At 72.7% G+C, this 113,039-nt stretch carries 105 protein-coding genes, 1 tRNA gene and 2 pseudogenes (2 of these 108 only partly in view); 68 read left to right on the forward strand and 40 right to left on the reverse strand.

The genetic code is table 11. The features are described 5' to 3' along the window. Positions 1-249, reverse strand: the 5' portion of a protein-coding gene (locus HHL19_RS24655; protein ID WP_169092533.1) for a helix-turn-helix domain-containing protein. Its footprint begins 447 nt before the window's first position; only the first 249 of its 696 coding nucleotides appear in the window; it begins with the start codon at positions 247-249; its stop codon lies off the left edge, out of view. A gap of 18 nt (positions 250-267) precedes the next feature. Further along, the gene (locus tag HHL19_RS24660) at positions 268-930 is read right to left on the reverse strand and encodes a TetR/AcrR family transcriptional regulator (protein ID WP_169092534.1); all 663 of its coding nucleotides are present in this window, start codon (positions 928-930) and stop codon (positions 268-270) included. Positions 931-997: 67 nt separating this feature from the next. On the opposite strand from HHL19_RS24660, the gene HHL19_RS24665 reads away from it, so the two are divergent. The 3 genes from HHL19_RS24665 to HHL19_RS24675 all read left to right on the forward strand — a co-directional run bounded on the left by HHL19_RS24665 (position 998) and on the right by HHL19_RS24675 (position 3,277). Beyond that, positions 998-2,149, forward strand: a complete 1,152-nt coding sequence (locus HHL19_RS24665) for an acyl-CoA dehydrogenase family protein (protein WP_169092535.1) — start codon at positions 998-1,000, stop codon at positions 2,147-2,149. 126 nt (positions 2,150-2,275) lie between these two features. After that, positions 2,276-2,566, forward strand: a complete 291-nt coding sequence (locus HHL19_RS24670) for a YiaA/YiaB family inner membrane protein (protein ID WP_169092536.1) — start codon at positions 2,276-2,278, stop codon at positions 2,564-2,566. An 87-nt stretch (positions 2,567-2,653) separates the two neighbouring features. Next, complete coding sequence (locus tag HHL19_RS24675; protein WP_169092537.1) at positions 2,654-3,277, forward strand: TetR/AcrR family transcriptional regulator; 624 nt, start codon at positions 2,654-2,656, stop codon at positions 3,275-3,277. Positions 3,278-3,319: 42 nt separating this feature from the next. Here the strand turns inward: HHL19_RS24675 and HHL19_RS24680 are convergent, their stop codons facing one another. Next, positions 3,320-3,781, reverse strand: a complete 462-nt coding sequence (locus tag HHL19_RS24680) for a MaoC family dehydratase (protein ID WP_169092538.1) — start codon at positions 3,779-3,781, stop codon at positions 3,320-3,322. 138 nt (positions 3,782-3,919) lie between these two features. Between HHL19_RS24680 and soxR the strand changes: the two genes are divergently transcribed. Next, entirely contained in the window at positions 3,920-4,393 is a 474-nt protein-coding gene (gene soxR / locus HHL19_RS24685; protein WP_169092539.1) for a redox-sensitive transcriptional activator SoxR, read from the forward strand. Positions 4,394-4,641: 248 nt separating this feature from the next. On the opposite strand, the gene HHL19_RS24690 is transcribed toward soxR, so the two are convergent. The 4 genes from HHL19_RS24690 to HHL19_RS24705 form a co-directional block, all read right to left on the reverse strand. Beyond that, entirely contained in the window at positions 4,642-5,253 is a 612-nt protein-coding gene (locus HHL19_RS24690; RefSeq protein ID WP_169092540.1) for a hypothetical protein, read from the reverse strand. Between the two features lie 176 nt (positions 5,254-5,429). Further along, positions 5,430-6,680 (reverse strand): serine-threonine protein kinase, encoded by a 1,251-nt coding sequence (locus tag HHL19_RS24695; RefSeq protein WP_206325737.1) that lies wholly within the window; start codon positions 6,678-6,680, stop codon positions 5,430-5,432. A gap of 119 nt (positions 6,681-6,799) precedes the next feature. After that, positions 6,800-8,140: an erythromycin esterase family protein gene (locus tag HHL19_RS24700; RefSeq protein ID WP_169092541.1), complete on the reverse strand. Its 1,341-nt coding sequence runs from the start codon at positions 8,138-8,140 to the stop codon at positions 6,800-6,802. A 75-nt stretch (positions 8,141-8,215) separates the two neighbouring features. Next, on the reverse strand, positions 8,216-9,481 hold the full coding sequence (locus HHL19_RS24705; RefSeq protein WP_169092542.1) for a DUF1343 domain-containing protein: 1,266 nt from the start codon (positions 9,479-9,481) through the stop codon (positions 8,216-8,218). Between the two features lie 199 nt (positions 9,482-9,680). On the opposite strand from HHL19_RS24705, the gene HHL19_RS24710 reads away from it, so the two are divergent. Together HHL19_RS24710 and HHL19_RS24715 are read left to right on the forward strand one after the other, a co-directional pair. Continuing rightward, positions 9,681-10,457: an SDR family oxidoreductase gene (locus tag HHL19_RS24710; protein ID WP_169092543.1), complete on the forward strand. Its 777-nt coding sequence runs from the start codon at positions 9,681-9,683 to the stop codon at positions 10,455-10,457. Between the two features lie 84 nt (positions 10,458-10,541). After that, the gene (locus HHL19_RS24715; RefSeq protein ID WP_169092544.1) at positions 10,542-11,135 is read left to right on the forward strand and encodes a TetR/AcrR family transcriptional regulator; all 594 of its coding nucleotides are present in this window, start codon (positions 10,542-10,544) and stop codon (positions 11,133-11,135) included. 6 nt (positions 11,136-11,141) lie between these two features. On the opposite strand, the gene HHL19_RS24720 is transcribed toward HHL19_RS24715, so the two are convergent. From HHL19_RS24720 to HHL19_RS24730, 3 genes are all read right to left on the reverse strand, one after another. After that, positions 11,142-12,356, reverse strand: a complete 1,215-nt coding sequence (locus HHL19_RS24720) for an acyl-CoA dehydrogenase family protein (protein ID WP_169092545.1) — start codon at positions 12,354-12,356, stop codon at positions 11,142-11,144. A 6-nt stretch (positions 12,357-12,362) separates the two neighbouring features. Next, positions 12,363-13,388 (reverse strand): phosphotransferase family protein, encoded by a 1,026-nt coding sequence (locus HHL19_RS24725; RefSeq protein ID WP_169092546.1) that lies wholly within the window; start codon positions 13,386-13,388, stop codon positions 12,363-12,365. A 165-nt stretch (positions 13,389-13,553) separates the two neighbouring features. Further along, the gene (locus tag HHL19_RS24730) at positions 13,554-14,465 is read right to left on the reverse strand and encodes an MBL fold metallo-hydrolase (RefSeq protein ID WP_169092547.1); all 912 of its coding nucleotides are present in this window, start codon (positions 14,463-14,465) and stop codon (positions 13,554-13,556) included. A gap of 203 nt (positions 14,466-14,668) precedes the next feature. On the opposite strand from HHL19_RS24730, the gene HHL19_RS24735 reads away from it, so the two are divergent. Further along, positions 14,669-15,598: an NADP-dependent oxidoreductase gene (locus HHL19_RS24735; protein ID WP_169092548.1), complete on the forward strand. Its 930-nt coding sequence runs from the start codon at positions 14,669-14,671 to the stop codon at positions 15,596-15,598. Positions 15,599-15,906: 308 nt separating this feature from the next. Here HHL19_RS24735 and HHL19_RS24740 read toward each other — a convergent pair whose 3' ends face one another. The 4 genes and pseudogenes from HHL19_RS24740 to HHL19_RS38210 all read right to left on the reverse strand — a co-directional run. Further along, complete coding sequence (locus HHL19_RS24740) at positions 15,907-16,275, reverse strand: DUF202 domain-containing protein (protein ID WP_169092549.1); 369 nt, start codon at positions 16,273-16,275, stop codon at positions 15,907-15,909. Further along, on the reverse strand, positions 16,275-16,667 hold the full coding sequence (locus HHL19_RS24745) for a DUF202 domain-containing protein (protein WP_169092550.1): 393 nt from the start codon (positions 16,665-16,667) through the stop codon (positions 16,275-16,277). The genes HHL19_RS24740 and HHL19_RS24745 overlap by 1 nt, the downstream gene beginning before the upstream one ends. 66 nt (positions 16,668-16,733) lie before the next feature. Further along, positions 16,734-17,321, reverse strand: a complete 588-nt coding sequence (locus tag HHL19_RS24750) for an NUDIX domain-containing protein (RefSeq protein WP_169092551.1) — start codon at positions 17,319-17,321, stop codon at positions 16,734-16,736. Between the two features lie 30 nt (positions 17,322-17,351). Continuing rightward, positions 17,352-17,602, reverse strand: a pseudogene (locus tag HHL19_RS38210) (SDR family oxidoreductase); the annotation flags it as partial. Between the two features lie 84 nt (positions 17,603-17,686). Here HHL19_RS38210 and HHL19_RS24760 point away from each other — a divergent pair. From HHL19_RS24760 to HHL19_RS24770, 3 genes are all read left to right on the forward strand, one after another. After that, on the forward strand, positions 17,687-19,342 hold the full coding sequence (locus tag HHL19_RS24760) for an FAD-binding dehydrogenase (RefSeq protein ID WP_169092552.1): 1,656 nt from the start codon (positions 17,687-17,689) through the stop codon (positions 19,340-19,342). A 209-nt stretch (positions 19,343-19,551) separates the two neighbouring features. Then, positions 19,552-19,773: a hypothetical protein gene (locus HHL19_RS24765; protein ID WP_169092553.1), complete on the forward strand. Its 222-nt coding sequence runs from the start codon at positions 19,552-19,554 to the stop codon at positions 19,771-19,773. Positions 19,774-19,806: 33 nt separating this feature from the next. Continuing rightward, the gene (locus HHL19_RS24770) at positions 19,807-20,364 is read left to right on the forward strand and encodes an LLM class flavin-dependent oxidoreductase (RefSeq protein ID WP_206325738.1); all 558 of its coding nucleotides are present in this window, start codon (positions 19,807-19,809) and stop codon (positions 20,362-20,364) included. A 181-nt stretch (positions 20,365-20,545) separates the two neighbouring features. On the opposite strand, the gene HHL19_RS24775 is transcribed toward HHL19_RS24770, so the two are convergent. Further along, a complete protein-coding gene (locus HHL19_RS24775) occupies positions 20,546-21,943 on the reverse strand; it encodes a gluconate:H+ symporter (RefSeq protein ID WP_169092833.1) in 1,398 nt (465 codons plus the stop codon). Between the two features lie 47 nt (positions 21,944-21,990). Beyond that, a complete protein-coding gene (locus HHL19_RS24780) occupies positions 21,991-22,518 on the reverse strand; it encodes a gluconokinase (RefSeq protein ID WP_169092555.1) in 528 nt (175 codons plus the stop codon). A gap of 202 nt (positions 22,519-22,720) precedes the next feature. On the opposite strand from HHL19_RS24780, the gene HHL19_RS24785 reads away from it, so the two are divergent. The 4 genes from HHL19_RS24785 (at position 22,721) to HHL19_RS24800 (ending at position 26,895) form a co-directional block, all read left to right on the forward strand. Continuing rightward, entirely contained in the window at positions 22,721-23,422 is a 702-nt protein-coding gene (locus tag HHL19_RS24785; protein ID WP_169092556.1) for an FCD domain-containing protein, read from the forward strand. Positions 23,423-23,597: 175 nt separating this feature from the next. Beyond that, positions 23,598-25,055 (forward strand): amino acid permease, encoded by a 1,458-nt coding sequence (locus HHL19_RS24790; RefSeq protein ID WP_169092557.1) that lies wholly within the window; start codon positions 23,598-23,600, stop codon positions 25,053-25,055. Between the two features lie 134 nt (positions 25,056-25,189). Next, a complete protein-coding gene (locus HHL19_RS24795) occupies positions 25,190-26,275 on the forward strand; it encodes an S-(hydroxymethyl)mycothiol dehydrogenase (protein WP_169092558.1) in 1,086 nt (361 codons plus the stop codon). Continuing rightward, positions 26,275-26,895: an MBL fold metallo-hydrolase gene (locus HHL19_RS24800; RefSeq protein ID WP_169092559.1), complete on the forward strand. Its 621-nt coding sequence runs from the start codon at positions 26,275-26,277 to the stop codon at positions 26,893-26,895. The genes HHL19_RS24795 and HHL19_RS24800 overlap by 1 nt, the downstream gene beginning before the upstream one ends. Here HHL19_RS24800 and HHL19_RS24805 read toward each other — a convergent pair whose 3' ends face one another. Together HHL19_RS24805 and HHL19_RS24810 are read right to left on the reverse strand one after the other, a co-directional pair. Then, on the reverse strand, positions 26,896-27,840 hold the full coding sequence (locus HHL19_RS24805) for an RluA family pseudouridine synthase (RefSeq protein ID WP_169092560.1): 945 nt from the start codon (positions 27,838-27,840) through the stop codon (positions 26,896-26,898). Positions 27,841-27,926: 86 nt separating this feature from the next. Beyond that, positions 27,927-28,011, reverse strand: a tRNA-Leu gene (locus HHL19_RS24810). A 159-nt stretch (positions 28,012-28,170) separates the two neighbouring features. On the opposite strand from HHL19_RS24810, the gene HHL19_RS24815 reads away from it, so the two are divergent. The 3 genes from HHL19_RS24815 (at position 28,171) to HHL19_RS24825 (ending at position 30,878) form a co-directional block, all read left to right on the forward strand. Continuing rightward, complete coding sequence (locus HHL19_RS24815) at positions 28,171-29,496, forward strand: M20/M25/M40 family metallo-hydrolase (RefSeq protein ID WP_169092561.1); 1,326 nt, start codon at positions 28,171-28,173, stop codon at positions 29,494-29,496. A 145-nt stretch (positions 29,497-29,641) separates the two neighbouring features. Next, on the forward strand, positions 29,642-29,875 hold the full coding sequence (gene chpH / locus HHL19_RS24820; protein WP_015032475.1) for a chaplin ChpH: 234 nt from the start codon (positions 29,642-29,644) through the stop codon (positions 29,873-29,875). 172 nt (positions 29,876-30,047) lie between these two features. Next, positions 30,048-30,878, forward strand: a complete 831-nt coding sequence (locus HHL19_RS24825; protein WP_169092562.1) for a chaplin — start codon at positions 30,048-30,050, stop codon at positions 30,876-30,878. A 58-nt stretch (positions 30,879-30,936) separates the two neighbouring features. On the opposite strand, the gene HHL19_RS24830 is transcribed toward HHL19_RS24825, so the two are convergent. Then, complete coding sequence (locus HHL19_RS24830; protein WP_169092563.1) at positions 30,937-31,125, reverse strand: DUF5703 family protein; 189 nt, start codon at positions 31,123-31,125, stop codon at positions 30,937-30,939. Between the two features lie 47 nt (positions 31,126-31,172). Between HHL19_RS24830 and HHL19_RS24835 the strand changes: the two genes are divergently transcribed. Next, positions 31,173-31,811 (forward strand): hypothetical protein, encoded by a 639-nt coding sequence (locus tag HHL19_RS24835; protein ID WP_169092564.1) that lies wholly within the window; start codon positions 31,173-31,175, stop codon positions 31,809-31,811. Positions 31,812-31,888: 77 nt separating this feature from the next. Here the strand turns inward: HHL19_RS24835 and HHL19_RS24840 are convergent, their stop codons facing one another. Then, positions 31,889-34,081, reverse strand: coding sequence for an ATP-dependent RecD-like DNA helicase (locus HHL19_RS24840; protein WP_169092565.1), 2,193 nt, complete (start codon positions 34,079-34,081; stop codon positions 31,889-31,891). After that, positions 34,078-35,055 (reverse strand): aldo/keto reductase, encoded by a 978-nt coding sequence (locus HHL19_RS24845; protein ID WP_169092566.1) that lies wholly within the window; start codon positions 35,053-35,055, stop codon positions 34,078-34,080. The genes HHL19_RS24840 and HHL19_RS24845 overlap by 4 nt, the downstream gene beginning before the upstream one ends. Before the next feature lie 164 nt (positions 35,056-35,219). Here HHL19_RS24845 and HHL19_RS24850 point away from each other — a divergent pair, with 164 nt between their 5' ends. Together HHL19_RS24850 and HHL19_RS24855 are read left to right on the forward strand one after the other, a co-directional pair. Next, complete coding sequence (locus HHL19_RS24850; protein WP_169092567.1) at positions 35,220-36,269, forward strand: LLM class F420-dependent oxidoreductase; 1,050 nt, start codon at positions 35,220-35,222, stop codon at positions 36,267-36,269. 215 nt (positions 36,270-36,484) lie between these two features. Further along, complete coding sequence (locus HHL19_RS24855) at positions 36,485-37,270, forward strand: ferritin-like domain-containing protein (protein WP_169092568.1); 786 nt, start codon at positions 36,485-36,487, stop codon at positions 37,268-37,270. Positions 37,271-37,319: 49 nt separating this feature from the next. On the opposite strand, the gene HHL19_RS24860 is transcribed toward HHL19_RS24855, so the two are convergent. After that, complete coding sequence (locus HHL19_RS24860) at positions 37,320-38,312, reverse strand: magnesium and cobalt transport protein CorA (RefSeq protein WP_169092834.1); 993 nt, start codon at positions 38,310-38,312, stop codon at positions 37,320-37,322. Positions 38,313-38,366: 54 nt separating this feature from the next. Here HHL19_RS24860 and HHL19_RS24865 point away from each other — a divergent pair, with 54 nt between their 5' ends. The 4 genes from HHL19_RS24865 (at position 38,367) to mshC (ending at position 41,899) form a co-directional block, all read left to right on the forward strand. Then, positions 38,367-39,056, forward strand: coding sequence for a histidine phosphatase family protein (locus HHL19_RS24865; RefSeq protein WP_169092569.1), 690 nt, complete (start codon positions 38,367-38,369; stop codon positions 39,054-39,056). Positions 39,057-39,121: 65 nt separating this feature from the next. Further along, a complete protein-coding gene (locus tag HHL19_RS24870) occupies positions 39,122-39,712 on the forward strand; it encodes a DUF3090 domain-containing protein (RefSeq protein WP_169092570.1) in 591 nt (196 codons plus the stop codon). Further along, the gene (locus tag HHL19_RS24875) at positions 39,709-40,512 is read left to right on the forward strand and encodes an SCO1664 family protein (protein ID WP_169092571.1); all 804 of its coding nucleotides are present in this window, start codon (positions 39,709-39,711) and stop codon (positions 40,510-40,512) included. The genes HHL19_RS24870 and HHL19_RS24875 overlap by 4 nt, the downstream gene beginning before the upstream one ends. Before the next feature lie 157 nt (positions 40,513-40,669). After that, positions 40,670-41,899, forward strand: coding sequence for a cysteine--1-D-myo-inosityl 2-amino-2-deoxy-alpha-D-glucopyranoside ligase (gene mshC / locus HHL19_RS24880; RefSeq protein ID WP_169092572.1), 1,230 nt, complete (start codon positions 40,670-40,672; stop codon positions 41,897-41,899). Between the two features lie 45 nt (positions 41,900-41,944). Here the strand turns inward: mshC and HHL19_RS24885 are convergent, their stop codons facing one another. The 5 genes from HHL19_RS24885 to HHL19_RS24905 all read right to left on the reverse strand — a co-directional run bounded on the left by HHL19_RS24885 (position 41,945) and on the right by HHL19_RS24905 (position 48,207). Then, entirely contained in the window at positions 41,945-42,964 is a 1,020-nt protein-coding gene (locus tag HHL19_RS24885) for a PAC2 family protein (protein WP_169092573.1), read from the reverse strand. 203 nt (positions 42,965-43,167) lie between these two features. Further along, positions 43,168-44,775, reverse strand: a complete 1,608-nt coding sequence (locus tag HHL19_RS24890) for a glycerol-3-phosphate dehydrogenase/oxidase (RefSeq protein ID WP_169092574.1) — start codon at positions 44,773-44,775, stop codon at positions 43,168-43,170. Positions 44,776-44,791: 16 nt separating this feature from the next. Continuing rightward, positions 44,792-46,318, reverse strand: a complete 1,527-nt coding sequence (gene glpK / locus HHL19_RS24895; RefSeq protein ID WP_169092575.1) for a glycerol kinase GlpK — start codon at positions 46,316-46,318, stop codon at positions 44,792-44,794. A 62-nt stretch (positions 46,319-46,380) separates the two neighbouring features. After that, positions 46,381-47,166 carry an MIP/aquaporin family protein gene (locus tag HHL19_RS24900; RefSeq protein ID WP_169092576.1) on the reverse strand — a complete coding sequence of 262 codons (786 nt, stop codon included), beginning with the start codon at positions 47,164-47,166 and terminating at the stop codon, positions 46,381-46,383. Between the two features lie 276 nt (positions 47,167-47,442). Further along, complete coding sequence (locus tag HHL19_RS24905; RefSeq protein WP_169092577.1) at positions 47,443-48,207, reverse strand: IclR family transcriptional regulator; 765 nt, start codon at positions 48,205-48,207, stop codon at positions 47,443-47,445. Positions 48,208-48,462: 255 nt separating this feature from the next. Here HHL19_RS24905 and metH point away from each other — a divergent pair, with 255 nt between their 5' ends. The 4 genes from metH to HHL19_RS24925 all read left to right on the forward strand — a co-directional run bounded on the left by metH (position 48,463) and on the right by HHL19_RS24925 (position 56,569). After that, positions 48,463-51,972, forward strand: a complete 3,510-nt coding sequence (gene metH / locus HHL19_RS24910) for a methionine synthase (protein ID WP_169092578.1) — start codon at positions 48,463-48,465, stop codon at positions 51,970-51,972. Positions 51,973-52,144: 172 nt separating this feature from the next. Next, positions 52,145-52,843, forward strand: coding sequence for an HAD family phosphatase (locus HHL19_RS24915; protein ID WP_169092579.1), 699 nt, complete (start codon positions 52,145-52,147; stop codon positions 52,841-52,843). Between the two features lie 491 nt (positions 52,844-53,334). After that, positions 53,335-54,927, forward strand: coding sequence for an ABC transporter substrate-binding protein (locus HHL19_RS24920; RefSeq protein WP_169092580.1), 1,593 nt, complete (start codon positions 53,335-53,337; stop codon positions 54,925-54,927). A gap of 67 nt (positions 54,928-54,994) precedes the next feature. Next, positions 54,995-56,569, forward strand: a complete 1,575-nt coding sequence (locus HHL19_RS24925) for an ABC transporter substrate-binding protein (protein ID WP_169092581.1) — start codon at positions 54,995-54,997, stop codon at positions 56,567-56,569. 78 nt (positions 56,570-56,647) lie between these two features. Here HHL19_RS24925 and HHL19_RS24930 read toward each other — a convergent pair whose 3' ends face one another. Together HHL19_RS24930 and HHL19_RS24935 are read right to left on the reverse strand one after the other, a co-directional pair. Then, a complete protein-coding gene (locus HHL19_RS24930; RefSeq protein WP_169092582.1) occupies positions 56,648-57,325 on the reverse strand; it encodes a response regulator transcription factor in 678 nt (225 codons plus the stop codon). Between the two features lie 10 nt (positions 57,326-57,335). Further along, a complete protein-coding gene (locus HHL19_RS24935; RefSeq protein ID WP_240981858.1) occupies positions 57,336-58,238 on the reverse strand; it encodes a RecB family exonuclease in 903 nt (300 codons plus the stop codon). 177 nt (positions 58,239-58,415) lie between these two features. On the opposite strand from HHL19_RS24935, the gene HHL19_RS24940 reads away from it, so the two are divergent. The 3 genes from HHL19_RS24940 (at position 58,416) to HHL19_RS24950 (ending at position 61,231) form a co-directional block, all read left to right on the forward strand. After that, entirely contained in the window at positions 58,416-59,549 is a 1,134-nt protein-coding gene (locus HHL19_RS24940; protein ID WP_206325770.1) for a site-2 protease family protein, read from the forward strand. 18 nt (positions 59,550-59,567) lie between these two features. Then, the gene (locus HHL19_RS24945) at positions 59,568-60,455 is read left to right on the forward strand and encodes a tRNA (adenine-N1)-methyltransferase (protein ID WP_031013975.1); all 888 of its coding nucleotides are present in this window, start codon (positions 59,568-59,570) and stop codon (positions 60,453-60,455) included. Between the two features lie 176 nt (positions 60,456-60,631). After that, positions 60,632-61,231: a hypothetical protein gene (locus HHL19_RS24950; protein ID WP_169092585.1), complete on the forward strand. Its 600-nt coding sequence runs from the start codon at positions 60,632-60,634 to the stop codon at positions 61,229-61,231. Positions 61,232-61,235: 4 nt separating this feature from the next. Here the strand turns inward: HHL19_RS24950 and HHL19_RS24955 are convergent, their stop codons facing one another. Next, positions 61,236-61,547 carry a ferredoxin gene (locus HHL19_RS24955; protein ID WP_169092586.1) on the reverse strand — a complete coding sequence of 104 codons (312 nt, stop codon included), beginning with the start codon at positions 61,545-61,547 and terminating at the stop codon, positions 61,236-61,238. Between the two features lie 241 nt (positions 61,548-61,788). On the opposite strand from HHL19_RS24955, the gene arc reads away from it, so the two are divergent. The 6 genes from arc (at position 61,789) to prcA (ending at position 67,857) form a co-directional block, all read left to right on the forward strand. Further along, positions 61,789-63,555 (forward strand): proteasome ATPase, encoded by a 1,767-nt coding sequence (arc, locus tag HHL19_RS24960; RefSeq protein ID WP_169092587.1) that lies wholly within the window; start codon positions 61,789-61,791, stop codon positions 63,553-63,555. 182 nt (positions 63,556-63,737) lie between these two features. Beyond that, entirely contained in the window at positions 63,738-65,249 is a 1,512-nt protein-coding gene (dop, locus tag HHL19_RS24965) for a depupylase/deamidase Dop (protein WP_169092588.1), read from the forward strand. Positions 65,250-65,418: 169 nt separating this feature from the next. Next, a complete protein-coding gene (locus tag HHL19_RS24970) occupies positions 65,419-65,631 on the forward strand; it encodes a ubiquitin-like protein Pup (RefSeq protein WP_169092589.1) in 213 nt (70 codons plus the stop codon). A gap of 36 nt (positions 65,632-65,667) precedes the next feature. Beyond that, positions 65,668-66,267 carry an endonuclease VII domain-containing protein gene (locus tag HHL19_RS24975; protein ID WP_169092590.1) on the forward strand — a complete coding sequence of 200 codons (600 nt, stop codon included), beginning with the start codon at positions 65,668-65,670 and terminating at the stop codon, positions 66,265-66,267. Next, complete coding sequence (gene prcB / locus HHL19_RS24980; RefSeq protein ID WP_169092591.1) at positions 66,219-67,058, forward strand: proteasome subunit beta; 840 nt, start codon at positions 66,219-66,221, stop codon at positions 67,056-67,058. The genes HHL19_RS24975 and prcB overlap by 49 nt, the downstream gene beginning before the upstream one ends. Positions 67,059-67,104: 46 nt before the next feature. Next, the gene (prcA, locus tag HHL19_RS24985) at positions 67,105-67,857 is read left to right on the forward strand and encodes a proteasome subunit alpha (RefSeq protein ID WP_169092592.1); all 753 of its coding nucleotides are present in this window, start codon (positions 67,105-67,107) and stop codon (positions 67,855-67,857) included. A 65-nt stretch (positions 67,858-67,922) separates the two neighbouring features. On the opposite strand, the gene HHL19_RS24990 is transcribed toward prcA, so the two are convergent. After that, on the reverse strand, positions 67,923-68,942 hold the full coding sequence (locus tag HHL19_RS24990) for a LacI family DNA-binding transcriptional regulator (RefSeq protein ID WP_169092593.1): 1,020 nt from the start codon (positions 68,940-68,942) through the stop codon (positions 67,923-67,925). Positions 68,943-69,087: 145 nt separating this feature from the next. Between HHL19_RS24990 and HHL19_RS24995 the strand changes: the two genes are divergently transcribed. The 12 genes and pseudogenes from HHL19_RS24995 to HHL19_RS25050 all read left to right on the forward strand — a co-directional run bounded on the left by HHL19_RS24995 (position 69,088) and on the right by HHL19_RS25050 (position 82,051). After that, positions 69,088-70,359 (forward strand): MFS transporter, encoded by a 1,272-nt coding sequence (locus HHL19_RS24995; protein ID WP_169092594.1) that lies wholly within the window; start codon positions 69,088-69,090, stop codon positions 70,357-70,359. Positions 70,360-70,428: 69 nt separating this feature from the next. Beyond that, positions 70,429-71,790, forward strand: coding sequence for a Pup--protein ligase (pafA, locus tag HHL19_RS25000; RefSeq protein ID WP_031013984.1), 1,362 nt, complete (start codon positions 70,429-70,431; stop codon positions 71,788-71,790). 118 nt (positions 71,791-71,908) lie between these two features. Next, positions 71,909-72,844 (forward strand): FKBP-type peptidyl-prolyl cis-trans isomerase, encoded by a 936-nt coding sequence (locus tag HHL19_RS25005; protein WP_169092595.1) that lies wholly within the window; start codon positions 71,909-71,911, stop codon positions 72,842-72,844. 96 nt (positions 72,845-72,940) lie between these two features. Next, the gene (locus tag HHL19_RS25010; RefSeq protein WP_169092596.1) at positions 72,941-73,321 is read left to right on the forward strand and encodes an FKBP-type peptidyl-prolyl cis-trans isomerase; all 381 of its coding nucleotides are present in this window, start codon (positions 72,941-72,943) and stop codon (positions 73,319-73,321) included. Positions 73,322-73,449: 128 nt separating this feature from the next. After that, the gene (locus HHL19_RS25015) at positions 73,450-74,406 is read left to right on the forward strand and encodes a WYL domain-containing protein (protein WP_169092597.1); all 957 of its coding nucleotides are present in this window, start codon (positions 73,450-73,452) and stop codon (positions 74,404-74,406) included. Between the two features lie 16 nt (positions 74,407-74,422). Beyond that, complete coding sequence (locus tag HHL19_RS25020) at positions 74,423-75,388, forward strand: WYL domain-containing protein (protein WP_169092598.1); 966 nt, start codon at positions 74,423-74,425, stop codon at positions 75,386-75,388. Positions 75,389-75,499: 111 nt separating this feature from the next. Next, positions 75,500-75,754, forward strand: coding sequence for a hypothetical protein (locus HHL19_RS25025; RefSeq protein ID WP_206325742.1), 255 nt, complete (start codon positions 75,500-75,502; stop codon positions 75,752-75,754). Positions 75,755-75,789: 35 nt separating this feature from the next. After that, a complete protein-coding gene (locus HHL19_RS25030) occupies positions 75,790-75,987 on the forward strand; it encodes a hypothetical protein (protein WP_169092600.1) in 198 nt (65 codons plus the stop codon). Positions 75,988-76,174: 187 nt separating this feature from the next. Then, on the forward strand, positions 76,175-76,468 hold the full coding sequence (gene tatA, locus HHL19_RS25035) for a Sec-independent protein translocase subunit TatA (protein ID WP_169092601.1): 294 nt from the start codon (positions 76,175-76,177) through the stop codon (positions 76,466-76,468). Positions 76,469-76,596: 128 nt separating this feature from the next. Continuing rightward, positions 76,597-77,505, forward strand: a complete 909-nt coding sequence (gene tatC / locus HHL19_RS25040) for a twin-arginine translocase subunit TatC (protein WP_169092835.1) — start codon at positions 76,597-76,599, stop codon at positions 77,503-77,505. Positions 77,506-77,666: 161 nt separating this feature from the next. Then, positions 77,667-80,495: a DEAD/DEAH box helicase gene (locus HHL19_RS25045; protein WP_169092602.1), complete on the forward strand. Its 2,829-nt coding sequence runs from the start codon at positions 77,667-77,669 to the stop codon at positions 80,493-80,495. A 169-nt stretch (positions 80,496-80,664) separates the two neighbouring features. Beyond that, positions 80,665-82,051, forward strand: a pseudogene (locus HHL19_RS25050) (cytochrome P450). A 37-nt stretch (positions 82,052-82,088) separates the two neighbouring features. Here HHL19_RS25050 and HHL19_RS25055 read toward each other — a convergent pair. Both HHL19_RS25055 and HHL19_RS25060 read right to left on the reverse strand, forming a co-directional pair. After that, complete coding sequence (locus HHL19_RS25055; RefSeq protein WP_346768479.1) at positions 82,089-82,937, reverse strand: siderophore-interacting protein; 849 nt, start codon at positions 82,935-82,937, stop codon at positions 82,089-82,091. Positions 82,938-83,008: 71 nt separating this feature from the next. Further along, positions 83,009-83,932 (reverse strand): 5'-3' exonuclease, encoded by a 924-nt coding sequence (locus HHL19_RS25060; protein WP_346768480.1) that lies wholly within the window; start codon positions 83,930-83,932, stop codon positions 83,009-83,011. 247 nt (positions 83,933-84,179) lie between these two features. Here HHL19_RS25060 and HHL19_RS25065 point away from each other — a divergent pair, with 247 nt between their 5' ends. The 4 genes from HHL19_RS25065 to HHL19_RS25080 all read left to right on the forward strand — a co-directional run bounded on the left by HHL19_RS25065 (position 84,180) and on the right by HHL19_RS25080 (position 88,518). Beyond that, positions 84,180-85,235, forward strand: a complete 1,056-nt coding sequence (locus HHL19_RS25065; RefSeq protein WP_169092603.1) for a betaine/proline/choline family ABC transporter ATP-binding protein — start codon at positions 84,180-84,182, stop codon at positions 85,233-85,235. Further along, positions 85,228-87,036: an ABC transporter permease/substrate binding protein gene (locus tag HHL19_RS25070; RefSeq protein ID WP_169092604.1), complete on the forward strand. Its 1,809-nt coding sequence runs from the start codon at positions 85,228-85,230 to the stop codon at positions 87,034-87,036. Before HHL19_RS25065 ends, HHL19_RS25070 begins: the two co-directional genes overlap by 8 nt. A gap of 190 nt (positions 87,037-87,226) precedes the next feature. Next, positions 87,227-87,778, forward strand: a complete 552-nt coding sequence (locus HHL19_RS25075; RefSeq protein ID WP_169092605.1) for a cupin domain-containing protein — start codon at positions 87,227-87,229, stop codon at positions 87,776-87,778. Next, the gene (locus HHL19_RS25080; protein ID WP_169092606.1) at positions 87,775-88,518 is read left to right on the forward strand and encodes a helical backbone metal receptor; all 744 of its coding nucleotides are present in this window, start codon (positions 87,775-87,777) and stop codon (positions 88,516-88,518) included. The genes HHL19_RS25075 and HHL19_RS25080 overlap by 4 nt, the downstream gene beginning before the upstream one ends. Here HHL19_RS25080 and HHL19_RS25085 read toward each other — a convergent pair. Then, positions 88,445-89,605, reverse strand: a complete 1,161-nt coding sequence (locus tag HHL19_RS25085; RefSeq protein ID WP_169092607.1) for a TDT family transporter — start codon at positions 89,603-89,605, stop codon at positions 88,445-88,447. The genes HHL19_RS25080 and HHL19_RS25085 overlap by 74 nt on opposite strands. Before the next feature lie 115 nt (positions 89,606-89,720). On the opposite strand from HHL19_RS25085, the gene HHL19_RS25090 reads away from it, so the two are divergent. Beyond that, positions 89,721-90,737 (forward strand): LysR family transcriptional regulator, encoded by a 1,017-nt coding sequence (locus HHL19_RS25090; RefSeq protein ID WP_169092838.1) that lies wholly within the window; start codon positions 89,721-89,723, stop codon positions 90,735-90,737. Between the two features lie 8 nt (positions 90,738-90,745). On the opposite strand, the gene HHL19_RS25095 is transcribed toward HHL19_RS25090, so the two are convergent. Next, on the reverse strand, positions 90,746-92,377 hold the full coding sequence (locus tag HHL19_RS25095) for an amidohydrolase (protein WP_169092608.1): 1,632 nt from the start codon (positions 92,375-92,377) through the stop codon (positions 90,746-90,748). Between the two features lie 140 nt (positions 92,378-92,517). Then, a complete protein-coding gene (locus HHL19_RS25100; RefSeq protein ID WP_169092609.1) occupies positions 92,518-93,231 on the reverse strand; it encodes a TetR family transcriptional regulator in 714 nt (237 codons plus the stop codon). A gap of 67 nt (positions 93,232-93,298) precedes the next feature. Between HHL19_RS25100 and HHL19_RS25105 the strand changes: the two genes are divergently transcribed. Beyond that, positions 93,299-94,744: a cytosine permease gene (locus tag HHL19_RS25105; protein ID WP_169092610.1), complete on the forward strand. Its 1,446-nt coding sequence runs from the start codon at positions 93,299-93,301 to the stop codon at positions 94,742-94,744. Between the two features lie 60 nt (positions 94,745-94,804). Here HHL19_RS25105 and HHL19_RS25110 read toward each other — a convergent pair whose 3' ends face one another. Together HHL19_RS25110 and HHL19_RS25115 are read right to left on the reverse strand one after the other, a co-directional pair. Beyond that, entirely contained in the window at positions 94,805-95,491 is a 687-nt protein-coding gene (locus HHL19_RS25110) for a gamma-glutamyl-gamma-aminobutyrate hydrolase family protein (RefSeq protein WP_169092611.1), read from the reverse strand. 79 nt (positions 95,492-95,570) lie between these two features. Next, positions 95,571-96,305 carry an FCD domain-containing protein gene (locus HHL19_RS25115; RefSeq protein WP_169092839.1) on the reverse strand — a complete coding sequence of 245 codons (735 nt, stop codon included), beginning with the start codon at positions 96,303-96,305 and terminating at the stop codon, positions 95,571-95,573. A gap of 93 nt (positions 96,306-96,398) precedes the next feature. Between HHL19_RS25115 and HHL19_RS25120 the strand changes: the two genes are divergently transcribed. The 3 genes from HHL19_RS25120 (at position 96,399) to HHL19_RS25130 (ending at position 99,996) form a co-directional block, all read left to right on the forward strand. Then, entirely contained in the window at positions 96,399-97,763 is a 1,365-nt protein-coding gene (locus tag HHL19_RS25120; RefSeq protein WP_169092612.1) for a glutamine synthetase family protein, read from the forward strand. Positions 97,764-97,843: 80 nt separating this feature from the next. Continuing rightward, on the forward strand, positions 97,844-99,208 hold the full coding sequence (locus tag HHL19_RS25125; protein ID WP_169092613.1) for an aldehyde dehydrogenase family protein: 1,365 nt from the start codon (positions 97,844-97,846) through the stop codon (positions 99,206-99,208). A 2-nt stretch (positions 99,209-99,210) separates the two neighbouring features. Next, a complete protein-coding gene (locus HHL19_RS25130; RefSeq protein WP_206325518.1) occupies positions 99,211-99,996 on the forward strand; it encodes a 3-oxoacyl-ACP reductase in 786 nt (261 codons plus the stop codon). 17 nt (positions 99,997-100,013) lie between these two features. Here the strand turns inward: HHL19_RS25130 and HHL19_RS25135 are convergent, their stop codons facing one another. Continuing rightward, the gene (locus HHL19_RS25135; protein ID WP_169092614.1) at positions 100,014-101,216 is read right to left on the reverse strand and encodes an amino acid deaminase/aldolase; all 1,203 of its coding nucleotides are present in this window, start codon (positions 101,214-101,216) and stop codon (positions 100,014-100,016) included. Positions 101,217-102,045: 829 nt separating this feature from the next. Here HHL19_RS25135 and HHL19_RS25140 point away from each other — a divergent pair. From HHL19_RS25140 to HHL19_RS25150, 3 genes are all read left to right on the forward strand, one after another. Then, complete coding sequence (locus HHL19_RS25140; RefSeq protein WP_346768481.1) at positions 102,046-103,017, forward strand: hypothetical protein; 972 nt, start codon at positions 102,046-102,048, stop codon at positions 103,015-103,017. 119 nt (positions 103,018-103,136) lie between these two features. Further along, positions 103,137-104,249, forward strand: a complete 1,113-nt coding sequence (gene mycP, locus HHL19_RS25145) for a type VII secretion-associated serine protease mycosin (protein WP_346768487.1) — start codon at positions 103,137-103,139, stop codon at positions 104,247-104,249. 24 nt (positions 104,250-104,273) lie between these two features. Beyond that, positions 104,274-105,008: an SseB family protein gene (locus HHL19_RS25150; RefSeq protein ID WP_169092616.1), complete on the forward strand. Its 735-nt coding sequence runs from the start codon at positions 104,274-104,276 to the stop codon at positions 105,006-105,008. 10 nt (positions 105,009-105,018) lie between these two features. Here HHL19_RS25150 and HHL19_RS25155 read toward each other — a convergent pair whose 3' ends face one another. Beyond that, positions 105,019-105,408, reverse strand: a complete 390-nt coding sequence (locus HHL19_RS25155) for a DUF1844 domain-containing protein (RefSeq protein WP_169092617.1) — start codon at positions 105,406-105,408, stop codon at positions 105,019-105,021. 304 nt (positions 105,409-105,712) lie between these two features. On the opposite strand from HHL19_RS25155, the gene infC reads away from it, so the two are divergent. The 7 genes from infC to pheT all read left to right on the forward strand — a co-directional run. Beyond that, on the forward strand, positions 105,713-106,414 hold the full coding sequence (infC, locus tag HHL19_RS25165) for a translation initiation factor IF-3 (protein WP_169092618.1): 702 nt from the start codon (positions 105,713-105,715) through the stop codon (positions 106,412-106,414). 123 nt (positions 106,415-106,537) lie between these two features. Further along, positions 106,538-106,732, forward strand: coding sequence for a 50S ribosomal protein L35 (gene rpmI / locus HHL19_RS25170; RefSeq protein WP_015032399.1), 195 nt, complete (start codon positions 106,538-106,540; stop codon positions 106,730-106,732). A 106-nt stretch (positions 106,733-106,838) separates the two neighbouring features. Continuing rightward, positions 106,839-107,225 carry a 50S ribosomal protein L20 gene (rplT, locus tag HHL19_RS25175; RefSeq protein WP_043227974.1) on the forward strand — a complete coding sequence of 129 codons (387 nt, stop codon included), beginning with the start codon at positions 106,839-106,841 and terminating at the stop codon, positions 107,223-107,225. Positions 107,226-107,350: 125 nt separating this feature from the next. Further along, the gene (locus tag HHL19_RS25180; protein WP_169092619.1) at positions 107,351-108,190 is read left to right on the forward strand and encodes an RNA methyltransferase; all 840 of its coding nucleotides are present in this window, start codon (positions 107,351-107,353) and stop codon (positions 108,188-108,190) included. A gap of 134 nt (positions 108,191-108,324) precedes the next feature. Then, positions 108,325-109,464 carry an ATP-binding protein gene (locus HHL19_RS25185; RefSeq protein ID WP_240981859.1) on the forward strand — a complete coding sequence of 380 codons (1,140 nt, stop codon included), beginning with the start codon at positions 108,325-108,327 and terminating at the stop codon, positions 109,462-109,464. Positions 109,465-109,630: 166 nt separating this feature from the next. Continuing rightward, positions 109,631-110,758 (forward strand): phenylalanine--tRNA ligase subunit alpha, encoded by a 1,128-nt coding sequence (pheS, locus tag HHL19_RS25190; RefSeq protein WP_169092620.1) that lies wholly within the window; start codon positions 109,631-109,633, stop codon positions 110,756-110,758. Then, positions 110,758-113,039 carry the 5' portion of a phenylalanine--tRNA ligase subunit beta gene (gene pheT, locus HHL19_RS25195; RefSeq protein ID WP_169092621.1) on the forward strand. 247 nt of this gene lie beyond the right edge of the window, so only the first 2,282 of its 2,529 coding nucleotides appear in the window; the start codon lies at positions 110,758-110,760; the stop codon falls past the right edge of the window. Before pheS ends, pheT begins: the two co-directional genes overlap by 1 nt.

Here is a 113,039-nt window from a genome sequence, read left to right on the forward strand (position 1 = left end):
CTCCACCAGCTGCGCCATCCCGGGGCCGGCGAGCCGTACGTACCGGTGCCGGCCCTGGCGTTCCTCGGCGAGCACCCCGCCCGCGACGAGCTTCCCGAGGTGTTCGGTGGCGGTGGACGGCGCCACGCGCGCGTGCCGGGCGAGTTCCCCGGCCGTCCAGGCGCGTCCGTCGAGCAGGGCGAGCACCATGGCGGCCCTGCTCTCCTCCGCGAAGAGCGCCGCGAAGGCGGCGAGTTCACTGGCTCCCATGGATCCAGGATCGCCCGCTCACGCTTCGGCGGGACCCGAAGCGTGAGCATCCCGCTCGTACTGCGCGCCCAGGCCGTCGAGCAGCGCCCGCAGACCGGTCTCGAAGGCGCCCTCGTCGACCTTCTCGCGGTGCTCCGCGAGCCGGTGGGCCTGGCCGAGGTGGGGGTAGTCGGCGGGGTCGTACGCCGTCTCGTCGTCGACGAAGCCGCGGGCGAAGGAGCCGAGGGCCGAGCCGGTGACGAAGTACCGCATCAGGGCGCCGATGTGGGTGGCCTGGGCGGGCGGCCAGCCGGCCCTGACCATGGCGCCGAAGACGGCGTCGGCGACCTTGAGGCCCGCCGGGCGGCGGCCGGGGCCCTGGGCGAGGACCGGCACGATGTGCGGGTGGTCGGCGAGGGCGGCCCGGTAGGAGAGCGCCCAGTCGTGGAGGGCGGTGCGCCAGTCGCGCGGGTCGTCCGGCGCGAACATCGACAGGTCGATCTTGGCGCTCACCGCGTCCGCGACGGCGTCCAGGATCTCGTCCTTGGTGCGGAAGTGGTTGTAGAGCGAGGGCCCGCTCACGCCGAGCTCCGCCGCGAGCCGCCGGGTCGAGAGGGCGGCCAGGCCCTCCGCGTCCACGAGCTCGCCCGCCTTCTCGACGATGCGGTCTCGGCTGAGCAGGGGCTTGCGCGGTCGGGCCATGGCGCACATAGTAGGCCGCACCAATAAAACTAGCAGTGGTAATTAAAGGGATGGGTGAGGTGGCACCGTGGATCTGGCGCTGAGCGAGGAGCAGCAGGACGTACGCCGGCTCGCCGAGGACTTCGTCGCCCGCGAGGTCGCCCCGCACGCCGTCGCGTGGGACCGCGCCGAGGAGGTGGACCGGGGCATCGTGAAGAAGCTCGGCGCGGTCGGCTTCCTCGGGCTCACGATCCCGGAGGAGTACGGCGGCTCGGGCGGCGACCACCTCGCGTACTGCCTCGTCACCGAGGAGCTGGGGCGCGGCGACTCCTCCGTGCGCGGCATCGTCTCCGTCTCCCTCGGTCTGGTGGCCAAGACCCTCGCCTCCTGGGGCACCGAGGAGCAGAAGCGCGCCTGGCTGCCCCGGCTCGCCTCCGGCGACGCCCTCGGCTGCTTCGGCCTCACCGAGCCCGGCACCGGCTCCGACGCGGGGAACCTGGTCACCCGCGCCGTGCGCGACGGCGGCGACTACGTCATCGACGGCTCCAAGATGTTCATCACCAACGGCACCTGGGCCGACGTCGTGCTGCTCTTCGCACGGACCGGAGACACCCCCGGCCACCGGGGCGTCTCCGCCTTCCTCGTCCCCACCGACACCCCCGGCCTCACCCGCCGCGCCGTCCACGGCAAGCTGGGGCTGCGCGGCCAGGCCACCGCCGAACTCGTCCTGGAGGGCGTGCGCGTCCCGGCCTCCGCCATGCTCGGCCCGGAGGGGAAGGGCTTCACCGTCGCCATGTCCGCCCTCGCCAAGGGCCGGATGTCGGTCGCCGCCGGCTGCGTCGGCATCGCCCAGGCCGCCCTCGACGCCGCCGTCCGCTACGCGGGGGAGCGCGAGCAGTTCGGCAAGCCCATCGCCTCGTACCAGCTCGTCCAGGAACTCCTCAGCGACATCTCCGTCGACGTGGACGCGGCCCGGCTGCTGACCTGGCGGGTCGCCGACCTGATCGACCGCGGCGAGGACTTCGCCACCGCCGCCTCCAAGGCCAAGCTGTACGCCTCCGAGGCCGCCGTGCGCTGCGCCAACAACGCCCTCCAGGTCTTCGGCGGCTACGGCTACATCGACGAGTACCCCGTCGGCAAGCTGCTCCGCGACGCCCGCGTGATGACCCTCTACGAGGGCACCAGCCAGATCCAGAAGCTCATCATCGGGCGCTCGCTCACCGGGGTCTCGGCCTTCTGACCCCCTTCTGGGCCCCTTCTGACCCGCTTCTGGGCCCCTTCCGAGGTCCATCTGGGCCCCGGACCCCAGCCCGTCTGAGTATCCGCGCGGATGTGGCGCCCGCCACATCCGCCGGAAGCTCTCCCCATGAGCGAGTCACAGGTCAAGCAGCAGAACACCAACGCCTACCACGCCCAGGCCGTCATCTCCTTCGCGATCGCCCTCGCGGCCGTCGCCATCGGGATCTACCAGCTGGAGGCCAGCGCCTGGGTGCGCGCCTTCCTCGCGGTCTCCGTCCTCTACCTCACCACCTCGGCCTTCACCCTCGCCAAGGTGGTCCGCGACCGGCAGGAGTCGGACCGTATCGTCAGCCGGGTCGACCAGGCCCGTCTGGAGAAGCTCCTCGCCGAGCACGACCCCTTCCAGCAGAAGCTCTGAGCCGGTCCCCGGTCACGGCGATCTCTAAGCGCTTGCTCAGCTTCGTTGTATGGTGTTCGTCCTGACCGGTCCGAGGAGGAGTGTGGGATGAGCGCGGCGGAGCAGACGCCCGAGGGCGAGGACGTGCCCTGGGGCGAGGTCACGCCCGAGGCCGCCCGGAGGCTGCTGGTCGCGGCCGTGGAGGCCTTCGCCGAACGCGGCTACCACGCCACCACCACCCGGGACATCGCCGGGCGGGCCGGCATGAGCCCGGCCGCGCTCTACATCCACTACAAGACCAAGGAAGAGCTGCTCCACCGGATCAGCCGCATCGGTCACGACAAGGCCCTGGAGATCCTCCGGGCGGCCGAGTCCGGCGGCGGCGCCGCGTCCGAGCGGCTCGCCGACGCCGTGCGCTCCTTCGTCCGCTGGCACGCCGAGCACCACACCACCGCCCGCGTCGTCCAGTACGAGCTCGACGCGCTCGGCCCCGAGCACCGCGCCGAGATCGTGGAGCTGCGCCGGGAGACCGACGCGAGCGTGCGCCGGATCATCGAGCAGGGCGTGGCGGCCGGCGAGTTCGACCAGGCCGACGTGGCCGGCACCACCGTCGCCGTCCTCTCGCTCTGCATCGACGTCGCCCGCTGGTTCAACCCCGAGGGCCGCCGGACCCCCGACGAGGTCGGCGAGCTCTACGCCGACCTCGTGCTCCGCATGGTGGGCCGCCGCTAGCGGGACCGGTGGCGGCGCGGCCGGGTGGGCTTCCGGGTGGGCTCAGAAGTAGTAGCGCGAGACCGACTCGGCGACGCACACCGGCTTGTCGCTGCCCTCGCGCTCCACGGTCACCTTCGCGGTGACCTGCACGCCGCCGCCCGCCTCCTCCACCTTCGTCAGCACCGCCGTGGCGCGCAGCCGCGAGCCGACCGGCACCGGAGCGGGGAAGCGCACCTTCTCCGTGCCGTAGTTCAGGCCCATCTTCATGCCCTCGACCCGCAGCACCTGCGGCACGAACAGCGGCAGCAGCGAGAGGGTGAGGTAGCCGTGCGCGATCGTCGAGCCGAAGGGGCCCTGGGCGGCGCGCTCGGGGTCCACGTGGATCCACTGGTGGTCGCCGGTGGCCTCGGCGAAGAGGTCGATCCGCTTCTGGTCGACCTCCAGCCAGTCGCTGTGCCCCAGCTGCTCGCCGACCCCCGCGCGCAGCTCCTCGGCGGAAGTGAAGATCCTCGGCTCGGCCATGTGCCCGGTCCCTTCTCGTACGACATACCAAACGGTTTGTGTCTAAGCGCTTGCTCAGCATGTGGGGTGAGGGTCGCCCTGTCAACGGATCGGCCCAGGCCGACGGAGCAGTGATGACGGACCAGTAGGGTTCGAGGGGTGCCGCAGATTCCCGAGAAGATCCACGAGCTCACCGTCGGTCAGCTCTCCGCCCGCAGCGGTGCCGCCGTCTCCGCCCTCCACTTCTACGAGGCCAAGGGACTCATCGGCAGCCGCCGCACCACCGGAAACCAGCGCCGTTACGGGCGCGACGCCCTGCGCCGGGTCGCCTTCATCCGCGCCGCCCAGCGCGTGGGCATCCCGCTCGCCACCATCCGCGAGGCCCTCTCCGCGCTGCCCGAGGAGCGCACCCCGACCCGCGAGGACTGGTCCCGGCTCTCCGCCGCCTGGCGCACCGAACTCGACGACCGCATCAAGCAGCTCGGCCGGCTCCGCGACCATCTGTCGGACTGCATCGGCTGCGGCTGCCTCTCCCTGGAGACCTGCGTGCTCTCCAACCCCGACGACGTCTTCGGCGAGCGCATGGCCGGCTCCCGCCTGCTGCCGGTACGCCGCGAGGGCAAGGAACAGTAGGAACCCGTCGCCGGCGCGGGCTCCCTCGGCCGGGGCGGGAGCGCACGTCCGCCGCCGGGTGCCCGGGGCCGGATCCGTACCTCGCCCGCGTCCATCGTCACCGCGTCCGCCGTCACCGCGTCCGCCGCGGTCCGGGCGAGCCCGGCCGGATCGCGCGGCACCACCGCCGACCCACCGGCCCTCACGTACCGTTCAGCACCGCCCGGAGCGCCGGAGTACCACGTCCCCCGTCCTCCTCGGCGGCCGGATCACGCCGCCGGGACCAGGGGACGGCTGCGTATCTCCCGGGCGCGGGCCAGGGCGCCGGGGGTCAGGACCGCGCGCGGCACCTCGACGCCGCAGTCCGCGCACACCGGGCCGTACCACTCCGGGTCCCCGGGGCCGCCGGCCCACGCGATCCGGGTGCCCGCGCACACCGGGCACGCCTCGCCCGGCCCGTGCTCCAGGGCGGCGACGAGGCGTCGCACCACCTGCGGCAGCGGGTCCGTCGGATGGACGGTCGGATCTCCGCACCGCACCACGCCGTTGCCGCCCCACACGCCCCGGTGCCAGTCGTCCAGTGCCCTCAGGGCACGCAGCCCGCCGTGCTTCTCGCGCCGGCGCCGGGCGGCGAACTCCGCCTCGTACGCCAGCCACACGGCCCGCGCCTCCTCCAACTCCTCCAGGGCGGCCACGAGCCGCGCCGGATCGAGCTCCCGGTCGTCGGGTCCGAACCCGTGCCTGCGGCACAGGTGGTCCCAGGTCGCCCGGTGCCCGTAGGGAGCGAACCGCTCCAGGCACTTGCGCAGCGAATACCTGCGCAGCGCCGTGTCGCAGCCCTGATCACGCACCTGTCTCGCGAGACTCCGGAAACCGGCCATCGCTCGCCACCTCCGTCGCTGGTCGCCGCGCATCCGCGGTACCAGAGGGACGAACGGCGGCGCCTCCGTGTTCCGCCCGAATCCCGAACGGACGTGACGTGGCGAGAAGACGCCACTCGCGTGCGGCCGTCCCGAAGGCGTGCTCGGTGGCATCCGCGCAGGTCAGCGTGGGCGTCTCAGCGCCGGCCGATCCTGGCCGCCGAGACCACCACCCGGGCCAGCTCCGGCCGTCGGACGTCGCTGTGCGAGCGGACCACGTCCGCCGCGTCCACGCTCACGCAGCCCGAGGCCGGAACCCCGTCCCGCAGCACCGTCGCGAGCGTCCGCCGCGGCGCCCCCGGCACGCCGTGGACACCGTCCCAGCCGATCGCCCCCCACCGGGGGTCGCGCGCCGCGATCCGCCCGAGCGGCCCCGTCAGGGACGCCGAGTCGCGGGCCGCGAGGGAGGCCAGCGGGTAGAAGACGCCGAGCGCGGTGTCGTGGTGCGAGTGGCAGGCCACCACCGGCCCCCGCACCCGCAGCTGCATGTCCCTCAGCGCCCCCGACCGGTCGGGATCGTGCGGCAGCCTGGCCCCGAACGCGTAGTGCGAGAAGGCCCCCTGGAGCAGCGTCATCGACCTGACCGGCCGCAGCGCCCCCGGCAGCCCGCGCAGCGCGTACGCCACGAGCCGGGCGCCCATGCTGTGGCCCACGAGGTGCACCCGCAGCCCCGGCGCCGCCCGCGCCACCTCCGCGAGCAGCGGCCCGAGCCCCCGCTCGCCCACCTGTCCCGCCCGCCGCTTCATCACGTAGTACGTGGCCTGCCGCAGCGCCTCCCGGCCGCCCTTCCAGAGCCGCCCGAACCCGTCGCCGAACAGGGCCTCCGGAGCCGCCGCCTCCGCGGTCTCCGGCGACGCGGCCGCCTCGGCCTCCGCCGCGTCCGCGAACAGGGCGCACGCCTCCATCGGATCCGCCGTCAGGAACAGCGGTATGGACTCGCCCGCGGCCGGACCGCCGTCGAGGTCGAGAAGCCCCTCCCCGCCGACGTCCGCCAGCTCCCGCAGCAGCGCCCCGAACTCGGCGAACGCGGCCTCCTCCGGCGGCGCCAGCTCCAGCAGCTCGGTGAGCCGCACGATCGCCCGCTCCTTCTCCGGGAGCGCCGTCACCAGCGCCCGGAAGTCCGGCACCGGCTCGTCCGTGAACATCATCGAGGGCCAGACCACGCCCGCGTACCCCGCCTCCACGCCCGGGGCGACGAGTTCGGGGAAGGGCGCGAAGAAGTCCGAGTACAACCGGGTCGCACCGGACGGGGAGTTGTTCCACCCGTGGGCGAACACCACCAGGTCCGTCACTCCGCTCCGCGCCAGGCCGACCAGGTCGGCGGCCTGCCCGGCGGGCCCGTCCCCGTCCTTGTCGAAGACGATCTCCCGGTACGGATCCACACTCATCCCGCTCACGGCCCGCCCGTCCCTCCCCGTCGAGGAAGCGCCCAGGGGACGCGTCCCGCGACCCCTGGGCAGCATGCCCGAATCCGGCCGTTCCCAGACCTCTTCGGGCGGTTCGGGCCTCAGCGCAGCCGGGCCGCTGTGACGACCGGGAAGTGGATCAGCCCGTCGTACGCGGCGGACAGCCGCACGGAGGGCGTCGTGCCCGGCCACGGGTAGGCGGTGCCGATGTGCCGCACCTCCCGGGGCTCCGCGAGCCAGGCCCGTGCCGCCGGCCCGGTCCGCCGCAGATCCAGCAGGTAGGGCCCGCCGGCGACCCGGTCGAGGGTGTGCGCGGCGCCGCCCGGTGCCTGCGGGCCGACGGTGAAGACGCGCAGCGGCTCCCCGGGCGCGCCCGTGTCGTGGGCGTTGAACGACCCCTGCCCGAAGGAGGCGCCGATCGTCACGTACCCCCGGCCGAGCAGGTCCCGCAGGAACGCCCCCTGGGTGCGCGGGTACTGGTCGGGCTTGAAGGTCTCGTACGCCACGTGCCCGTTGTGCGCCGACAGGACCATCCGGTGGCCCGTCCGCCGCTGCCACCACGCGGTGTTCTCCGCCATGATCCGGTCCCGGTAGAGCATGGCCGCCGCGAGCCCCTCGGGGGTGGCGACGTCATGGGCGAACTCGGTACCGACCTGCGCGACCGCCCGGGCGTGCTGCACTGCCCAGGCGTGTGCCTCGCGCGCGCCCGCGCGCGTGCCGGGCTTCTGCCGCTCCAGGAGGGCCAGGGCCAGGTTCACCTCCTCGGACATCCGCCGCCGTTCGGCGAGCGGCTTGTCCAGGTATCCGGTCATCCACGCCTCGACCTCGCCCGTGGGCCGGGAGTCCCGGTAGAGCTCCCGGAAGCGGGGGAGGAGCCCGGGGTGGTGACGGCCGACGTACGCGGTGACGGTGTCGAACAGGTTCGGCCCCGCATACCCGAGGTCGTTGCCCATGAAACGGACCTTCCGCTCCGGGTGCTCGACGTTGTGACGGCGCATCCAACGGAACAGGTCGAGGTACTCCTCGGTGTTCCAGAGCCGGTACGACTCCTGGAACTCGTCGCGCATGATCCGCTCGATGTCGCCCTCGCCGGTCGTCACCCACCGGTCGACGAGCAGCCCCGTGGACCAGTTGGCCTCCAGCGCGAAGGTGGTGAACCCCCGCTCCTCCACGAGGTGTTCGAAGATCCGGTGCTTGGCGGTGAAGAACTCGCCCGAACTGTGGGTGGCCTCGCCGATGCCGACGACCTCGGCCCGCCCGACGAGCCGGTCGAGGGCCCGGGTGTCGTCCAGCGGCGAGGCGGAGCGGGCGAGTTCACGCAGGACGGGACCGGAGCCCGGAGCCGGGGGAGCGGTCGCGGCGGCGCCGGGGGCGGTGGAGGCGAGGCAGACGGCCGCGAGGAGCCCCACCAGGGGCAGGCGGCGGAGTAAGGAGCGCTTCATGCGGCCATCGTGTCCGCCGGCGCCCCCGCCGGGACATCCCGGCCGCCCCCCTGATGTTCGGGGGGACAACCCCCCTCACCGGTACAGCAGATGCTCCCGCCGGAGCGCCCGGAAGGCCGCCAGGTCGTCCGACCACGCCGCCACGACCTCGTCGGTCGTGGCGCCGGCGTCGACGAGGGTGCGGACGCGGGTGGAGCCGGTGAGCTTGTCGATCCAGTGGTCGGGCCGCCAGGCGAAGCCGGACCAGGAGGCGCGGGCGGTGACCAGGAGCGCGATCCCGGCGCGTACCGGGTCGAAGGCCGCCCGGTCGTGGACGTGCAGCTGCACGCCGCCGACCGTGCGGCCCTGGAACTTGGAGAAGGTCGGCGCGAAGTAGGCCTCGCGGAAGCGGACCCCGGGCAGTTCGAGCGCGTTCGCCGCCTCCGCCCAGCGGCGGTCGACGCCCTCCGCGCCGAGGAGCTCGAAGGGGCGGGTGGTGCCCCGGCCCTCGGAGAGGTTGGTGCCCTCGAAGAGGCAGGTGCCGGAGTAGACGAGCGCGGTCTCCGGCGTCGGCATGTTGGGGCTCGGCGGCACCCACGGCAGCCCCGTGGCGTCGAAGAAGTCCGACCGCCGCCACCCCGCCATCGGGACCGTCTCAAGGTCCACCGGCCGGGCCAGGAACTCGGCGTTGAACAGCAGCGCCAGCTCCGCCACGGTCATCCCGTGCGCCTGGGCGATCGGCTCGCGGCCCACGAAGGTCGCGAAGGCCCGGTCCAGGACGGGGCCGAGGGCCGCCCGCCCGCTCACCGGGTTCGGCCGGTCCAGGACCACGAACCGCTTCCCGGCCAGCTCCGCCGCCACCATGCAGTCGTACAGCGTCCAGATGTACGTGTAGAAGCGGGCGCCCGCGTCCTGGATGTCGAAGACGACGGTGTCGACGCCGGAGGCCGTGAAGACGTCCGCGAGCGGCCGGCCGCTCTTCAGGTACGTGTCGTAGACGGGCAGTCCGGTCGCCGGGTCGTCGTACCGGCCCTCCGAGCCGCCCGCCTGCGCGGTGCCCCGGAAGCCGTGCTCGGGGCCGAAGACGGCGACCAGGTCGACCCGTTCGTCGGCGTGCATGACGTCCACCAGGTGGCGGGCGTCGGGGGTGATCCCGGTCGGGTTGGTGACGACGCCGACCCGTTCGCCGGCCAGGAGGGCGTACCCGTCCGCCGCGAGCCGCTCGAATCCGGTCCGTACGCGCGCGTGCCCCCGCCCGGGGGCGGCCGCGGCGGGGGAGGCCGTCACGGCCAGCGCCCCTCCTGCGGTCAGGGCCCCTCCGGCCGCCAGCAGACCCCGACGCGACAGCTCCGTCCGCTTCATGCGTGCTCCCGCTTCATGCGTGCTCCCGCCTCATGCGTGACATGGGCACGCAGGCTAGCGCTCCTGACGGCGCGGGGGAACGAGGCGTGCGGAAGCCGTCCGTCGAAGGCACCAGCTCTTCCACCCCTCCATACCGACCGGTTAGTCTGCCCGCTGTCAGGGGAATCCACGCACCGCACCGCACCACCTGGAGGGCTCCATGAACGCGGGCACGCATGAACTCCGGGGCGCCGGCGTCGTCGTCACCGGAGCGGGCGGCGGCATCGGCGCCGCCCTCGCCCGGCGCTTCGCCGCCGACGGCGCCCGCGTCGTCGTCAACGACCTCGACCCGGTCCGCGCCAAGGCCGTCGCCGACGAGATCGGCGCCCTCGCCGTCCCCGGCGACGCCTCCGCGATCGTCGACGAGGCCCGCGACGCCCTCGGCGGCACCGTCGACGTCTGGTGCGCCAACGCCGGACTCGCCTCCGCCGGCGACGCCTTCGCCGACGAGGCCGTCTGGGCCGCCGCCTGGGACGTCAACGTCATGGCCCACGTCCGCGCGGCCCGCGCCCTCCTCCCCGACTGGCTGGAGCGCGGCACCGGCCGCTTCGTCTCCACCGTCTCCGCCGCCGGCCTGCTCACCATGATCGGCGCGGCCCCGTACAGCGTCTCCAAACACGGCGCCTACGCCTTCGCCGAATGGCTCTCCCTCACCTACCGCCACCGCGGCCTCAAAGTGCACGCCATCTGCCCCCAGGGCGTCCGCACCGACATGCTCGCCGCCACCGGCTCGGCCGGCGACCTCGTCCTCGTCCCCACCGCCGTGGAACCCGAGACCGTCGCCGACGCCCTCCTCGACGCCATCGCGGAGGACCGCTTCCTCGTCCTGCCGCACCCGGAGGTCGCCGACTTCTACCGCAACCGCGCGGACGACCCCGAGCGCTGGCTCGGCGGCATGAACAAGCTCCAGCGGCACTGGGAGGCGGGCGCGCGGTAGCGCACCCGGCGACGGATGGGAAGATCTACCGACGACAGACCCCGTACGCCAGGGACGGGGAAGCGGACCGGAAGGCGGCGGAGCATGGCCAGGACGACGGACGGGGACGGCTCTCCCGTCCCCCAGAGGCTCCTCGCCGCCGCCACCCGGCTCTTCGCCGAGCAGGGCTACGACCGCACCTCCGTCCAGGAGATCGTCGAGGCGGCGGGCGTCACCAAGGGCGCGCTCTACCACTACTTCGGCTCCAAGGAGGACCTCCTCCAGGAGGTGTACGCGCGCGTGCTCCGCCTCCAGCAGGAGCGGCTCGACGACTTCGCGGGCTCCGGCGCGCCCGTCGAGGAGCGGCTGCGCGCCGCCGCCGCCGACGTCGTCGTCACCACCATCGAGAACCTCGACGACGCCTCGATCTTCTTCCGCTCCATGCACCACCTGAGCCCGGAGAAGAACAAGCAGGTCCGCGCCGAGCGCCGCCGCTACCACGAGCGCTTCCGCGCCCTCGTGGAGGAAGGCCAGCGGGCGGGCGTCTTCTCCTCCGCCACGCCCGCCGACCTCGTCGTGGACTACCACTTCGGCTCCGTGCACCACCTGTCCACCTGGTACCGCCCGGACGGGCCGCTGACCCCGCAGCAGGTCGCCGACCACCTCGCCGACCTCCTGCTGCGGGCGCTGCGCCCGTAACGGCCCCTACAGGTACTTCTTCAGCTCGCGGCGGGCCAGCGACCGCTGGTGCACCTCGTCGGGCCCGTCCGCGAGCCGCAGGGTCCGCGCCGCCGCCCACAGCTCGGCGAGCGGGAAGTCCTGCGACACGCCGCCCGCGCCGTGCGCCTGCACCGCCTTGTCGACGATGTCGACCACCGCGCGCGGGGTGGCGATCTTGATGGCCTGGATCTCGGTGTGGGCGCCCTTGTTGCCGACGGTGTCCATCAGCCAGGCCGTCTTGAGGACGAGCAGCCGCAGCTGCTCGATCGTCACCCGGGCGTCCGCGATCCAGTTCTGCACCACGCCCTGCTGGGCGAGGGTCTTGCCGAAGGCGGTACGCGAGACGGCCCGCCGGCAGGTCAGCTCCACCGCCCGCTCGGCCATGCCGATCAGCCGCATGCAGTGGTGGATGCGGCCGGGGCCGAGCCGGGCCTGGGCGATGGCGAAGCCGCCGCCCTCCTCGCCGATCAGGTTCCCGGCGGGCACCCGCACGTTCTCGAAGACGACCTCGGCGTGGCCGCCGTGGTAGTGGTCCTCGTAGCCGTACACCCGCATCGCCCGGCGCACCTCGACGCCCGGGGTGTCGCGCGGCACGAGGATCATCGACTGCTGGCGGCGGAGGTCCGCCCCGTCCGGGTCGGTCTTCCCCATCACGATGAAGACCTTGCAGTCCGGGTTCATCGCCCCGGAGATGTACCACTTGCGCCCGTCGATCACGTACGAGTCCCCGTCCCGCCGGATCCGGGTCTCGATGTTGGTCGCGTCCGAGGAGGCCACCTCGGGCTCGGTCATCGCGAAGGCAGACCGGATCTCGCCCGCGAGCAGCGGCTCCAGCCACTGCTTCTTCTGCGCCTCGTCGCCGAACTGGGCGAGCAGCTCCATGTTCCCGGTGTCCGGGGCCGCGCAGTTGAGGGCGGTCGGGGCGAGCTGCGGGCTGCGGCCGGTGATCTCGGCGAGCGGAGCGTACTGGAGGTTCGTCAGCCCCGCCCCGTACTCCTCGTCCGGCAGGAAGAGGTTCCACAGCCCCTGCCGCCTGGCCTCGGCCTTCAGCTCCGCCACCACCGGCGGCTCGTCCCACGGGGAGGCGAGCGAGGCCCGCTGTTCCTCGGCGACGGCCTCGGCGGGGTGCACGTGCTCGTCCATGAAGGCGAGGAGCCGGGCGCGCAGCTCCTCGGTGCGGGCGTCGTAGGAGAAGTCCATGGCGGGTCAGCCCTCCTGAAGGGTGGTCAGGCCGTGCTCGATGAAGACGGGGACGAGGTCGCCGATGCGGTCGAAGCCGGCGCCGACGGTCTGCCCGAGGGTGTAGCGGTAGTGGATGCCCTCCAGGATCACGGCGAGCTTGAACCAGGCGAAGGCCGTGTACCAGGAGAGCGCGGAGACGTCCCGGCCGGAGCGGGCGGCGTACCGCTCGACCAGCTCGGCGGCGGCCGGGTGGCCGGCGGCGGTCGCGGTGGTCGAGATCGGTGAGCCGGGCAGGTCCAGCGGGGTGCTGTACATGACCAGGAGACCCAGGTCGGTCAGCGGGTCGCCGAGCGTGGACATCTCCCAGTCGAGGACGGCGGTGATCCGGTCGTCCGCCCCGACGAGCGCGTTGTCGAGCCGGTAGTCGCCGTGCACCACGGTCGGCGCGGGGGAGCCGGGCAGCGCCCGGCCGAGGGCGGCGTGCAGCTCCTCGATCCCGGGCAGCTCGCGGCCCCGGGAGGCGGCGAGCTGCTTGCCCCAGCGGCGCACCTGCCGGTCGAGGAAGCCCTCCGGCCGGCCGAAGTCGCCGAGCCCCACGGCCTCCGGCTCCACCGCGTGCAGGTCGACCAGGGTGTCGACCAGGCCCAGGACGGCCGCCCGGGTGCGCTCCGGGCCCAGCGGCGCCAGCTGGGAGGCGGAGCGGTACGGGGTCCCCTCGACGAACTCCATCACGTAGAAGGGCGCGCCGAGCACCTCCTCGTCCTCGCACAGCAGCACCGTGCCCGGCACCGGCACGGAGGTGGAGCCGAGCGCGCTGATCACCCGGTGCTCCCGCTTCATGTCGTGCGCGGTGGCCAGCACGTGCCCGAGCGGCGGGCGGCGCACCACCCAGCGGCCGGTGCCGTCGGTGACGACGTACGTGAGGTTGGAGCGGCCGCCCTCGATCAGCCGGGCTTCGAGCGGCCCGGCGACCAGCCCCGGCCGCTCGCGGTCCAGATGGCGGCGCAGGCGCTCGGGGTCGAGGCCGGGTGGCGGGGCGGCGTGGCTCATGGGGCGTACCTCCGGTGGGCTGGTCGGTCGGCGTTCATGATGACCGACCAGTCGGTATGTCGTCCAGGGGCACCCCCGAAACGGCCGGGGGAGGGCCGGAACACATCCGGCCCTCCCCACGCGCGCGTGGCGCTTCCGTTCGTGCTTCCGCTCCCGCCTCCTCCCTCAGGCGTGGCAGGCCACCGGTACGCCGCCGTTCATCGCCGCCATGTCTCCGAAGACGGCCGCCGGGTCGAGCGGGTGCCCCTCGGGGAGCCCCTCCAGCTCCGCGTACGCCCGGTGCAGATTGGCCACCAGCCGCTCGCTCTCCCGCCACGCGGCGAACTCGCCCAGGTCCGCCCGCCGCGCGGTCTCCAGCGGCGGATCGCCCTTGGCGCGCCCCTCGGCGGCCAGTTCGAGCACCCACCGCAGATAGCGCTCGGTGGCGTCGTACGCGCTCGGGTCCGTCACCGGCCCGTGCCCCGGCACCACCCGCTCCGCGTCCAGCGACCGCAGCACGTCGAGCGCGCGCAGCGAGCCGGCCACCGAGCCCATCGGCACGAACGGGGTACCGCCCTGGAAGACCAGGTCCCCGGTGAAGACCACGCCCTGCTCCGGCAGGTGCACGATCGAGTCGCCGGTCGTGTGCGCGGGACCCGGGTGCAGCACCCGCACCTCGACACCTCCCGCGTACAGGGTCAGCCGGTCGCCGTACGTGAGGTCGGACGGCGTGATCTCGACCCGGCCGAAGTCGGTCTGCGGCCACAGCAGGTGCAACTGGTGCCCCGCGGCCAGCTGCTCGGTCCGGCAGTTCTCGTGCCCGACGATCCGCGCCTCCGGCCGGAACACGCCGTTGCCGTAGGTGTGGTCGCCGTGGTGGTGGGTGTTCACGATCGTGCGCGGCAGCGGCAGCCCCGCGGCGAGCACCGCCTCCCGCAGCAGCAGGGCGCGCCGTTCGGTGGCGGTGGTGTCGACGAGCAGGGACTCGCCCGCGTCGCCGAGGAAACCGGCGTTGTTCAGGCACCAGCCGCCGTCGGGCTGGACATAGGCGTGGACGTGCGGCGCGAGCGTGACCACGTACGGGTCGGTGGCAGGCACAGGGCTCCCCCGGGAGACGTGAAGATCGGATCGACCAGACCGGGAAGGTACTCAAGATCGACGGAACAGCGGAAGCCTGCCACCGACGGCCCCGCCCCGGGGCGCTTTCCCGCACCTCTCTTCCGGTGACCGCCCACCCTCCCCGTTCCCCCACGGCCCCGCCCGGCTTGCGGAGCACCCCGCCCGCGCCGAGGGTCGGTGCCATGAAGGCCATCAGCTACCGCCGCTACGGCGGCCCCGAGGTCCTGGAGTACGGCGAGCTGCCCGACCCGAAGGTGGGGCCCGACGAGGTCCTCGTCCGGGTGCGGGCCGCGGCGGTCAACCCGGTCGACTGGAAGGCACAGGCCGGCTACCTCGACGGGATGATCGACGCCGTCTTCCCCGTCGTCCCCGGCTGGGACGTCTCCGGCGTCGTCGTCCGGCCCGGCGTCTCCGTCACCGAATGGGCGGAGGGCGACGAGGTGATGGGGTACGTCCGGGAGGACTTCCTCGCCCACGGCACCTTCGCCGAGTACGTCGCCGCCCCCGTCCGCACCCTCGCCCGCAAGCCCCGCACCTGCACCTTCGAGGAGGCCGCGGGACTGCCCCTGGTCGGCCTCACCGCCTACCAGGCCCTGCACACCGCGCTGTCCGTACGGTCGGGGGAGACGATCCTGATCCTGGCCGCGGGCGGCGGGGTCGGCTCGATGGCCGTCCAGATCGCCCGGCACCTCGGCTGCCGCGTCCTGGGCGCGGTCCGCGAGTCCGGCGTGGAGCGCGTGCAGGAACTCGGCGCCGCCCCCGTCCTCTTCGACGAGCGCACCTTCGCCCACCAGGTCAAGGAGCTCGCCCCGGACGGCGTCGACGCCGTCCTGGACACCCTCGGCGGACCGTTCCTCCAGCACGCGGCCAAGCACCTGGCGCCCGGCGGCCGCCTCGCCTCCATCGCCGACGGCGAGGCCCTGGCCCTCGGCGGCCGCTACTTCTGGGTCCGCCCCGACGCCACCGACCTCGCCGCCCTGGCCGACCTCGCCGACGAAGGAGTCCTGGACGTCCGCGTGGCGAAGACCTTCCCCCTGGAACGCGCCGCCGACGCCCAGCGCGCCAACGCCGAGGGGGGCCTCCAGGGCAAGGTCGTGGTCACGGTCCCGTAGCCGGGACACGGCCCGACCGGCTGGTGGATCCAACATCCAACCTCCGGGATCCAACCTCCCGGATCCAACCTCCGGGATCCAACCTCCGGGATCCGGCCTCTTGGGTCCAGCCTCCGGGATCCAACCTCCCGGATCCGGCCTCCTGGGTCCGATCTCCTGGGTCCAGCCTCGGGGATGCAACCTCCGGGATCCAACCTCCCGGATCCAAGTTCCCGGATCCGGCCTCTCGGATCCAACCTCCCGGATCCGATCTTTTGGATCCGATCTTTTGGATCCAGCATCCGATCTCCTGGATCCAGGAGATCGGATCACCAGATCAGCACCGCCCCACACACCGCCAGCGCCACCGTGCACCCCGTCGCCAGCAGCGCACCCCGGACCGAAAGCACCTGCGGCCGGGCGGTGTCCAGGGACCGGATCCGCCGGTGGGTGACGGCCAGGAAGCCGATCCACAGAAGCGCGGCGAGGGCCAGGCCGGTCACGCCCGCCGTGGTGGTGTCGTCCATCAGGGCGAGCTTGACGCCGAGTATCGCCACGACCGTCCACGACAGGGTCGTCCGCCGCCAGGCGAGCCGGGTCCGCTCCGGCTGGAGCCCGGGATCACGGGCATCGGCCCCGGCGGACCCGGATCCGCCGGGGCCGGACCCGGACCCCGCCCCGCGCGCCGGCGTGCCCACTACCCGGCCCGGCCGACGACCACGAGGATCACCATCGCGACCGCCACCACGGCCACGGTGAGGCTCAGGACCGCGGGGAAGCGGGAGACGGGCAGGTCCTCGCCCCGGCGCATGGCCCGTTCGCAGCGGATCCAGTGGTTCACCGCGCGCAGGGCGCACAGCACGCCGGCGGCCAGCAGGGCGAGCGAGAGCCCGACGCGGACCGCCCAGCGCAGGTCCGGCAGGAACTGGTCGACGGCGAATCCGCCGCCGATGAGCGCGAGCGCCGTCCGGATCCAGGCGAGGAACGTCCGCTCGTTGGCGAGGGAGAAGCGGTAGTCGGGGGTCTCGCCCTCGTCCCGGATCCGCCGCGGCGCGAACCACAGCCGCAGGCTCTGTACGAATCGACTCACCCCGGCACCCTAACGGCCCGCCGCCACCCGTTCGGATTCGCCACCGGCCCGGTCGCTGGTCCGCCCCTACCCGTTCGGATCCACCACGGGCCGCTCCTCCGCCGAGCTCCGCTCGTCCGCCACCAGCCGCTCGTACGCCGCGAGCCCGTCCGGCACCCACTCCCAGGCGTCGGGCGCGCCGGGCAGTCGCTCGCGCAGTTCCTCCTCGGTGAGGAAGGCGTGCCAGGCGACCTCCTCGACCTGTGGCCGCACCGGAAGGTCGCAGTGGACCTCGTACACGGAGGACCACCACTTCCCGGCCACGCCCCCGGAGTCGTACAGGAACTTGAAGAGGAAGTCGGGTCGGGGCAGTCCGGAGACCCCGAGCTCCTCCTCGGCCTCGCGCAGCGCGGCGTCCTCGTAGGACTCGCCGGCGCCGACGACCCCGCCGACGAACAGGTCGTACATCGAGGGGAAGACCAGCTTCGTCGGCGTCCTGCGGTGCACGAAGACCCGGCCCTCGGCGTCCCGCACCCTGATGAAGGTGCAGCGGTGGATCAGGCCCCGCGCGTACACCTCACCGCGCGGAGCCTGCCCGATCACCCGGTCCTGCTCGTCGACGACGTCGAGTACTTCATCCGATGCTGCATACGGGACTTCATCCGAGGCACTCATGCGCCCATCCAACCAGCAGGGTCCGGGGGTTCACTGCCCCATGACGTACTCGACCGTCGGGCCCGTCGTCCAGCCGCCGTCCACGGCGAGCTCGGCGCCCGTCACGTACGAGGCGGCGTCCGAGAGCAGGAAGACGACCGCGCCGGCGATCTCGTCGGCCTCGCCGACCCGGCCCATCGGCGTGTCATGCCGGGGTGGACCGAGTCGACCCGCATCCTCGCCGTGCCGAGCTCCACCGTGCCGAGCTCCACCGCGCCGATCTTCGTCAGCCCCCGCCCGCCCAATGTTCGGCATCAGGAAATCGGAGGGGCTCCTCGGGTCCCGGACGGTTGACTCGATACATTCGTGTATCCAAGATGCGGTCCATGCCCTACGACGCCGATGTGATCGTGATCGGGGCCGGCCTCGCCGGTCTCGTCGCCACCGCCGAACTGGTCGACGCCGGCCGGTCCGTGATCCTCCTGGACCAGGAGCCCGAACAGTCCCTCGGCGGCCAGGCCCACTGGTCCTTCGGCGGGCTCTTCCTCGTCGACTCGCCCGAACAGCGCCGACTGCGCGTCCGGGACAGCCACGCCCTCGCCCTCCAGGACTGGATGGGCACCGCCGGCTTCGACCGGCCCGAGGACGCGTGGGCCCGCCGCTGGGCGGAGGCGTACGTCGACTTCGCCGCCGGCGAGAAGCGTTCCTGGCTCCACGCGCGCGGGGTCCGCTTCTTCCCCGTCGTCGGCTGGGCCGAGCGCGGCGGCTACGACGCCAACGGCCACGGCAACTCCGTCCCCCGCTTCCACATCACCTGGGGTACGGGCCCCGGCCTCGTCGCCCCCTTCGAGGCGAAGGTCCGCGAGGGCGTCGCCCGGGGCCTCATCACCTTCCGCTTCCGCCACCGCGTCACCTCCCTCGGCCGCACCGCGGGCGCCCTCGACACGGTCACCGGCGAGGTCCTGGAGCCCTCGGACGCGGAGCGCGGCACCGCCAGCAGCCGCACCGCCACCGGCTCCTTCGAGCTGCGGGCCCAGGCGGTGATCGTCACCACCGGCGGCATCGGCGGCAACCACGATCTGGTCCGCGCCCAGTGGCCCGCCCGCCTCGGCACCCCGCCCGAGAAGCTGCTCTCCGGTGTCCCCGCCCACGTCGACGGCCTGATGCTCGGCATCGCGGAGAAGGCAGGCGCCCACCACGTCAACCGCGACCGGATGTGGCACTACACCGAGGGCATCGAGAACTGGAACCCCATCTGGGCGCGGCACGGCATCCGCATCCTGCCCGGCCCCTCGTCCCTCTGGCTCGACGCCACCGGCAAGCGGCTCCCGGTCCCGCTCTTCCCCGGCTTCGACACCCTCGGCACCCTCGAACACATCATGCGGACCGGCCACGACCACACCTGGTTCGTCCTCGACCAGCGGATCATCGGCAAGGAGTTCGCCCTCTCCGGCTCCGAGCAGAACCCCGACCTCACCGGCAAGTCGATCCGCGACGTCCTCGGCCGCGCCCGCGCCGACGTCCCGGGACCCGTCCGGGCGTTCATGGACAAGGGCGCCGACTTCGTCGTCGAGGACGACCTCGCGGCCCTCGTCCGCGGCATGAACCGGATCACCGGCCGGGACCTCGTCGACGAGGCCGTACTCCGCCACGAGGTGACCGCCCGCGACCGCGAGATCGCCAACCCCTTTACCAAGGACCTCCAGATCACCGCGATCCGCGGCGCCCGCGGCTATCTCGGCGACCGCCTCATCCGCACCGCCGCCCCGCACCGCATCCTCGACCCCAAGGCCGGCCCCCTCATCGCCGTCCGCCTCAACATCCTCACCCGCAAGTCCCTCGGCGGCCTCCAGACCGACCTCTCCTCCCGCGTCCTCACCGAGACCGGCGAACCCCTCCCGGGCCTGTACGCGGCGGGCGAGGCCGCCGGCTTCGGCGGCGGCGGCGTCCACGGCTACCGCTCCCTCGAAGGCACCTTCCTCGGCGGCTGCATCTTCTCCGGCCGCGCGGCGGGCCGGGCCGCCGCCGCGGCGACGGCGTAGAACCGCCCACCCCCGGCACGCGCGCGTGCCAGGGGCGGTTCGTCGGCCGCAGGGTCGGTCGGGGAGCCGGTTCGTCGGCCGCCAATCGCTCGGGGAGCCGGTTCGTACGGGCCGGTCGGGCGAGGGCCGGTTCGTCGGGGGCCGGTCGGCCGGAAGCCGGTCGGCCGGGCGCCACGCGCGCGTGGCCGGGGTCATACGGCCACGCCCGCGTGGCCGGGGTCGCACTGCCCCAGTACGGCACCCACGCCCGCGCCGACCGCGTCGCGGGCTTCGCGCGGGACGCGGAGGAGGCGGGCTTCGACTCGTTCTGGGTCGGCGACCGCGCCCTGACCTCCGTCGCCCCCGGCGACCTCTACCCGGGGCACACGCCCCGAGGCACACGCCGGAGGACCCGTACCCCCGGCAGTACCGGACCTTCCTCGACCCGCTGACGGTGCTCACCGTCGCCGCCGGCGCGACCTCCCGTGCCCGGCTCGGCACGAGCACCTTCAACGGCCGGCCCCTGGTATCCGCCGGTGCCGCTCGCCCGCTCCCTCACCTCGCTCGACCAGGTCAGCGGCGGACGCCTCGACGTCGGCCTCGGCATCGGCTGGATGCGGGACGAGTACACCGCCGTCGGCGCCGACTTCGCCCGGCGCGGGGCCCTCCTCGACGAGCTGCTCGACGTCCTCCACGGCGTGTGGACCCGGGAGGAGTTCGGCCACCGGGGGCGCCGCTGGACGATCCCCGACGCGTACGTGGGCCTCCGCCCCGTCCAGCCCGCCGGACCCCCGCCCAGCCCGCCGGACCCCCCGTCCACCTCGGCGGCTTCAGTCCGGCCGCCCTGCGCCGGGTGGGCCGCCGGGCAGCAGATCCGCTGCGATCCGGCCCCGGGCGCCACCGCGGACGCGATCGCCACGCTCCTCGACGGGGTGCGTGCCACCGGTGCCGACGGCTGTTTCGTCGACCTCCAGCAGTCGGTCGACACCCCCGACGAGGCCCTGGAGCTCGGGGTGAAGATCCTGGGCCTGCTGCGGGGCTGAGCACGGCGAGGCCCCGCCCTCCACGACGAGGCCCCGCCCTCCACGACGAGGCCCCGCCCTCCACGACGAGGCCCCGCCCTCCACGACGAGGCCCCGCCCTCCACGACGAGGCCCCGCCCTCCACGACGAGGCCCCGCCCTCCACCAGGAGGTCCGAGGCCCCGCGCGGCGCCTTCGGCGCGCTACACCAGCAGCGACAGCAGCAGCACGAACACCAGGCCCACCACCGAGATGATGGTCTCCATCACCGACCAGGTCTTGATCGTCTGGCCGACGTTCATGCCGAAGTACTCCTTCACCAGCCAGAAACCGGCGTCGTTGACGTGGCTGAAGAAGAGCGAACCGGCACCGATGGCCAGCACGAGCAGCGCCGTCTCACCGGTCGACATGCCCGCGGCCAGCGGGGCCACCAGGCCCGCCGCCGAGATCGTCGCGACCGTGGCGGAGCCCGTCGCGAGCCGGATGGCGACCGCGATCAGCCAGGCGAGGAACAGGGCCGGTATCGACCAGTCCTTGGAGAAGTCCAGGACCATCTGACCGACGCCGATGTCGATCAGGGTCTGCTTGAAGCCGCCGCCGGCACCGACGATCAGCAGCACGCCCGCGATCGGGGCGAGGGACTTCTCGACGGTCGAGGACAGCCGCTCCTTGGTGAAGCCGGCCGCGCGGCCCAGCGTGAACAGGGCCACTATGACGGCGGCGAGCAGCGCGATCAGCGGCGAGCCGACGACGTCGGTGACCTTCTGCACCGCGTTCTCCGGGTCGTCGACGACGATGTCGACGAGCGCCTTCACCAGCATCAGGACGACCGGCAGCATCACGGTGGCGACGGTGACGCCGAAGCCGGGGCGCTTGTCCAGGTCCTCGGAGGGACGCGACGGGATCATGTGCTCGGGCGCCTGGATGTCCACCCAGCGGGCGGCGTACCGGGAGAAGAGCGGTCCGGCGATGATCACGGTCGGGACGGCGACGACCAGGCCGAGGGCGAGGGTGACGCCGAGGTTGGCGCCGACCGCGTCGATCGCGACGAGCGGGCCGGGGTGCGGCGGGATGAGCCCGTGCATCACGGAGAGACCGGCGAGGGCGGGGATGCCGATCCGCATCAGGGAGTAGTTGCCGCGTTTGGCGACCATCAGGACCACCGGGATCAGCAGCACGATGCCGACCTCGAAGAAGAGCGGCAGACCGATCACCGAGGCGATGAGGACCATCGCCCACGGCATGGACCGCTTGCTCGCCTTCGCGAGGATCGTGTCGACGATCTGGTCGGCGCCGCCCGAGTCGGCGAGCAGCTTGCCGAGGATCGCGCCGAGCGCGATCAGCACGCCGACGCCGGCGACGGTGTTGCCGAGTCCGGTGCTGAACGACGTGATGGTGTCCGCGAGCGGCGCCCCCGCGAACGCGCCGAGCGCGAGCGAGCCGATGGTCAGCGCCAGGAAGGCGTGCAGCTTGAACTTGGTGATGAGCAGGACGATGACGGCGATGCCGGCGAGAACGGCGATGCCCAGCTGGGCGTTGCCGGCCGAGGTGATCGGTTCGACGGCGTCCGCTGCCAGGGTCTCGACGCTGAGACTGGTCACGGTCACGGTGGTGTCCTTCGTACGGGCAGGTGGGGGACGGGGAGGGGTCAGCCGGCGAGGCGCCGCAGCGCGGCGACGGCCCGGTCGGTGATCTCCTCGGGGGTGCCGGAGACGTCGACGGAGACGCCGGCCTCGTCGTCCTGCAGCGGCTGCAGGGTGGCGAACTGGGAGTCGAGCAGCGCGGTGGGCATGAAGTGGCCCCTGCGGGCGGCCATCCGGCCCTCGATCAGCTCCCGGTCGCCGGTGAGATGGAGGAAGACGATCCCGGGGGCGGCCGCGCGCAGCCGGTCCCGGTAGATCCGCTTCAGTGCGGAACTGCTCACCACTCCGCCGAGCCCGGCCCGGTCGTGCGCCCAGGCGCCGATGGCGTCGAGCCACGGTTCCCGGTCGGCGTCGTCGAGCGGGACGCCGGCCGACATCTTGGCCACGTTGGCCGCCGGGTGGAAGTCGTCGCCCTCCGCGTAGGGCAGGCCGAGGGCGTCCGCGACCAGCGGGCCGATCGTGGTCTTCCCGGTCCCGGCGACGCCCATGATGACGACGACCGGGGGAGCGGCGGGGTGGGGGGTGGTGCTCATGGGGGGTGCCTCGCTGTCTTCTTCGACATCGGTGCTGCTCGACATCGGTGCTGTCTTCGTGACATCGGTGCTGTCTCGCGACATCGATCCGTCGCGCTCATGAAACCTATTGAGTACGACGTATTCAAGAGTCTGTGACGTAAAAGTAGTACTTTTAATTCCCGACGGGATCACCGGACGGTGCCCGCATAGGCTGAGCCCCATGACGACATCGGCCCAGGGGCTCCACTCGCACGTGCTCGCCACCCTGGGCCTGGCCATCACCGCCGGGGAGTACCCGCCCGGCACGGTGCTCCGCACCGACGAGCTCGCCCAGACCTTCGACGTCTCCCGGACCGTCGTCCGCGAGGTCGTCCGCGTCCTGGAGTCGATGCACCTGGTGGAGTCCCGCCGCCGGGTCGGCGTCACGGTCCTGCCCACCGCGAGCTGGAACGTGTACGACCCCCAGGTCATCCGCTGGCGCCTGGCCGGCGCCGACCGCCCCCGCCAGCTCCGCTCCCTCACCGTGCTGCGCTCCGCCGTCGAACCCGTCGCCGCCGGCCTCGCCGCCCTGAACGCCACCCCGGACCAGTGCCGCGAGCTCACCGAGCAGGCCCTCGGCATGGTCGCCACCTCGCGCGGCCGGCAGCTGGAGGCGTACCTCGTCCACGACATCGCCTTCCACCGGGTCGTCCTGAACGCCTCGGGGAACGAGATGTTCGCCCGCCTCGGCGACGTCGTCGCCGAGGTCCTCACCGGCCGCACCCACCACCACGTGATGTTCGAGGACCCCGACCCGACCGCCGTCACCCTCCACGTCCAGGTCGCCGAGGCCGTACGGGAGCGGGACGCCGCCCGCGCCGAGGCGCTGACCCGCGAGATCGCCGTCGGCGCCTTGAAGGAACTGGACGTTCTCGCTCCGTAGGGCCTGGTAACCGGCCCGTAACCTCTGAACTAGCTCAAATCCGGGCGTTCAGTGACACCCGTCACAGTCAGCGAGCGGGTGTAACCGTGAGGATGTCCGCTGGCCACGTCAGGGCGACCCCCAGAGGGCATGGCCGTACCGCACAGCCCCTCCCCTCACGAAGGCGAACAACTCCATGAGTGACCGCGTCATCGCGGCCGAGCCGCTGTCCGCCGCGCCGGCGAGCACGGCAGCCTCCCCCCACGTGGACGCCGGCGACGCCGGATACCGCAAGGACCTCAAGTCCCGGCACATCAACATGATCGCCATCGGCGGCGCGATCGGCACCGGCCTCTTCCTGGGCGCCGGCGGCCGCATGGCCAGCGCCGGCCCCTCGCTCTTCATCGCGTACGCGGTCTGCGGCGTCTTCGCCTTCTTCGTGGTCCGGGCCCTGGGCGAGCTGGTGCTCTACCGCCCGTCCTCCGGCGCCTTCGTCTCCTACGCCCGTGAGTTCATGGGCGAGAAGGGCGCCTACACGGCCGGCTGGCTCTACTTCCTGAACTGGTCGACCACCGCCGTCGCCGACATCACCGCCGCGGCCACCTACGCCCACTTCTGGTCGATGTTCAGCGACGTCCCGCAGTGGATCCTCGCCCTGATCGCCCTCGCGGTCGTCCTCGCCGCCAACCTCATCTCGGTGAAGTACTTCGGCGAGATGGAGTTCTGGTTCGCGATCATCAAGGTCGCCGCGCTCGTCGCCTTCATGCTCGTCGGCATCTTCCTCGTCGTGACCTCGCACGACGTCGGCGGCTCCACCCCGGGCCTCGCCAACATCACCGACAACGGCGGCATCTTCCCCAACGGCATGATGCCGATGCTCCTGCTCATCCAGGGCGTCGTCTTCGCCTACGCCTCCGTCGAGCTCTGCGGCGTCGCCGCCGGCGAGACCGAGAACCCCGAGAAGATCATGCCGAAGGCGATCAACTCGATCATGTGGCGCGTCGGCCTCTTCTACGTCGGCTCCGTCGTCCTGCTCGCGCTGATCCTCCCGTACACCGCCTACTCCGACGACCAGAGCCCCTTCGTCACCGTCTTCGACAAGCTGGGCGTCCCCGGCGCCGCCGGAGTGATGAACCTCGTCGTCCTCACCGCGGCCCTCTCCAGCCTCAACTCCGGCCTGTACTCCACCGGCCGCATCCTGCGCTCCATGTCGCTGGCCGGCTCCGCGCCGAAGTTCACCGGCGTCATGAACAAGGGCGGCGTCCCCTACGGCGGCATCCTGCTCACCGCGGGCTTCGGCGTCGTCGGCGTGATCCTCAACGCCCGGATGCCCGAGGACGCCTTCGAGCTGGTCCTCAACTTCGCCTCGATCGGCATCATCGGCACCTGGGCCATGATCATGGTGTGTTCGCTGCTCTTCGTCCGCCGCGCCAAGCAGGGCGCGCTCACCCGCCCGACCTACCAGCTGCCCTGGGCCCCGTACACCCAGATCGTGACCCTGGTCTTCCTCGGCTCCGTCCTCGTCCTCATGTGGATGGACGGCGGCATCGGCCGCACCACCGTGAACTGCCTGCCGCTGATCGGCGCGGCCCTCGTCGGCGGCTGGTTCCTGGTCCGCCGCAGGGTCCGCGAGACCGCCGGCAAGCAGGACTGACCCACCCCCCACTCGACTCCCCCCCCACGGGAGCGGCGGACCCCCGCGGCCACACGGCCTGCGGGGGTCTCGCCTTTTATCAGGAGATAGTGGTACGCAGGAGGCTTACAAGATCCTCTGAAGGGAAGTCAGCGATGCCACAGCACGTGCGGGGCGTCATCGCCCCCGGCCGCAACGAGCCGGTGCGGATCGAGACCGTCGTCGTCCCCGACCCGGGCCCCGGCGAGGCCGTCGTCCGCGTCGAGGCCTGCGGTGTCTGCCACACCGACCTGCACTACAAGCAGGGCGGGATCAACGACGACTTCCCCTTCCTCCTCGGCCACGAGGCCGCGGGCACCGTGGAAGCGGTCGGCGAGGGCGTCACCGACGTCGCCCCCGGCGACTACGTGATCCTCAACTGGCGGGCCGTCTGCGGCCAGTGCCGCGCCTGCCGCCGCGGCCGCCCCTGGTACTGCTTCGACACCCACAACGCGAAGCAGAAGATGACGCTCCTCGACGGCACGGAGCTCTCCCCGGCCCTCGGCATCGGCGCCTTCGCCGAGAAGACCCTCGTCGCCGCCGGCCAGTGCACCAAGGTCGACCGCTCCGTCGCCCCCGAGATCGCCGGCCTCCTCGGCTGCGGCGTGATGGCCGGCATCGGCGCCGCGATCAACACCGGCAACGTCTCCCGCGGCGACACCGTCGCCGTCATCGGCTGCGGAGGCGTCGGCGACGCCGCCATCGTCGGCTCCCGCCTCGCCGGCGCCGCGAAGATCATCGCCGTCGACGTCGACGAGCGAAAACTGGCCAAGGCCAAGGAGATGGGCGCCACCGACACCGTCGACTCGCGCGCCACCGACCCCGTCGAGGCGATCCGCGCCCTCACCGGCGGCTTCGGCGCCGACGTCGTCATCGAGGCCGTCGGCCGCCCCGAGACGTACCAGCAGGCCTTCTACGCCCGCGACCTCGCCGGCACCGTCGTCCTCGTCGGCGTCCCCACCCCCGAGATGCGGCTCGAACTGCCCCTCCTCGACGTCTTCGGCCGCGGCGGCTCCCTCAAGTCCTCCTGGTACGGCGACTGCCTGCCCTCCCGCGACTTCCCCATGCTCATCGACCTGCACCGGCAGGGCCGCATCGACCTCGGCGCCTTCGTCACCGAGACCATCGCCCTCGACGACGTCGAGAAGGCCTTCGCCCGCATGCACGAGGGCGACGTGCTGCGCTCGGTGGTGGTGCTGTGATGACCGCCCGCATCGACCACCTGGTCACCTCCGGCACCTTCAGCCTCGACGGCGGCACCTGGGACGTCGACAACAACGTCTGGATCGTCGGCGACGACGAGGAGGCGATCGTCATCGACGCCGCCCACGACGCCGACGCCGTCCTCGAAGCCCTCGACGGCCGCGCCCTGCGCGCCATCGTCTGCACCCACGCCCACGACGACCACGTCGGCGCCGCCCCCGCGCTCGCCGCCGCCACCGGCGCCCGCATCCTGCTCCACCCCGCCGACCAGCCGCTGTGGAAGCTCACCCACCCCGACCACACCCCCGACGGCGACCTCGCCGACGGCCAGGTCCTCACCATCGCCGGCACCGACCTGAAGGTCCTCCACACCCCGGGCCACGCCCCCGGAGCGGTCTGCCTGTACGTCCCCGACCTGGGCACCGTCTTCACCGGCGACACCCTCTTCCAGGGCGGCCCCGGCGCCACCGGCCGGTCCTTCTCCGACTTCCCCACGATCGTCGACTCGATCCGGGAGAAGCTCCTCACCCTCCCGCCGGAGACGGTCGTCCGCACCGGCCACGGCGACTCCACCACCATCGCCGCGGAAGCCCCGCACCTCCAGGAGTGGCTGCGCTGACTATGCGGCTCCGCCGCGCGGGCCGGGGACACTGAGCGAGAGGCGGCTCGTGAACCGCCTCTCCTCACCCGTGAACGGGTCGGGGAACTCCAGCGCCGCCGCCAGCAGCCGCAGCGGCCGCCGGTAGTCCTCCGGCCCGTCCTCACGCACCACCGGATACATCGGATCGTCGACGATCGGCAGCCCCAGCGCGTTCATGTGCACCCGCAGCTGATGCGTCTTCCCGGTCTCCGGCAGCAGCCGGTACCGCCCGTACGCGCCGACCCGCTCCACCAGCTCGATCCGGCTCACCGCGTTCGGCTCGCCCGGCACCTCCCGGGCGGCGAGCACCCCCCGCTCCTTCTCGATCCGGCTGCGCACCGTCACCGGCAGCGCCACCCCGGGGTCGTACGGTGCCACCGCCTCGTACTCCTTGCGCACCCGCCGCTCCTTGAACAGCAGCTGGTACGCCCCCCGGTCCGCCGGCCGCACCACGAAGAGCACGAGCCCCGCCGTCAGCCGGTCCAGCCGGTGCGCCGGCTGCAGCTCCGGCATCCCCAGCTCCGCCCGCAGCCGCGCCACCGCCGTCTCGGTCACATGCCGCCCGCGCGGGGTCGTCGCCAGGAAGTGCGGCTTGTCCGCCACCAGGATCCGCTCGTCCCGGTACACCACCCCGATCCCGAACGGCACCCTCTCCTCGGGCGCGAGGTCCCGGTGGAACCACAGCCACCGCCCCGGCTCGTACGGCTCCGAGGCCGCCGCCGCCCGCCCGTCGGCCCCCACGAACCGCCCCGCGTCCAGCATGGCGCCGATCCGCTCCGCACCGACCGCGGCCCCGTACCGGCCGAGCAGATACGCCCCCACGGTCGGCCAGGCCCCCTCCGGATCCTCCGGCAGCCGGAGCCGTACGGGATCGATCCCGTCCCGCTGCGGCAGCGGCGCCGCCGGCACCCTCTTCCTGCGCACCGCTCCGCCTCGCTCGTGTCCGTGAACGCCGAAGTCCCGACAACGCCGAAGTCCCGGCCGAGTGAACTCGACCGGGACTTCTTCTGTGTCCGAGGGGGGACTTGAACCCCCACGCCCGATAAAGGGCACTAGCACCTCAAGCTAGCGCGTCTGCCATTCCGCCACCCGGACTAGGTGTCTGTCTCGCGGCCCTGGGCCGTTCCGACGAGGAAAACCATAGCAAACATTCGGACCGGTCGATCACCACGCCCTTGCGCCGCCGGGGCGGGCGCGGGGGAGGATGGGACGAGCACAAGGAAGCACGTGGGGCACGTCGTGGGAGGAAGCAGCGTGAGCGAGTCGAACACCGGCCGGACCGTCGCGGGCGAGGACGAGGTCGTCGACCTCTGCCGTGACCTCATCCGCATCGACACCAGCAACTACGGCGACCACTCCGGACCGGGTGAGCGCGCCGCCGCCGAGTACGTCGCCGAGAAGCTCGCCGAGGTCGGCCTCGAACCGAAGATCATCGAGTCCCACAAGGGCCGGGCCTCCACCGTGGCCCGCATCGAGGGCGAGGACCCCTCGCGCCCGGCGCTGCTCATCCACGGGCACACCGACGTCGTCCCGGCCGACGCCGCCGACTGGACCCACCACCCCTTCTCCGGCGAGGTCGCCGACGGCTGCGTCTGGGGCCGCGGCGCCGTCGACATGAAGAACATGGACGCGATGACCCTCGCGGTCGTCCGCGACCGGCTGCGCAGCGGCCGCAAGCCCCCGCGCGACATCGTCCTCGCCTTCCTCGCCGACGAGGAGGCCGGCGGCACCTACGGCGCCCGCCACCTGGTCGACCGGCACCGGGACGTCTTCGACGGGGTCACCGAGGCCATCGGCGAGGTCGGCGGCTTCTCCTTCACCGTGAACGAGAACCTCCGCCTCTACCTGGTCGAGACCGCCCAGAAGGGCATGCACTGGATGCGGCTCACCGTCGAGGGCACGGCCGGCCACGGCTCGATGACCAACGACGACAACGCCATCACCGAGCTGTGCGAGGCCGTCGGCCGGCTCGGCCGCCACCAGTGGCCGGTCCGCGTCACCAAGACCGTCCGCAGCTTCCTCGACGAGCTGTCCGACGCCCTCGGCACCCCGCTCGATCCCGAGGACATGGACGGCACCCTCGCCAAGCTCGGCGGCATCGCCAAGATGGTCGGCGCCACCCTGCGCAACTCCGCCGCCCCCACCATGCTCGGCGCCGGCTACAAGGTGAACGTCATCCCCGGCCAGGCCACCGCCCACGTCGACGGCCGCTTCCTGCCCGGCTACGAGCAGGAGTTCCTCGCCGACCTCGACCGGATCCTCGGCCCGAAGGTCAAGCGCGAGGACGTGCACGGCGACAAGGCCCTGGAGACCAGCTTCGACGGCGCGCTCGTCGACGCCATGCAGCTCGCCCTGCGCGCCGAGGACCCGATCGCACGCGCCGTCCCGTACATGCTCTCCGGCGGCACCGACGCCAAGTCCTTCGACGACCTCGGCATCCGCTGCTTCGGCTTCGCCCCGCTCCAGCTGCCGCCCGAGCTCGACTTCGCCGGCATGTTCCACGGCGTCGACGAGCGCGTCCCCGTCGACGGCCTGAAGTTCGGCGTGCGCGTCCTGGACCGCTTCCTCGACGCCTGCTGACCGCCGGCCGGGCCCGAATTCGGCAGCGCGTTTGGGTTTGCCCGGAAAGAGTGAATGCACCCGGGGGCTCGTAGCCCCCACCCTTCCCCCTCGTTACAGGTGATGCGGTCCGCGGCTGGGGCCGCATTGCCAACTAGGAGGAATAATGATCAAGAAGGTCGTCGCTGCTGCGGCTGCCACCGGCGGTCTCGTTCTCGCGGGCGCGGGCATGGCCGTCGCCGACGCGGGTGCCCAGGGTGCGGCCATCGGTTCCCCCGGTGTCCTCTCGGGCAACGTCGTGCAGGTCCCGGTTCACGTGCCCGTGAACGTCTGCGGCAACACGGTCTCCGTGATCGGTCTGCTGAACCCCGCCTTCGGCAACACCTGCGTCAACGCCTGACGTTGTGCCCCGCCCCTTGAGGGCGTGAGCCGTCCGGCCCCGGAGTGCGTGCCATGCACTCCGGGGCCGGTGGCCATTCCGCCCCGGGCACGGGCCCGGTGGCCCTCACTCCCCGCCGGTCGGGCCTTCCAGGCCGATCAGGCGCATTGCCGAGAAGGCAGGTAAGCAAGCTATGCGACAGGTCACGCGCAAGAGCATCATCACCGTCGCGGCGGCCGGAGGCGTCTTCGCGCTCGGCGGCGGTATCGCGCAGGCGGATTCCGGCGCGAACGGTACGGCCAGGAACTCACCCGGAGTCGCGTCCGGGAACACCGTGCAGGTCCCGATCCATGCCCCGGTCAACGCCTGCGGAAACACGGTGAACGTCGTCGGGGTGCTCAACCCGGCGATGGGCAACTCCTGCGCGAACATCCCCGCGCAGTCCGGCCCCGGCACGTCCGGCGGCGCGTACGCGAGCGACTCCCCGGGCGTGGCCTCCGGCAACACGGTGGTGGTCCCGGTCGAGGTGCCCGTGAACGCGTGCGGCAACAGCGTCACGGGCATCGGTCTCGGCAACGCCGCCGCGGGCAACGACTGCGCCAACGGCCAGACCCCGGACTCCGGCTACGGCGAGGAGGAGCCCGGCGGCTACGGCGAGGAACCGGGCGGCTACGGCGAGGAGCCCGGCGGTTACGGCGAGGAGACCCCGCCGGGGACCCCCGGGACTCCGGGCACGCCCGGCACCCCTGGTACTCCGGGGACCCCTGGTACGCCGGGTACTCCCGGGACCCCGGGCACTCCTGGTACCCCCGGCACGCCGGGCACGCCCGGCACCCCCGGTGTGCCGCCCGGCTCCGGCGGTGGTTCGAACCACCCCGGGCCGCAGCTCACGCCGCCGCCGGCCTCCCCGGAAGAGCTCGCCGAGACCGGCTCGTCCGCGCCGCTCGGCGTGATCGTCCCGGCCGCCGCAGGGATGCTCCTCGCGGGCTCGCTGGTCTACCGCCGCTCCCGCCGCGGCGCCTGACCCGCACCGGCCGGAACGCGAAGGGGCCCCGCGCCGTGCGGGGCCCCTTCCGCGTCCGTCACCAGGTCGCGCGGATCTGACGGATGATCCGCCGCTTCAGCCGCACCCTGCGGCTGCCGTCCAGGCGGAGGGTGAGTCGGTCCAACTCCCAGTGTCCGTACTCGGCATGGTCGGTCAGAAGCCGCGTCGCCTCCTTGCGGGAGATCCCTCGCGGCACGTACACGTCGACAAATTCGTATTCCGGCATCGCATCTATTGTGCGGGCACCGGCCCGGTACGGATAGCGTCTGTCCCATGTCTGATGCTGCGCAGCCCACCGCTGCCGAGGTACGTGCCGCCGCAGAGGCGGTCAAGACCGCACTGGACCGCCACCTCGCGGCGGTCGAAGGCCGCTCGGGGGACGACGACCCGGCGGTGTACGAGGCGTTCAACGCGCTCGCCGCGGCCGCCGAGTCCTACGACGAACTCCTCTACGACCGCTACGACGAGGTGACCCCCTTCGAGATCCCCGGGGCCGACGACGGGCTGCCGCCCTACGCCGGACCTGACGAACCCCACGCCCTCAGCGTGCTGATCCGCCGCGACTACGCGGTGGCCGAGCCCCGCCGGCTGGTGGCCCAGGCCGGGCGCGTCGCCGACCTGGACCACGACGAGGACGGGCCCCGCACCACGGCCGCCGCCCTCGGCGTCCTCTTCGGGGAGTACGAGCCCGACGAGATCGCCTCCCGGCACAAGGACTTCGGCCTGGAGGAGGGCGACTCCACGCTCTGGGTGACCGCCGCGGGCGAGCTCCCGGAGCCGGGGGAGTGGCTGGCCACCCCCTTCGAGCAGGCCGACCCGGAGCGGATCGTCTGCCGCTTCGACATCAGCTCCGTCTTCGACGACGACGAGGACGACGGCGAGGAGGTCGGCGAGGTGGCCGCCGGCCGCTGACGCGCGACGGGGAGGACGCCGGAGGGCCGGGACATCACTGCGGATGTCCCGGCCCTCCGGCGTTCCGCCGTCCGTCCCTACTCCTCGCCGGACGCGGCGAGGAGGGCGATCAGGAGGGGGCGCAGCCGGGTCGTGCGCGCCGGGGCGAGGACCTCGGCCACCGAGCGGGGCAGCGCCTGGTCCACGCCGTGCACGACCGACAGATGGCGCTCGGCCCGGCCGAAGGCCGTGTAGACCCACGGCCGGCTCAGGCCAGGGGCCGCGTCGCCCGGCAGGACCACGACCACCGCGGGCCAGCGGCCGCCCGCCGCCTGGTGCGCGGTGAGCGCCCAGCCGTGCCGCAGCGCCGACTCCACCCGCTCCTTCGGTACGAGGACCTCGCCGTCGCCGGTGCGCACCCGGAGGCCCTCGGCGTCGGCCCCGAGGACCGTGCCGGTCACCGTCCGGCCGGGCACCGGCGCGTACGCCACCCGGTCGCCCGGGTCGTAGCCGCCGAAGCGGCCGGGGCCGGGGTTCAGCCGCTGCTTCAGGGCCGTGTTCAGGGCGCGCGTCCCGGCCGAGCCGCCGTGGCCGACCGTGATCACCCGGGTCTGCTCGGGGGTGAGCCCGAAGGCGCGCGGCACCGAGTCGGCGACCAGCTGGACCGTGCGGTGCACGGCCTCGCCGGCGTCCCGCACGGGGACGATCACGACCTCCTTGCCGGGGGCCTCGACCTGGTTCAGCTCCCCGATGCCGATGCCCGAGACCAGCTCGCCGAGCGGGCCGGGGTCGGGGCGGCGGGAGGCCACCCGGGGGCAGACGCGGGCCGCCAGGGCGTCGGCGAAGACCGCGCCGGGACCGGTCGCCCCGAGGACCTCCGGGTCGCCGCTGAGCACCAGCCGGCAGCCGTCCGGGAGGGCCTCGACGAGCATCGCGCCCGTCTCCACGTCCAACTGCGGGGCGTCGAGGACCACCAGCAGGTCCAGGGCGAGGGAGCCCTCCTCGTCCCGGCCGGGACCGGCCGTCCCGGAGAGCAGCGCGGCGAGCGTCACGGCCCTCCCGGAGGCGCGGTCCTCCTCGCTCAGGCGCTCGGCGTCGTGCACCGTGACCAGGACGCGCAGGCCGCGCTCCCGGGCCGTGGCGGCGAGCTCCAGCGGCTCGGCGCGGGCGGCCTCGCCGCCGGTGTGCAGCACCAGACCGTGGCCGCCGACGGCCCGCTCCAGCTCGCCGCCGTCCCACTCCCGCGCGGTGACCGTGCGGACCAGCCGGGCGAGGCCGTCCGCGAGGCTCTCCTCGGCCAGGGCGTACCGGTCGAGCCCGAGCAGCGCCGGCTCCGCCGGACCCCCGTCGGGCCCGGCGCCCTCCGCGCCCGCCTCGCCCTCTTCGCCCTCTTCGCCCTCGGCGTCCTCCTCGGGCTCCCGCGGGGCCTCGTCCTCCTCCTGGAAGACCAGGACGGCGCCCTCGGAGACGGCCGTGCCGACGGCCTTCTCGGGGTCGGGGACCTGGTGCCGAGCGAGTCCGGCCGCCACCTCGTCGACGGTGAGCGCGGTGTGGCCCTGGAGGGCGGCGCGGTCGAGCAGCCACACGGTCAGGGCGACGGCCCGGCGCGGATCGTCGGGACCGCAGGCGCCGCCGAGCAGCGCCCGCGCGAAGCCGTCGGCCTGCTCCGGCCGCACCCCGGGCACGGCGAGGAGCTGCCACGGGTCCTCGGTCAGGGCCTCGGCGGCCTGCTCGCCGAGCGCGCCGACGACCTGTCCGGCCAGCGCCTCGGGCGCGCCGCCCCGGGCCAGCACCTCGCGGACCCCGGCGAGCGCGCCGGCCGTGGGCGCGGCAGGCGCCGCCGGGGCGGGCGGGCGGACGGTGGTCTCGGGCGGGCGCGTGGGGCGCGTCGGCTCGGGCGCCGGAGCGTAGAAGGCGCCGCCGGACGCGGAGCCGCCCTCGACGGCCCGTACGGCGGCGAGCAGATCGGCGGCGGTGCCGCTGAGCTTGGCCCCGCTCACCACGGGCCCGGACTTCTCGGCCTTCCGCGCCTCGATCCTGGCCCGCAGCTCCCGCTGGGCCGCCAGCTCCGCCTGCGCCTCGCTCACCTCCGGCGCCGTCTCTTCCGTAGCAGCCTCCTGTGTCGAGGCCCCCTCCGACGCCTTCTCCGGCGAGGTCCCCTCCGACGCCTCCTCCGGCGCCTCCTCCGAGGGGGCCTCGACGGTGTCGGCCGTCTCGGTGGACGTCGGCGCGTCCTCGGGGGCCACGTCCTCGGGTGCCTCGGGCGCGGTCTCCCCGGCAGGCTCGGTCACAAGGTGCTCCAGTCGTGATCCGGATAACGGTGCACGGGCGCGGACACATCGTCCAAAGCCCGGCAGATCTCGTCAGGAAGACTAAGGCCCTCCACCGACAGCGCGGCCGTGAGCTGGCGTGCCGTGCGCGCGCCGACGATCGGGGCGGTCACGCCCGGCCGGTCCCTGACCCAGGCGAGCGCCACGTGCAGCGGGCTCGTGTTGAGCCCGTCGGCGGCGGTGCCGACGGCGTGCACGATCCGGCTTGCGGCCTCGTCGAGGTACGGCTCCACGAACGGCGCGAGCGCCTCCGACGCGCCCCGGGAGTCGGCCGGGGTGCCGCCGCGGTACTTGCCGGTGAGCACTCCGCGGCCCAGCGGGGAGGACGGCAGCAGGCCTATGCCGAGGTCGACGGCGGCCGGCAGTACCTCCCGCTCGACGCCCCGCTGGAGCAGCGAGTACTCCAGCTGCGCCCCGGCGAGCCGGGTGCGGTCGCCGGCCAGCTGCCAGGTGCCCGCCTTGGCGAGCTGCCAGCCGCAGAAGTTGGCCACGCCCGCGTACCGCGCCCGGCCGCTGCGTACCGCGATGTCGAGGGCCTGGAGGGACTCCTCCAGCGGGGTGTGCGGGTCGTAGGCGTGCAGCTGCCACAGGTCGACGTGGTCCGTGCCGAGCCGGGCCAGGGAGGCGTCGAGCGCGGCGAGCAGATGGCCGCGCGAGCCGTCGGTGCGGCGGTCGGGGTCCGGGACGCTGCCGGCCTTGGTGGACAGGACCAGGTCGCGGCGCGGCACCAGCCGCTCCATGAGCTGGCCCAGGAGGTACTCCGCCTCTCCGCCGCCGTACACGTCGGCGGTGTCCACGAGCGTGCCGCCCGCGTCCCAGAACGCCTTCAACTGCTCGGCGGCGTCGTGCTCGTCGGTGTCCCGCCCCCAGGTGAGCGTGCCGAGCCCGATGCGTGAGACGCGCAGGCCGGTACGTCCGAGATGCCTCTGCTCCATGGGCGGGACATTACTGGCCAGGGCACCACGCGCAGAGACCCTGTGGATGGAAGCTGTGGACAGAGACGGTGGACGACGGCGTGGCGTCCGGCCCCTGACGGATGCGGGAGGCGCGCGCTAGAGTCCGGACGAGAGACGTTACCGATGGGTAAGGGGTGCGTGGAATGCGGCTCGGCATCAACCTCGGCTACTGGGGCGCCGGCATGGACGGCGACAACCTCGCCGTCGCGCAGGAGGCCGACCGGCTCGGCTACGACGTCTGCTGGGCGGCGGAGGCGTACGGCTCGGACGCGCCGACCGTGCTCTCCTGGGTCGCCGCGAAGACGGAGCGGATCGACGTCGGCTCGGCGATCATGCAGATCCCGGCCCGGCAGCCCGCGATGACGGCGATGACCGCCGCCACCCTGGACTCGCTCTCCGGCGGCCGTTTCCGCCTCGGCCTCGGCGTCTCGGGACCGCAGGTCTCCGAGGGCTGGTACGGCGTGAAGTTCGACAAGCCGCTCGCCCGGACCCGCGAGTACGTGGAGATCGTCCGCAAGGCGATGTCCCGCGAGCGCCTCACCCACGAGGGCGAGCACTGGACGCTCCCGCTGCCCGGCGGCCCCGGCAAGCCGATCAAGCTGACCGTCCACCCGCAGCGCGAGCACATCCCGCTGTACATCGCGGCGATCGGCCCGAAGAACCTGGAGCAGACCGGCGAGATCGCCGACGGCGCCCTGCTGATCTTCCCCTCGGCCGAGCACCTGGAGGAGACGGCCCTGAAGCCGCTGCGGGCGGGCCGCGAGAAGGCCGGCCTGACCATGGACGGCTTCGACGTCTGTCCGACGCTGCCGCTCGCCCTCGGCGAGGACGTCGAGGCGCTCGCCGACGTCTTCCGGCCGTACACCGCCCTCTACGTGGGCGGCATGGGCAGCCGCAAGCAGAACTTCTACAACCAGCTCGCCCAGCGCATGGGGTACGAGAAGGAGGCCGCCGAGATCCAGGAGAAGTACCTGGCCGGCGACAAGACGGGCGCCGCGGCGGCCGTGCCCCGCTCGCTGATCGACCAGACCGCCCTGCTCGGCACCGTCGACCGGATCGCGGACCGTATGACCGCCTACGCGGAGGCGGGCGTCACCACGCTGACCCTGGCCCCGGCCGGCTTCACCCTCGACGAGCGCCTCACCGCGCTGCGCGCGGGCGTCGACGCCCTGGAGCGGGCGGGGCTGGCGTAAGGAAGGGAAGGCCTGCGGCCGTGGTGGGGGCTCGGGGGTCTTCCCCGCCACGGCCGTCATGCCGTTCAACGCGCCACCGCGCCCCCGGTTACGGCCGCGGCTCTCACTCTTTCGGCCGACACCGCCGCCCCCTCCTGTTGCCCGCCGTCCCGGACCGCATTTGACTCGGTCTCCCGGACGCGCGGAGTGCGGTCGTCCGCAGGGAGGTGGCAGCGATGCTCACGGCCAAGAGCCTGTTCCAGGAAATCATCGACGACGACGAGGCCTTCCGGCTCTTCTGTTCGATCGCCGCCAGCGGCGAGACGCAGGGCGGCTGGGAGAACGCCCGGATCGCCGCCCTCGTCGCCCCCGGCATGCGGGAGCTCGCGCCCAAGATCACCCGGCACGGCGCCGACGAGGACAAGCACGGGCGCATCTTCAACGCGCTGCTGCGCAAGCGGGGCCTCGAACCCGTCCCCGTACCGCCCGAGACCGACTACACGATGCTCCTCGAACGGCGCGGCATCGGGCTCGCCCACGAGAAGCTCCGCGGCGACCGGCCGCTGACCGAGCGGGACGTCATCGTCTACCTCGCGCACAGCAGGGTCACCGAGCAGCGCGCGGCCGACCAGATGGACATGCTCGTGACCTACTTCGGGGACCACCCGGAGCTGGGCAAGGCCATCCACATGATCGACAACGACGAGGCCAACCACCTCGCCTACTGCCACGAGGAGCTGCTCCGGCTCGCCCGGGCCGGTCACGGCCGCCTCATCCAGACCACCCTGCGCGAGTCGGCGCTCGCCGAGATCCAGATCTACCGGGACGTCAGCCTCGCCGTCATGAGCCACATGGGCCGGATCCTGAAGTGGCCGAAGGCCAAGGGCGCGGTGCTCGCCGCCGGCATCCACGCCATGTACGCCTACGAGCGCCTCGCCGGCTGGCACAAGATGATCAGTCTGAGGATGCCGGAGCGGCGCGACGCCCTGGGCGGCCCCGCCACCCCCGCACCCGCGTTCTGACATACTCCGGCGGCGCGGCCGGCTTTCTTCCCCGGAATCAGCCGCCTTCTCAGAGCCAGCCGCGTCGCTTGAACAGCCGGTAGAGGCCCGTCTCGATCCCCGCCATCAGCAGGATCAGCGCCGGGTACGACCACACCCAGTGAAGTTCCGGCATGTGGTCGAAGTTCATGCCGTAGATCCCGGCGACCATCGTGGGCACCGCGGCCATCGCCGCCCAGGCCGAGATCTTCCGCATGTCGTCGTTCTGCCGCACCCCCATCTGCGCCAGATGCGCCGAGAGCACGTCCGACAGCAGCCGGTCCAACCCCTCCACCTGCTCGTTCGCCCGCAGCAGATGGTCGTTGACGTCCCGGAAGAAGGGCTGCGACTCCTCGTTCACGAACGGCACGGCGCCCGCCGTCAGCCGGGCCATCGGCCCCGCCAGCGGCCCCGTCGCCCGACGGAACTCCAGGACCTGCCGCTTCGCCGTGTAGATCCGCTCCGCCGTGTTCACCGTGCCCGTCCCGCCCGGCGCGAAGACGTCGGCCTCCAGCTCCTCCAGGTCCACCTGGAGCTCGCCCGCCACGTCCAGGTAGTGGTCCACCACCGCGTCGCTCACCGCGTACAGCACCGCCGTCGGCCCGTGCCGCAGCACCTCCGGCTGGGTCTCCAGGCGCCTGCGCACCGCCGCCAGCGGCGCCCCCTCGCCGTGCCGGACCGTCACCACGAAGGAGTCGCCCAGGAAGAGCATCAGCTCGCCGGACGAGACCCGGTCGCTCTCCGGCTCGTAGTCCACCGGCTTGAGCACCGCGAAGAGGGAGTCGTCGTACACCTCCAGCTTGGGCCGCTGATGGGCCTTCAGGGCGTCCTCGACGGCCAGCGGATGCAGGGCGAACTCCGAGGTCACATGGTCGAACTCGGCCTCCGTCGGTTCGTAGAGGCCCAGCCACAGGAAGGCGTGGCCGCTCTCCCGGGCCTCGGCGAGGGCGTGCGAGAGGTCGCTGCCGCATTCCGTCCGGCGCCCGTCGCGGTACAGGGCAGAATCGACGATCACGCGCCGTATTCTCCCCCGTCCCCTCCCACCCCGCACGCGCGCGTGCGCCGTAGGCTGGCCGGCATGGCCACGCTCATCCTCGTCCGGCACGGACGCTCGACCGCCAACACCTCCGGACTGCTCGCCGGCCGCACGCCGGGCGTGGCGCTCGACGAGCGCGGCGCCGCCCAGGCCGCCGCCCTCCCCGCCCGGCTCGCCGGGATCCCGCTCGCCGCCGCCGTCTCCAGCCCCCTCCAGCGCTGCCGCGAGACCCTCCAGCCGCTCCTGGACGCCCGCCCCGACCTGCCGCTCCACATCGAGGAGCGGGTCAACGAGTGCGACTACGGCGACTGGTCGGGACGCAAGCTCGCCGAGCTGAACGACGAACCGCTGATGGAGGTCGTCCAGGCGCACGCCTCCGCCGCCGCCTTCCCCGGCGGCGAGTCCATGCGCGCCATGCAGACCAGGGCCGTCGAGGCCGTCCGCGACTGGAACGCCCGGATCGAGGCCGAGCACGGCGAGGACGCCGTCTACGCCCTCTGCTCCCACGGCGACGTGATCAAGTCCCTCGTCGCCGACGCCCTCGGCCTCCACCTCGACCTCTTCCAGCGCATCCACGTCGACCCCTGCTCACTCACCGTGATCCGCTACACCCGGCTGCGCCCCTTCCTGGTCCGCCTGGGTGACACCGGGGACCTCGCCGCACTGGCCCCGCGCGAGACTCCGGAGGCCGGTGGGACGGCCGAGGTGGGGGGCGGCGCGGGCGCACCGTGATCCGCGCGCAGTAGGGTGGACTCGCCGTTGCAGTACGACAGTCGACAGTCAAGGGAGCCGGGAGAGTGTCCCGTCAGGTGTTCCTCTACGACCCGCCGGAGCGCTTCGTGGCCGGTACGGTCGGACTGCCTGGCCGCCGCACGTTCTTCCTCCAGGCGTCCGCGGCCGGCCGGGTCACCAGCGTCGCCCTGGAGAAGGCCCAGGTGGCCGCACTCGCCGAGCGCATCGACGAGCTCCTCGACGAGGTCCTGCGCCGCACCGGGGGCAACGCCCCGGTCCCGGCCGTGGCCCCCGCCGACATCGCCGACACCGCCCCCCTCGACACCCCCGTCGAGGAGGAGTTCCGGGTCGGCACCATGGCCCTCGCCTGGGACGGCGAGGAGCAGCGCATGATCGTCGAGGCGCAGGCCCTGGTCGAGCTGGACGCGGACTCCGAGGAGGATCTCGCCGCGGCCGAGGAGCGGCTGCTCCAGGACGAGGAGAACGGCCCGCCGATGCTCCGGGTCCGCCTCAGCGGCGCCCAGGCCCGCGCCTTCGCCAAGCGGGCCCTGGACGTGGTCAACGCCGGCCGGCCGCCGTGCCCCCTGTGCAGCCTCCCGCTGGACCCCGAGGGCCATGTCTGCCCCCGCCAGAACGGATACCGCCGCGGAGCATGAGCAGCCCCGAGTTCCCGCCGGACACCGAGCTGCTCGCCCGAGGTGAGCTGACCGTCCGCGGCCAGGTCCGCGAGGCCTCCAACGCGGTGCTCTACTGCACCGTCGCCCACGAGGGCCGCGAGGCCGCCTGCGTCTACAAGCCGGTCGCGGGGGAGCGTCCCCTGTGGGACTTCCCCGACGGCACCCTCGCCGAGCGCGAGGTCGCCGCGTACGAGCTCTCCGAGGCCACCGGCTGGGGCCTGGTCCCGCCGACGGTGCTGCGGGACGGCCCGTACGGCGAGGGCATGGTGCAGCTCTGGGTCGAGGCCGACCCGGACGCCCGGCTCCTCGCCCTCACCGAGGACGAGGAGGCCGGCGCGGGCTGGAGGGCGATCGGCCCCGCCGAGGTGGGGGAGGGGCGCACCGCGCTCCTCGTCCACGCCGACACCCCCGAGCTGCGCCGCCTCGCCGTCCTCGACGCGGTGATGAACAACGGCGACCGCAAGGGCGGCCATCTGCTCCCCGCCCCCGGCGGCCGGCTCTACGGCATCGACCACGGCGTCTCCTTCCACGTGGACGACAAGCTGCGCACCCTGCTGTGGGGCTGGGCCGGCCAGGAGCTGCCCCCGGAGGCCACCGAGGTCCTCACCGGCCTCGGCCGCGCGCTCGCCCCCGGAGCGCCCCTCGCCACCCGGCTGGGGGAACTGCTCACGGACGCCGAGGTGTCCGCCGTACGGGAGCGGGTGGCGGCGCTGCTGACCACCGGGCGTCACCCGGAGCCGTCCGGGCAGTGGCCCGCGATCCCCTGGCCGCCGGTCTAGGAGCCGTACGGTTTCGGCCACATCGGATCCGCCCCCGGCAGCGCCGCCGGACCCCCGCGGGGTGTGCACACCCGTCGCTGACCCGCAAGAGTGCGTGATCGGACAAGATTCCGGATCCGGTTCGTATCCGGAAGAGCTGTCCGGTTAGGCTCGGGGCATGCATGCCTGGCCCGCTTCCGAGGTCCCCGCCCTTCCCGGCAAGGGCCGCGACCTCCGGATCCACGACACCGCGACCGGCGGACGAGTGACCCTCGCCCCCGGTCCCGTCGCCCGTATCTACGTCTGCGGCATCACGCCCTACGACGCGACCCACATGGGTCACGCGGCGACCTACAACGCGTTCGACCTCGTGCAGCGCGTGTGGCTCGACACCAAGCGGCAGGTGCACTACGTCCAGAACGTCACGGACGTGGACGACCCGCTCCTGGAGCGCGCCCTGCGGGACGACATCGACTGGACCGAACTCGCCGAGCGCGAGACCTCCCTCTTCCGCGAGGACATGACCGCCCTGCGGATGCTGCCGCCGCGCCACTACGTCGGCGCGGTCGAGTCGGTACCGTCGATCATCCCGCTGGTCGAGCGGCTCCGGGACAACGGCGCGGCCTACGAGCTCGACGGCGACGTCTACTTCTCCGTCGAGGCCGACCCGCACTTCGGCGAGGTCTCGCACTACTCCACCGCACTGATGCGCCACCTCTCCGCCGAGCGCGGCGGCGACCCCGAGCGGCCCGGCAAGAAGAACCCGCTCGACCCGATGCTGTGGATGGCCGCCCGCGAGGGCGAGCCCAGCTGGGACGGCGGCAGCCTCGGACCCGGCCGCCCCGGCTGGCACATCGAGTGCGTCGCCATCGCCCTCGACCACCTCGGCATGGGCTTCGACGTGCAGGGCGGCGGCTCCGACCTGATCTTCCCGCACCACGAGATGGGCGCCTCGCACGCCCAGACCCTCACCGGCGAGTTCCCCATGGCCAAGGCGTACGTCCACGCCGGCATGGTCGCCCTGCACGGCGAGAAGATGTCCAAGTCCAAGGGCAACCTGGTCTTCGTCTCCGCGCTCCGCCGCGACGGCGTCGACCCGGCCGCCATCCGGCTCGCCCTCCTCGCCCACCACTACCGCGCCGACTGGGAGTGGACCGACCAGGTCCTCGCCGACGCCGTCGCCCGCCTCGACCGCTGGCGCGCCGCGGTCTCCCGGCCCGACGGCCCGTCCGCCGACGCCCTCGTCGAGGAGGTCCGCGAGGCGCTCTCCGACGACCTCGACGCCCCGGCTGCGCTCGCCGCGGTCGACCGCTGGGCCGCCCGCCAGGAGGCCGACGGCGGCACCGACGAGTCCGCCCCCGGCCTCGCCTCCCGCACGGTCGACGCGCTCCTCGGCGTCGCTCTCTAGGCAGCGGACAGGAAGAGGGGGACGGCCAAGGCCGTCCCCCTCTTCTCATTCCTCGTCGCCGTCCGCGTCGGGCTCCTCGGACTGTTCCGGCTGTTCCGGCTGTTCGGACTGTTCCGGCTGTTCCGGTTTCGGCGGCCGGGTCCGGCCGCTGCCCGGATCGCGCAGGTACGAGGTGTCCCCGCTCTCCGTCGCCAACCCCGGACCGCCGGGTCCAGGACCCTGGCCGGGGTCGCGCCGCCGCAGATAGCGCTCGAACTCGCGGGCGATCGCCTCGCCCGACGCCTCCGGAAGCTCCGCGGTGTCCCGCGCCTCCTCCAGCGTCTGCACGTACTCGGCGACCTCACTGTCCTCCGCCGCCAGCTGGTCCACCCCCAGCTGCCAGGCGCGCGCGTCCTCGGGCAGCTCGCCCAGCGGGATCCGCAGCCCGATCAGGTCCTCCAGGCGGTTGAGCAGCGCCAGCGTCGCCTTGGGGTTCGGCGGCTGCGACACGTAGTGCGGCACCGCCGCCCACAGGCTCACGGCCGGCACGCCCGCGTGGGTGCACGCCTCCTGGAGGATGCCGACGATGCCGGTGGGACCCTCGTACCGGGTCTCCTCCAGGTCCATCGTCCGGGCCAGGTCCGGGTCGGAGGTGACGCCGCTGACCGGCACCGGGCGGGTGTGCGGGGTGTCGCCGAGCAGCGCGCCCAGGATCACCACCATCTCGACGCCCAGCTCGTGCGCGAAGCCGAGCAGCTCGTTGCAGAAGGAGCGCCAGCGCATCGAGGGCTCGATGCCCCGGACCAGGACCAGGTCGCGCGGCTTCTCCCCGCCGATCCGGACCACGGAGAGCCGGGTGGTCGGCCAGGTGATCTTCCGGACGCCGTTCTCCAGGAAGACCGTCGGGCGGTTGACCTGGAAGTCGTAGTAGTCCTCGGCGTCGAGCGCCGCGAAGACCTCGCCCTTCCATTCCCGGTCCAGATGAGCGACCGCGGTGGAGGCGGCGTCGCCGGCGTCGTTCCAGCCCTCGAACGCGGCCACCATGACCGGGTCGATCAGCTCGGGTACCCCCTCGAGCTCGATCACCCAGCGCCTCCTTCTTCGAAGTTCGTGTCGTACGGACCAACCTTACGGCTTCCGGGTCGTCCGGCCGCAGCCCTCGGGCACGCCCGAAAACCCGTGCGGCCTTGATCGACTACCCAGGATCGGGGCCCCGCACACGGGCACGCGAGAGGGGCGGTCCACACCCTCCCCGGAGTGGACCGCCCCTCGGCTCGTGGCGCCCATCGTCACCGCGCGCGCAGCATCGCGTCGACCTCGGAGCGGATCTCGTCCGTGGCGAGGCCGCGGATGGTCAGGGTGGTGCGGCGGCGCAGCACGTCGTCGGCCGTCTCGGCCCACTCGTGGTCGCGGGCGTAGGCGACCTGCGCCCAGATCTCCGGGGCGTCCGGGTGGATCCGGCGGGCCAGCTCCGGGTTCTCGTTCGCCATCCGGGCGATGTCGAAGGAGAGCGAACCGTAGTGCGTGGCCAGGTGCTTGGCGGTGTCGGCGGCCATCCGCGGGCCGGGGGCCGGGCCGTCGACGAGCAGCCGGTGGGCGACCGCGTTCGGGTTGGCGATGCCGGGGAGCGGCAGCCGCTTCGGGAGGGTGGAGACCGACTCGTAGTCCTCGCCCAGCGGGTGGCCGGGAAGCGCCTCCAGCTTCTTCATGATGGTGCGGCCGATGTGGCGGAAGGTGGTCCACTTGCCGCCGGCGACCGACAGCATCCCGCCGCGGCCCTCGGTGACGACCGTCTCGCGCTTGGCCTTGGAGGTGTCGCCGGGACCGCCCGGGAGCACCCGCAGGCCGGCGAAGGCGTAGGTGATGAGGGAGCGGTCGAGCTGCTGGTCGCGGATGGAGAAGGCGGCCTCGTCCAGGATCTGGGCGGTGTCCTTCTCGGTGACCGCGACCTCGCCCGGGTCGCCCTCGTACTCCTCGTCGGTGGTGCCGAGCAGGAGCATGTCCTCCCAGGGGAGGGCGAAGGTGATCCGGTACTTGTCGATCGGGGTGGCGAGCGCGGCCTTCCACGGGGCGGTCCGCTTGAGGACCAGGTGGGCGCCCTTGGAGAGGCGGATGGAGGGGGCCGCGTTGGGGTCCTCCATCTTCCGCAGGTGGTCGACCCAGGGGCCGGTGGCGTTGAGGACGAGCCGCGCGGTGACGCCGAACTCCTCGCCGGACATGCGGTCCTTGAGCTCGGCGCCGGTGACCCGGCCCTTGGTGAAGCGGAGCCCGGTGACCTCGGCGTGGTTGAGGACGACGGCGCCGGCGTCGACGGCCGCGCGGACCGTCATGAGCGCCATGCGGGCGTCGTTCATCTGGTCGTCGCCGTAGACGGCGACCGCCTTGAGGTTGTCGGTGCGCAGCTCGGGCACGTCCTGGGCCGCCTTGGCGGGGGAGAGGAGGTGGCCGACGCCGTCGCCGAAGGCGGAGAGCGCGGAGTACGCGAAGACTCCGGCGCCCAGCTTGGCGGCGCCGTGCGGGCCGCCCTTGTAGACGGGCAGGTAGAAGGTGAGCGGGTTGGACAGGTGGGGGGCGACCTGCCGGGAGACGGCGCGCCGCTCGAAGTGGTTCTCGGCGACGAGCTTCACGGCGCCGGTCTGCAGGTAGCGCAGGCCGCCGTGGAGGAGCTTGGAGGAGGCCGAGGAGGTGGCGCCGGCGAAGTCGCCGGCGTCCACCAGGGCCACCCGCAGACCGGACTGCGCGGCGTGCCAGGCGGTGGAGATGCCCAGGATGCCGCCGCCGATCACCAGCAGGTCGTACGTCGCCTTGGCAAGCTGCTCTCTGGTCTCGGCACGGGTCGGAAGCGAGCCGGCGGCCGGGTGCGTTCCGAGGGCGGGAACGGTCTGCGGGGTGGTCATCTCGGTCTACTCCTCGTCACTTCTCTTCTTCGAGCCAGCCCATGGAGCGCTCCACGGCCTTGAGCCAGTTCTTGTACTCGCTGTCGCGCTTGTCGGCGTCCATGCGCGGGGTCCACTCCGCGGCACGGCGCCAGTTGGCGCGCAGCGCGTCGGTGTCGGGCCAGAAGCCGACGGCGAGACCGGCGGCGTAGGCGGCACCGAGGCAGGTGGTCTCGGCGACCATCGGGCGCACCACGGGAGCGTCCAGGAAGTCCGAGAGGGTCTGCATCAGCAGGTTGTTGGAGGTCATGCCGCCGTCGACCTTGAGCGCGGTCAGCTCGACGCCGGAGTCCTTGGTCATGGCGTCGGTGATCTCGCGGGTCTGCCAGGCCGTGGCCTCCAGGACGGCACGGGCGATGTGCGCCTTGGTGACGTACCGGGTGAGGCCGGCGATCACACCGCGGGCGTCGGAGCGCCAGTACGGGGCGAAGAGGCCGGAGAAGGCGGGCACGAAGTAGGCGCCGCCGTTGTCCTCGACGGAGGAGGCCAGGGTCTCGATCTCGGCGGCGGACTTGATCAGGCCCATCTGGTCGCGCATCCACTGGACGAGCGAGCCGGTGACGGCGATGGAGCCCTCCAGGGCGTAGACCGGCTTCTGCTCGCCGATCTGGTAGCCGACCGTGGTCAGCAGGCCGCTGTAGGAGTTGATGATCTTGTCACCGGTGTTCATCAGCATGAAGGTGCCGGTGCCGTAGGTGGACTTGGCCTCGCCCTCGGCGAAGCAGGTCTGGCCGAAGAGCGCGGCCTGCTGGTCGCCGAGCGCGGAGGCGACCGGGACGCCGTCGAGGATGCCGCCCTTGACCGTGCCGTACACCTCGGCGGAGGAGCGGATCTCGGGGAGGATGGCCGCCGGGATGTCGATGGACTGGAGGATGCGCTCGTCCCAGGCCATCTCGTGGAGGTTCATCAGGAGGGTGCGGGAGGCGTTGGTGACGTCGGTGACGTGGACGCCGCCCCGGGTGCCGCCGGTGAGGTTCCAGATGACCCAGGAGTCCATGGTGCCGAAGAGGATGTCGCCGCGCTCGGCGCGCTCGCGCAGGCCCTCGACGTTGTCGAGGAGCCAGCGGACCTTGGGGCCGGAGAAGTAGGAGGCGAGCGGGAGGCCGGTCTCGCGGCGGAAGCGGTCCTGGCCGACGTTGCGGCCGAGCTCCTTGCAGAGGGCGTCGGTGCGGGTGTCCTGCCAGACGAGCGCGTTGTGGACGGGCTCGCCGGTGTTCTTGTCCCACATCAGCGTGGTCTCGCGCTGGTTGGTGATGCCGATGGCCTTGACGTCGGCGGCGGTGATGCCGGCCTTGACGATGGCGCCGGCGACGACCTCCTGGACGTTGGTCCAGATCTCGGTGGCGTCGTGCTCGACCCAGCCCGGCTTCGGGAAGATCTGCTCGTGCTCCTTCTGGTCGACCGAGACGATCCGGCCGTCCTTGTCGAAGACGATGCAGCGGGACGAGGTGGTGCCCTGGTCGATGGCGGCGATGAAGGGGCCGGCGGTGTGGGCGTCGGTCACGGTGTGCTCCATGGGAAGTCTGGGAAGGACGGCTCGTGGCTCTGGTGCGGTACGCGGACGGCTCAGGCGAACGCGATGTTGTAGATACCCGCGGCGATGGCGCCGCCCACCAGGGGGCCGACCACCGGGATCCAGGCGTAGCTCCAGTCGGATCCGCCCTTGTTGGGCAGCGGGAGCAGGGCGTGCACGATGCGCGGACCGAGGTCGCGCGCCGGGTTGATGGCGTAACCGGTCGGGCCGCCGAGCGAGAGGCCGATCGAGACCACGACGAAGGCGGTGATCAGGGCGCCGAGCACACCGAGGCCCTTGCCGCTGTCGTTCAGGCCCTGGGTGAGCACCGCGAGGACCAGCACGGTCGTGCCGATGATCTCGGTGGCCAGGTTCTGCCAGACGACCCGGACCTCCGGGCCGGTGGAGAAGACGCCGAGCACGGGGCCGGCGCCGCCGTTGTCGTGCGGGCCTTCGACGGCCTTCTTCCGGGGGTCGCCCACGATCTCCGGGTCGGTCAGATGGGCCTGGAACTGGCCGTAGTACGCGATCCAGACGAGGAAGGCGCCGAGCATGGCGCCCAGCAGCTGCCCGGCGAAGTAGACCGGGACATTGCTCCAGTCGCCGTCCTTGATCGCGATGCCGACGGTGACCGCAGGGTTCAGATGGGCGCCCGAGAGGGAACCGGTCATGTAGACGGCGGTCATGACCGCGAAGCCCCACCCGAAGGTGATCGCCAGCCAGCCCGCGTTCTGCGCCTTCGAGCGCTTGAGCACGACGGCGGCGACGACGCCACCGCCGAGGAGGATGAGTACGGCGGTCCCGATGACCTCGCCGATGAAGATGTCGGAGCTGGACACCCGCGACTCCTTTGTCCTACGTCCAGGGGAAGGCGGATCCCGGTTCGGCCCGGGATCCGCGCCCTCGTGTGAGGGCGTCCACGGCCCTTGGCACTGCCACACTCTAGCGCGTATTGCCGGTAGGTGTTCGACAATGCCGACCGATGAACGGAAGTTTTGCCCTGGGGTTAACAGCACGTCAAGGGTCTGGGAAGCGAAAAACCCGCCGATAACGCGATCGTTACCGACGGGTTCGCTCTCCGTGCGGACCGGCTCACCGGACCCGCGGGCGCGGCCTCAGAAGCGGCCCGCCCCCAGGTCCCGGGAGACCGCCCGGGCGCAGTCCCGCACCGCCGCCACCAGCTCCGGGCGCAGCTCCCCTTCCGGGCAGACCCGCTCCACCGCCCCGGTCACCGCCACCGCGCCCACCGGCATCCGGCGCCGGTCGTGGATCGGCGCCGCCACCGAGGCCACGCCCTCCCAGGTCTCCTCCACGTCCGCGGCCCAGCCGCGCGCCCGGGTCATGTCGAGGAGTGACTCGAAGTCCTCCAGGCCCGTGACCGTACGCGGCGTGAACGGCTCCCGCGTCACCTCCACGGCCTCGCTGTGCGCCACCGGGTCGTACGCCGACAGCACCTTGCCCAGGGCCGTGGAGTGCAGCGGCTGCATCGCGCCCACCTCCAGGACCTGCCGGCTGTCGTCCGGCCGGAAGACGTGGTGGACGATCAGCACGCCCTGCTGGTGCAGCACCCCCAGGTGCACGCTCTCCCCGCTGGACCGCGCCAGGTCGTCCGTCCACACCAGCGCCCGCGCCCGCAGCTCGTGCACGTCCAGATAGCTGTTGCCGAGCCGCAGCAGCTCCGCCCCCAGCTGGTAGCGGCCCGAGGGGGCGTCCTGCTCCACGAAGCCCTCCGCCTGGAGGGTGCGCAGGATGCCGTGGGCCGTGCCCTTGGCCAGTCCGAGCGAGGAAGCGATGTCGGACAGGCCGAGCCGGCGCTCGCCGCCCGCGAGCAGTCGCAGCATGGCCGCCGCCCGTTCAAGCGACTGGATGTTCTTCGCCATCGCCCGGCCCTTCTCCTCACCTGTCCACACACAATGCTGTTCGACAATGCTGAACACTATCGGTCGATGCCGACCTTGCCTCGCACTTGTCAGTGTCCTCGAAGAAGGGGCCGCACCGGGAGTCCTCGCACACAGGATGCCGTCCGCCCTGCGGGACGCCGTGTCCACCCCGGCCGAACCACGGTTACGCTGACCCCGTGCACCCTGTGCCCAGGGTGCAAAGCCGACAGCCGTCGCAGCCCAGGGAGCCCCTTTATGGCCTCGTTGCCGACCCCTTCCGCCGACAGCCGGAGCCGCGTCACCGCGCTCCGCGAAGCACTCGCCACCCGCGTCGTCGTCGCCGACGGCGCCATGGGCACGATGCTCCAGGCCCAGGACCCGACCCTCGCGGACTTCGAGAACCTCGAAGGCTGCAACGAGATCCTCAGCCTCACGCGGCCGGACATCGTGGCCTCGGTGCATCGTGAGTACTTCGCCGCGGGTGTCGACTGCGTGGAGACGAACACCTTCGGTGCCAATCACGCGGCGCTGGGGGAGTACGACATCGCCCACCGCGTCCACGAGCTGTCGGTGGCCGGGGCCCGGGTCGCCCGTGAGGTCGCGGACGAGTTCACGGCCGTCGACGGCCGGCAGCGCTGGGTCCTGGGCTCCATCGGTCCCGGCACCAAGCTGCCGACCCTCGGGCACGCCCCGTACACGGTGCTGCGCGACGCCTACCAGCAGAACGCCGAGGGCCTCCTCACCGGCGGCGCCGACGCGCTGATCGTCGAGACCACGCAGGACCTCCTCCAGACGAAGGCGTCCGTCATCGGCGCCCGCCGCGCCCTCGACGCCCTCGGCCACGACGTGCCGCTCATCGTCTCCGTCACCGTCGAGACCACCGGCACCATGCTCCTCGGCTCCGAGATCGGCGCCGCCCTGACGGCCCTGGAGCCGCTGGGCATCGACATGATCGGCCTGAACTGCGCCACCGGCCCGGCCGAGATGAGCGAGCACCTGCGCTACCTCGCCCGGCACTCCCGCATCCCGCTGTCGGTGATGCCCAACGCCGGCCTGCCCGTCCTCACCTCCGACGGTGCCCACTACCCGCTCTCCCCGGCCGAGCTCGCCGACGCCCAGGAGACCTTCGTCCGCGACTACGGACTCTCCCTCGTCGGCGGCTGCTGCGGTACGACCCCCGAGCATCTCCGTCAGGTCGTCGAGCGCGTCCGCGACCTCACGCCCGCCCCGCGCGACCCGCGCCCCGAGCCCGGTGCCGCCTCCCTCTACCAGACCGTCCCGTTCCGGCAGGACACCTCGTACCTCGCCATCGGCGAGCGGACGAACGCCAACGGGTCGAAGAAGTTCCGCGAGGCCATGCTGGAGGGCCGGTGGGACGACTGCGTGGAGATGGCCCGGGACCAGATCCGCGAGGGCGCGCACATGCTCGACCTGTGCGTGGACTACGTCGGGCGTGACGGCGTCGCCGACATGGAGGAGCTGGCGGGCCGGTTCGCGACCGCCTCGACCCTCCCGATCGTGCTCGACTCCACCGAGGTCGAGGTGATCCGGGCCGGTCTGGAGAAGCTCGGTGGCCGCGCGGTCATCAACTCCGTCAACTACGAGGACGGCGACGGGCCCGAGTCCCGCTTCGCGAAGGTCACCCGGCTCGCCCAGGAGCACGGCGCGGCGCTGATCGCCCTCACCATCGACGAGGAGGGCCAGGCCCGCACCGTCGAGACGAAGGTCGCGATCGCCGAGCGGATCATCGCCGACCTCACCGGCAACTGGGGCATCCACGAGTCGGACATCCTCATCGACACCCTGACCTTCACCATCTGCACGGGGCAGGAGGAGTCCCGCAAGGACGGCATCGCCACGATCGAGGCGATCCGCGAGCTGAAGCGGCGCCACCCGGACGTGCAGACCACCCTCGGTCTGTCGAACATCTCCTTCGGTCTCAATCCGGCCGCGCGGATCCTGCTGAACTCGGTCTTCCTCGACGAGTGCGTGAAGGCGGGTCTGGACTCGGCGATCGTGCACGCCTCGAAGATCCTGCCGATCGCCCGTTTCGACGAGGAGCAGGTCACCACCGCGCTGGATCTGATCTACGACCGGCGTGCCGAGGGTTACGACCCGCTGCAGAAGCTGATGGCGCTCTTCGAGGGTGCCACGGCCAAGTCCCTGAAGGCGGGCAAGGCGGAGGAGCTGGCGGCGCTGCCGCTGGAGGAGCGGCTCAAGCGGCGGATCATCGACGGCGAGAAGAACGGCCTGGAGGCCGACCTAGACGAGGCCCTGACCACCACCCCGGCCCTCGACATCGTCAACAACACCCTCCTCGACGGCATGAAGGTCGTCGGCGAGCTCTTCGGCTCCGGCCAGATGCAGCTGCCGTTCGTCCTCCAGTCCGCCGAGGTCATGAAGACCGCGGTGGCCCACCTCGAACCGCACATGGAGAAGTCCGACGCCGACGGCAAGGGCACGATCGTGCTCGCCACCGTCCGCGGCGACGTCCACGACATCGGCAAGAACCTCGTCGACATCATCCTCTCCAACAACGGCTACAACGTCGTCAACATCGGCATCAAGCAGCCGGTCTCCGCGATCCTCGAAGCCGCCGAGGAGCACAAGGCCGACGTCATCGGCATGTCCGGCCTCCTCGTGAAGTCCACCGTGATCATGAAGGAGAACCTGGAGGAGCTCAACCAGCGCGAGCTGGCCGCCAAGTACCCGGTGATCCTCGGCGGCGCCGCCCTGACCAGGGCGTACGTCGAGCAGGACCTCCACGAGATCTACCAGGGCGAGGTCCGCTACGCCCGCGACGCCTTCGAGGGCCTGCGCCTCATGGACGCCCTCGTCGCCGTCAAGCGCGGCGTCCCCGGAGCCGTACTCCCCGAGCTGAAGCAGCGCCGGGTCCCCAAGGGCACCGCCGCGCTCCAGGTCGACGAGCCCGAGCCCGGCGGCCGCTCCGACGTGGCCACCGACAACCCCGTCCCCACCCCGCCGTTCTGGGGCACCCGGGTCGTCAAGGGCATCCCGCTCAAGGACTACGCCTCCTGGCTCGACGAGGGCGCCCTCTTCAAGGGCCAGTGGGGCCTCAAGCAGAACCGGGCCGGCGACGGGCCGACGTACGAGGAGCTGGTGGAGACCGAGGGCCGGCCGCGGCTGCGCGGCTGGCTGGAGCGGCTGCACACCGGGAACCTCCTGGAGGCGGCCGTCGTCCACGGCTACTTCCCGTGCGTCTCCAAGGGCGACGACCTGATCATCCTCGACGAGGCCGGCCACGAGCGGACCCGCTTCACCTTCCCCCGCCAGCGCCGCGGCCGCCGCCTCTGCCTCGCGGACTTCTTCCGCCCGGAGGAGTCCGGCGAGACCGACGTCGTCGGCCTCCAGGTCGTCACCGTCGGCTCGAAGATCGGCGAGGCCACCGCCGAGCTCTTCGCCGCCGACTCCTACCGCGACTACCTGGAGCTGCACGGTCTCTCCGTGCAGCTGGCCGAGGCCCTCGCCGAGTACTGGCACGCGCGCGTGCGCGCCGAGCTGGGCTTCGGCGGCGAGGACCCGGCGAGCGTCCAGGACATGTTCGACCTCAAGTACCGCGGCGCCCGCTTCTCGCTCGGCTACGGCGCCTGCCCCGACCTGGAGGACCGGGCGAAGATCGCCGACCTGCTCCGGCCGGAGCGGATCGGCGTGCACCTCTCCGAGGAGTTCCAGCTCCACCCGGAGCAGTCCACCGACGCCATCGTCCTCCACCACCCCGAGGCGAAGTACTTCAACGCCCGGTGACCGACCGCTGACCGCCCGTCGACCGCGCGTCGACCGCGCGAGGAAGCCCGGACGCAAATCACAGCGCCCGCGGTGATCGCGACGTACACTGGTCGGTCCAGTGCAGGCCGGTCCTCCTCCCCGTACCGGGAGTGGGGGCCGGCCTTTCCGTCCCTCCATGGAGGTGTGCCGGATGACCAGTACGGTCCCCGCGTCCCTGTTCCGCGCCAACGGCAGCTCCGCCCTGCAGGCGGTCTTCCTCGACATGGACGGGACCCTCGTCGACACCGAGGGCTTCTGGTGGGACGCGGAGGTCGAGGTCTTCGCCGACCTCGGACACCGGCTCGACGAGGCGTGGAAGGACATCGTGGTCGGCGGCCCGATGACCCGCAGCGCCGGCTACCTGATCGACTCCACCGGCGCCGACATCACCCTCGACGAGCTGAGCGTGCTGCTCAACGAGAAGTTCGAGCAGCGCATCGAGCGCGGCGTCCCGCTCATGCCGGGCGCCGAGCGGCTCCTCGCCGAGCTGGCCCGGCACTCCATCCCCACCGCGCTCGTCTCCGCCTCCCACCGGCGGATCATCGACCGCGTCCTGGAGTCCCTCGGCCGCGACCGCTTCCACCTCACCGTCGCCGGCGACGAGGTCACCCGCACCAAGCCCCACCCGGAGCCCTACCTCACCGCCGCGCAGGGCGTCGGCGCCGACCCCGCCCTGTGCGCGGTCGTCGAGGACACCGCGACCGGCGTCGCCGCCGCCGAGGCGGCCGGCTGCCGCGTCGTCGCCGTGCCCTCCGTCACGCCGATCCCCGCCCTCCCCGGCAGGGTCGTGGTCCGCTCCCTGGAAGAGGTCGACGTGCCCTTCCTGCGCACCCTCGTCTCGGGAATCTGAGCTTTATCTGAGCTTCGGCCGGTCTTTTCCCGCGCCGCCCCCAGGAGCCCCGAGGACTTTCCCCCGGGGAATTGCTTCAGGCCATCCTTCGAATTGCGACCGCGTGACCTTGGTCACCCAGCGTGCTCGCCGAGGGGTGGCCTGAAGCCGTTCCATGCCCGGAATGCGGACGTCCGACACGCCCATGTGTCCCGTTTCGCTCACTCCCGTCCGCCTCGCGCACCGCATGACTATCGAGGTCGACGCATTCATGATCACCCTGCGATTACTCCCCACCGGCCACCCCGTCCGGCCGCGGCACCGCCGCCCACTAATCTTTTCGCGAGTACTTCGCCGCAATCACCGCGTGCGCCGGCGCATACCCAAGTCGCCGAGAACACAGGACCGATCGCAACTTCCCGGCCCGATCGCTCCCGCCCCGACCGGGCGGCCGGCGGCGGAGTGTCGTCATGACCGCTGTACCCCAGGCCGGCTGAGGAGAACGTCCCTTGATGAACCGCAAGACCTTGGTGCTGCCGGCCCTGGCCGGACTGCTCGCCCCCCTGCTCGCCGCCTGCGGCACGGGGGAGGACGCCAGAGCCATCGTCGTCGGAACCACCGACCAGTTCGTCGCCACCGAGGAGGCCCCCGCCCCCCTCGACCCGGCCTACGCCTACGACACCGGCGCCTGGAACATCCTCCGCCAGACCGTCCAGACCCTGGTCCACGTCCCCCGCGGCGGCGGCCGTCCCGTCCCCGAGGCCGCCGAGACCTGCGCCTTCACCGACACCGCCAGCGAGAGCTACCGCTGCGTCCTGCGCTCCGGCCTCACCTTCGCCGACGGCACCCCCGTCACCGCCGAGGACGTCAAGTACTCCATCGACCGGGTCCGGAAGATCAAGTCCGACAACGGCGCCGCCGCCCTCCTGTCGACCGTCGACACCGTCGAGACCAAGGGCGACCGCGAGGTCGTCTTCCACCTCAACGCCCCCGACGCCACCTTCCCGTACAAGCTCTCCACCCCCGTCGCCGGCATCCTCAGCAAGGACAAGTACGCCGCCGACCGGCTCCGCGAGGGCTTCGTCGTGGACGGCTCCGGCCCGTACACCCTCAGGACCGAGCAGAACGGCGACCGGGCCACCCGCTTCGTCTTCTCCCGCAACCCCCGCTACAAGGGCGACATCACGCCCCGCAACGAGCGCGTCGAGCTCCGCGCCTTCGCCGACGCCGGCACCATGGGCAAGGCCCTGGAGAGCAAGGACATCGACCTGATGGCCCGCTCCCTCTCCCAGGAGCAGGTCCGCGACCTCACCGAGAGCCCCGCCGCCGGCATCCGCGTCTCCGAGGTCCCCGGCCTGGAGATCCGCTACCTCGGCTTCAACACCAAGGCCCCCGCCGTCGAGGAGAAGGCCGTCCGCCAGGCCATGGCCGCCGTCATCGACCGCGGCGCCCTCGTCAACCGCGTGTACGGACCCACCGCCGAGCCGCTCTACTCGCTCATCCCCTCCAGCATCAGCGGCCACGCCACCCCCTTCTACGAGGAGTACGGCGAGGGCGACCCGGCCCGCGCCGCCGCCATCCTCCGCAAGGCCGGCGTGGAGACCCCGGTCAAGCTGACCCTCAACTACACCACCGACCACTACGGCGAGGAGACCGCCCAGGAGTTCGCGACGCTGAAGAACCAGCTCGTCGCGAGCGAACTCTTCGACGTCACCGTCAAGGGCACCGCCTGGTCCGAGTTCCGCCCCGCCCAGCGCCGCGGCGACTACGCCGTCTACGGCCTCGGCTGGTTCCCCGACTACCCGGACCCGGACAACTACGTCGCGCCCTTCCTCGACAGCGACAACTTCCTCGGCACCCCGTACGTCAACAAGACCGTCCGCGACCACCTCATCCCGCAGTCCCGCCGCGAGGCCGACCGCACCGCCGCGAGCCCCGTCTACCACCGGATCCAGAAGATCGTCGCCCAGGACGTGCCCGTCCTGCCGCTCTGGCAGGGCAAGCAGTACGTCGCCGCCCGCGACGACATCAACGGTGTCGAGTACGCCCTCAACACCTCTTCGGACCTGCTCCTCTGGGAGCTGAGCCGCGGCACCACCGCCTGACCCCTTCGTTGTACCCGCCGCGCAGCCACGCGCGGCCGGCCTGGCAAGAGATCACGAGGCAAGTTCTGTGAAGACGCACCACAAGTGGCTGACCGCCCCGCTCGCCGCGGGCCTCTCCGCCGCCCTCCTCGGCGGCTGCGGCACCGAGCAGGGCGCGGGCTCCGGCTCCGCCGCCGGCATCCGGGTCGGCATGTCCGACGAGATCCTGGCGACCGACCCCGCCGCCGGCTACGACCCCGGCTCCTGGCTGCTGTTCAACAACGTCTTCCAGTCCCTCCTCGCCTTCCCCAAGGGCGGCTCCCTGCCCGAGCCCGAGGCCGCCGACAAGTGCGGCTTCGGCGAGGGCAGCACCGTCTACACCTGCACCCTGCGCCCCGGCCTGAAGTTCTCCAACGGCAACCCGCTCACCTCCGAGGACGTCAAGTTCTCCTTCGAGCGCGCCCTGAAGATCGCCGACCCCTCCGGCCCGGCACCGCTGCTCTCCACCATCGACACCATCGAGACCCCCGACGAGCGGACCGTCGTCTTCCGCCTCAAGGTCCCGGACGCCACCTTCCCCAGCAAGATCGCCTCCGGCGCCGGCTCCATCGTCGACCACCGCGAGTACCCCGCCGACGCGCTCCGCACCGACGGCAAGGCCGTCGGCTCCGGCCCGTACAAGCTGGACTCCTTCGGCGACACCGAGGCCGTCTTCTCCGCCAACACCGGCTACCAGGGCACCGCCGAGCGCCGCAACGACAAGATCACCCTCAAGCTGTACCAGGGCGACCGCACCGCCCTCGCCAAGGCCTTCACCGACGGCGACCTCGACATCGCCTACCGAGGCCTCTCCGCCGCCGACATCTCCGCCCTGGAGAACGCCGGCGGCGACCACGACGTCCAGGTCGTCCAGGGCGGCAGCGCCGAGGTCCAGCACCTCGTCTTCAACATGCAGGACCCCGTCGCCGGCAAGCTCGCCGTCCGCAAGGCGATAGCCCACCTCGTCGACCGCGACGCCCTCGTCGAGGACATCTACAAGTCGACCGCCACCCCGCTCTACTCGATCGTCCCGGCCGGCATCAACGGCCACAACACCGCCTTCTTCGACACCTACGGCGCCCCCGACCAGGCCAAGGCGAAGCAGGCGCTGCGCGCCGCCGGCATCAAGGACAAGATCGCCCTCACCCTCTGGTCCACCCCCAGCCGCTACGGCCCCTCCACCGACGCCGAGCTCAAGGCCATCGCCGCCCAGCTCAACGCCAGCGGCCTCTTCACCGCCGACGTCAAGTCCGTCCCCTTCGAGCAGTACGAGAAGGACATCGCCGACGGCAAGTACGGCGTCTACGTCAAGGGCTGGGTCCCCGACTACCCCGACGCCGACAACTTCACCTCCCCCTTCTTCGGCGAGGGCAACGTCCTCGGCAACCACTACGAGAACAAGGCCATCACCGGCACCCACCTGCCGAAGACCGCCGCCACCGCCGACCGCTCCGCCACCGACAAGGAGTACGGCGCCATCCAGGACGCCGTCGCCGAGCAGCTCCCGCTCCTCCCGCTCTGGCAGGGCAAGCAGTACGCCGTCACCCGCGACGGCGTCACCGGCCTCGAATGGACCCTCGACGCCTCGACCGTCTTCCGCTTCTGGGAGCTCCGCAAGAGCTGACCCCGGTCAGGACACGGCGAAGGGCCCGGCGCGCACCCCGCGCGCCGGGCCCTTCCCCGTACCACCGCCGTACGGGCCCTACTGGCCGTTGCCCCCGGGCCGCACCAGACCGCTCTCGTACGCGTACACCGCCGCCTGCACCCGGTCACGCAGACCCAGCTTGGTCAGCACATGGCCCACATGCGTCTTCACCGTCGTCTCGCTGACGAACAGGTCCGCCGCGATCTCCGCGTTCGACAACCCCTTCGCCACCAGCTTCAGGACCTCCACCTCACGGTCGGTCAGCGTGCCCAGCGTGTCCGGCACCCGCTCCTCGCCCGTCGGCAGATGCGCCGAGTACTTGTCGAGGAGACGGCGCGTGATCGACGGGGCCAGCATCGCCTCGCCCGCCGCCACCACCCGGATCGCCTGCACCAGCTCGTTCGCCGGGGCGTCCTTCAGCAGGAAGCCGCTCGCGCCCGCGCGCAGCGCCTCCACCACGTACTCGTCCAGATCGAAGGTGGTCAGCACCAGCACCTTCGCCGGCCCGTCCCGGCCGGGCCCGGTGATCTGCCGGGTCGCCTCCACCCCGTCCATCCGCGGCATCCGGATGTCCATCAGCACCACATCGGGCTGCAGCGCCCGCACCTGGTCGAGCGCCTGCAGACCGTCACCGGCCTCGCCCACCACCGCCAGGTCCTGCTCCGCCTCCAGAATCATCCGGAAACCGGTGCGCAGCAGCGGCTGGTCGTCGACCAGGAGGACGCGAATCGTCACAGGGGCTCCTTCACGAGGCGGGCCGGTCGCCGCCCATTCTGCCCTGCACCGATTCGCCCGACTCCGCCGGGCGCGCGGAAACGATCTCCAGCGGGTACACCGGGGGAGTCCCCCCGAACTCCGGACACACCGCCCGGTGGTCGCACCAGCCGCACAGCTTCGTCGGCCGCGGCCGCCAGTCACCCGTCTCCGTCGCCGTCCGGATCGCGTCCCACAGCGCGTGCAGCTTCCGCTCCACCCGCCGCAGATCCGCCTCCACCGGGTCGTACGTCAGCACGTCCCCACTCCCCAGGTACACCAACTGCAGACGACGCGGGATCACCCCCTTCAGCCGCCACACCACCAGCGCGTAGAACGTCATCTGGAAGAGCGCGCCCTCGCTGTACTCCGGCCGCGGCGCCTTGCCCGTCTTGTAGTCGACGATCCGCACCTCGCCCGTCGGCGCCACGTCCACCCGGTCGATCACCCCGCGCAGCCGCAGCCCCGACTCCAGCTCCGTCTCCACGAACAGCTCGCGCTCGGCCGGCTCCAGACGCGCCGGATCCTCCAGCGTGAACCACCGCTCCACCAGCCCCTCGGCCTCCGCCAGCCACTGCCCGAGCCGCTCGCCCGCCGGATCGTCCGCGAACAGCTCGCCCAGCTCCGGCTTCGACTCCAGCAGCCGGTCCCACTGCCCCGGCACCATCGCCTTCGCCCGCGGCACCGTCCGCTCCGCCGCCGGATCGTCGAAGAGCCGCTCCAGCACCGCGTGCACCAGCGTCCCGCGCGTCGCCGCCGCGCTCGGCTTCTCCGGCAGCCGGTCGATGACCCGGAACCGGTACAACAGGGGACACTGCATGAAGTCGCTCGCCCGCGAGGGCGACAGCGACATGGGCGCCCGGGGCCCCTCCGGGAGCCGCTCGCTCGTACTCATGACACAGACCCTACGGCCCGCCACCGACAGCGAGCCGCATACCATCGACGCATGACCCGTCGCACCGCATGATCGACCCGTGACGCGGCGGCGCGGTCACCCCCGCGACGAGAGGAACCCGTGAACCAGGACGAGCCCAAGCCGCAGCGGACCGAGGAACCCGGCGGCGGGATCCTGATGGGCCGCCCCTTCGGCGTGCCCGTCTACGTCGCCCCCAGCTGGTTCCTCGTCGCCGCCCTCATCACCTGGGTCTTCGGCGACCAGATCGAACGCGTCCTGCCCGAACTCGGCGCCGCCCGCTACCTCGTCTCCCTCTTCTTCGCCGTCGCCTTCTACGCCTCCGTCCTCGTCCACGAACTCGCCCACACCATCGCCGCCCTCCGCTTCAAACTCCCGGTGCGGCGCATCCAGCTCCAGTTCTTCGGCGGCGTCTCCGAGATCGAGAAGGAGTCCGAGACCCCCGGCCGCGAATTCGTCCTCGCCTTCGTCGGCCCCCTCCTCTCCCTCGCCCTCGCCGGCGTCTTCTACCTCGCCATGCAGGCCGTCGCACCCGGCACCGTGCCCGGCGTCCTCCTCGCCGGCCTGATGATCTCCAACCTCATCGTGGCGATCTTCAACCTCCTGCCCGGCCTGCCCCTCGACGGCGGCCGGATGCTCCGCGCGGTCGTCTGGAAGCTCACCGGCAAGCCCATGACCGGCACCATCGCCGCCGCCTGGGTCGGCCGCGCCCTCGCCGTCACCGTCCTCATCGGCCTCCCCCTCCTCACCCGCACCGGCTGGCTCGGCAACTCCACCGCCGACATCGACGGCTTCACCACCGTCACCGACGCCCTCCTCGCCGCCATCCTGGCCGCCATCATCTGGACCGGTGCCGGCAACAGCCTCCGCATGGCCCGGCTGCGCGAACACCTCCCCGAGCTCCGCGCCCGAGCCCTCACCCGCCGCGCCATCCCCGTCGAACCCGCCACCCCCCTCTCCGAGGCCCTCCGCCGCGCCAACGAGGCCGGCGCCCGCGCCCTCGTCGTCGTCGACCCCACCGGCGACCCCACCGGGATCGTCCGCGAGGCCGCCATCGCCGCCGTCCCCCAGCACCGCCGCCCCTGGGTCGCCGTCACCGCCCTCGCCCAGGACCTCACCGACGGCATGCGCGTCCCCGCCGAGCTCACCGGCCAGCCCCTCCTCGACCACCTCCGCACCACCCCCGCCACCGAGTACCTCGTCGTCGAGGAGACCGGCGAGATCTACGGCGTCCTCGCCACCACCGACGTCGAGCGCGCCTTCGTCAAGGCCATGGCACGACCGTCCCAGTAACACCGGTACTCTGTTCCCATGTCCGAACCGACCGGTGCCGCCCGCCGACGCGGGCCCTTCAAGGTCGGGGACCAGGTTCAGCTGACCGACCCCAAGGGCCGCCACTACACGTTCACGCTCGAAGAGGGAAAGAACTTCCACACCCACAAGGGTTCCTTCCCGCACGACGAGCTGATCGGTGCCCCCGAGGGCAGCGTTGTCCGCACCACCGGAAACGTGGCCTACCTCGCGCTGCGCCCCCTGCTCCCCGACTACGTCCTGTCCATGCCCCGCGGCGCCGCCGTGGTCTACCCGAAGGACGCGGGACAGATCCTCGCCTTCGCCGACATCTTCCCCGGCGCGCGCGTCGTGGAGGCCGGCGTGGGTTCCGGCTCGCTCAGCAGCTTCCTGCTCCGCGCCATCGGCGACAGCGGAATGCTGCACTCCTACGAGCGCCGCGAGGACTTCGCCGAGATCGCGAAGGGCAACGTCGAGCGCTATTTCGGCGGCCCCCACCCGGCCTGGCAGCTCACCGTCGGCGACCTCCAGGACAACCTGACCGACACCGACGTCGACCGGGTCATCCTCGACATGCTCGCCCCCTGGGAGTGCCTGGAGGCCGTCTCCAAGAGCCTCGTCCCGGGCGGCATCCTCTGCTGCTACGTGGCCACCACCACCCAGCTCGCCCGCACCGTGGAGTCCATCCGCGAGATCGGCTGCTACGCCGAGCCTCAGCCCTGGGAGTCCATGATCCGCAACTGGCACGTCGAGGGCCTCGCCGTCCGCCCCGATCACCGCATGATCGGCCATACCGGCTTCCTCGTCACCGCCCGCCGCCTCGCGGACGGCGTCGAGCCCCCGATGCGCCGCCGCCGCCCCGCCAAGGGCGCCTACGGCGAGGACTACGACGGCCCCAACAAGGGCTGACACACCGACAGGAAACCGGCGACGCCGCCGCCCGTTCACCCCGCCCCGCGGGGAACCGGGCGGCGGCGTCGCCGCGTTCGGCACCACGCATCCCACCCCCGGCTGTTCCACCGCCCTGTGACGTGTGGCACGATGCCCGCAACCCCTCGGCACCACCCTCACAGGAGACGTCTCGCGTGCAGCCCTCCGCCGCCCCGGACCCCGTGGACCTCGCTCACACCCACGCCCGGCCGCTGCACTGGCTGGCCACCGCCACCGCGACCGCCGCGGTCGTCGCCCTCACAGGTGCCCTGACCCCCCGCGCCGCCGAAGCCGGCCCCACCGTCCGGTCGGCTTCCGCTTCCGCGCCCCCGGCCGCTGGACCGGCCGCCGCACCCGACCCCGACACGGCCGCCTACCCCCTCTCCTGCGGGGGAGCGGGCCACCGCGTCGCCCGGAGCGCCACCGGCGACCTCGACGGCGACAAGAACCCCGAGACCGTTGCGGTCGTACACTGCGAAGCCGGATCCGGAACCCCGCCCGCCGGCCTGTACGTCCTCACCCCCGGCCACAGCGACGGCGCCCCCGCGCGCGTGGTCGCCACCCTCGTCGACCCGCGCGAGCTCCGCAGCGTCACCGGCCTCGCGATCCGCGACGGAGCCGTCCGCGCCACCCTGCTCGGCTACTCGTCCCCCGACGTCCCCAGCTGCTGCCCCGACGAGAAGGAGCAGGTCACCTGGGAGTGGACCGGCGGCGCCTTCGTCCGCACCACCGGCACGGCCGCGTTCGGCGCCTGACCCGTCACTCCGCGTCGGGGCCGTACACCTCGACCCGGTCCCGGACCCGACGGACGTGGATGCAGTCGCCCGGGCACTCCTTCGCCGAGTCCACCACGTCCTGGAGCAGCGGCAGCGGCACCGGGGTCGTCGCCCCCGCCTCCTGCAGCAGCTCGTCGTCGTCGCTCTTCACATACGCGAGCCCGTCGATGTCCAGTTCGAAGACCTCGGGAGCGTACTGAGCGCAGATCCCGTCCCCCGTGCACAGGTCCTGGTCGATCCAGACCTCCAGAGCCTCCTCGGCCCCGTCGGCCGGCGCCTCGTGCTGCACGCTCATCTCTTCTGCCGTTTCTGCTCCGCGCGGACAATTGAGGCCGCGACCCGCGGGTGTTGACCCCTCACGACGATACAACTGCCCGCTTTCAGAGCCCGAAGGGTGGGTATTCAGCTGGCGAGAGGGGAAGCGCAAGGGTGAAGATCGGACACACCCCGGAGTCTTTTTGATCTAGGGGTTTCAATCATCACCCACGCAGGTAGGGTCAGGATGCGTCCAGCTCCCCTTGGAGGAGGTGAGGACCGTGGCAGCCCACGACGACGACATCAACCGCGGCATCCGGCCGGGGCGGGGGTCTGAAGACCCTGCCGGCCAGGTTGCCTATCTCGAGCAGGAAATCGCCGTCCTGCGCCGCAAGCTCGCCGACTCTCCGCGACACACGAGGATTCTCGAAGAGCGGATCGTCGAGCTGCAGACGAGCCTGGCCGGCGTGTCCGCGCAGAACGAAAGGCTGGCGAACACGCTCCGTGAGGCACGCGACCAGATCGTGGCCCTCAAGGAGGAGGTCGACCGGCTCGCACAGCCGCCGGCCGGATTCGGTGTCTTCCTTCAGGCCAATGAGGACGGCACGTGCGACATCTTCACCGGGGGCCGCAAGCTCCGGGTGAACGTGAGCCCCAGCGTCGAGCTCGAAGAGCTCCGGCGCGGCCAGGAAGTCATGCTCAACGAAGCGCTCAACGTGGTCGAGGCCATGGAGTTCGAGCGCGCCGGGGAGATCGTCACCCTCAAGGAGATCCTGGAGGACGGCGAGCGCGCCCTGGTGGTGGGGCACACCGACGAGGAGAGGGTGGTGCGGCTCGCCGAGCCGCTCCTGGACATCACCATCCGCTCCGGCGACGCCCTGCTCTTCGACTCCCGCTCCGGGTACGTCTACGAGGTCGTGCCCAAGAGCGAGGTCGAGGAACTCGTCCTCGAAGAGGTCCCGGACGTCGACTACGACAAGATCGGCGGTCTGGGCAACCAGATCGAACTGATCCGCGACGCGGTCGAGCTCCCGTACCTCTACCCCGACCTGTTCAAGGAGCACGAACTGCGGCCGCCCAAGGGCATCCTGCTCTACGGGCCGCCCGGCTGCGGCAAGACACTCATCGCCAAGGCCGTCGCCAACTCCCTGGCCAAGAAGGTCGCCGAGGTCACCGGCCAGCCCGCGGGGAAGTCCTACTTCCTCAACATCAAGGGCCCCGAACTCCTCAACAAGTACGTCGGCGAGACCGAGCGGCACATCCGCCTGGTCTTCCAGCGGGCCCGCGAGAAGGCCGGCGAAGGCACCCCCGTCATCGTCTTCTTCGACGAGATGGAATCGCTCTTCCGCACCCGCGGATCCGGCGTCAGCTCCGACGTCGAGAACACCATCGTCCCCCAGCTCCTCGCCGAGATCGACGGCGTCGAGGGCCTGGAGAACGTGATCGTGATCGGCGCCTCCAACCGCGAGGACATGATCGACCCCGCGATCCTCCGCCCCGGCCGCCTCGACGTGAAGATCAAGATCGAGCGCCCGGACGCCGAGGCCGCGAAGGACATCTTCGCGAAGTACCTCACCGCCAACCTCCCGCTCCACACGGACGACGTCTCCGAGCACAGCGGCTCCAAGGCCGCCGCCGCCCACGGAATGATCCAGTCCGTCGTCGAGCAGATGTACGCCGAATCCGAGGAGAACCGCTTCCTCGAAGTCACGTACGCCAACGGCGACAAGGAAGTCCTGTACTTCAAGGACTTCAACTCCGGCGCGATGATCCAGAACATCGTCGACCGGGCCAAGAAGATGGCCATCAAGGCATTCCTCGACCACAACCAGAAGGGCATCCGCGTCTCCCACCTCCTCCAGGCCTGCGTGGACGAGTTCAAGGAGAACGAGGACCTGCCCAACACCACCAACCCCGACGACTGGGCCCGCATCTCCGGAAAGAAGGGCGAGCGGATCGTCTTCATCCGGACCCTCGTCACCGGAAAGCAGGGCGCGGACACCGGACGCTCCATCGACACGGTGGCCAACACCGGTCAGTACCTGTAAAAGCGCACACCGGCTGCGGATGTCCGGAAACCGGGCATCCGCAGCCGTCGCATTCTCACCGGAAAAACTCCCGGCCATATCCGGGAAATACCGCAAGTGATCTCCCCACCAGCGCGGAGCCGCTCTAGGCTCTTCGGTACCGCCGAGTCGCGCACTGAGCGCCGCCGGGCAAGGAGGGCCGCATGACCGTACGGCGAGTAATGGGCATCGAGACGGAGTACGGGATCTCCGTCCCCGGACACCCGAACGCCAATGCCATGCTCACCTCGTCCCAGATCGTCAACGCCTACGCCGCGGCGATGCACCGGGCGCGCCGCGCCCGCTGGGACTTCGAGGAGGAGAACCCGCTGCGGGACGCCCGCGGCTTCGACCTCGCCCGCGAGGTCGCCGACTCCAGCCAGCTCACCGACGAGGACATCGGCCTCGCCAACGTGATCCTCACCAACGGCGCCCGGCTCTACGTGGACCACGCCCACCCCGAGTACAGCGCCCCCGAGGTCACCAACCCGCGCGACGCCGTCCTCTGGGACAAGGCCGGCGAGCGGATCATGGCCGAGGCGGCCGAGCGCGCCGCCCAGCTCCCCGGCGCCCAGCCGATCCACCTCTACAAGAACAACACCGACAACAAGGGCGCCTCCTACGGCACGCACGAGAACTACCTGATGAAGCGGGAGACCCCCTTCTCGGACATCGTGCGCCACCTGACGCCCTTCTTCGTCTCCCGCCAGGTCGTCACCGGCGCCGGCCGCGTCGGCCTCGGGCAGGACGGCCGCGAGGACGGCTTCCAGATCAGCCAGCGCGCCGACTACTTCGAGGTCGAGGTCGGCCTGGAGACCACCCTCAAGCGCCCCATCATCAACACCCGCGACGAACCGCACGCCGACGCGGAGAAGTACCGCCGGCTGCACGTGATCATCGGGGACGCCAACCTCTCCGAGATCTCCACCTACCTGAAGCTCGGCACCACGGCGCTCGTCCTCTCCATGATCGAGGACGGCTTCATCACCGTCGACCTCGCTGTCGACCAGCCCGTCCGCACCCTCCACCACGTCTCGCACGACCCCACGCTCCAGTACCTCGTCACGCTGCGCAGCGGCCGGACACTCACCGCGGTGCAGCTGCAGATGGAGTACTTCGAGCTGGCCAGGAAGTACGTGGACGAGCGGTACGGCTCCGACGCCGACGACCAGACCAAGGACGTCCTCTCCCGATGGGAGGACACCCTCAACCGCCTGGAGAACGACCCGATGAGCCTGGCCGGCGAGCTGGACTGGATCGCCAAGCGGGAGCTCTTGGAGGGCTACCGGCGCCGCGACGGCCTGGACTGGGACGCGCCGCGGCTGCACCTGGTGGACCTCCAGTACGCGGACGTGCGGCCCGACAAGGGGCTGTACAACCGTCTGGTGGCCCGCGGGCGCATGAAGCGGCTCCTCGACGAGGCCGAGGTGGAGCGGGCCGAGACGGCGCCGCCGGAGGACACCAGGGCCTACTTCCGGGGCCGCTGCCTGGAGCAGTACGCCGACGACGTGGCCGCGGCCTCCTGGGACTCGGTGATCTTCGACCTGCCGGGCCGCGACTCGCTCCAGCGCGTCCCGACCCTGGAGCCCCTGCGCGGCACCAAGGCCCACGTGGCGGCCCTCCTGGACCGCTGCCGCACGGCGGAGGAGCTCGTCAGGGTCCTCTCCGGCAGCTGATTCGAGACCGGAAAAAGGGCCTGAAATACCCGGGCCCTGGGAATCATGGAAGCAGTGCGCGGGCGTTGCGGAAATGCGGGGGCCGATGTCGGTCCCGGCTTGTAGGGTCTGATCTTGCAGGACCCCAGCAGCACAAGTCCGAGCGATCCGATTCGAGCGGGGTGAGGAAATGGCGGGCAAGGACACCGGCGGCGGACAGCAGAAGGCCACGCGTTCCACGGAGGAGGTCGAGGAGACCACCACGGAGGCGAGCTCCGACCTCCAGGAACGCCAGGAGAAGCTGAGCGAGGACGTGGACTCGGTCCTCGACGAGATCGACGACGTACTCGAGGAGAATGCTGAGGAGTTCGTGCGGAGTTTCGTGCAGAAAGGCGGCCAGTAGCCTTCGAAACGAAGGTGAAGTCGCAGGGGCGGGGAGATGTCGAAGGCTGTCAAGCATTGCCGCGGTTGCGGGCGGGATGTCCCGCTGAGTGGATTCGCGCGGGACTGCAATCGCGCGGACGGACTGCAGCCGAGGTGCCGAGAATGCGTTTCCGCCTACGGGGCTGAGCGCTATCGGATCAGACAGGCAGCCAAGGGCAGGGTCGTCCGAAGCAAGGTGGACGTGCCGGTGGGGCACAAGCTCTGTCGGCAGTGCGGCGAGATCAAGCCACACAGTGACTGGCATCGCAACGCCACCGCGTCGGACGGCCTCGCCACTCGTTGCAAGGCATGCAAGAAGGCGCAGGGGCGAGCCGGGCATCTCAAGCGCCAGTACGGCATCACCGAAGTCGAGCGCGATCGGATGATCGCCGACCAGGGTGGTGTCTGCGTGATCTGCCAGGACGGTCCGGCGGAGCATGTGGATCACGATCATCGGACGGGTAAGGTCCGAGGCGTACTGTGCTTCAGCTGCAACGCGGCTCTGGGGCAACTCAAGGATCGGCCAGACGTCATCAGGCGTGCAGCCGCATACGTGGAAGGAAACCTGTGGAACCCAACACTCGTAGCACAGGGCGTCTACCGGCAGCCTTCCTGACGCCGGGGTCCTCGTCCTTCATCGACTTCCTCGCCGACCACTCGCCGGAGCTGCTGCCGGGCAACCGGAGGCTGCCGGAGGGGATCGTCGAGGCTCCGCACGGTACGACGATCGTGGCCGCGACGTTCCCGGGGGGCGTCGTGCTCGCGGGTGACCGGCGGGCCACCATGGGCAACATGATCGCGCAGCGGGACATCGAGAAGGTGTTCCCCGCGGACGAGTACTCCGCAGTCGGCATCGCCGGCACCGCCGGTCTCGCCGTCGAGATGGTGAAGCTCTTCCAGCTGGAGCTGGAGCACTTCGAGAAGGTGGAGGGCGCCACGCTCTCCCTGGAGGGCAAGGCGAACCGTCTCTCCACCATGATCCGCAGCAACCTCGGCATGGCCATGCAGGGCCTCGCCGTCGTGCCGCTCTTCGCCGGCTGGGACGAGGGCCGGGAGAAGGGCCGGATCTTCTCGTACGACGTGACCGGCGGCCGCTCCGAGGAGCACGGCTACGCCGCCACCGGCTCGGGTTCCATCTTCGCCCGCGGCTCCATGAAGAAGCTGTACCGCGAGGACCTCACCGAGCAGCAGGCGACCACACTGGTCGTACAGGCGCTGTACGACGCGGCGGACGACGACTCGGCGACCGGTGGCCCGGACCTGGCCCGCCGGATCTTCCCGATCGTCACCGTCATCACCGACGAGGGCTTCCGCAGGCTCACCGAGGCGGAATCCTCCGAGCTGGCCCGTTCGGTCACCGAGCGGCGTCTGGAGCAGCCGGACGGACCGCGCGCCGCCCTGCTCTGACCCGTACGTCGCCCCCTCACAGCCCAGAAGAAAGGGACGAGCGCCGGTGTCGACACCGTTCTACGTCTCCCCCCAGCAGGCCATGGCCGACCGCGCGGAGTACGCCCGCAAGGGCATCGCGCGCGGACGGAGCCTGGTCGTGCTCCAGTACGCCGACGGCATCGTCTTCGTCGGTGAGAACCCGTCCCGCGCCCTGCACAAGTTCAGCGAGATCTACGACCGGATCGGCTTCGCCGCCGCCGGCAAGTACAACGAGTACGAGAACCTGCGGATCGGCGGCGTCCGCTACGCCGACCTGCGCGGTTACACCTACGACCGGGACGACGTCACCGCGCGCGGCCTGGCCAACGTCTACGCGCAGACGCTGGGCACCATCTTCTCCAGCGCCGGCGAGAAGCCGTACGAGGTGGAGCTGGTGGTCGCCGAGGTCGGCACCGAGCCGGCCGGGGACCAGATCTACCGGCTGCCGCACGACGGCTCCATCGTGGACGAGCACGGCTCGGTGGCGGTGGGCGGCAACGCGGAGCAGATCAGCTCCTTCCTGGACCAGCGCCACCGGGACGGGATGTCGCTCGCGGAGGCCCTGAAGCTCGCGGTGCAGGCGCTCTCCCGGGACACCAACGGCACCGAGCGGGAGATCCCCGCCGAGCGCCTGGAGGTGGCGGTCCTGGACCGCACGCGTCCGCAGCAGCGGAAGTTCAAGCGGATCGTCGGCCGCCAGCTGTCGCGCCTCCTGGAGGCGGACGACGCGGCGATCACGAAGACGGACGAGCCCTCGGACGAGGCGCCCGAGGAGTAGGTCCCGAGCGGACGCGCGGAGGGGTTCGGTCCATCAGGGCCGGGCCCCTCCGCGCGTTCCGGGGGTCAGAGGGCCGGTGCCGGGCCCGTGGAGCCGCGCGGGACCAGCTCGGCGGGCAGGACGTCGGAGCGGGCCGGTTCGCCCGTCAGGACGGCGAGCAGCGCCTCCATGCCGCGGCGGCCGAACTCCTCGGCGGGCAGCCGGACCGTGGTGAGTTCCGGCTCGACGGCCGTCGCGAGCGCCATGTCGTCGAAGCCGGTGACGGAGAGGTCCTCCGGGACGCGCAGGCCGAGGCGGCGGGCGGCCTTGCAGACGCCGGCGGCGAGGATGTCGTCGTCGCAGACGACCGCCGTGGGGCGGGGCCCGGGGGCGGCGAGGGCGGCGCCGGCGGCCTCCCGGGCGGCCGCGACGGTCAGCGGGGACCGTACGGTGCGCACCTCCGTCCCGCGCAGGGCCTCGCCGAGCGCGGCGGCGCGGACGTCGAAGGTCCAGGAGGGGGCCGCGGAGGCGAGGTGCAGGAAGCGGCGGTGGCCGAGGGCGAGCAGATGGGCGGTGACGAGCCGCATGCCCTGGGCGACGTCGAGGTTGACGTGGGCGGCGGCGCCGGGGTCCGCCGGGTCGCTGTCGAGCATGACGAGCGGGAGTTCGCTGCCGCGGAAGGCCTCCAGAGCGGCGGTGGCCATGGAGGAGGCGAGGACGCCGTCGAGGGCGGCCTGGGCGGAGGCGAACGGGTCGCGGGCGGGGCCCACGCCGTCGGGGGAGGGGTAGAGCACGACGCCGAAGCCGTGGTCGGCGGCGACCGCCGCCGCGCCGGTGTACACGTGGGCGAAGAACTCGTTGGTGAGCGCGGGGACGACGAGCAGGGCGGTACGGGTGCGGCCGAGGCGCAGGTTGCGGGCGGCGAGGTTGGGCCGGTAGCCGAGGGCGCGGGCGGCGTCCCGGACGGTGCCGGCCGTGCGTTCCGACACACGGCCGCGCCACTTGTCGCCGAGGACGAGGGAGACGGTGGCCTGTGAGACGCCTGCCACCCGGGCCACGTCCTTGCTGGTTGGACGGGTGGCGCCCGGGGGTTCGGGGGTCTGCACGGGGCCTCCGGGGTGGACGCTGTCGGTGGGGCGCTGGTCGGTGGGGCGGGGACGCGGGGTGGACCCGTGTCACGCCGCCATGGTACGTATGACGACGCTAGTTATACGTAAAACCTCGGCGGGAGCCGACGGAGGGGAGACCCGCATGGCCACCGAGGCCACGGCACACGGCGGCTACCGCGACATCCTGCGGGCGCCGCACGCGCTCCGCCTGCTCACCGGCACCCTGGTCGGCCGGCTGCCCAACGGCACCGGGCCCGTCGCCATGACCCTCTTCGTCCGCGACCAGGGCGGCGGCTACACCCTCGCGGGCGGCCTCGTCGCCGCGTACGGCCTCGCCAACGCCGTCGGCCAGCCGCTCCTCGGCCGTGCCGTCGACCTCAAGGGGCAGCCCCGGGTCCAGCTGCCCGCCGCCGTGCTCTCGGCCCTCGGCATGGCCCTCTTCGCCCTCGTGGGCATCGGCGACCTCCCGCTCGCCTACGCCGCCGTCGTCCTCGCCGGGTTCTTCACCCCGCCCCTGGAGGGCGGCCTGCGCGCCCTCTGGCCGAGCGTCCTGGGCCGCGAGGACCGGGTGCACCGGGCGTACGCCCTCGACGCGGTCGCCCAGGAGGTCATGTTCACCGTCGGCCCGCTCCTGGTGACCCTCCTCGTCGCCCTGTGGTCGCCCGCCGCCGCCCTCCTCGCCATCAACCTCATAGGCGTCCTCGGAGCCCTCTCCGTCGTCCTCTCCGAGCCGTCCCGGGCCTGGCGCTCCGCGCCCCGCGAGGCCCACTGGCTGGGCGCCCTGCGGTCCCGGGGGCTGCTCGCCCTGCTCGGCTCGTTCTTCTTCGTCGGGCTCGCCCTCGGCTCCATCACGGTCGCCGCCGTCGCCTACGCCGACGACCGCGGCGCCCCGTCCGTCTACGGCTGGCTGATGGCCGCCCTCGGCCTCGGCGCCCTCCTCGGCGGCGTCCTCTACGGCGCCCGGCGGTGGGCCGGCGCGCCCGAGCGCCGGCTGCGCGTCCTGGTCGGGCTCCTCGCGCTCTGCTACCTGCCGCTGACGCTCACCCCGGGCCCGGTCGCCATGAGCGCCCTCGCGGCCCTCTCGGGCTTCTTCCTCGCCCCCGTACTGGCCTGCGCCTTCATCGTGGTGGACCGGCACGCCCCGGCCGGCACCGTCACCGAGGCCTTCTCCTGGCTGGTCACCACCTTCGGCGTCGGCGCCGCCCTGGGCTCGGCCGCCGCCGGGCCCGCCGTCGAACTCTCCGGGACCGTGGCGGGGTTCGCGGTGGCCGGTGCCGGCGGACTGACCGCGCTGCTGGTCCTGCTCGCCACCGGGCGGGTGCTGAACGACCCCGACGCGCCCGGCCGCCGCTCCCGACACGCCGCGGGCGGGGGCGCCGCCGGCGCCGTACACGCCGAAAAGAACACCCTCTGACCGGAAAACGATCGGGACGGAAACGTCCAACCCGGTTTCAGCACAGGCTGTCAGGCGTAATGTTCAGACATGGACCGCCGCATTTTCGGGCTGGAGAACGAGTACGGCGTCACGTGCACGTTCAGGGGACAGCGCCGACTGTCTCCTGACGAAGTGGCGCGGTACCTCTTCCGCCGAGTCGTGTCATGGGGCCGCAGCAGCAATGTCTTCCTGCGGAACGGTGCCCGCCTGTACCTCGACGTGGGTTCGCATCCGGAATACGCCACACCGGAATGCGACGACGTGATCGAACTCGTCACCCACGACAAGGCCGGCGAGCGCATTCTCGAAGGTCTTCTCGTGGACGCCGAACGCCGCCTGCACGAGGAGGGAATCGCGGGCGACGTCTACCTCTTCAAGAACAACACCGACTCCGCCGGAAACTCCTACGGCTGCCACGAGAACTATCTCGTCGCCCGCCACGGCGAGTTCTCCCGCCTCGCCGACATCCTCATCCCGTTCCTGGTGACGCGTCAGCTGATCTGTGGCGCCGGCAAGGTGCTCCAGACCCCGCGCGGCGCCGTCTACTGCGTCTCCCAGCGCGCCGAGCACATCTGGGAGGGCGTCAGCTCCGCCACCACCCGCTCCCGGCCCATCATCAACACCCGGGACGAGCCGCACGCCGACGCCGAGCGCTACCGCCGGCTCCACGTCATCGTCGGCGACTCCAACATGTCCGAGACGACCATGCTCCTCAAGGTCGGCGCCACCGACCTCGTGCTGCGCATGATCGAGGCGGGCACCGTGATGCGCGACCTGACCCTGGAGAACCCGATCCGGGCCATCCGCGAGGTCAGCCACGACATCACCGGCCAGCGCAAGGTGCGCCTGGCCAGCGGCCGCGAGGCCTCCGCCCTGGAGGTGCAGCGCGAGTACTTCGAGAAGGCCTCCGACTTCGTCGACCGGCGCGGCATCCGCTCCGGCACCGTCGCCCAGGTCCTCGAACTGTGGGGCCGCACGCTCGACGCGATCGAGCAGGAGGAGCTGGACCGCATCCAGACCGAGATCGACTGGGTGATGAAGTACAAGCTCATCGAGCGGTACCGCGCCAAGCACAACATGACCATGTCGAACCCGCGGGTCGCCCAGATAGACCTCGCCTACCACGACATCCACCGCCGCCGCGGGCTGTACTACCTGCTCCAGAAGAACGGGCAGGCGGCGCGGATCTGCAACGACGTGAAGATCTTCGAGGGCAAGTCCGTGCCCCCGCAGACGACCCGGGCCCGGCTCCGCGGCGACTTCATCCGCCGCGCCCAGGAGCAGCGCCGGGACTTCACCGTCGACTGGGTCCACCTCAAGCTCAACGACCAGGCGCAGCGCACGGTCCTCTGCAAGGACCCGTTCCGCTCGGTGGACGACCGGGTGGAGAAGCTGATCGCCGGTATGTAGGACGGTCACAAGACCGGACCGGGGCCCCGTGCGCAGGACGCGCGGGGCCCTGGACGTTTTGGGCGGGTCCCTTAGAGTGTCCGGACAACTACTGTGCCGTCTGAGATCTGAGGAACACGTGCGCCGAATTGCCGGCCTTCTCGTCGTCCCGCTGCTGCTGCTCACAGCGGCCTGCGGCAGCGACACCAAGGGCTCCGATAACGCCTCGATGACCAACGGGCTGCCCGCCATCACCGCGGGGCAGAAGTTCGGCGAGAAGCCGACCCTCTCCAAGGGCGAGGGCGACCCGCCGAAGGAGCTCAAGGTCAACGTCATCAGCGAGGGCGACGGCCCGGCGACCAAGGACGGCGACGCCCTCCAGGTCAACTACCTCGGTCAGACCTGGGACTCGACGACCCCCTTCGACAACAGCTTCGACCGCGGCGAGCCGTTCACCCTCACCCTCGGCGCCGGTCAGGTCATCAAGGGCTGGGACCAGGGCCTGAAGGGTCAGAAGGTCGGCAGCCGCGTCGAGATCGGCATCCCGCCGGAGCTGGGCTACGGCGAGCAGGGCTCCCCGCCGAGCATCAAGGGCGGCGCCACCCTCGTCTTCGTCGTCGACATCCTGAAGGCGACCACGGTCCCGAAGTCCGCCGAGGGCACCGTCGTCGCGCAGGAGAACAAGGACCTGCCGAAGGTCGGTACCAACACCGACGGCAAGGCGCCCTCGCTGACCGTCCCGAAGACCGACGCGCCGACGAAGCTCGTCTCCAACTACGTCATCGAGGGCAAGGGCGAGGTCGTCAAGGCCAGCGACACCCTGACCGTCCAGTACCAGGGCGTGCTCTGGAAGGACGGCAAGAAGTTCGACAGCTCCTACGACCGGGGCGCCCCGGCCACCTTCCCGCTCGCCAACGTCATCAAGGGCTGGAGCAAGGGCCTTGAGGGCAAGAAGGTCGGCAGCCGCGTGTTGATCGTCGCCCCGCCGGCCGACGGCTACGGCGACCAGGCCCAGGGCCCGATCCCGGCGAACTCGACCCTCGTCTTCACGGTCGACATCCTCACCAAGCAGTGACGGGTTCCCGCGCGTCCCGGCCCGCCAGGCGGTAGGTTGTCGGGGTCGCGCGGGCCATCGTCCGCGCGGTTTCACCCGTATGAGGAGCACACTGCAGTGAGCATCGAGAAGCCCGAGGTCGACTTCCCGGGCGGCGAGCCGCCGGCCGACCTGGAGATCAAGGACATCTGGGAGGGCGACGGCGCGGAGGCCGCGGCCGGTGACACGGTCAAGGTCCACTACGTCGGTGTCTCCTTCAGCACCGGTGAGGAGTTCGACGCCTCCTGGAACCGCGGCGAGGCGCTGGAGTTCCCGCTCGGTGTCGGCATGGTCATCCAGGGCTGGGACCGTGGTGTCCAGGGCATGAAGGTCGGCGGCCGCCGCCAGCTGGTCATCCCCGCGCACCTCGCCTACGGCGACCGCGGCGCCGGCGGCAAGATCGCCCCCGGCGAGACGCTGATCTTCGTCTGCGACCTGGTGGGCGTGAAGAAGCCCTGACCCGGCCCGCGCACCCCACCGAGGGCCCCCGCCTCCACGGCGGGGGCCCTCGGCTTTTGCCCGGACACCCCGGGGCGGTACGGTCGGACGTCCGAGAACGGAACCGGGGAAGAGGGTGCAAGGCGTCCATGGCGATTGCCAAGGCCGAGCGGCTCATGAATCTCGCGCTGTGCCTGCTCGGGACGCGACGCGCCCTCAGCAAGCGGGAGCTGCGCGGCTCCATCGAGGCCTATCTGGAGGCCAGCGGCGACGAGGCCTTCAACCGCATGTTCGAGCGCGACAAGGACGACCTGCGCGAGCTCGGACTGGTGATCGAGACCGTCGAGAACCTCGACGGCGAGACCGGCTACCTCGCCCGCCGCGACTCCAACCGCCTCCCGCCCATCACCCTGGACGTCGAGGAGGCCGCCGCGCTCGGTCTCGCCGCCCGGGTCTGGCAGCAGGCCCGCCTCGCCGGAGCCGCCAGCGGCGCCCTCCAGAAGCTGCGCGCCGCCGGCATGCCCGAGGCCGAGGAGACGTACGAGATCCAGCCGAGCGCCCTCGAACCCCGCATCCCGGTCCACGAGGCAGCCTTCGAGCCGCTGATGCTCGCCTGCCGCGACCGGCGCCCGGTCTCCTTCGAGTACCGCAAGGCCAACGCCGCCCGCCCCGAGCCCCGCCAGGTCGAGCCCTGGACGCTGGAGTGCTGGCGCGGCCACTGGTACCTCGCCGGCTGGGACCGCGAACGCGGCGCCGAGCGGGTCTTCCGCCTCTCCCGCATCACCGGCAAGGTCCGCTCGCGGGCCGGTGCCTTCACCGCGCCCGTGCCCGACGTTGTCACCGTCCGCGAGACCGTCGAGAGCTGGGCGGGGGAGACCGCCACCCGCTCCGCCCGGATCCGGCTGCGGAGCGGCTGCGGCTATCCGCTGCGGGCCCGCGCCACCGAGACGAGCGAGGGCGCCGACGGCTGGGACGAGCTGGAGATCCCGTACGGGCACGGCCTCGACGCCTGGCTCGTCGAGTTCGGCCCCGACGTCGTCGTACTGGAACCGGCCGACCTGAGGGCCGATGTGGTGGAGCGGCTGCGCGCCGTCGCCAAGGGCTGAGGGGAAGACGAACCGCATGGCTGCCAACGCGATCGACCAGACGAGGCGGATGCTCTCCCTCGTCACCTACCTCCGGGAGCGCCCCGGCGCCCACGTCGCCGACGTGGCCCGCGCCTTCGGCATCACCGAGGACGAGCTCATCTCCGACCTCGACGTGCTGCCCATGTGCGGCACCAGCTTCCGGGGCGGCGACCTCCTCGACATCGACACCGACGGCGACCGGATCTGGTGGCGCAACCCGGGCGCCCTGAGCGCGGAGGCCTCCGAGCCGCTGCGGCTCGCCGCCGACGAGGCCACCGCGCTGCTCGTCGCCGCCCGTGCCGTCGCCACCCTGCCGGGGCTGCGCGAGGGCGACCGGGACGCGCTGGTGCGCGCCACCGCCAAGCTGGAGGCCGCCGCCGGCGAGGCCGCCGGCGCCAGTGCCCGGCTCTCGGTCACCTTCGAGTCCGAGGGCGGCGTCTTCGCCGAGGTCGACCGGGCCATCTCCGAGCGCAAGCGGCTCTGGCTCCGCTACTACTCGCCGGCCCGCGACGAGCTCACCGAGCGCGAGGTCGACCCCATCCGCCTCTTCGCGGTCGGCCACACCTACATGGAGGCGTGGTGCCGGCTCTCGGAGGACCGCCGCACCTTCCGCCTCGACCGGGTCGCCGAGATCCGGATCCTGGAGGAGGCCGCCGCGCCCCCGGAGCTGGAGCTGCGGGACCTCTCCGAGGGGCTGGTCCAGCCGTCCGCCGACGACCCGGAGGTCGTGGTCGAGGTCGGTCCCGGCGGGCGCTGGGTCGCCGAGTACTACCCGCACGACCGGGCCGACGAGCTGCCGGACGGCGGCCTGCGGATCACCCTGCGGACCCCCGACCCGGCCTCGCTGAAGCGGCTCGCGCTGCGGCTCGGCAGCGACGGGCGGATCGTCGCGCCCGCCGGGCTCGCGGACAGCGCCCGGGAGGCGGCGACGGCGGCGCTCGCCGCGTACGAGGGCGTGTGACCTGTCTCTCGTACGAGGGTGGACGGGGAGGTCGCTCCGGGGGGCGACTTACCCGAGTGGCAGTGAGTTGAGCGAGTCCCGGCAAGTCTTCCAGGTAGAGAGTTGAGGGAAATGTCCGTGATGTCCGGCCTGTCGGCGTCGATCGCCCCGGTCCTCTTCAAGGCCGCCTGCCCCGACTGCCGCTGCCGCTTCGAACTGGCCGCCGGCGCCCTGCGCCTGGCCATCGGAGCGAGCCACCGCACCACCTTCTACTCCTTCACCTGCCCCGAATGCGGAAGCTCCGTCCGCAAGCCCGCCGGCGAGCGCATCGTCGAACTCCTCACCGGCGGCGGCGTCCGCACCCTCCGCCTCCACACCACCGCCTGACCGGCGCCCCACCCCGTAAACGCTAGGCTCGGCCCATGTTCTGGCCCATGCTCGCGATCGCCCTCGGCTTCCTCGGCCTCGCCGTCCTCGGCGTCCTCGGCGTCAGGGTCTTCCTGGAGGTGCGGCGGCTCGGCCGTCAAGTGGAAGACACCACACGGCGCATCCAGCGCGCCGCGGACGACCTGGAGACCGCCGCCACCGGACTGGCGCGAACAGGCCGTTCGCTGCCCTGAGTCGGCGGGTCCGCGCCCCGCCGATACGGCCTGATCAGGGCCCCTCGGACGCAAGCGCGAGTACGCACGGGCATTGCCCGGCGTTTACTCCTGCGGGTTACGATCGCAGACAGCGCGGAGGCCGGACGCATGTCCGACCGGCCGGGCACGCACCCATGCCGCCTCGGTGAGAAGAGAGACCACAGTCATGTTCCGTCAGATCGGTCCCCTGGAGATCAGCCTCATCCTGCTGGTCGTCGTCCTCCTCTTCGGTGCCAAGAAGCTCCCGGAGATGGCCCGCTCCCTCGGCAAGTCGGCCCGCATCCTCAAGAGCGAGGCCAAGGCCATGAAGTCGGAGGGCCAGGAGGCCGCTCCCGCCGAGGCCCCCGCCGACCAGGCCGCCCCCGCCGCCCCCGCCGCTCAGCGCACCATCAAGGCCGCCCCCGGCGACGTCACCGGCGCCCGCCCCGTGACCGAGGCATCGGACACCACCCAGCGCTGACCCGGCCCACGCCGGCCGCTGATCCGTTCGCCCGCAAGTTCGCCGCCCAGCGGCCTGCCCGCACGAGATGAGGACGTGGGTTGCCCAAGTCTGCCCGCATGAAGAAGGAGAAGGACCCCGAGGGGCGGATGCCGCTCGCGGACCACCTCCGTGAGCTGCGCAACCGCGTCGCCAAGGCGATGCTGGCGATCGTGCTCGCCTCCGTGGTGGCCGCGTTCTTCAGCCAGCAGCTGATGGACCTTCTGTCGTCCCCCGTACCGAAGTGCCCTCCGGACTCCTCCCTGTCCGAGAACACCGGCGGACGGTGCGTCGTCCTCGCCTACCAGACCATGCTCTCCCCCTTCACCTCCACGGTGAAGGTGATCATGCTGGCGGGCCTCGTCGCCTCCAGCCCGGTCTGGCTGTACCAGCTGTGGGCCTTCGTCGCGCCCGGCCTCCACAAGAGCGAGAAGAAGTACACGTACTGGTTCGCCGCGATCGCCGTCCCGCTCTTCGGGGCCGGCGCCTACACGGCGTTCCTGATCATGCCCGTCAGCGTGCGCGTCCTCATCAGCATCACGCCCGAGGTCGCCTCGAACTTCCTCTCCCTCGACGACCTCCTGGACTTCACCACCAGGATGGTGCTCGTCTTCGGCATGGCCTTCGAGCTGCCGCTGCTGCTGATCATGCTGAACCTCACGGGCGTGGTCACCGGCAAGCGCATGGCCGGCTGGTGGCGCGCCATGGTGATGGGCACCTTCGTCTTCGGAGCCGTCGCCACCCCGTCCACCGACCCGCTCGGCATGATCGCCCTCGCCGGGCCGATCATCGTCCTGTACTTCATCGCCGTCGGCTTCTCGCTCCTCAACGACAAGCGCCGGGCCCGCAACAACCCCGACGCCGGGCTCTCCGACGACGAGGCGTCCGACCTCGACCTCACCCCCGAGCCCATCGGCGCCCTCGACTCCGTCCCCGCCGCCCGCGCCCTGCCCGAGCAGGCCACCGGCGGCACCGACGGCGCCCGCGCCCACAACGCCGGCTACGACGACATCACCTGATCCGGTCCCTGTCGTGACCAGGCCCCCCGGGCGAGAGCCGGGGGGCCTCGTCGTCTCCGGGGTCACCCGCGGGGTGCCCGGCCGGTCGCCGACGCCCGCCGTGAAGCCCCTCGATAAAGATCGCGTCACTGTCGGAGGGGGCGGGTAGGCTCGAAGACAAGATGACAGAGGACCTCACCCCAGCCGAGGCGTACGCGGCCGCACGGGCGCGCAACGCGGAGCAGGCCACCGCGCTGGCCCCCTTCCGAGAGATGTACGAATTCGGACTGGACCCGTTCCAGATCGAGGCGTGCCGGGCTCTCGAAGCGGGCAAGGGCGTGCTCGTCGCCGCCCCCACGGGCTCCGGCAAGACCATCGTCGGCGAGTTCGCCGTCCACCTCGCCCTCACCCAGGGCCGCAAGTGCTTCTACACGACACCCATCAAGGCGCTGTCGAACCAGAAGTTCGCCGACCTCGTCAAGCGGTACGGCCCCGACAAGGTCGGCCTGCTCACCGGCGACAACAGCGTGAACGGCGACGCGCCGATCGTCGTCATGACCACCGAGGTCCTCCGCAACATGCTGTACGCGGGGTCCCAGGCGCTCTCCGGCCTCGGCTACGTCGTGATGGACGAGGTGCACTACCTCTCCGACCGCTTCCGCGGCGCCGTCTGGGAGGAAGTGATCATCCACCTCCCCGAGTCGGTCACCCTCGTCTCGCTCTCCGCCACGGTCTCCAACGCCGAGGAGTTCGGCGACTGGCTCGACACCGTCCGCGGCGACACCGAGGTCATCGTCTCCGAGAGCCGGCCCGTGCCGCTCTGGCAGCACGTCCTCGCCGGCCGCCGGATGTACGACCTCTTCGAGGAGGAGACCGACCACGGCGGCCGCGGCGCCTCCCGCCGCGAGGTCAACCCCGACCTCCTGCGCCTCGCCCGCACCGAGAACTCGCGGACGTACAACCCCCGCGACCGGCGCCGCGGCAAGATGGTCCGCGAGGCCGACCGCGAGCGCGAGCGCCGCCAGCGCTCCCGCATCTGGACGCCCGGCCGCCCCGAGGTCATCGAGCGGCTCGACAACGAGGGCCTGCTTCCGGCCATCACCTTCATCTTCAGCCGCGCCGGCTGCGAGGCCGCCGTCCAGCAGTGCCTCTACGCCGGCCTGAGGCTCAACGACGACGAGGGCCGCCGGCGCGTCCGCGAGATCGTCGAGGCCCGCACCGCCGCCATCCCCGACGAGGACCTCCACGTCCTCGGCTACTTCGAGTGGCTGGAGGCGCTGGAGCGCGGCATCGCCGCCCACCACGCGGGCATGCTCCCGACCTTCAAGGAGGTCGTCGAGGAGCTCTTCGTCCGCGGCCTCGTCAAGGCCGTCTTCGCCACCGAGACGCTCGCCCTCGGCATCAACATGCCGGCCCGGTCGGTCGTCCTGGAGAAGCTGGTCAAGTGGAACGGCGAGCAGCACGCCGACATCACCCCCGGCGAGTACACCCAGCTCACCGGCCGGGCCGGCCGTCGCGGCATCGACGTCGAGGGCCACGCCGTCGTCCTCTGGCAGCGCGGCCTCGACCCCGACCACCTCGCCGGACTCGCCGGCACCCGCACCTACCCGCTGCGCTCCAGCTTCCGCCCCTCGTACAACATGGCGGTCAACCTGGTCGAGCAGTTCGGCCGGCACCGCTCCAGGGAGCTCCTGGAGACCTCCTTCGCACAGTTCCAGGCGGACCGCTCCGTCGTCGGCATCTCCCGCCAGGTCCAGCGGAACGAGGAGGGACTCGAGGGCTACCGCGAGGGCATGACCTGCCACCTCGGCGACTTCGAGGAGTACGCGCGGCTCCGCCGCGACCTCAAGGACCGTGAGACGGAGCTGGCCAAGCAGGGGGCCGCCCAGCGGCGCGCCCAGGCCGCCGCCTCCCTGGAGAAGCTGAAGCCCGGCGACGTCATCCACGTGCCGACCGGCAAGTTCGCCGGCCTCGCGCTCGTCCTCGACCCCGGCATCCCGGCGGGCCGTACCAACGGCCACCGGGGCTTCGAGTACCACGACGGGCCCCGGCCCCTCGTCCTCACCGCCGAGCGGCAGGTCAAGCGGCTCGCCTCCATCGACTTCCCCGTCCCGGTGGAGGCCCTGGAGCGCATGCGGATCCCCAAGACCTTCAACCCGCGCTCGCCGCAGTCCCGCCGCGACCTCGCCTCCGCGCTCCGCTCCAAGGCCGGGCACATCAACCCCGAACGGCACCGCAAGCAGCGCTCCGGCGCCGCCGACGACCGCGAGATCGCCCGGCTGCGCACGGAGATCCGCGCCCATCCCTGCCATGGCTGCGACGAGCGCGAGGACCACGCCCGCTGGGCCGAGCGCTATCACCGCCTCCAGCGCGACACCAAGCAGCTGGAGCGGCGCATCGAGGGCCGGACGAACACCATCGCCCGCACCTTCGACCGGATCGTCGCGCTCCTCACCGAGCTCGACTACCTGCGCGGCGACGAGGTCACCGACAACGGCAAGCGGCTCGCCCGCCTCTACGGCGAACTCGACCTGCTCGCCAGCGAATGCCTCCGCGAAGGCGTCTGGGAGGGGCTCGCCCCGGCCGAACTCGCCGCCTGCGTCTCCGCCCTCGTGTTCGAGGCGCGGCAGGCCGACGACGCCGTGGCACCGAAGGTGCCCGGCGGCCAGGCCAAGGCGGCGCTCGCCGAGATGGTCCACATCTGGGGCCGGCTCGACGCGCTGGAGGAGGAGTTCAAGATCAACCAGGCGGAGGGCGTCGGCCAGCGCGAGCCCGACCTCGGCTTCGCCTGGGCCGCCTACCAGTGGGCCTCCGACAAGAGCCTCGACGAGGTGCTGCGCGAGGCGGAGATGCCGGCCGGCGACTTCGTCCGCTGGTGCAAGCAGGTCATCGACGTGCTCGGGCAGATCGCCGCGGCGGCCCCCAGGGAGAACAGCACGGTCGCGAAGAACGCGCGCAAGGCCGTGGACGCGCTGCTGCGCGGTGTGGTGGCGTACAGCTCGGTGGGCTGACGTCCCGTCAAGTCCCGCTGGAAGGGCCCGTGGTGGAGAACGCCACGGGCCCTTCCGCTGCTCCGGGCGGGTTGTCCACAGGTGGTTGTCCACAGGGGTGGCGCGGTGGCGGAGCCTTCCGCTTGCATGGACTCGCACACGGGGACAGCGAGTTGGGGAGGGGACGTACGTGACCACGCACGCCGGCGCGGAGGCAGGCAGCGCCATCACCATCGCCGAGGGGCCGCGCGGGGTGCCGCTGCTCGGAAACCTGCCGGCCTTCGGCAAGGACCCGCTCGCCTTCTTCGAGCGGCTGCGGGAGCGGGGCGATGTCGTCCGCTGGCGGTTCGGCCCCAGCTCCGCGCTCTTCATCGCCCACCCCGACAACATCGGCGAGCTGCTCACCGGGATCGAGTCCACCTTCGACCAGCCGGACCTGGGCATCGCCCTCCGCACCCTGCTGGGGAACGGCGTGGTGGTCGCCAAGGGGCGCGACTGGCGGCGCAAGCGCTCGCTGGTCCAGCCGTCGGTCCGCCCCAAGCAGGTCCGCTCCTACGCGGCGACCATGGCGGAGTGCGCCGTCGCCCTCGCCGACCGCTGGTCGGACGGGCAGCGGATCGACATCAAGCAGGAGATGGCGGCCCTCACCCGACTCATCGCCGTCCGCACCATCTTCGGGGCGGACACCGCCTCCGACGCGGAGGCGATCGGGCGGGCGATGGACGTGGCGCAGCAGGAGATCGGCGCGGAGCTCAGCGGGATCGGCGCCCTTCTGCCGGACTGGATCCCGACCCCCGGCCGGGCCCGCGTCAAACGCGCCACCGCCGTCATCGACGCCGAGGTCGCCCGCCTCGTCGCACGCCACCGGGACGGCGACGAGGACCGCCCCGACCTCCTCAGCCGGCTCCTGACCGCCCGGGACGAGACGGGGGCGCAGCTCTCCGACCGCGAGATCCGCGACGAGACGGTCACCCTCTACATCGGCGGCCACGAGACCACCAGCTCCACCCTCGTCTGGGCCTGGTACCTCCTCTCCCGCCACGAGAAGGTCCGGCGGACGCTGGCCGAGGAGCTCGACCGGGTCCTCGCCGACCACGAGCCCGGCTACGACGACTACGCCTCCCTGACCTACACCCAGGCCGTGATCAAGGAGACCCTCCGCCTCTACCCCACGATCTGGCTCCTCACCGGCACAGCCAAGGAGGGCGCCACCCTCGGCGGCACCCCCGTCCCGCCCGGCACCCGCGTCTGGTCCAGCCAGTGGGCCACCCACCGCGACCCCCGCTGGTACGGCGACGCCGACACCTTCCGCCCCGAGCGCTGGCTCACCGACGCCGAGGCCGCGCCGGCCGAGAAGATCCCCGAGTACGCCTGGTACCCCTTCGGCGGCGGCCCCCGCGTCTGCCTCGGCACCCGCTTCGCCCTCGTGGAAGCGGTCCTCGTCCTCGCCGTCCTCGCCCGCCGCTACGACCTGGACGTGGCCCCCGAAGCCATACGCCCGGTCCCCAGCCTCACCCTCCAGCCCCACCGCGAGGATCCTGGCCCGGGTCCGGGCGCGGGGCAGCGCGACGGGGTGACGAGCCGGCCCCCTCCCGCTCCCCTCGGGGGCGGTCGTCATGCGGCCTGGGTGGGTTCCTGTTCCAGTTCCACCTGGGCGTTCCAGTCGCGCTTGATGGCGCGCCAGGCTTCGTCGGTCTTGCCGTGGCGCCAGTAGCCGGAGATGGAGAGGCGGTCGCGGGGGATCTGGCGGTCCATGCGGAGGTGGCGGCGGAGCTCCTTGACGAAGCCTGCTTCGCCGTGGACGAAGGCGTGGACGTCGCCTTCGGGGAAGGGGAGGGCTCGTACGGCCTCGATGAGGGCTTCGCCGGTGGGGCGGCCGGCGCGGTGGAGCCAGGTCACGTCGATGCCCGCCTCCGTCGCGAATTTCTGTTCGCCGGAGGGGTCTTCGATCTCGATGAAGGCGTGTACCCGCGCGCCTGCGGGGAGGTGTTCCAGGGCCACCGCGATGGCCGGGAGGGCGCTCTCGTCGCCGGCGAGGAGGTGCCAGTCCGCGGTCGGGTCGGGGGTGTAGCCGCCGCCGGGGCCGAGGAAGCGGACCGTCTCGCCGACCTGGGCGCGGGCCGCCCAGGGGCCCGCCAGGCCCTCGTCGCCGTGGACCACGAAGTCCACGGTCAGCTCGCGGTGCACCGGGTCCCAGGCGCGCACCGTGTACGTGCGGGTGGTGGGCCACTGCTCGCGCGGGTACTCGGCCCGGATCCGCTCCATGTCGAAGGGTTCCGGGTAGGTGACCCCTCCGGGTGCGAAGAGCAGCTTCACGTAGTGGTCGGTGAAGGTCCCGGCGTCGAAGCCGTCGAGGCCCGGGCCGCCGAGCACGACCCGCACCATGTGCGGGGTGATCCGCTCGGTGCGCACCACGTGCGCTTCGGTGGCCCGGGGGGCCTGGCGGGCCGGCTGCTCTGCCACGGCGGATTCTCCTGACGGACGGGAGGGAGAGACTTAGGTATGCCTAAGTTAACATCCTCCCGTCGTTCGCGTCAGTGGGCGGCGAGGACCGGGAGGAGCCGGCTCACGGCGCCGCCGAGGTTCCAGCGGGCCGAGAGGGTGTTCAGGGCCGCCGGGTCGCGCGGGGCTGTCGGGAGCGCCGGGTCGAACGCGGGCAGGGGGACGTCGCGCGCGACGCGGACGACCGTCGGCGCCACGTCCAGGTAGGCCGCCGCCTCCACGATCCCGCGCCGCTTGGCGGGGGTGAGCTTCGAGGTGCGGTCCTCGGCGGCAGCCCGTACGCCGGCCAGGTCGCCGTACTCGGTGATCAGCTGCGCCGCCGTCTTCTCGCCGATGCCCTTCACGCCGGGCAGGCCGTCGCTGGCGTCGCCGCGGAGGGCCGCGAAGTCGGCGTACTGGTCGGGCCGCACGCCGTACTTCGTGCGGATCAGCTCGTCGTCCACCAGGTCGCAGTCGCCGACGCCCTTGCGCGGGTACAGGACCCGCACCGCCCGCTCGTCGTCGACGAGCTGGAAGAGGTCCCGGTCGCCGGTCACGATGTCCACCGGGCCCTTCGCCCGCCCCGCGAGCGTGCCGATCACGTCGTCCGCCTCGTAGCCCGCCGCGCCGATCCGGGCGATGCCCAGCGCCGCGAGGACCTCCTCGATCACCGGCACCTGCGGGGAGAGCGTGTCCGGGATCTCCTCCTCGTCCGGCCCGGTCTCCGTCTCCACGGCCACCCGGTGCGCCTTGTAGGAGGGGATCAGGTCCACCCGCCACTGCGGGCGCCAGTCCTCGTCCCAGCAGGCGACCAGGTCGTCGGGGCGGTGGTCGTGGACCAGCCGGCCGATGAAGTCGAGCAGCCCCCGTACGGCGTTCACCGGCGTCCCGTCCGGGGCCCGGACGGAGTCCGGCACGCCGAAGTACGCGCGGAAGTAGAGGCTGGCGGTGTCCAGGAGCATCAGGCGTCGCGTCACACCCCGATCATGCCGCACCCCGCCGACACCGGCCCGGAGCGGTACGCACTCCCGGGCGCCGTGACCCCGGTCACCTTCGCGTTTGGCTCCGGAGGCCCGGGGCAGGCGAGTGCCCGGAGCGGACCCGGTAAGGGGCCCCGAGCAGTGGGCCCCGTACACGACGGGTGTCGCGGGCAGATCCCGCCCCGCTCCGACGGCCCGGTCGCGGGGGTGGCGGGCCGTTCTCTCTGCTATCCGTGAGGTGAATGTGTCCAGGCTCCAGGCCGACCACCTGTTCAAGGTGTTCGCCAGACGCCCCGCCGACGAGACCGCGGCCGTCCGCGCGCTCGTGAACGGCGCCGACCGCGACGAACTGCGCGAGGACGGCGTCACCGCCGCCGTCGTCGACGCCTCGTTCGTGGTCGAACCGGGTCAGATCTTCGTGGTCATGGGCCTCTCGGGTTCCGGCAAGTCCACCCTGCTGCGCATGCTCAACGGCCTGCTCGAACCGACCGCGGGCCGCGTCCTCTACGACGGCGACGACCTCACCGCGCTCTCCCCCCGAGAGCTGCGCGAGGTCCGCTCCCGCCGCGTCAGCATGGTCTTCCAGCACTTCGCGCTCTTCCCGCACCGCACCGTCCTGGAGAACGCCGGCTACGGCCTGGAGGTCCAGGGCGTCCCGCGCGCCGAGCGCGAGAAGCGCGCCGCCGAGGCCCTGGAGCTGTGCGGCCTCGCCGGCTGGGAGAAGTCCTGGCCCGACGAGCTCTCCGGCGGCATGCAGCAGCGCGTGGGCCTCGCCCGCGCGCTCGCCACCGACGCCGACCTGCTCCTCATGGACGAGTCCTTCAGCGCCCTCGACCCGCTGATCCGCCGCGACATGCAGGACCAGCTCCTGGTGCTCCAGAAGCAGCTGAAGAAGACCATCGTCTTCATCACCCACGACCTCAACGAGGCCATGCGCATCGGCGACCGCGTCGCCGTCATGCGCGGCGGCCGGATCGTGCAGCTCGGCTCGGCCGAGGACATCCTCGTCCGGCCCGCCGACGACTACGTCGCCTCCTTCATCCAGGACGTCGACCGCTCCCGGGTGCTCACCGCCTCCGCCGTGATGACCGCCCCCGAAGCCGGAGCCGGGATCGACCCGGACGCCCCGGTCGCGGGCCCCGACACGCTCCTCGCCGACCTGTGCGCCCTCGCCGCCGCGGGCCCCCACCCGGTGACCGTCCGGGACGCCGACGGGTCCACGCTCGGAGTCGTACAGAAGGAGAGGCTGCTCGCCGTGATGGGCGGGCTCGCGACCGAGGAGGCGACCGCTCGTGCCTGAGATTCCCCTCGGTTCCTGGGTCGACGGCTCCGTCGACTGGCTCCAGGCACGGTTCTCCTGGCTCTTCGACGCCGTCAGCACCGGCATCACCGGCCTGTACGACGGCATCGACGCCGTCCTGTCGGCGCCGCAGCCGCTGCTCTTCGCCGGCATCCTCGCCGTCGTCGCCTGGTGGCTGCGCGGCCTCGCCGCCGGTCTGATCTCCTTCGCCGGGCTCGCGCTCGTCGACTCCGTCCGGCTGTGGGACGAGGCGATGGCGACGCTCTCGCTGGTCCTCGTCGCCACCCTCGTCACCCTGGTGATCGCCGTCCCCCTCGGCATCTGGGCGGCCCGGTCGAAGACGGTCAGCGCCGTGCTGCGGCCCGTCCTCGACTTCATGCAGACCATGCCGGCGATGGTCTACCTCATCCCCGGCATCATCTTCTTCGGCGTCGGCGTCGTCCCCGGCATCATCGCCACCATCGTCTTCGCGCTGCCGCCCGGCGTCCGCATGACCGAGCTCGGCATCCGCCAGGTCGACGCCGAACTCGTGGAGGCCGCCGAGGCGTTCGGCACCACCCCGCGCGACACCCTGCTCCGCGTGCAGCTGCCGCTCGCCGTGCCGACGATCATGGCCGGCGTCAACCAGGTCATCATGCTCGGCCTCTCCATGGTCGTCATCGCCGGCATGGTCGGCGGCGGCGGACTCGGCGGCGCCGTCTACAAGGCCATCGGCAACGTCGACATCGGCCTCGGCTTCGAGGCCGGCGTCTCCATCGTCGTCCTCGCCATGTACCTCGACCGGATGACCGGCGCGCTCGGCGACCAGGTCTCCCCGCTCGGCCGCCGCGCCCTCGTCAAGGCCCGCGCCGCCGTCGCCCGCCGCCGCACCGCGCGGCTGTGGGCGCACCGCCCGCAGCCCGTCACCGCGCTCGTCGGCATCGTCGTCCTCGCGCTCGTCGCGGGCGGCGCCGGCGTCCTCGGCGGCTCCGGCGCCACCTCGACCACCGCGTCCGGCGCGGGCACCGGCCACGGCAGGAAGATCAGCATCGGCTACATCCCGTGGGACGAGGGCATCGCCTCCACCTACCTGTGGAAGGAGCTCCTGGAGCGCCGCGGGTACGAGGTCGAGACCAAGCAGCTGGAGGCCGGCGCGCTCTACACCGGCCTCGCCGGCGGGCAGCTCGACTTCCAGACCGACGCCTGGCTGCCCGTCACCCACGCCTCGTACCTGGAGAAGTACGGGAACCAGCTGGAGGACCTCGGCTCCTGGTACGGCCCGACCTCCCTGGAGCTGTCCGTCCCCTCGTACGTGAAGGACGTGAAGTCCCTCGCCGACCTCAAGGGCAAGGGCGACCGCTTCAAGGGCCGCATCGTCGGCATCGAGCCCAGCGCCGGGATGATGGGCATCCTCAAGGACAAGGTGCTCAAGGAGTACGGCCTGGAGGGCGAGTACGAGGTCGTCGACGGCTCCACGCCCGGCATGCTCGCCGAGCTGAAGCGCGCGTACGAGCGCGAGGAGCCGGTCGTCGTCACCCTGTGGTCCCCGCACTGGGCCTACTCGGCGCACGACCTGACGAAGCTGGCCGACCCCAAGGGCGTGTGGGGGAAGGGCGACGGCGTCCACACCCTGGCCCGTAAGGGCTTCAGCGAGGAGAACCCCGAGGTGGGGGCCTGGCTGAAGGACTTCGAGCTCACCGAGAAGCAGCTCACCGGCCTGGAGGCGCAGATCCAGAAGAGCGGCAAGGGCAAGGAGCAGCAGGCCGTCCGCACCTGGCTGGACGCCCAGCCGGGCCTCGCGGAGCGGCTCGCCCCGCAGTGACGCCCGATCCTCACCCGTAAGGAGGGGGTGGTCGCCGGACGTGACCGGCGGCCACCCCTTTCCGCCGCCCGTTCCCGTCCGCTTTCCCGCACCCTTTCCGCCACGACGCGAAACCCCGGCCCAAAGCTGCGTAAGGTGCAGGTAACCAGCAGGTACGCGACGAGGCAGCCGGCAGAGGGAGGGAGCCGCCATGGACGAGAAGGAAGCACCCCGCGTGGGCGCGGCCGTCAAGAGGCGCCGCAGGGCCCTCCAGCTCACCCTGGCCGTCGTGGCCGCCCGCAGCGGCCTCTCCGTGCCCTTCCTCAGCCAGATCGAGAACGAGCGCGCCCGCCCCAGCCGCCGCTCCCTGGAACTGGTCGCCGAGGCCCTCCAGACCACCGCCGCCGAACTCCTCGCCGCCGCCGAGGCCGCCCGCACCATCGACGTCGTCCGCGCCGACGAGGGCACCGCGGCCCTCCCGGACGGCGTCCGGCGCCTGGTCCGCGCCCGGCACCAGCTGCACGCCCTGGAGTTCACGGGCGAGCAGGACGCGGGCCGCGAGTTCCAGCACCGCAACGACGAGCTGCTGTACGTCGCCGACGGCGCCGCCGAGGTCGAGGCCGAGGGCCGCGCCCACCGGCTCGGCCGGGGCGACACCCTGTACCTCTCCGGCGGCGTCCGGCACCGCTGGCGCGCCACCGAGCCCGGCACCCGCCTCCTCGTCGTCGCGGTCGCCGACCACGTCGAGGTGGAGGAGGAGTGACGCAGCTCAGGGGCCGGGCCCCGCGCGTGGTCTCCCTGGTGCCCTCGCTCACCGAGGCCGTCGCCGTCACCGCCCCCGGGCTGCTCGTCGGCGCCACCGACTGGTGCGTCCACCCCGCGGACCTCGACGTCGCCCGGATCGGCGGCACCAAGAACCCCGACGTCCCCGCCGTCCTCGCCCTGCGCCCCGACCTCGTCCTCGCCAACGAGGAGGAGAACCGCGCCCCCGACCTGGACGCCCTCCGCGAGGGCGGCGCGGAGGTCCTCGTGACGGAGATCCGCACTCTCGACCAGGGCCTCGACGCCCTCGGGGAGGTGCTCGCCGCCTGCGGCGCGCCCCGGCGCCCGCGCTGGCTGGCGGAGGCGGAGGAGGCGTGGGCGGCCGTCGAACCGGTCGGGGACGGCGTCACCGCCGTCGTGCCGATCTGGCGGCGGCCCTGGATGGTGCTCGGCCGGGACACCTTCGCCGGCGACCTCCTCGCCCGGCTCGGCGTCCGCAACCTGTACGCCGACCACCCGGAGCGCTACCCGAAGGTCCCGCTCGCCGAGCTGACCGCCGCGGGACCGCGGCTCGTGGTCCTGCCCGACGAGCCGTACCGCTTCACGGCCGACGACGGCCCCGAGGCGTTCCCCGGGGCCGCGCCCGCGCTCGTCGACGGGCGGATGCTCACCTGGTACGGGCCGTCGCTGGTCCGGGCACCGCGGCTGCTCCACCGGGCCCTGCGAGCAGCGCTCCGCTGACCAGCCCGCGCACGGTGTGCGTGCCGGCCACCAGCCAGGCCGCGGCCAGGAGGACGTACAGGCCGACGGCCAGCCAGCGGAAGGCGTCGAGCCCGGTGTGGCGGGCGAGCCCCTCGGCGCCGGTGACGCAGGTGCCGACCGGGAAGGTGAAGGCCCACCAGGTCATCGCGAAGCCCATGCCGGCGCGCCGGGCCCGCACCACCATCGCGCCGGCCAGCGCCAGCCACAGCAGGGCGAAGCCCATGACGGGCACGCCGTAGAGGACGGCGAAGGCGGCGAAGCCGTGCGCGTACGTCTCGGGCAGCACGCCGGCGGCGGTGTCGGCGAAGGCGTTGGCGGCGGTGGTCGACTGGCCGAGCGGGCCGAGGACGAGGAAGAGCGTGGGGGTGAGCGCGAGCGGCAGCGGACCGGTGAGGACCAGCCGGCCGAAGACCAGCGGCAGCATCACCAGGGTGGCGAGCAGACTGATCCCGAACATCGCGTAGCAGGCGAGGAGGAGGGTCTGCCGGGCCTGCCCCTCGGGCAGGTGGGGGAGGAGCAGCGGGCCGAGTGCGGCGGAGACCATGGGCGCGACGACGGGCAGCAGCCAGACCGGGGAGGCGTGCTCGATCCGGTGCCGGACCACCATCAGGTACGGCACGGCGACCGCGGCGGCCAGGCCGACGGCGGTGCCGGCGGTGAAGAGGACGGCGTCGACGGCGACGGCGGCGGGCAGCCCGATCCAGTCCCGGCCGAGCGCCAGCGTGCCGCCGCCGACGGCGAGCAGCGCCATCGACAGACAGCCGTAGAAGGGGGCGACCGCCGGGTCCAGGAGATGGGCGCGGGCCTGGTCGGGGTGGCGGCGCCAGTGCGCGGCCCGGGCGGTGAGCAGGGTCAGCAGCATCGCGAGCGAGAGCGCCCAGACGGCGGTGCAGACGGTACGGAGACCGGGCACGGCGACCGGGAGCGCGGCGCCCGCCGTGCCGACGACGGAGGTGCCCATCACGGAGGCGTACCAGTTGGGTCCGAGGTGGCGGACGGTACGGGACGTGCGGAGGCCGGGGGTGGTGGCTCCGAGGAGGGTGCCGGAGGGTGCGAGGCTTGCCATGGCTCCAGCGTCGCCGCCGGCCACGGCCCCCACCAGGGATCATGCGGCTATGACGTCATAAGCTGGCTTTATGAGCAGGGAGCGGGACGGGAGCAGCGCGGGCGTGGGGTCGGGGATGGGTACGAGTGCGGGCTCGGGCTCCGGTGCGGGCTCGGGCTCTGGTACGGGCTCCGGCTCTGGTGCGGGCTCCGGTTCCGGTGCGGGCTCCGGCTCCGGGACCGCGCATCTGTCGCACCGGGTTCCCGACCTCGGCGCCCTCGAACTGCTGCTCGCGGTCGCCCGGCACGGCAGCCTCGGAGCCGCCGCGCGCGAGGTGGGGATCACCCAGCCGGCGGCGAGCAGCCGGATCCGTTCCATGGAGCGGCAGCTCGGCGTGGCGCTCGTGGACCGTTCGCCGCGCGGCTCCCGGCTGACCGACGCGGGCGCGCTGGTCACGGACTGGGCGCGGCGGATCGTGGAGTCGGCGGAGGCGTTCGACGCGGGCGTCCAGGCGCTGCGCGGCCGCCGGGACTCGCGGCTGCGGGTGGTGGCGTCCATGACGATCGCCGAGTACCTGCTGCCCGGGTGGCTGATCGCGCTGCGCGCGGAGCGGCCGGACACGGCGGTGTCGCTCCAGGCGGGGAACTCGGCGGTGGTCGCGGAGCGGCTGCTCGCGGGGGAGGCGGACCTCGGGTTCGTCGAGGGCCTGGCCGTCCCGGACGGGCTCGACGGCACGATCGTCGCCCATGACCGGCTGGCCGTGGTCGTGGCCCCCTCCCACCCGTGGGCCCGCCGCCGGAAGCCGATCGACCCGGCCGAGCTGGCCGCGACCCCGCTGGTGCTGCGGGAGCACGGCTCGGGCACCCGGCAGGTCCTCGACGCGGCGCTCGCCGGACACGGCGGGCTCGCCAGGCCGCTGCTCGAACTGGCCTCCACCACCGCGGTGAAGGCGGCGGCGGTGAGCGGCGCGGGCCCGGCGGTCCTGAGCGAACTGGCGATCGCCGAGGAGCTGTCCTCGCGCCGCCTGGTCGCCGTCCCGGTCGAGGGCGCGCGCCTCGCCCGGGACCTGCGCGCCGTCTGGCCGACGGGCCACCGCCCGACCGGCCCGGCCCGGGACCTGCTCGCGCTGACGCGGGCCCGGCCGGGCGGCTGAGCGCGTCCTTACAGCTGCGGCGCCCGGTGGGTGAGGTGCCCGTCGACGGCGGTGAGGAGGACCGGGACGTCGGCGAGGTCCGCGGCCGGGGTGGTGAGCGGGTCGGCGGCGAGGACCGTCAGGTCGGCGCGGTGGCCGACGGCGAGGCGGCCGGAGAGCCGCTCCTCGCCCGCCGCGTAGGCCGCGCCGGTGGTCAGGCCGCGCAGCGCCTCCAGCGGGGTCAGCGCCTGCTCGGGGCCGTGCGGCGGCTGCGCGAGGTCGCGGGTCGGGCGGCGGTGCACGGCGCCGGCCAGCACGCCGAGCGGCGGGAACGGGGCGATGGGCCAGTCGGAGCCGAGGACCACGGTCGCCCCCGAGTCCACCAGGTCCCGGCAGCGCCAGGCGCGTCCGGCGCGCTCCTCGCCGAGCCGGCGCGACCAGTTGTCGGTGTGGTCGGCGCGGGTGAAGTCGCAGCAGTGGGTGGGCTGCATGGAGGCGACGACGCCCAGCTCGGCGAAGCGGCGCAGGGTGTCGTCCGGGACGGTCTCGATGTGCTCCACCCGGTGGCGCACGGCCGGGTCGCCGCCGGTCGCGCGGGCCTTCTCGACCGCGTCGAGGACGTGCCGGACGGCGGCGTCGCCGATGGCGTGGGTCGCGGTCGGCACCCCGGCGCGGTGCAGGGCGCCGATGGTCTCCGTGTACGCCTCCGGGTCCGGCCAGAAGGCGTGGGTGGACTCGCCGTGGCGGTCGGGGCGCTCCAGCCAGGCCGTGCCGTTGTCGATCGTGCCGTCCATGAAGAGCTTCACGCCGGCGACCCGCCACCGGGCGCCGCCCCGGCCCTGGAGCGCGATCAGCTCGCGCACCCCGTCCGCGTCCGTACCGGGCTGGCACCAGGGGGCCACGCGCAGCCGCAGTGGCAGCCGGCCGGCGGCGTCGAGCTCGGCGAAGAGGTCGAGGCTGTCGCCGTTGGCGTCCATGACGTGCCCGCCGGTCAGTCCGGCCGCCGCCATGGCGTCGAGCGCGGCGGCGAGCCGTTCGAGGCGTTCGGCGCGGGTCGGCCGCGGGGCGACCCGCTCGACCGCCTCGCAGGCGGCCTCCTCCAGGAGCAGCCCGGTGGGGCGCCCGTCGGCGTCGCAGACGATCTCGGCGGAGGCCTGGGCGAAGGCGCGCGGGCCGTCGATCCCGGCGAGTTCGAGGGCGCGGCGGGAGGCGAGCGCGGAGTGCGCGTCGAAGAGCAGCAGGAAGGCGGGGACCCCGTCGAGGACGGCGTCGAAGGGCGCGATGCCGACCGGCTCGTCGCCGAAGGCGTTCGGGTCGAGGCCCCAGGCGAAGAGCCAGTCGCCGCGCCGCAGCGCCCGCACCTCCCGCGCCAGCGCCTCCCGTACGTCCCCGAGCCCGGCGCACCCGGACAGGTCGAGCCCGCCGGTCAGCTCGGCACCGGTGACCGGGTGCACATGTCCGTCGACGAACCCGGGCGTGACGACGCCCCCCTTGAGGTCGACGACGGTCGTCCCGTCCCCGGCGAGCGCCCGCACCTCCCGGTCGTCACCGATCGCGGCGATCCGCCCGTCCCCGTCCACGGCGAGTGCGCTCGCCCCGAGAAACCCCCCGGTGGCGGGGTCGAGCAGTCGTGCGGAGTGGAGGACGAGTCGGCTGGACACGGTGACGCTCCTTGCGGTGGTGGTACGGAGGGGTTGGGGGTTGGGAGGGGGGAGGGGGCTGTCTGAAACGGCTTCGGTGTACGACCCGGCCGTGCCTGGCCCGGCCTGGCGCCGTCGCCGTCGCCGTCCACCGTCCGCTGTCAGGCGCCCCCGTCCGCCGCGCGCGGCACCGCCGCCTCCGCCGCTTCCGCGGGGGAGTAGACGAGGGGGAGGGTGCCGGTCGCGCCGGGGGCGTCGAGGGTGCCGTGGGGGAGGTCCAGGGCGCGCTCGGCCGTGCTGAGGGCGAGGCGGGTGACGGCCGGGGGGCGGTCGGTGCGGTCGGAGTTGGCGTGGGCGCCCAGGCCGTCGAGGACGACGAGGATCTGGATGGCCGCCGACCGCGCGTCGTCCGCGCGGAACTCGCCGCGCGCGACGCCGTCGAGGATCAGGGTCTCCAGGCGGTCGTCGGAGGCCAGTTCCATGCGGGTGACCCGCTCCCGCAGGACCGGGCGGTAGCGGCTGAGGTGGCGGGCGTTGATCCAGAGGCGGCTGATGTCGTCGTAGGCCTCGCCGGACGAGAGGGCGAAGTAGCGCGCCAGGTACTGCGCGGGGGTGCCGTCCGGGCGCTCGGCCGGCAGCAGGGTGTCGAGCTCGCCGAGGGCGGCGGCGGAGAACGCCTCGGCCACCAGGTCCTCGACCGAGGGGAAGTAGTGGCTGATCAGGCCGGGCCTGACCGACAGCTCCTCGGCGACCCGCCGCAGGGTGACGCACTCCAGGCCCTCGGTGAGGGCGATCCGCGCGGCGGTCGCGACGATCTCCGCCCGCCGGGCCTCGGGTGATTTCCGGATTCGCTTGCGCTGGACGCTTGACGGCATACCGGCGATGCTATTGAGTGTGCGACCAATAAGCAACCAGGTGGGCAATCACGCACCGGAGGGCCGCATGGCTTCCACGATCCCCGACCCGCGCCCCGGGACAGAGCGCGAGCGGGCACCCCTGCCGGCCGCAGACCGGCCGGGCCGCGTCGAGACCCACGGCATCGACCACATCCCGGACGCCGAGCGCCACGGCCACCCCCGTGAGCTCTTCTCCGTCTGGGCCGCGGCGAACGTCAACTACCTCAGCCTCGTCATCGGCGGCGCCCTCGTCCTGATGGGCCTCGACCTCCCGCAGGCGCTCGGCGTGATCGTGGCCGGCAACCTCTTCTGGGTGCTCACCGGCGTGCTCGCCACCTCGGGCCCGGCCGCCGGCGCGCCCAGCGAGGTCATCACCCGCGCCCTCTACGGCGTCCTCGGCAACCGGGTGAACAACGCGGTCGGCGGCTGGCTGGTCTCCGTCTGCTACTTCGCCCTCAACCTCGCCGCCGCCGCGGCCGCCGCCTTCGTGCTCGTCGAGGAGACCGGCCTCCCGGCGAACGTCCCGGTGAAGATCGCCGTCGTCGTCGCCATCGCCGCCGCCACGCTCACCATCAGCGTCTACGGCCACGCGCTGATCATCAGGCTCTACCTGCCGATCACGCTCGCCCTGACCGCAGCCTTCGCCGTCCTCGCCCTCGCCGTGTTCCGGCACGCCGACTTCGCGTACGCCCCCGCCGAACCGCTCTCCGGGCTCTCCCTGTGGGCGGTGCTCCTGGCGGGCACCACGATGATCGCCTCGGGCCCGCTCTCGTACACGACGAGCGCCGACTTCTCCCGCTACCTGCCCCGCGCCAGCTCCCCCCGCGCCGTCGCCCTGTGGACCGCGCTCGGCGCGTTCGTGCCCAGCGTCGCCGTCTGTTCGCTCGGCGCGTTCGCCGCGACGGCCGTCGACATGTCGGACCCGCAGACCGCGCTCCAGGAGATCCTGCCCGGCTGGTTCGTGCCGGTCTTCCTGCTCTCCCTGGTCCTCGGCACCATCGCCATCAACGCGCTCACCGCCTACAGCGCCGGCCTCGCCCTCCAGGCCGTCGGCCTGCGGATCCGGCGGACCGTCAGCGTCCTCTTCGACGGGGCCGTCGCCGTCGCCCTCACCCTCTACGCGCTGCTGGTCTCCGACTTCCTGGACACCGTCAGCAACGCCCTCCAGGCGATCACCGTCCTCACCGGCCCCATGATGTGCGTCTACGCCACCGACATCGTGCTGCGCCGCCGCCGCTACGACTCCGCCGCCCTCGCCGACGAGACCCCCGGCAGCCCCTTCTGGTACTCCGGCGGCTTCCACCCGGCCGGTACGGCGGCCCTCCTCGGCGGTCTCGCCGCCGGCGCCCTCTGCGTCGACAGCGTCTACACCGGGCCCGTCGCCGCCGCCGTCGGCATGGACCTCTCGCTGCCCGTCGGCATGGCCGTCGCCACCGTCCTGTACGCGGTCCTCGGCCGCCGGGCCGTCACCGCCACCACCCCCGCCGCCTGACCGCGGCCCCCGAACCGCGGGGCGGCCGGACCGCCCACCCCGGCTGCCCCGCACCCCGTCTCACCGCCCCGCGGCCGCCGCTCGGACGAGCCCCCGGACGACCCGGAAGTCCTCTCCCATCTCCGGGTGCCACTGCACCCCCAGCACCCAGGCCGGACCCGCCGTCTCCACCGCCTCCACCGTGCCGTCCTCCGCGTGCGCCGAGGCCACCAGGCCCGCGCCCAGCCGGTCCACGGCCTGGTGGTGGTACGTCGGCACCTCGGCGAGCTCCGGGACGAGGGAGGCGTACCGGGTCCCCGGCACCGGCTTCACCGGGTGGCGGCCCATCACCCCCACCGCCTCCACATGCCCGTCCACGTGCTGGGTCAGCGTGCCGCCCAGCGCCACGTTGAGCAGCTGCATCCCCCGGCAGACACCGAGCAGCGGGGTGCCGGAGGCGAGCGCCGCCTCGATCAGCGCCAGCTCCCAGGCGTCCCGCTCCCGCGCCGGCGGGCCGGTCCGCGGATCGGGCTCGGCCCCGTACCGTACGGGCTCCACATCCGCCCCGCCCGCCACCACCAGGCCGTCGAGCCGGGCCAGTACGGCCGCCGCGGCGGCGGGCTCGTCCGGCGGCAGCATCGCCACCAGACCGCCGCCCTCCCGCACGTACCGCGGATAGGCGGCGGGCAGCAGCGCCGCCGGCAGGTCCCACACCCCCCACCGCGCCCGGTCGAGATAGGTCGTCACGCCGATGAGCGGCTGGGTCACGGCACTTCCTCCAGGAGACTCGCGGAACGTGCGCCGACTCTAGGTCCTCACCCGGGCCAATGGACCGCTGACATACCTTTCAGGCCAGGAAGCCGCGCAGCAGCGCCGCCGTTCCCGCGCAGTGCTCCCGCATCACCTCGCGCGCCGTGTCCGCCTCCCCGTCCAGGACCGCCTCCACCAGCGCCGTGTGCTGGTGCTGGGAGTGCTCCAGGTTGCGGACCAGGAGCGGGATGCAGTCGAGCAGGTCGTTGACGGTCGCGCGGACCGCCGCGTACTGGGCCGTCAGGCTGGGGGAGCCGGAGAGCTCGGCCAGCGTCAGGTGGAGCAGCGTGTCCTGGCGGCGGTAGTCGGCGGGCGGCGCGTCACGGGTGGCCGCGAGCGCCGCCCGCAGCCGCTCCGCGCCCGCCGCGTCCAGGCCCTGCCCGGCGCACAGCCCGGCCGCGCCCACCTCCAGGACCTCCCGGAAGCGCAGCGCGTCCTCCATGTCGACGGCGGCGATCCGGCGGCGCAGCTCGGCCTCGTCGGGGCCCTGCGGCCGGGGCAGCACGAACGTTCCGCCGTAGCGGCCGCGCCGGCTCTCCACCAGGCCCTGCTCCTGGAGCACCTTCAGGACCTCGCGCAGCGTCACCCGGCTGATCCCCATCCGGTCGGCCAGCTCCCGTTCGGCGGGCAGCCGTCCGCCGTCCGGGACCAGGCCGAGCCTGACCACCTGGAGGAGCTGCTCCAGGGCCTCCTCGAAGCCGTTGCCGGCCCGCACCGGGCGCAGCACCGGCGTCAACCGGTCCGCCGGGCCCGCCGGTTCACTCGTACGGATCACTTCTCGTCACCCCTGCCCCTGACGCTTCCCAAGCAATGGTCTCGGCCCATACCTTATGACTCCCGGCAGCCGAACGAGGAGAGTCGTCCCGTGGCAGACCGCACACCCCCGCTGACCGTCGAGGAGCTGCGCTCCCTGGTGGCGGCCGGCGAGATCGACACCGTGGCCCTCGCCTTCCCCGACATGCAGGGCCGGCTCCAGGGGAAGCGGTTCGCCGCCCCCTTCTTCCTCGACGAGGTCCTCGCCCACGGCACCGAGGGGTGCAACTACCTCCTCGCCGTCGACACCGAGATGAACACCGTCGACGGCTACGCGATGTCCTCCTGGGACAGCGGCTACGGCGACTTCGCCCTGCGCCCCGACCTCGCCACCCTGCGCCGCGTCCCCTGGAACGAGGCCACCGCCCTGGTCACCGCCGACCTCGCCTGGGCCGACGGCTCGCCCGTCGTCGCCGCCCCGCGCCAGATCCTCCGCCGGCAGCTGGAGCGCCTCGCCGCCCACGGCCTCACCGCCCACGTCGGCACCGAGCTGGAGTTCATCGTCTTCCGGGACACCTACGAGCAGGCCTGGGACTCCGGCTACCGGGACCTCACCCCGGCCAACCAGTACAACATCGACTACTCGATCCTCGGCGGCGGCCGCGTCGAGCCCCTGCTGCGCCGCATCCGCAACGAGATGGCCGCCGCCGGACTGACCGTCGAGTCCGCCAAGGGCGAGTGCAACCCCGGCCAGCACGAGATCGCCTTCCGCTACGACGAGGCCCTCGTCACCTGCGACCAGCACGCCGTCTACAAGACCGGCGCCAAGGAGATCGCCGCCCAGGAGGGGTACTCCCTCACCTTCATGGCCAAGTACAACGAGCGCGAGGGCAACTCCTGCCACATCCACCTCTCCCTCCAGGACGCGGCCGGCACCAACGTCATGGCGGGCGGCGACCCGCACGGGATGTCGGCGACCATGCGGCACTTCCTCGCCGGGCAGATCGCCGCGCTCCGCGACCTCTCCCTCCTCCTCGCCCCCAACGTGAACTCCTACAAGCGGTTCCAGCCCGGCTCCTTCGCCCCCACCGCCGTCGCCTGGGGCCACGACAACCGCACCTGCGCCTTCCGGGTCGTCGGCCACGGCCCCTCCACCCGCTTCGAGAACCGCGTCCCCGGCGGCGACGTCAACCCCTACCTCGCCGTCGCCGCGATGGTCGCCGCCGGCCTCCACGGCATCGAGCGGGGCCTCGAACTCCCGCCGCCCTGCCCCGGGAACGCCTACGCCGCCGACCTCGCCCACGTCCCCACCACCCTGCGCGAGGCCGCCGAGCTCTGGGAGACCAGCGAGATCGCCAAGGAGGCCTTCGGCGCCGAGGTCGTCGCCCACTACCGCAACATGGCCCGCGTCGAACTCGCCGCCTTCGACGCGGCGGTCACCGACTGGGAACTGCGCCGCTCCTTCGAACGCCTCTGAAGAACGCCTCTGCGGCACGTCTGCGAAGAACGCTCCCGAAGAACGCCTCCGAAGCACGCCTCCGAGAGGAACGACAGCCCTTGCTCACCGAACTCCCGGTGCTGAACCCCGCGACCGAGGAACTCGTCGCCACCGTCCCCGCCGCCACCCCCGCCGACGTCGACGCCGCCGTCACCCGGGCCGCCGCCGCCCAGACCGCCTGGGCCGCCGCCGCCCCCGCCGACCGCGCCCGGCTGCTGCGCCGCTTCGCCGCCGTCGTCGACGCCCACGCCGAGGAACTCGCCCTCCTGGAGGTCCGCGAGGCCGGCCACACGATCGGCAACGCCCGCTGGGAGGCCGGCAACGTCCGCGACCTCCTCGACTACGCCGCCGGCGGAGTCGAACGCCTGAACGGCCGCCAGATCCCGGTCCCCGGCGGCCTCGACGTCACCCTCCTCGAACCGCTCGGCGTCGTCGGCGTCATCGCGCCCTGGAACTTCCCGATGCCGATCGCCGCCTGGGCCACCGCACCCGCCCTCGCCGCCGGCAACGCCGTCCTCCTCAAACCGGCCGAGACCACCCCCCTCACCGCCCTGCGCCTCGCCGAGCTCGCCCTGGAGGCGGGCCTCCCCGAGCACCTCTTCCAGGTCCTGCCCGGCGAAGGGCCCGTCGCCGGCGAGGCCCTCGTCACCCACCCCGGCATCGCCAAGATCGTCTTCACCGGCTCCACCCGCACCGGCAAGCGGATCATGGCCAGGGCCGCCGACCAGGTGAAGCGCCTCACCCTCGAACTCGGCGGCAAGAGCCCCAACATCGTCTTCGCCGACGCCGACATCGAGGCGGCCGCCGCCGCGGCCCCCATGGCCTTCCTCGACAACAGCGGCCAGGACTGCTGCGCCCGCACCCGGATCCTCGTCCAGCGGAGCGCGTACGACCGCTTCCTGGCGCTCCTCGCCCCGGCGATCGAGGAGACCGTCGTCGGCGACCCGCTCGACGAGCGCACGCGGATGGGACCGCTGATCTCCCGCGCCCAGCTCGACCGGGTCCGCTCCTACGTCCCCGAGGGCGCCGAGGCCATCACCGGCAAGGCGCCCGAGGGACCCGGCTTCTGGTTCCCGCCGACCGTCCTCACCGGCGTGCCGGAGGACGCCCCCTGCGCCGTCGAGGAGATCTTCGGGCCCGTCGCCGTCGTCCTCCCCTTCGAGGACGAGGCCGACGCGATCCGGCTCGCCAACGCCACCCCGTACGGCCTGTCCGGCTCGATCTGGACCCGCGACGTCGGCCGCGCCCTGCGCGCCTCCCGCGCCGTCCGGGCCGGGAACCTCTCCGTCAACTCCCACTCCAGCGTCCGCTACTGGACCCCCTTCGGCGGCTTCCGGCAGTCCGGCCTCGGCCGGGAGCTCGGCCCCGACGCCCTGACCGCCTTCACCGAGACCAAGAACGTCTTCATCAGCACGGAAGGCTGACCATGACCACCGAAGAGATCATCTGCCGCCGGCTCGTCGGCCGCACCGCCGTCATCACCGGCGCCGGCAGCGGCATCGGCCTCGCCACCGCCCGCCGGCTCGCCTCCGAGGGCGCGAACGTCGTCTGCGGCGACATCGACGAGCGGGCCGGGAAGGCGGCGGCCGAGGCCGTCGGCGGCACCTTCGTCAAGGTCGACGTCACCGACCCCGAGGAGGTCGAGGCGCTCTTCCGCACCGCCTTCGAGACCTACGGCTCCGTCGACATCGCCTTCAACAACGCCGGCATCTCCCCGCCCGACGACGACTCCATCCTGGAGACGGGCCTGGAGGCCTGGAAGCGCGTCCAGGACGTCAACCTCACCTCCGTCTACCTCTGCTGCAAGGCCGCCCTGCCGTACATGCGGCGCCAGGGGAAGGGCTCCATCATCAACACCGCGTCCTTCGTGGCACGCATGGGCGCGGCGACCAGCCAGATCTCGTACACCGCCTCCAAGGGCGGCGTCCTCGCGATGTCCCGCGAGCTCGGCGTCCAGTTCGCCCGCGAGGGCATCCGGGTCAACGCGCTCTGCCCCGGACCGGTCAACACCCCGCTCCTCCAGGAGCTGTTCGCCACGGACCCGGAGCGGGCGGCCCGCCGGCTCGTACACATCCCGGTGGGCCGCTTCGCCGAGGCCGACGAGATCGCGGCGGCCGTCGCCTTCCTCGCCAGCGACGACTCCTCGTTCGTCAACGCCTCCGACTTCCTCGTCGACGGCGGCATCTCCGGCGCGTACGTGACCCCGCTGTAGCCGTCAGCCGTCAGCCGTCAGAGGAAGGTCCGGCCCTCGCCCCGGTAGGTGGGGACCGTGTCGACCACACGGTCCCCCTCCACCAGGTGCAGCACGTCGAACCGCTCGCACAGCTCACCGGCCTTCGCGTGCCGGAACCACACCTTGTCGCCGATCCGCAGATCGTCCGCCGGAGAGCCGAGCAGCGGCGTCTGCACCTCGCCGGGCCCCTCCCGCGGGTCGTAGCGCAGCCCCTCCGGGAGGTACGGGACCGGCAGCCGGTCCCGCCCCGCCGCACCGGACGCCGGATAGCCGCCGCCGAGCACGGTGACGCAGCCGACGCCGGGCCTCCGCACCACGGGCAGCGCGAAGAGCGCCGCCGGGCGGCCGGTGAAGGACGTGTAGCCGTCGAAGAGCCGCGGCACGTAGAGCCCCGAACCGGCGGCGATCTCCGTGACGGCCGCCTCGGCGGCGGTGTGCTGGACGCTGCCGGTGCCGCCGCCGTTCACGAACTCCAGGTCCGGCGCCACCGCCCGTACGGCTCCGACCGCCGCCGCCCGGCGCTCGGCCAGCTCCCGGCGGGCCACCGCCTGCATCGCCCGCACCGCCCGCGACCGCAGCGGCCGGCCGGCGACCGCGTCGCCGACACCCGCGACGTGCCCCTCGTACGCCATCAGCCCCACCAGCCGGAACCCCGGCCGCCGCGCCACCGACCGGGCCAGCTCCGCCAGCTCCGCGGGGCCCCGCAGCGGCGACCGCCGGGCCCCGATCCGCACCCGGCCGCCGAGCAGCCGCAGCGCCGTGTCCATCTCCAGGCAGACCCGCACCTCCTCGCCGCCGCCCGCCCGCGCCGCGTCGATCAGATCGAGCTGCGCCACGTCGTCCACCATCACCGTCACGGCGGCGGCCAGCTTCGGATCCCGCGCCAGCTCCGCGAAACCGGCCCGGTCGGCCGACGGATACGCCAGCAGGACGTCCTCGAAACCGGCCCGCGCCAGCCACAGCGACTCGGCCAGCGTGAACGACATGACCCCGGCGAAGCCGTCGCGCGCGAGGACCCGTTCGAGCAGCGCCCGGCACCGCACGGACTTGCTCGCCACCCGCACCGGCTTCCCGCCCGCCCGCCGCACCAGATCGTCCGCGTTCGCGTCGAACGCCTCCAGATCGACCAGCGCCAGCGGCGCGTCCAGGGCGGCGGCGGCCCGGTCGTACCGGGCCCGGTCGGCGGCACGGGGAGTCATGGCCCGAGCTTGCCAGACCGTCAGGGGGGCCGGTACCCCTCGGTTCCCGTCCGGCCGGGAACAGCCCGTAGAGTGACGGGCATTGTCGGCGGGAGCAGGGGGCGGGATGACCAGCGAACAGAACCCCCGCACGCCCCGCGACACGGAGACCCTCCCGCCCCCCGGCACGGCCCCCGCACCCCCGCCCCGGAGCGCCCCCGCGCCCGCCCCCAAGAGCGCCCTCTCCGCCCTCACCACCGACCTCACCCCGCCCCCTGCCACCGGCACGACCCCGGGCACACCCCCGACCCCGAGGCCCGCGTCGAGCCCCGCTCCGCGCCCGGAGGCCGGTACGACCCCGGGTGCGGCTCCGGGCCCGAGGCCTGCCCCGACCCCGAGCCCCGCTCCGCGTCCGGAGGCCGGTACGACTCCGGGCACGCCCCTGACTCCGAGGCCCGCGTCGAGCCCCGCTCCGCGTCCGGAGGCGGGTACGACTCCGGGCCCGAGGCTCGCCCCGATCCCGACCCCGAGCGCCGTTCCGCGCCCGGAGGCGGGTACGACCCCGGGTGCGGCTCCCGCCCCGAGGCCCGCCTCGACCCCGAGCCCGAGCCCCGCGCCGGCCGTCGCTCCGCGCGCGGGCGCCCCCCTTTCCGCCCCGCTCCCGGCGGCCCGTACGGCTCCGGGCCCCGCGTCCGCCTCCGTTCCGCCGCCCCCGGCCGCCGCCCCGCGCCGCCCGCCCACCGCTGCGCCCGCGCCGCCCGCGCCCGCCGCCCCGCGCGGCGCCACCGGCCAGGCCGGCCCGCCGCCCCGCCCCACGCGGCCGCCGGCGGCCATCCCGCCCGCCCGGCCCGTGGCCGCGCCGCGTCGTCCGGCGGCCGGCACGTCCCCGGCCGCGCCGCCGCCTCAGGCCGCCGCGCTCGGCTCCGTGCCGTTGCCGCCGCCGCGCGCGGCCGACGTCGTGCCGGCCGTCGAGACGACCACGCGGCTGCGGCCCGTGCGGGTGCCGGCGTACGGGGTGGCGGAGACGGCGGTCGAGACGACGACGCGGCTGCGGCCGATACGGGAGCGGCGGCGCGGGCGGGGCCTGGCCGTCGCGGGGTGCGTCGTGCTCGGGGTCGGGCTGATCGGCGGGGCGCTCGCCGGGGTGTGGCTCGCCGCAGACGGCGGCGGGAAGCCCGCCGAACCCGCCGGGTACGCCGTCGCCAAGGAGCTCTGGCACAACGCACCGGTCGACACCCTCTTCCCGCGCACCCTCACCGCCCCCCAGGCCGGCCCCGGGCCCTCCGCCCGTACCTGGACGCGGGTCGTCGTCGCCCCCGACGCGCCCTGCGCGCCCGCCTCCCTCGCCCCCAAGCTGCTCACCGCGCTGCGCCCGCTCGGCTGCGAGCGCGTGTTGCGCGCCACGTACACCGACGCCACCGCCAGCAGCGTCCTCACGGTCGGCCTCGTCTTCACCCGCGCCGAGGTCGACGCCCAGCGCGCCCTCGGCGGCCGCGGGCTCGCCGCCCGCCTCGGCCAGGACGTGCCGCCCGCGCTGCCCGGACCCGGCACCGTCGCCGCCGGGTTCGGCCCGGGCCAGCGGGCCGGCTGGTGGGTGTCCGCCCCCACCGACCTGCCCGTCGTCGTGACGGCCGTCTCCGGTTTCGCCGACGGCCGCGCCGTCGACCGCGCCGTCCCCGCCGACCAGGCCATGAAGAAGGACCGCACCGACGCCGTCGCCCAGTCCGGCCTCGGCCACGAGGCCCTCGGCATCACCGAGGGCCTGGAGAAGCAGCTCCGCACCACCGCCCGGAACGCGGCGAAGGAAGAGGAACAGCGGTGACCCCGCCCCACCCCCGGACCGGAACCCGCGCCCGGACCCGGACCCGCACCCGGCCCCGTACCCGCGTCCGCACCGCGCTCACCGCACCCGCCGTCGCCCTTCTCGCCGCCGCGTTCTCCGTGCTCCCCGCCGCCACGCCCGCGCACGCCGACGCCATCCGCGACCGCCAGTGGGGCCTCGACACCCTCCGTACGGAGGAGGCCTGGCGCACCACCAAGGGGGAGGGCGTCACCGTCGCCGTCCTGGACACCGGTGTCGACTCCGGCCACCCCGACCTCGCCGGCTCCGTCCTGCCCGGCAAGGACTTCATCGGCTTCGGCGCCGCCGAGGGCGACGACCACTGGGCCCGGCACGGCACCGCCATGGCCGGCATCATCGCCGGTCACGGTCACGGCTGGGCGAAGGACAGCGGCGTCCTCGGCATCGCCCCCGGCGCCCGCGTGCTGCCCGTCCGGGTCATCCTCGAAGGCAAGGACAAGGCCCGCGAGAAGGCCCGCGAGACCCGCGGCACCGCCCTCGCGCAGGGCATCCGCTGGGCGGCCGACCACGGCGCCGACGTGATCAACCTCTCCCTCGGCGACGACTCGGAGTCCGCCCACCCCGACCCCGGCGAGGACGCCGCCGTCCAGTACGCCCTCGCCAAGGGCGTCTCCGTGGTCGCCTCCGCCGGCAACGGCGGCGAGAAGGGCGACCGCATCTCCTACCCGGCCGCCTACCCCGGCGTCATCGCCGTCACCGCCGTCGACCGCTACGGCACCCGCGCCTCCTTCTCCACCCGCCGCTGGTACGCCACGGTCAGCGCGCCCGGCGTCGACATCGTCATCGCTGACCCGGACCGCAAGTACTACGAGGGCTGGGGCACCAGCGCCGCCGCCGCGTTCGTCTCCGGCGCCGTCGCCCTCGTCCGCTCCGCCCACCCCGGCCTGACCCCCGCCCAGGTCAAGAAGCTCCTCGTGGACACCGCCCGCGACCGGCCCGAGGGCGGCCGCAGCGACGCCAAGGGCTACGGCACGGTCGACCCGGCCGCCGCCATCGAGGCCGGCGCCGCCCTGAAGGGCGGCGACCCGAAGAACGCCACCGCGGGCTACCGGGGCCGGTACTTCGGCCAGGGCCCCGTCCCGGCCGCCGAGGAGAGCGGTGCCCCGGGCCTGCTCGCCCCGCTCGCCGGCGGCCTCGGCGCCCTCCTGCTGCTCGCCGCCGTCGCCCTCCACCGGACCGGACGCGGCCGCTGACCGCCGGGCCGTTAGGCTCGGGGCGTGGAGCTCAAGAACATCCCCGACCCCGGTTTCTCCGACGACGACGGCACCGCCGACCCGGCGCTCGCCGCGGCCCTCGCGGCCTGGGCGGAGGACAGAACCGCCCACGGCCCCGTCCTGGAGGCGCTGCGCGGCGCCCGGCTCCTCGTCCCCGTCGTCGCCCTGCTCGGCGAGGTGGAGACCGACCCGGAGACCGGGCTGAAGCGGGAGAAGACCAGCGACATGGCGGTCCCGACGCTGACCGCCGGGGACCGGCGCGCGCTGCCCGCCTTCACCTCGATCGCCTCGCTCGCCCTGTGGGACCCGGCCGCCCGGCCCGTCGCCGTCCCGCTCCGGCAGGCGCTCGCCGCCCTCGTCCACGAGAAGGCCGACACCCTCGTCCTCGACCTGGCGGGCCCGGTGCCGTACCAGGTGAGCGGCTCCGCGCTGCTGGCCCTCGCCGAGGGCCGCACCAGCACCGACCCGCTGGACGACCCGGCGGTACGGGACGCGGTGCGCGCCGTCCTCGCCGCCGAGCCCGCCGTCCTCCGCGCCCACCTCGGCCCCGGCTCCGCCGACGGCACCCTCGCCCTGGTCCTCGCCGAGGACGCCGCCCCGGCCGAGACCGCCCAGCGGGTGGCCCGCGCCCTGGCGGCCGACGAAACACTGAGGGCCCGCCTGGTGCGGGGCCTCGACCTGGCACTGCTGCCGGCCGCGGCCACCCCTCCGGGCGAGCCCTTCTACGTGTCCGCGTAAGGGACCGGTCCTAGCCGTACACGGCTCCCGTGTACTTCTCGCCCGGGCCCTTGCCCGGCTCGTCGGGGACGATCGACGCCTCGCGGAAGGCGAGCTGGAGGGACTTCAGGCCGTCGCGCAGCGGGGCGGCGTGGAAGGACGAGATCTCCGTGGTGCTCGCGTCGAGGAGGCCCGCGAGCGCGTGGATCAGCTTGCGCGCCTCGTCGAGGTCCTTGTGCTCGTCGCCCTCCTCGGTGAGGCCGAGCTTGACCGCGGCCGCGCTCATCAGGTTGACGGCGACGGTCACGATCACCTCGACCGCCGGGACCTCGGCGATGTCACGGGTCATGGCCTCGAAGTCGGGGTTGTCGCCTGCCTGGTCGGAGGCGGTCGTGGACTCGTTCTGGGGGGTCTCGCTCATGCCCCACACGATAAGCGGGCGGACGGTTCGCGCCGACCGCCGGGTCCTGCTAACCTTGTGTCACGACCGGCCGGACACCTATGTGCCCGGCCCACAAGTGGAGGCTCCGATCTCCCACCTGACCGCCCTCACGGGCGGCGGGTCACCGGTCAGGTGGCGACCATCGTTCCGTACGGACGATGGAGCCGCCCGATGTGCGCCCCGCGGTTGACCGTGGTGGTGCTCCGGTTCGCCTTGGAGCCCCGCCTGTGTCCCGTCCGGGGCATTTTTTGTGCGCCCGCTCGGTTGGTCTCAGTGATTTCACGTGACGTGTCCGTCCGCCAAGGCGGTCGCGTGGTGCTACCGAGGAGGATCCATCAGCGCCGAGCCCCGCATCAACGAGCGGATTCGCGTTCCCGAGGTGCGTCTTGTCGGCCCCAGCGGCGAGCAGGTGGGCATCGTCCCCCTTGCCAAGGCCCTGGAGCTCGCGCAGGAGTACGACCTCGATCTTGTCGAGGTCGCGGCGAACGCCCGTCCGCCCGTGTGCAAGCTCATGGACTACGGGAAGTTCAAGTACGAGTCGGCCATGAAGGCCCGTGAGGCGCGCAAGAACCAGGCGCACACGGTCATCAAGGAGATGAAGCTCCGGCCGAAGATCGACCCGCACGACTACGACACCAAGAAGGGTCACGTCGTCCGGTTCCTCAAGCAGGGCGACAAGGTCAAGATCACGATCATGTTCCGTGGTCGTGAGCAGTCCCGGCCCGAGCTCGGCTACCGCCTCCTGCAGCGCCTCGCCGAGGACGTCCAGGAGCTTGGCTTCATCGAGTCCAACCCGAAGCAGGACGGCCGGAACATGATCATGGTTCTGGGTCCGCACAAGAAGAAGACCGAGGCCATGGCCGAGGCGCGCGAGGCCCAGGCCGCGCGCAAGGCGGAGCGCCAGGGCCTCGCGCCCGAGGCCGCCGCCGAGGCCGGTGCCGAGGAGGCTTCGGCCGACACGTCGGCCGAGAACGCCGAGGCGTGATCCGAGGGGGCTGTCCTCGTGGCAGCCCCCGGGTCCCGCCCGGACCACCACACGAAGAATTGACGCTCCCGGTTCTCCGGTGCCCGCACCGGGGGAGCGCCACTGACGAGGAGATACGGCGCTATGCCGAAGAACAAGACGCACTCCGGTGCCAAGAAGCGCTTCAAGGTCACCGGCTCCGGCAAGATCCTGCGCGAGCGCGCCGGCAAGCGCCACCTGCTCGAGCACAAGTCGTCCAAGCTGACGCGTCGCCTCACCGGCAACGCCGAGATGGCCCCGGGTGACGCCGCCAAGATCAAGAAGATGCTGGGCATCTGAGCTTGATCTCCCGCCCTCGGCACCCGAGGGCATCCGGCCAAGACCGGGACCCATCCGTTTTCCGGGTCGTGTGAACACACCACGGCCCCGCTACAAGGAGTAAGAAGTGGCACGCGTCAAGCGGGCAGTCAACGCCCACAAGAAGCGCCGGGCGATCCTCGAGGCGGCCTCCGGCTACCGCGGTCAGCGTTCGCGCCTGTACCGCAAGGCCAAGGAGCAGGTCACCCACTCGCTGGTCTACAACTACAACGACCGCAAGAAGCGCAAGGGCGACTTCCGTCAGCTGTGGATCCAGCGCATCAACGCCGCTGCCCGCCAGAACGGCATGACGTACAACCGCCTCATCCAGGGTCTGAAGGCCGCCAACATCGAGGTGGACCGCAAGATCCTCGCCGAGCTGGCCGTCAACGACAGCAACGCGTTCGCCGCGCTGGTCGAGGTCGCGCAGAAGGCCCTCCCGGCCGACGTCAACGCCCCGAAGGCCGCCGCCTGATCTTCCAGGCCGCAGTACTTCCGACCGGACCCGCAGGCCGCGCGCCTGCGGGTCCGGCGCGTTGACCGCCCCTTCCCGCACCCCCGACGAGCCCGCACCCCGACGAGACAGAGAGCCGCAGGCACATGTCCACCCCCGAGCTGATCTCCCCGCGTTCCCCGCGCGTCGTCGCCGCCCGGCGGCTCGCCAAGCGCAACTTCCGGGGCAAGGACCGCCTCTTCCTCGCCGAGGGCCCGCAGGCCGTCCGCGAGGCCGTCGCGCACCGGGGCCCGGACGGCGCCCCCACCCTCGTCGAGCTCTTCACCACCGTCGAGGCCGCCGAGCGGTACGCGCCCATCGTCGAGGCCGCCCGCGCCGCCGGCGCCCGCGTCCACCACGCCTCCGACGCCGTCCTCGCCGAGGTCTCCCAGACCGTCACCCCGCAGGGCCTCGTCGGCGTCTGCCGCTTCCTCGACTCGCCCTTCGAGACGATCCTCGCCGCGAAGCCCAAGCTGGTCGCCGTCCTCGCGCACGTCCGCGACCCCGGGAACGCCGGCACCGTGCTCCGCTGCGCCGACGCCGCCGGCGCCGACGCGGTGATCCTCACCGACGCCTCCGTCGACCTGTACAACCCCAAGTCGGTCCGCGCCTCCGTCGGCTCCCTCTACCACCTCCCCGTCGCCGTCGGCGTCCCCGTCGAGCAGGCCGTCGCCGGCCTCAAGGCCGCGGGCGTCCGCATCCTCGCCGCCGACGGCGCGGGCCAGGACGACCTCGACGACGAGCTCGACGCCGGCACCATGGGCGGCCCCACCGCCTGGATCTTCGGCAACGAGGCCTGGGGGCTGCCCGAGGAGACCCGCGCCCTCGCCGACGCCGTCGTCCGCGTCCCCATCCACGGCAAGGCCGAGAGCCTCAATCTCGCCACGGCCGCGGCGGTCTGCCTGTACGCCTCCGCCCGCGCCCAGCGCCCCCGCCGCACCGCCTGAACCCACCCGGCCGCGTATCCCACCGTTGTGATTCGGCCACCCCGTGTGCCCTTCCGGCTCCCGCCGGTCACCCTCGCCCAGTAGAGTGACGCACTCGGGGCCCACTGCGGTACAGGGAGGGGTGGGAGACGGGGATGACGGCCGGCACGGACAGTCCCGCGCGGACCGCACGGCGAGGCGGAGACGGGACGCGCGCGCCCGCGCCCGAACCCTGGCCCGGGATCGACCCCGACGACCTGCCCGACGGGCTCGTCGTCGCCGACGAGCACGGCCGGGTGGTCTGCTTCAACGCCGCCGCCAGCCGCATCACCGCCGTGCCGGTCGCCGAGGCGCTCGGCCGCCCCCTCGACCAGGCACTGCCCCTGGAGGACCTCAAGGGGCACCGCTGGTGGCCCCTCACCGACCCGTACGGCGGCCTCGCCACCCGGCGCGGCCAGCCCGAGCGGCATCTGCTGCTGCCCGGCGGCCGCGAGGTCCTCGTCTCCGCCCGGTACGTCCGCGAGCACCCCACCGGACCCGTCCGCCGGGTCGTCGTCTCGCTGCGCGGCACCGAGGCCCGCCGCCGCTCCGAGCGCAGCCACGCCGAGCTCATCGCCACCGTCGCCCACGAGCTCCGCTCCCCGCTCACCTCCGTGAAGGGCTTCACCGCCACCCTCCTCAGCAAGTGGGAGCGGTTCACCGACGAGCAGAAGCGGTTGATGCTGGAGACCGTCGACGCCGACGCCGGCCGCATCAAACGACTCATCGCCGAACTCCTCGACATCTCCCGGATCGACGCCGGCCGCCTGGAGGTCCGCCGCCAGCCCGTCGACATCACCGCGGCCGTCGGCCGGCACATCCAGGTGCACACCACCGGCGGCCAGGCCCCCGACCGCTTCTTCGTCCGGACCCGCCCCGGACTGCCCGCGCTCTGGGCCGATCCCGACAAGATCGACCAGATCCTCGGCAACCTCCTGGAAAACGCGGTGCGCCACGGCGCCGGAACCGTCACCATCGAGGTGGCGCCCCGCACCGCGGGCGACGACGGCACCGGCGAGGAGGGGACGGAGGTCACCGTGAGCGACGAGGGCCCGGGCATCCCCGAGGAGTCCATGAACCGCGTCTTCACCCGCTTCTGGCGCGGCAGCAAGCGCGGCGGCACCGGACTCGGCCTCTACATCGTCAAGGGCCTCGTCGAGGCCCACGGCGGCACCATCACCGTCGGACGCGGCCCGCGCGGCGGCGCCGAGTTCCGATTTATCCTGCCCGTCGGCGCCCCGGCCCATCTCGTCTGACGTCTCACCCACCGAGACCCGACGGGATCCAGAGCCACCGGGGCCCCCACGGGCTCATCAGCGTGTCCCCACCCCGTTAGACTCGACCTTTGGCACGTTTGCGCCCTTGTCGTCTGACGTCGAACCGGGGTCGCCCCAGCCAAGCCCAACGGAAGCACGGGAAGAAATGTCGGCACCCAATAAGTCGTACGACCCGGTCGAGGTCGAAGCCTTGAAACCGGAAGAGATCGAGCGCATGCGGGACGAGGCGGTCGCCGCCTTCGCGGCCGCCGGCGACCTCGACGAGCTCGCGCACGCCAAGACCGCCCACACCGGCGGCACCTCGCCGCTCGCCCTCGCCAACCGCGAGATCGGCGCGCTGCCCCCGCAGGCCAAGGCCGCGGCCGGCAAGCTCGTCGGCCAGGCCCGCGGCGTCGTCTCCAAGGCGCTCGCCGCCCGCCAGGCCGAGCTGGAGGCCGAGCGCGACGCGCGCGTCCTCGTCGAGGAGGCCGTCGACGTCACCCTGCCGTACGACCGGATCCCGGCCGGCGCCCGCCACCCGCTGACCACGCTGATGGAGCGCGTCGCCGACGTCTTCGTCTCCATGGGCTACGAGGTCGCCGAGGGCCCCGAGGTCGAGGCCGAGTGGTTCAACTTCGACGCCCTGAACTTCGTGCCGGACCACCCGGCGCGCCAGATGCAGGACACCTTCTTCGTCCAGGGTCCGGAGGGCACCACCGGCGACGAGTCCGGTGTCGTGCTCCGCACCCACACCTCGCCGGTCCAGGCCCGCACCCTCATCGACCGGGAGCCCCCGGTCTACGTGGTGTGCCCCGGCCGCGTCTACCGCACCGACGAGCTCGACGCCACGCACACCCCGGTCTTCCACCAGATCGAGCTGCTCGCCGTCGACGAGGGCCTCACCATGGCCGACCTCAAGGGCACCCTCGACCACATGGTCCAGGCGCTCTTCGGCCCGGACATGAAGACCCGGCTCCGCCCGAACTTCTTCCCGTTCACCGAGCCGTCCGCCGAGATGGACATGCTCTGCTACGTCTGCCGCGGCGAGTCCGTCGGCAACCCGGACCGCCCCTGCCGCACCTGCGGCAGCGAGGGCTGGATCGAGCTCGGCGGCTGCGGCATGGTCAACCCGAAGGTGCTCGTCGCCTGCGGCGTGGACCCGGAGAAGTACAGCGGCTTCGCCTTCGGCTTCGGCATCGAGCGGATGCTGATGTTCCGGCACAACGTGGAAGACATGCGAGACATGGTCGAGGGTGACGTCCGGTTCACCCGGCCGTTCGGGATGGAGATCTGATGCGGGTCCCGCTTTCTTGGCTGCGGGAGTACGTCGACCTGCCGGCGACGGAGACCGGCCGCGACGTCCAGGCCAAGCTCATCACCGCCGGCCTCGAGGTCGAGACCGTCGAGCAGCTCGGCGCCGGCCTCACCGGCCCGCTGGTGGTCGGCAAGGTCCTCACCATCGAGGAGCTGACGGAGTTCAAGAAGCCCATCCGCTTCTGCACCGTCGACGTCGGCTCCGCCAACGGCACCGGCGAGCCCCAGGAGATCATCTGCGGCGCCCGGAACTTCGCCGTCGGCGACAAGGTCGTCGTGGCCCTGCCCGGCGCCGTGCTCCCCGGCGACTTCCGGATCGCCGAGCGCAAGACGTACGGCAAGGTCTCGCGCGGCATGATCTGCTCCAGCGAGGAGCTGGGCATGGGCGAGGACCCGAACCACGGGATCATCGTCCTGCCGCCGGAGCAGCAGGTCGGCCTCGACGCCACCGCCCTCCTGGAGCTGTACGACGAGGTCCTCGACATCGCCGTCACCCCGGACCGCGGCTACTGCCTCTCGATGCGCGGCGTCGCCCGCGAGGCCGCCATCGCGTACGGGCTGCCGCTGCGCGACCCGGCGCTCCTCGACGTGCCCGCGCCGAACTCGTACGGCTACCCGGTCCAGATCGCCGACCCGATCGGCTGCGACCGCTTCACCGCCCGTACGGTCGTCGGCCTGGCCCCCGAGGCCCGGTCGCCGATCTGGCTCCAGCGCCGCCTCCAGAAGGCGGGCATGCGCCCGATCTCGCTCGCCGTCGACATCACGAACTACGTGATGCTGGAGCTCGGCCAGCCGCTGCACGCCTACGACCGCACCCGGATCGACGGCCCCATCGGGGTCCGCCGCGCCGAGGCCGGCGAGAAGATCACCACCCTCGACGGCACGGTCCGCGTCCTCGACGCCGCCGACCTGGTCATCACCGACAACCGCGGCGCCATCGGCATCGCGGGCGTCATGGGCGGCGCCGACACCGAGATCGCCGACCCGGTCGTCGACGCCGAGACCGGCGCCGTCGCCGGCTCCAGCGAGGTCGTCATCGAGGCCGCGCACTTCGACGCGATCTCGATCGCCCGCACGGCCCGCCGCCACAAGCTGTCCTCCGAGGCGTCCAAGCGCTTCGAGCGCGGCGTCGACCCGCAGGCCGCGGCCGCCGCGGCGCAGCGCTGCGTCGACCTGCTCGTGCTGCTCGCGGGCGGCACCGCCGAGGCCGGCGTCACCGAGATCGCCGCGCCGTCCGCGCCGCGCACCATCACCCTGCCGGCGAACCACCCCGACAAGGTCGCGGGTGTGGACTACGGCCGCGAGACCGTCGTCCGCCGCCTCCAGGAGGTCGGCTGCGACGTCTACGGCCAGGACGAGCTCGTCGTCACCGTGCCCTCCTGGCGTCCCGACCTGGCCGCGCCGAACGACCTCGCCGAGGAGGTCATCCGCCTGGAGGGTTACGAGAACCTGCCCTCCACGCTGCCGAAGCCCCCGGCAGGGCGTGGCCTCACCGAGCGCCAGCGCGTCCACCGCCGGGTCGGCCGCGCCCTCGCCGGCGCCGGCTACGTCGAGGCCCTGAACTACCCCTTCATGGGGCAGCAGGTCCTCGACCAGCTCGGCCTCGACGCGGACGACGCCCGCCGGAAGGTCGTCACCCTCGTCAACCCGCTCTCCGACGAGGAGCCCGCGCTCCGCACCACGCTGCTCCCCGGCCTGCTCGGGGCGCTGCGCCGGAACGACAGCCGCGGCAGCCACGACCTGGCGCTCTTCGAGACCGGTCTGGTCTTCCGCCCCGAGGGCGAGCCGAAGGTCGCCGTCCGCCTCCCGGCGGACCGCCGTCCCACCGACGAGGAGATCGCCGGCGTCAACGCCGCGCTGCCCGCGCAGCCGCGCCGCGCCGCCGTCGTCCTCGCCGGCGCCCGCGAGCAGTCCGGCTGGTGGGGCAAGGGCCGCCCGGCCGACTGGGCCGACGCGATCGAGGCCGCCCGCACCATCGCCGTCGAGACCGGTGCGGAGCTGCTGATCGAGGCCGACCAGCACGCCCCGTTCCACCCGGGCCGCTGCGCCGCCTTCCACGTCATGGTCGACGGGGTGAAGACCCTCGCCGGCCACGGCGGCGAGCTCCACCCGCGCGTCGTCAAGGCGCTGGGCCTGCCGGCCCGCTCCTGCGCGATGGAGCTGGACCTGGACGTCCTGGAGCGGTCGAGCACCGGCCTCGTGAAGGCCCCGCGGATCTCCGCCTTCCCGGTCGCCACCCAGGACGTCGCCCTGGTCGTCGA

The organism is Streptomyces sp. R302 (genome assembly GCF_012927245.1).
Taxonomy (GTDB): domain Bacteria; phylum Actinomycetota; class Actinomycetes; order Streptomycetales; family Streptomycetaceae; genus Streptomyces.

Coding starts and splice junctions, on each gene's coding strand:
- HHL19_RS24790 (WP_169092557.1), top strand. CDS start 23,598: ATGAGTGACCGCGTCATCGCGGCCGAGCCGCTGTCCGCCGCGCCGGCG.
- HHL19_RS24710 (WP_169092543.1), top strand. CDS start 9,681: ATGAACGCGGGCACGCATGAACTCCGGGGCGCCGGCGTCGTCGTCACC.
- HHL19_RS25085 (WP_169092607.1), bottom strand. CDS start 89,605: ATGGCAAGCCTCGCACCCTCCGGCACCCTCCTCGGAGCCACCACCCCC.
- metH (WP_169092578.1), top strand. CDS start 48,463: ATGGCCTCGTTGCCGACCCCTTCCGCCGACAGCCGGAGCCGCGTCACC.
- tatC (WP_169092835.1), top strand. CDS start 76,597: ATGCCGCTCGCGGACCACCTCCGTGAGCTGCGCAACCGCGTCGCCAAG.
- HHL19_RS25130 (WP_206325518.1), top strand. CDS start 99,211: ATGACCACCGAAGAGATCATCTGCCGCCGGCTCGTCGGCCGCACCGCC.
- HHL19_RS24995 (WP_169092594.1), top strand. CDS start 69,088: ATGGCCACCGAGGCCACGGCACACGGCGGCTACCGCGACATCCTGCGG.
- HHL19_RS24955 (WP_169092586.1), bottom strand. CDS start 61,547: ATGAGCGTGCAGCACGAGGCGCCGGCCGACGGGGCCGAGGAGGCTCTG.
- dop (WP_169092588.1), top strand. CDS start 63,738: ATGACCGTACGGCGAGTAATGGGCATCGAGACGGAGTACGGGATCTCC.
- pheS (WP_169092620.1), top strand. CDS start 109,631: ATGTCGGCACCCAATAAGTCGTACGACCCGGTCGAGGTCGAAGCCTTG.
- HHL19_RS24850 (WP_169092567.1), top strand. CDS start 35,220: ATGCGGCTCGGCATCAACCTCGGCTACTGGGGCGCCGGCATGGACGGC.
- HHL19_RS24725 (WP_169092546.1), bottom strand. CDS start 13,388: ATGAGCCACGCCGCCCCGCCACCCGGCCTCGACCCCGAGCGCCTGCGC.
- HHL19_RS25015 (WP_169092597.1), top strand. CDS start 73,450: ATGGCGATTGCCAAGGCCGAGCGGCTCATGAATCTCGCGCTGTGCCTG.
- HHL19_RS24800 (WP_169092559.1), top strand. CDS start 26,275: ATGACCGCCCGCATCGACCACCTGGTCACCTCCGGCACCTTCAGCCTC.
- HHL19_RS24690 (WP_169092540.1), bottom strand. CDS start 5,253: ATGGCCGGTTTCCGGAGTCTCGCGAGACAGGTGCGTGATCAGGGCTGC.
- HHL19_RS24795 (WP_169092558.1), top strand. CDS start 25,190: ATGCCACAGCACGTGCGGGGCGTCATCGCCCCCGGCCGCAACGAGCCG.
- HHL19_RS24785 (WP_169092556.1), top strand. CDS start 22,721: ATGACGACATCGGCCCAGGGGCTCCACTCGCACGTGCTCGCCACCCTG.
- HHL19_RS25100 (WP_169092609.1), bottom strand. CDS start 93,231: ATGCCGTCAAGCGTCCAGCGCAAGCGAATCCGGAAATCACCCGAGGCC.
- HHL19_RS25025 (WP_206325742.1), top strand. CDS start 75,500: ATGTCCGTGATGTCCGGCCTGTCGGCGTCGATCGCCCCGGTCCTCTTC.
- HHL19_RS25075 (WP_169092605.1), top strand. CDS start 87,227: ATGGACGAGAAGGAAGCACCCCGCGTGGGCGCGGCCGTCAAGAGGCGC.
- HHL19_RS25180 (WP_169092619.1), top strand. CDS start 107,351: ATGTCCACCCCCGAGCTGATCTCCCCGCGTTCCCCGCGCGTCGTCGCC.
- HHL19_RS24780 (WP_169092555.1), bottom strand. CDS start 22,518: ATGAGCACCACCCCCCACCCCGCCGCTCCCCCGGTCGTCGTCATCATG.
- HHL19_RS24760 (WP_169092552.1), top strand. CDS start 17,687: ATGCCCTACGACGCCGATGTGATCGTGATCGGGGCCGGCCTCGCCGGT.
- HHL19_RS24695 (WP_206325737.1), bottom strand. CDS start 6,680: ATGAGTGTGGATCCGTACCGGGAGATCGTCTTCGACAAGGACGGGGAC.
- HHL19_RS24970 (WP_169092589.1), top strand. CDS start 65,419: ATGGCGGGCAAGGACACCGGCGGCGGACAGCAGAAGGCCACGCGTTCC.
- HHL19_RS24935 (WP_240981858.1), bottom strand. CDS start 58,238: ATGAGTACGAGCGAGCGGCTCCCGGAGGGGCCCCGGGCGCCCATGTCG.
- HHL19_RS24735 (WP_169092548.1), top strand. CDS start 14,669: ATGAAGGCCATCAGCTACCGCCGCTACGGCGGCCCCGAGGTCCTGGAG.
- HHL19_RS24705 (WP_169092542.1), bottom strand. CDS start 9,481: ATGAAGCGGACGGAGCTGTCGCGTCGGGGTCTGCTGGCGGCCGGAGGG.
- HHL19_RS25105 (WP_169092610.1), top strand. CDS start 93,299: ATGGCTTCCACGATCCCCGACCCGCGCCCCGGGACAGAGCGCGAGCGG.
- HHL19_RS25135 (WP_169092614.1), bottom strand. CDS start 101,216: ATGACTCCCCGTGCCGCCGACCGGGCCCGGTACGACCGGGCCGCCGCC.
- HHL19_RS24855 (WP_169092568.1), top strand. CDS start 36,485: ATGCTCACGGCCAAGAGCCTGTTCCAGGAAATCATCGACGACGACGAG.
- HHL19_RS24845 (WP_169092566.1), bottom strand. CDS start 35,055: ATGGAGCAGAGGCATCTCGGACGTACCGGCCTGCGCGTCTCACGCATC.
- HHL19_RS24680 (WP_169092538.1), bottom strand. CDS start 3,781: ATGGCCGAGCCGAGGATCTTCACTTCCGCCGAGGAGCTGCGCGCGGGG.
- HHL19_RS24915 (WP_169092579.1), top strand. CDS start 52,145: ATGACCAGTACGGTCCCCGCGTCCCTGTTCCGCGCCAACGGCAGCTCC.
- HHL19_RS24940 (WP_206325770.1), top strand. CDS start 58,416: ATGGGCCGCCCCTTCGGCGTGCCCGTCTACGTCGCCCCCAGCTGGTTC.
- HHL19_RS24975 (WP_169092590.1), top strand. CDS start 65,668: ATGTCGAAGGCTGTCAAGCATTGCCGCGGTTGCGGGCGGGATGTCCCG.
- HHL19_RS24825 (WP_169092562.1), top strand. CDS start 30,048: ATGCGACAGGTCACGCGCAAGAGCATCATCACCGTCGCGGCGGCCGGA.
- HHL19_RS25155 (WP_169092617.1), bottom strand. CDS start 105,408: ATGAGCGAGACCCCCCAGAACGAGTCCACGACCGCCTCCGACCAGGCA.
- HHL19_RS24875 (WP_169092571.1), top strand. CDS start 39,709: ATGAGCAGCCCCGAGTTCCCGCCGGACACCGAGCTGCTCGCCCGAGGT.
- HHL19_RS25020 (WP_169092598.1), top strand. CDS start 74,423: ATGGCTGCCAACGCGATCGACCAGACGAGGCGGATGCTCTCCCTCGTC.
- HHL19_RS24945 (WP_031013975.1), top strand. CDS start 59,568: ATGTCCGAACCGACCGGTGCCGCCCGCCGACGCGGGCCCTTCAAGGTC.
- HHL19_RS24715 (WP_169092544.1), top strand. CDS start 10,542: ATGGCCAGGACGACGGACGGGGACGGCTCTCCCGTCCCCCAGAGGCTC.
- HHL19_RS25185 (WP_240981859.1), top strand. CDS start 108,325: ATGACGGCCGGCACGGACAGTCCCGCGCGGACCGCACGGCGAGGCGGA.
- HHL19_RS24720 (WP_169092545.1), bottom strand. CDS start 12,356: ATGGACTTCTCCTACGACGCCCGCACCGAGGAGCTGCGCGCCCGGCTC.
- HHL19_RS24750 (WP_169092551.1), bottom strand. CDS start 17,321: ATGAGTGCCTCGGATGAAGTCCCGTATGCAGCATCGGATGAAGTACTC.
- HHL19_RS25030 (WP_169092600.1), top strand. CDS start 75,790: ATGTTCTGGCCCATGCTCGCGATCGCCCTCGGCTTCCTCGGCCTCGCC.
- HHL19_RS24835 (WP_169092564.1), top strand. CDS start 31,173: ATGTCTGATGCTGCGCAGCCCACCGCTGCCGAGGTACGTGCCGCCGCA.
- HHL19_RS24905 (WP_169092577.1), bottom strand. CDS start 48,207: ATGGCGAAGAACATCCAGTCGCTTGAACGGGCGGCGGCCATGCTGCGA.
- HHL19_RS24675 (WP_169092537.1), top strand. CDS start 2,654: ATGAGCGCGGCGGAGCAGACGCCCGAGGGCGAGGACGTGCCCTGGGGC.
- tatA (WP_169092601.1), top strand. CDS start 76,175: ATGTTCCGTCAGATCGGTCCCCTGGAGATCAGCCTCATCCTGCTGGTC.
- HHL19_RS24920 (WP_169092580.1), top strand. CDS start 53,335: ATGAACCGCAAGACCTTGGTGCTGCCGGCCCTGGCCGGACTGCTCGCC.
- chpH (WP_015032475.1), top strand. CDS start 29,642: ATGATCAAGAAGGTCGTCGCTGCTGCGGCTGCCACCGGCGGTCTCGTT.
- mshC (WP_169092572.1), top strand. CDS start 40,670: ATGCATGCCTGGCCCGCTTCCGAGGTCCCCGCCCTTCCCGGCAAGGGC.
- HHL19_RS24670 (WP_169092536.1), top strand. CDS start 2,276: ATGAGCGAGTCACAGGTCAAGCAGCAGAACACCAACGCCTACCACGCC.
- HHL19_RS24865 (WP_169092569.1), top strand. CDS start 38,367: ATGGCCACGCTCATCCTCGTCCGGCACGGACGCTCGACCGCCAACACC.
- pafA (WP_031013984.1), top strand. CDS start 70,429: ATGGACCGCCGCATTTTCGGGCTGGAGAACGAGTACGGCGTCACGTGC.
- rpmI (WP_015032399.1), top strand. CDS start 106,538: ATGCCGAAGAACAAGACGCACTCCGGTGCCAAGAAGCGCTTCAAGGTC.
- HHL19_RS24700 (WP_169092541.1), bottom strand. CDS start 8,140: ATGAAGCGCTCCTTACTCCGCCGCCTGCCCCTGGTGGGGCTCCTCGCG.
- HHL19_RS24890 (WP_169092574.1), bottom strand. CDS start 44,775: ATGACCACCCCGCAGACCGTTCCCGCCCTCGGAACGCACCCGGCCGCC.
- HHL19_RS25090 (WP_169092838.1), top strand. CDS start 89,721: ATGGGTACGAGTGCGGGCTCGGGCTCCGGTGCGGGCTCGGGCTCTGGT.
- HHL19_RS25045 (WP_169092602.1), top strand. CDS start 77,667: ATGACAGAGGACCTCACCCCAGCCGAGGCGTACGCGGCCGCACGGGCG.
- HHL19_RS24830 (WP_169092563.1), bottom strand. CDS start 31,125: ATGCCGGAATACGAATTTGTCGACGTGTACGTGCCGCGAGGGATCTCC.
- HHL19_RS24660 (WP_169092534.1), bottom strand. CDS start 930: ATGGCCCGACCGCGCAAGCCCCTGCTCAGCCGAGACCGCATCGTCGAG.